Annotated in this window: 115 protein-coding genes and 1 riboswitch (2 of these 116 only partly in view); of the genes, 69 read left to right on the top strand and 46 right to left on the bottom strand. The window is 51.9% G+C overall.

Going from position 1 to position 115,343, the window contains the following annotated elements:
• Positions 1-263, bottom strand: partial view of a non-heme ferritin gene (gene ftnA / locus OGY68_RS20495; protein ID WP_003034588.1) — the 5' portion only. 235 nt of this gene lie to the left of the window's left edge; the window shows 263 of its 498 coding nt (coding positions 1-263); its start codon is at positions 261-263; its stop codon lies off the left edge, out of view.
• A gap of 194 nt (positions 264-457) precedes the next feature.
• Positions 458-793, bottom strand: coding sequence for a YecR family lipoprotein (yecR, locus tag OGY68_RS20490; protein WP_008785081.1), 336 nt, complete (start codon positions 791-793; stop codon positions 458-460).
• Between the two features lie 267 nt (positions 794-1,060).
• On the opposite strand from yecR, the gene OGY68_RS20485 reads away from it, so the two are divergent.
• A complete protein-coding gene (locus OGY68_RS20485) occupies positions 1,061-1,699 on the top strand; it encodes an RpiB/LacA/LacB family sugar-phosphate isomerase (RefSeq protein ID WP_057068888.1) in 639 nt (212 codons plus the stop codon).
• Between the two features lie 33 nt (positions 1,700-1,732).
• On the opposite strand, the gene OGY68_RS20480 is transcribed toward OGY68_RS20485, so the two are convergent.
• Positions 1,733-3,154, bottom strand: a complete 1,422-nt coding sequence (locus OGY68_RS20480) for an MFS transporter (protein ID WP_057068890.1) — start codon at positions 3,152-3,154, stop codon at positions 1,733-1,735.
• A 129-nt stretch (positions 3,155-3,283) separates the two neighbouring features.
• On the opposite strand from OGY68_RS20480, the gene OGY68_RS20475 reads away from it, so the two are divergent.
• Complete coding sequence (locus OGY68_RS20475; RefSeq protein WP_275383222.1) at positions 3,284-3,535, top strand: DUF2766 family protein; 252 nt, start codon at positions 3,284-3,286, stop codon at positions 3,533-3,535.
• 139 nt (positions 3,536-3,674) lie between these two features.
• Here the strand turns inward: OGY68_RS20475 and OGY68_RS20470 are convergent, their stop codons facing one another.
• On the bottom strand, positions 3,675-4,178 hold the full coding sequence (locus tag OGY68_RS20470) for a non-heme ferritin-like protein (protein ID WP_003034597.1): 504 nt from the start codon (positions 4,176-4,178) through the stop codon (positions 3,675-3,677).
• A gap of 555 nt (positions 4,179-4,733) precedes the next feature.
• On the opposite strand from OGY68_RS20470, the gene OGY68_RS20465 reads away from it, so the two are divergent.
• The 6 genes from OGY68_RS20465 to otsA all read left to right on the top strand — a co-directional run bounded on the left by OGY68_RS20465 (position 4,734) and on the right by otsA (position 11,622).
• Complete coding sequence (locus OGY68_RS20465) at positions 4,734-5,291, top strand: DJ-1/PfpI family protein (protein ID WP_048235190.1); 558 nt, start codon at positions 4,734-4,736, stop codon at positions 5,289-5,291.
• Between the two features lie 318 nt (positions 5,292-5,609).
• Positions 5,610-6,599 (top strand): arabinose ABC transporter substrate-binding protein, encoded by a 990-nt coding sequence (locus OGY68_RS20460; protein WP_003833897.1) that lies wholly within the window; start codon positions 5,610-5,612, stop codon positions 6,597-6,599.
• Positions 6,600-6,731: 132 nt separating this feature from the next.
• On the top strand, positions 6,732-8,246 hold the full coding sequence (gene araG, locus OGY68_RS20455; protein ID WP_003839135.1) for an arabinose ABC transporter ATP-binding protein AraG: 1,515 nt from the start codon (positions 6,732-6,734) through the stop codon (positions 8,244-8,246).
• 14 nt (positions 8,247-8,260) lie between these two features.
• On the top strand, positions 8,261-9,247 hold the full coding sequence (gene araH, locus OGY68_RS20450) for an L-arabinose ABC transporter permease AraH (RefSeq protein ID WP_008785075.1): 987 nt from the start codon (positions 8,261-8,263) through the stop codon (positions 9,245-9,247).
• Between the two features lie 175 nt (positions 9,248-9,422).
• A complete protein-coding gene (otsB, locus tag OGY68_RS20445; protein ID WP_057068893.1) occupies positions 9,423-10,226 on the top strand; it encodes a trehalose-phosphatase in 804 nt (267 codons plus the stop codon).
• A complete protein-coding gene (otsA, locus tag OGY68_RS20440; RefSeq protein WP_057068896.1) occupies positions 10,201-11,622 on the top strand; it encodes an alpha,alpha-trehalose-phosphate synthase in 1,422 nt (473 codons plus the stop codon). Before otsB ends, otsA begins: the two co-directional genes overlap by 26 nt.
• 17 nt (positions 11,623-11,639) lie before the next feature.
• On the opposite strand, the gene uspC is transcribed toward otsA, so the two are convergent.
• Positions 11,640-12,068, bottom strand: coding sequence for a universal stress protein UspC (uspC, locus tag OGY68_RS20435; protein ID WP_008785072.1), 429 nt, complete (start codon positions 12,066-12,068; stop codon positions 11,640-11,642).
• Between the two features lie 793 nt (positions 12,069-12,861).
• Here uspC and flhD point away from each other — a divergent pair.
• The 6 genes from flhD (at position 12,862) to cheW (ending at position 18,287) form a co-directional block, all read left to right on the top strand.
• Positions 12,862-13,203 carry a flagellar transcriptional regulator FlhD gene (flhD, locus tag OGY68_RS20430; protein ID WP_003034622.1) on the top strand — a complete coding sequence of 114 codons (342 nt, stop codon included), beginning with the start codon at positions 12,862-12,864 and terminating at the stop codon, positions 13,201-13,203.
• The gene (gene flhC / locus OGY68_RS20425) at positions 13,200-13,784 is read left to right on the top strand and encodes a flagellar transcriptional regulator FlhC (protein ID WP_008785071.1); all 585 of its coding nucleotides are present in this window, start codon (positions 13,200-13,202) and stop codon (positions 13,782-13,784) included. Before flhD ends, flhC begins: the two co-directional genes overlap by 4 nt.
• Before the next feature lie 124 nt (positions 13,785-13,908).
• Complete coding sequence (gene motA, locus OGY68_RS20420; protein WP_003034628.1) at positions 13,909-14,796, top strand: flagellar motor stator protein MotA; 888 nt, start codon at positions 13,909-13,911, stop codon at positions 14,794-14,796.
• Positions 14,793-15,722, top strand: coding sequence for a flagellar motor protein MotB (gene motB / locus OGY68_RS20415; RefSeq protein ID WP_003034631.1), 930 nt, complete (start codon positions 14,793-14,795; stop codon positions 15,720-15,722). The genes motA and motB overlap by 4 nt, the downstream gene beginning before the upstream one ends.
• A 4-nt stretch (positions 15,723-15,726) precedes the next feature.
• Positions 15,727-17,763, top strand: a complete 2,037-nt coding sequence (gene cheA, locus OGY68_RS20410; protein ID WP_057068897.1) for a chemotaxis protein CheA — start codon at positions 15,727-15,729, stop codon at positions 17,761-17,763.
• A gap of 20 nt (positions 17,764-17,783) precedes the next feature.
• Positions 17,784-18,287: a chemotaxis protein CheW gene (gene cheW, locus OGY68_RS20405; protein ID WP_003034638.1), complete on the top strand. Its 504-nt coding sequence runs from the start codon at positions 17,784-17,786 to the stop codon at positions 18,285-18,287.
• A 76-nt stretch (positions 18,288-18,363) separates the two neighbouring features.
• On the opposite strand, the gene OGY68_RS20400 is transcribed toward cheW, so the two are convergent.
• A complete protein-coding gene (locus OGY68_RS20400) occupies positions 18,364-19,623 on the bottom strand; it encodes a dicarboxylate/amino acid:cation symporter (protein WP_057068900.1) in 1,260 nt (419 codons plus the stop codon).
• Positions 19,624-20,029: 406 nt separating this feature from the next.
• On the opposite strand from OGY68_RS20400, the gene tar reads away from it, so the two are divergent.
• The 10 genes from tar to bglB all read left to right on the top strand — a co-directional run bounded on the left by tar (position 20,030) and on the right by bglB (position 31,549).
• Positions 20,030-21,685 carry a methyl-accepting chemotaxis protein II gene (gene tar, locus OGY68_RS20395; protein ID WP_003833879.1) on the top strand — a complete coding sequence of 552 codons (1,656 nt, stop codon included), beginning with the start codon at positions 20,030-20,032 and terminating at the stop codon, positions 21,683-21,685.
• A gap of 43 nt (positions 21,686-21,728) precedes the next feature.
• Positions 21,729-23,330, top strand: a complete 1,602-nt coding sequence (tap, locus tag OGY68_RS20390) for a methyl-accepting chemotaxis protein IV (protein WP_057095082.1) — start codon at positions 21,729-21,731, stop codon at positions 23,328-23,330.
• 19 nt (positions 23,331-23,349) lie between these two features.
• Positions 23,350-24,222: a protein-glutamate O-methyltransferase CheR gene (gene cheR / locus OGY68_RS20385; RefSeq protein ID WP_057068138.1), complete on the top strand. Its 873-nt coding sequence runs from the start codon at positions 23,350-23,352 to the stop codon at positions 24,220-24,222.
• Positions 24,219-25,268: a protein-glutamate methylesterase/protein-glutamine glutaminase gene (locus tag OGY68_RS20380; protein WP_003833872.1), complete on the top strand. Its 1,050-nt coding sequence runs from the start codon at positions 24,219-24,221 to the stop codon at positions 25,266-25,268. The genes cheR and OGY68_RS20380 overlap by 4 nt, the downstream gene beginning before the upstream one ends.
• A 17-nt stretch (positions 25,269-25,285) precedes the next feature.
• Entirely contained in the window at positions 25,286-25,675 is a 390-nt protein-coding gene (cheY, locus tag OGY68_RS20375) for a chemotaxis response regulator CheY (RefSeq protein ID WP_003034656.1), read from the top strand.
• Positions 25,676-25,685: 10 nt separating this feature from the next.
• Positions 25,686-26,330: a protein phosphatase CheZ gene (cheZ, locus tag OGY68_RS20370; RefSeq protein ID WP_003034659.1), complete on the top strand. Its 645-nt coding sequence runs from the start codon at positions 25,686-25,688 to the stop codon at positions 26,328-26,330.
• Positions 26,331-26,488: 158 nt separating this feature from the next.
• The gene (flhB, locus tag OGY68_RS20365) at positions 26,489-27,640 is read left to right on the top strand and encodes a flagellar biosynthesis protein FlhB (protein ID WP_003833866.1); all 1,152 of its coding nucleotides are present in this window, start codon (positions 26,489-26,491) and stop codon (positions 27,638-27,640) included.
• Positions 27,633-29,711 (top strand): flagellar biosynthesis protein FlhA, encoded by a 2,079-nt coding sequence (gene flhA / locus OGY68_RS20360; RefSeq protein ID WP_003034666.1) that lies wholly within the window; start codon positions 27,633-27,635, stop codon positions 29,709-29,711. Before flhB ends, flhA begins: the two co-directional genes overlap by 8 nt.
• Entirely contained in the window at positions 29,711-30,103 is a 393-nt protein-coding gene (flhE, locus tag OGY68_RS20355) for a flagellar protein FlhE (RefSeq protein ID WP_003833862.1), read from the top strand. The genes flhA and flhE overlap by 1 nt, the downstream gene beginning before the upstream one ends.
• A gap of 306 nt (positions 30,104-30,409) precedes the next feature.
• On the top strand, positions 30,410-31,549 hold the full coding sequence (bglB, locus tag OGY68_RS20350; protein WP_032943794.1) for a beta-galactosidase BglB: 1,140 nt from the start codon (positions 30,410-30,412) through the stop codon (positions 31,547-31,549).
• Here the strand turns inward: bglB and mrdA2 are convergent.
• The gene (mrdA2, locus tag OGY68_RS20345; RefSeq protein ID WP_057068135.1) at positions 31,521-33,458 is read right to left on the bottom strand and encodes a peptidoglycan DD-transpeptidase MrdA2; all 1,938 of its coding nucleotides are present in this window, start codon (positions 33,456-33,458) and stop codon (positions 31,521-31,523) included. The genes bglB and mrdA2 overlap by 29 nt on opposite strands.
• Before the next feature lie 230 nt (positions 33,459-33,688).
• Positions 33,689-35,422 (bottom strand): arginine--tRNA ligase, encoded by a 1,734-nt coding sequence (gene argS, locus OGY68_RS20340; protein ID WP_003833857.1) that lies wholly within the window; start codon positions 35,420-35,422, stop codon positions 33,689-33,691.
• Positions 35,423-35,660: 238 nt separating this feature from the next.
• Between argS and OGY68_RS20335 the strand changes: the two genes are divergently transcribed.
• On the top strand, positions 35,661-36,227 hold the full coding sequence (locus OGY68_RS20335) for a VOC family protein (protein ID WP_057068134.1): 567 nt from the start codon (positions 35,661-35,663) through the stop codon (positions 36,225-36,227).
• Between the two features lie 2 nt (positions 36,228-36,229).
• The gene (gene cutC / locus OGY68_RS20330; RefSeq protein ID WP_048235198.1) at positions 36,230-36,976 is read left to right on the top strand and encodes a copper homeostasis protein CutC; all 747 of its coding nucleotides are present in this window, start codon (positions 36,230-36,232) and stop codon (positions 36,974-36,976) included.
• Between the two features lie 234 nt (positions 36,977-37,210).
• Here the strand turns inward: cutC and cmoB are convergent, their stop codons facing one another.
• The 5 genes from cmoB to OGY68_RS20305 form a co-directional block, all read right to left on the bottom strand.
• Entirely contained in the window at positions 37,211-38,179 is a 969-nt protein-coding gene (cmoB, locus tag OGY68_RS20325; RefSeq protein ID WP_003833851.1) for a tRNA 5-methoxyuridine(34)/uridine 5-oxyacetic acid(34) synthase CmoB, read from the bottom strand.
• Positions 38,176-38,919 carry a carboxy-S-adenosyl-L-methionine synthase CmoA gene (gene cmoA / locus OGY68_RS20320; RefSeq protein WP_003034686.1) on the bottom strand — a complete coding sequence of 248 codons (744 nt, stop codon included), beginning with the start codon at positions 38,917-38,919 and terminating at the stop codon, positions 38,176-38,178. Before cmoA ends, cmoB begins: the two co-directional genes overlap by 4 nt.
• A 40-nt stretch (positions 38,920-38,959) precedes the next feature.
• On the bottom strand, positions 38,960-39,355 hold the full coding sequence (locus OGY68_RS20315) for an MAPEG family protein (RefSeq protein WP_003833847.1): 396 nt from the start codon (positions 39,353-39,355) through the stop codon (positions 38,960-38,962).
• 174 nt (positions 39,356-39,529) lie between these two features.
• Positions 39,530-40,348 (bottom strand): DUF72 domain-containing protein, encoded by an 819-nt coding sequence (locus OGY68_RS20310; protein ID WP_057066831.1) that lies wholly within the window; start codon positions 40,346-40,348, stop codon positions 39,530-39,532.
• A complete protein-coding gene (locus tag OGY68_RS20305; RefSeq protein WP_057066829.1) occupies positions 40,345-40,911 on the bottom strand; it encodes a hydrolase in 567 nt (188 codons plus the stop codon). Before OGY68_RS20305 ends, OGY68_RS20310 begins: the two co-directional genes overlap by 4 nt.
• A gap of 287 nt (positions 40,912-41,198) precedes the next feature.
• On the opposite strand from OGY68_RS20305, the gene aspS reads away from it, so the two are divergent.
• The 6 genes from aspS (at position 41,199) to ruvB (ending at position 46,454) form a co-directional block, all read left to right on the top strand.
• A complete protein-coding gene (aspS, locus tag OGY68_RS20300; RefSeq protein ID WP_003833841.1) occupies positions 41,199-42,971 on the top strand; it encodes an aspartate--tRNA ligase in 1,773 nt (590 codons plus the stop codon).
• 1 nt (position 42,972) lies between these two features.
• Positions 42,973-43,416: a dihydroneopterin triphosphate diphosphatase gene (gene nudB, locus OGY68_RS20295; protein WP_003034863.1), complete on the top strand. Its 444-nt coding sequence runs from the start codon at positions 42,973-42,975 to the stop codon at positions 43,414-43,416.
• A 28-nt stretch (positions 43,417-43,444) separates the two neighbouring features.
• The gene (locus OGY68_RS20290) at positions 43,445-44,188 is read left to right on the top strand and encodes a YebC/PmpR family DNA-binding transcriptional regulator (protein ID WP_003833836.1); all 744 of its coding nucleotides are present in this window, start codon (positions 43,445-43,447) and stop codon (positions 44,186-44,188) included.
• A gap of 33 nt (positions 44,189-44,221) precedes the next feature.
• Positions 44,222-44,743, top strand: a complete 522-nt coding sequence (gene ruvC, locus OGY68_RS20285; protein ID WP_003034867.1) for a crossover junction endodeoxyribonuclease RuvC — start codon at positions 44,222-44,224, stop codon at positions 44,741-44,743.
• Positions 44,744-44,823: 80 nt separating this feature from the next.
• Positions 44,824-45,435, top strand: a complete 612-nt coding sequence (ruvA, locus tag OGY68_RS20280) for a Holliday junction branch migration protein RuvA (RefSeq protein WP_003034869.1) — start codon at positions 44,824-44,826, stop codon at positions 45,433-45,435.
• An 8-nt stretch (positions 45,436-45,443) separates the two neighbouring features.
• Positions 45,444-46,454 carry a Holliday junction branch migration DNA helicase RuvB gene (ruvB, locus tag OGY68_RS20275; RefSeq protein ID WP_003034872.1) on the top strand — a complete coding sequence of 337 codons (1,011 nt, stop codon included), beginning with the start codon at positions 45,444-45,446 and terminating at the stop codon, positions 46,452-46,454.
• A 78-nt stretch (positions 46,455-46,532) separates the two neighbouring features.
• On the opposite strand, the gene znuB is transcribed toward ruvB, so the two are convergent.
• Together znuB and znuC are read right to left on the bottom strand one after the other, a co-directional pair.
• Entirely contained in the window at positions 46,533-47,318 is a 786-nt protein-coding gene (znuB, locus tag OGY68_RS20270; RefSeq protein WP_057066827.1) for a zinc ABC transporter permease subunit ZnuB, read from the bottom strand.
• Positions 47,315-48,070 (bottom strand): zinc ABC transporter ATP-binding protein ZnuC, encoded by a 756-nt coding sequence (gene znuC, locus OGY68_RS20265; RefSeq protein ID WP_003833829.1) that lies wholly within the window; start codon positions 48,068-48,070, stop codon positions 47,315-47,317. Before znuC ends, znuB begins: the two co-directional genes overlap by 4 nt.
• A gap of 78 nt (positions 48,071-48,148) precedes the next feature.
• On the opposite strand from znuC, the gene znuA reads away from it, so the two are divergent.
• The 3 genes from znuA to lpxM all read left to right on the top strand — a co-directional run bounded on the left by znuA (position 48,149) and on the right by lpxM (position 51,519).
• Positions 48,149-49,093, top strand: a complete 945-nt coding sequence (gene znuA, locus OGY68_RS20260) for a zinc ABC transporter substrate-binding protein ZnuA (RefSeq protein WP_057066845.1) — start codon at positions 48,149-48,151, stop codon at positions 49,091-49,093.
• Positions 49,094-49,108: 15 nt separating this feature from the next.
• Positions 49,109-50,428, top strand: a complete 1,320-nt coding sequence (gene mepM, locus OGY68_RS20255; protein WP_003833825.1) for a murein DD-endopeptidase MepM — start codon at positions 49,109-49,111, stop codon at positions 50,426-50,428.
• A gap of 119 nt (positions 50,429-50,547) precedes the next feature.
• Entirely contained in the window at positions 50,548-51,519 is a 972-nt protein-coding gene (lpxM, locus tag OGY68_RS20250; RefSeq protein WP_020996628.1) for a lauroyl-Kdo(2)-lipid IV(A) myristoyltransferase, read from the top strand.
• A 46-nt stretch (positions 51,520-51,565) separates the two neighbouring features.
• Here lpxM and pyk read toward each other — a convergent pair whose 3' ends face one another.
• Together pyk and OGY68_RS20240 are read right to left on the bottom strand one after the other, a co-directional pair.
• The gene (pyk, locus tag OGY68_RS20245) at positions 51,566-53,008 is read right to left on the bottom strand and encodes a pyruvate kinase (RefSeq protein WP_003034890.1); all 1,443 of its coding nucleotides are present in this window, start codon (positions 53,006-53,008) and stop codon (positions 51,566-51,568) included.
• Between the two features lie 119 nt (positions 53,009-53,127).
• Positions 53,128-53,997: a MurR/RpiR family transcriptional regulator gene (locus OGY68_RS20240; protein ID WP_032943783.1), complete on the bottom strand. Its 870-nt coding sequence runs from the start codon at positions 53,995-53,997 to the stop codon at positions 53,128-53,130.
• Positions 53,998-54,361: 364 nt separating this feature from the next.
• On the opposite strand from OGY68_RS20240, the gene zwf reads away from it, so the two are divergent.
• From zwf to kdgA, 3 genes are all read left to right on the top strand, one after another.
• A complete protein-coding gene (gene zwf / locus OGY68_RS20235) occupies positions 54,362-55,837 on the top strand; it encodes a glucose-6-phosphate dehydrogenase (RefSeq protein ID WP_003833817.1) in 1,476 nt (491 codons plus the stop codon).
• Between the two features lie 233 nt (positions 55,838-56,070).
• Positions 56,071-57,882: a phosphogluconate dehydratase gene (gene edd, locus OGY68_RS20230; RefSeq protein ID WP_032943782.1), complete on the top strand. Its 1,812-nt coding sequence runs from the start codon at positions 56,071-56,073 to the stop codon at positions 57,880-57,882.
• Positions 57,883-57,916: 34 nt separating this feature from the next.
• Positions 57,917-58,558 carry a bifunctional 4-hydroxy-2-oxoglutarate aldolase/2-dehydro-3-deoxy-phosphogluconate aldolase gene (gene kdgA, locus OGY68_RS20225; protein WP_003034901.1) on the top strand — a complete coding sequence of 214 codons (642 nt, stop codon included), beginning with the start codon at positions 57,917-57,919 and terminating at the stop codon, positions 58,556-58,558.
• A 67-nt stretch (positions 58,559-58,625) separates the two neighbouring features.
• Here kdgA and purT read toward each other — a convergent pair whose 3' ends face one another.
• Positions 58,626-59,804, bottom strand: coding sequence for a formate-dependent phosphoribosylglycinamide formyltransferase (purT, locus tag OGY68_RS20220; RefSeq protein ID WP_008785049.1), 1,179 nt, complete (start codon positions 59,802-59,804; stop codon positions 58,626-58,628).
• A gap of 132 nt (positions 59,805-59,936) precedes the next feature.
• Between purT and yebG the strand changes: the two genes are divergently transcribed.
• From yebG to ptrB, 4 genes are all read left to right on the top strand, one after another.
• Entirely contained in the window at positions 59,937-60,227 is a 291-nt protein-coding gene (gene yebG, locus OGY68_RS20215; protein WP_008785048.1) for a DNA damage-inducible protein YebG, read from the top strand.
• A 121-nt stretch (positions 60,228-60,348) separates the two neighbouring features.
• Entirely contained in the window at positions 60,349-60,702 is a 354-nt protein-coding gene (gene yebF / locus OGY68_RS20210) for a protein YebF (RefSeq protein WP_020996626.1), read from the top strand.
• A gap of 94 nt (positions 60,703-60,796) precedes the next feature.
• Complete coding sequence (locus tag OGY68_RS20205) at positions 60,797-61,456, top strand: tellurite resistance TerB family protein (RefSeq protein WP_008785046.1); 660 nt, start codon at positions 60,797-60,799, stop codon at positions 61,454-61,456.
• Between the two features lie 86 nt (positions 61,457-61,542).
• The gene (gene ptrB / locus OGY68_RS20200; protein ID WP_172111165.1) at positions 61,543-63,597 is read left to right on the top strand and encodes an oligopeptidase B; all 2,055 of its coding nucleotides are present in this window, start codon (positions 61,543-61,545) and stop codon (positions 63,595-63,597) included.
• Here the strand turns inward: ptrB and exoX are convergent.
• From exoX to OGY68_RS20185, 3 genes are all read right to left on the bottom strand, one after another.
• The gene (gene exoX, locus OGY68_RS20195) at positions 63,588-64,250 is read right to left on the bottom strand and encodes an exodeoxyribonuclease X (protein WP_003833802.1); all 663 of its coding nucleotides are present in this window, start codon (positions 64,248-64,250) and stop codon (positions 63,588-63,590) included. The two genes, ptrB and exoX, sit on opposite strands and share 10 nt — an antisense overlap.
• A gap of 23 nt (positions 64,251-64,273) precedes the next feature.
• Positions 64,274-64,930 carry a carbon-nitrogen hydrolase family protein gene (locus OGY68_RS20190; RefSeq protein WP_008785043.1) on the bottom strand — a complete coding sequence of 219 codons (657 nt, stop codon included), beginning with the start codon at positions 64,928-64,930 and terminating at the stop codon, positions 64,274-64,276.
• 106 nt (positions 64,931-65,036) lie between these two features.
• The gene (locus tag OGY68_RS20185) at positions 65,037-65,267 is read right to left on the bottom strand and encodes a DNA polymerase III subunit theta (RefSeq protein ID WP_003034925.1); all 231 of its coding nucleotides are present in this window, start codon (positions 65,265-65,267) and stop codon (positions 65,037-65,039) included.
• Between the two features lie 143 nt (positions 65,268-65,410).
• On the opposite strand from OGY68_RS20185, the gene yobA reads away from it, so the two are divergent.
• The 4 genes from yobA (at position 65,411) to pphA (ending at position 68,074) form a co-directional block, all read left to right on the top strand.
• A complete protein-coding gene (yobA, locus tag OGY68_RS20180; protein ID WP_003833799.1) occupies positions 65,411-65,785 on the top strand; it encodes a CopC domain-containing protein YobA in 375 nt (124 codons plus the stop codon).
• 3 nt (positions 65,786-65,788) lie between these two features.
• On the top strand, positions 65,789-66,661 hold the full coding sequence (gene copD, locus OGY68_RS20175; RefSeq protein WP_008785042.1) for a copper homeostasis membrane protein CopD: 873 nt from the start codon (positions 65,789-65,791) through the stop codon (positions 66,659-66,661).
• 20 nt (positions 66,662-66,681) lie between these two features.
• Entirely contained in the window at positions 66,682-67,020 is a 339-nt protein-coding gene (locus OGY68_RS20170) for a YebY family protein (RefSeq protein WP_032943770.1), read from the top strand.
• A gap of 412 nt (positions 67,021-67,432) precedes the next feature.
• On the top strand, positions 67,433-68,074 hold the full coding sequence (pphA, locus tag OGY68_RS20165; protein ID WP_057066820.1) for a protein-serine/threonine phosphatase: 642 nt from the start codon (positions 67,433-67,435) through the stop codon (positions 68,072-68,074).
• Here pphA and OGY68_RS20160 read toward each other — a convergent pair whose 3' ends face one another.
• From OGY68_RS20160 to yebS, 5 genes are all read right to left on the bottom strand, one after another.
• The gene (locus OGY68_RS20160; RefSeq protein ID WP_003034941.1) at positions 68,075-68,266 is read right to left on the bottom strand and encodes a YdfD/YebW family protein; all 192 of its coding nucleotides are present in this window, start codon (positions 68,264-68,266) and stop codon (positions 68,075-68,077) included.
• A gap of 102 nt (positions 68,267-68,368) precedes the next feature.
• A complete protein-coding gene (locus OGY68_RS20155) occupies positions 68,369-68,605 on the bottom strand; it encodes a YebV family protein (RefSeq protein WP_029139506.1) in 237 nt (78 codons plus the stop codon).
• Positions 68,606-68,705: 100 nt separating this feature from the next.
• Entirely contained in the window at positions 68,706-70,127 is a 1,422-nt protein-coding gene (gene rsmF / locus OGY68_RS20150; RefSeq protein WP_071845322.1) for a 16S rRNA (cytosine(1407)-C(5))-methyltransferase RsmF, read from the bottom strand.
• Between the two features lie 79 nt (positions 70,128-70,206).
• Positions 70,207-72,840, bottom strand: a complete 2,634-nt coding sequence (locus OGY68_RS20145; RefSeq protein ID WP_286617450.1) for a PqiB family protein — start codon at positions 72,838-72,840, stop codon at positions 70,207-70,209.
• Positions 72,809-74,092, bottom strand: a complete 1,284-nt coding sequence (gene yebS, locus OGY68_RS20140) for a membrane integrity lipid transport subunit YebS (protein WP_008785036.1) — start codon at positions 74,090-74,092, stop codon at positions 72,809-72,811. Before yebS ends, OGY68_RS20145 begins: the two co-directional genes overlap by 32 nt.
• A gap of 128 nt (positions 74,093-74,220) precedes the next feature.
• Between yebS and msrC the strand changes: the two genes are divergently transcribed.
• The 4 genes from msrC (at position 74,221) to htpX (ending at position 78,643) form a co-directional block, all read left to right on the top strand.
• Positions 74,221-74,718, top strand: a complete 498-nt coding sequence (gene msrC, locus OGY68_RS20135; protein ID WP_003833782.1) for a free L-methionine (R)-S-oxide reductase MsrC — start codon at positions 74,221-74,223, stop codon at positions 74,716-74,718.
• A gap of 96 nt (positions 74,719-74,814) precedes the next feature.
• The gene (proQ, locus tag OGY68_RS20130; protein ID WP_003833781.1) at positions 74,815-75,501 is read left to right on the top strand and encodes an RNA chaperone ProQ; all 687 of its coding nucleotides are present in this window, start codon (positions 74,815-74,817) and stop codon (positions 75,499-75,501) included.
• A 19-nt stretch (positions 75,502-75,520) separates the two neighbouring features.
• Entirely contained in the window at positions 75,521-77,569 is a 2,049-nt protein-coding gene (gene prc / locus OGY68_RS20125) for a carboxy terminal-processing peptidase (protein ID WP_048235216.1), read from the top strand.
• 192 nt (positions 77,570-77,761) lie between these two features.
• Positions 77,762-78,643, top strand: a complete 882-nt coding sequence (gene htpX, locus OGY68_RS20120) for a protease HtpX (RefSeq protein ID WP_003034964.1) — start codon at positions 77,762-77,764, stop codon at positions 78,641-78,643.
• Between the two features lie 47 nt (positions 78,644-78,690).
• Here htpX and OGY68_RS20115 read toward each other — a convergent pair whose 3' ends face one another.
• Positions 78,691-80,064: an MFS transporter gene (locus OGY68_RS20115; protein ID WP_286580110.1), complete on the bottom strand. Its 1,374-nt coding sequence runs from the start codon at positions 80,062-80,064 to the stop codon at positions 78,691-78,693.
• A gap of 174 nt (positions 80,065-80,238) precedes the next feature.
• On the opposite strand from OGY68_RS20115, the gene kdgR reads away from it, so the two are divergent.
• The gene (gene kdgR / locus OGY68_RS20110) at positions 80,239-81,030 is read left to right on the top strand and encodes a DNA-binding transcriptional regulator KdgR (protein WP_003833778.1); all 792 of its coding nucleotides are present in this window, start codon (positions 80,239-80,241) and stop codon (positions 81,028-81,030) included.
• A 114-nt stretch (positions 81,031-81,144) separates the two neighbouring features.
• Here kdgR and OGY68_RS20105 read toward each other — a convergent pair whose 3' ends face one another.
• On the bottom strand, positions 81,145-81,384 hold the full coding sequence (locus OGY68_RS20105; RefSeq protein WP_286617448.1) for a YobH family protein: 240 nt from the start codon (positions 81,382-81,384) through the stop codon (positions 81,145-81,147).
• 164 nt (positions 81,385-81,548) lie between these two features.
• Between OGY68_RS20105 and mgrB the strand changes: the two genes are divergently transcribed.
• The 6 genes from mgrB to rlmA all read left to right on the top strand — a co-directional run bounded on the left by mgrB (position 81,549) and on the right by rlmA (position 85,891).
• A complete protein-coding gene (mgrB, locus tag OGY68_RS20100; protein ID WP_003034977.1) occupies positions 81,549-81,692 on the top strand; it encodes a PhoP/PhoQ regulatory lipoprotein MgrB in 144 nt (47 codons plus the stop codon).
• A 74-nt stretch (positions 81,693-81,766) separates the two neighbouring features.
• Positions 81,767-82,051 (top strand): YebO family protein, encoded by a 285-nt coding sequence (locus OGY68_RS20095; protein ID WP_057066814.1) that lies wholly within the window; start codon positions 81,767-81,769, stop codon positions 82,049-82,051.
• A gap of 636 nt (positions 82,052-82,687) precedes the next feature.
• Positions 82,688-82,831: a DUF2627 domain-containing protein gene (locus OGY68_RS20090; protein WP_003034983.1), complete on the top strand. Its 144-nt coding sequence runs from the start codon at positions 82,688-82,690 to the stop codon at positions 82,829-82,831.
• Between the two features lie 12 nt (positions 82,832-82,843).
• A complete protein-coding gene (gene cspE, locus OGY68_RS20085; RefSeq protein WP_001062678.1) occupies positions 82,844-83,053 on the top strand; it encodes a transcription antiterminator/RNA stability regulator CspE in 210 nt (69 codons plus the stop codon).
• 219 nt (positions 83,054-83,272) lie between these two features.
• Positions 83,273-85,018, top strand: coding sequence for a peptidoglycan DD-transpeptidase FtsI2/PBP3(PARA) (ftsI2, locus tag OGY68_RS20080; protein ID WP_003833773.1), 1,746 nt, complete (start codon positions 83,273-83,275; stop codon positions 85,016-85,018).
• 63 nt (positions 85,019-85,081) lie between these two features.
• Complete coding sequence (gene rlmA / locus OGY68_RS20075; protein ID WP_008785031.1) at positions 85,082-85,891, top strand: 23S rRNA (guanine(745)-N(1))-methyltransferase; 810 nt, start codon at positions 85,082-85,084, stop codon at positions 85,889-85,891.
• Here the strand turns inward: rlmA and mntP are convergent.
• The 5 genes from mntP to manX form a co-directional block, all read right to left on the bottom strand.
• Positions 85,888-86,454, bottom strand: coding sequence for a manganese efflux pump MntP (gene mntP / locus OGY68_RS20070; protein ID WP_020996621.1), 567 nt, complete (start codon positions 86,452-86,454; stop codon positions 85,888-85,890). The genes rlmA and mntP overlap by 4 nt on opposite strands.
• A 130-nt stretch (positions 86,455-86,584) precedes the next feature.
• Positions 86,585-86,689, bottom strand: a riboswitch (yybP-ykoY riboswitch).
• 198 nt (positions 86,690-86,887) lie between these two features.
• Positions 86,888-87,346 carry a DUF986 family protein gene (locus OGY68_RS20065; protein ID WP_032943762.1) on the bottom strand — a complete coding sequence of 153 codons (459 nt, stop codon included), beginning with the start codon at positions 87,344-87,346 and terminating at the stop codon, positions 86,888-86,890.
• Positions 87,347-87,406: 60 nt separating this feature from the next.
• Positions 87,407-88,258 (bottom strand): PTS mannose transporter subunit IID, encoded by an 852-nt coding sequence (locus OGY68_RS20060; protein WP_003833769.1) that lies wholly within the window; start codon positions 88,256-88,258, stop codon positions 87,407-87,409.
• Positions 88,259-88,270: 12 nt separating this feature from the next.
• A complete protein-coding gene (locus OGY68_RS20055) occupies positions 88,271-89,071 on the bottom strand; it encodes a PTS mannose/fructose/sorbose transporter subunit IIC (protein ID WP_003021004.1) in 801 nt (266 codons plus the stop codon).
• A 58-nt stretch (positions 89,072-89,129) separates the two neighbouring features.
• Positions 89,130-90,092, bottom strand: coding sequence for a PTS mannose transporter subunit IIAB (manX, locus tag OGY68_RS20050; protein ID WP_003833768.1), 963 nt, complete (start codon positions 90,090-90,092; stop codon positions 89,130-89,132).
• Positions 90,093-90,354: 262 nt separating this feature from the next.
• On the opposite strand from manX, the gene OGY68_RS22990 reads away from it, so the two are divergent.
• Both OGY68_RS22990 and yoaE read left to right on the top strand, forming a co-directional pair.
• Positions 90,355-90,564: a protein YoaL gene (locus OGY68_RS22990; protein ID WP_008785027.1), complete on the top strand. Its 210-nt coding sequence runs from the start codon at positions 90,355-90,357 to the stop codon at positions 90,562-90,564.
• Positions 90,552-92,111, top strand: a complete 1,560-nt coding sequence (yoaE, locus tag OGY68_RS20045) for a CNNM family cation transport protein YoaE (RefSeq protein WP_008785026.1) — start codon at positions 90,552-90,554, stop codon at positions 92,109-92,111. The genes OGY68_RS22990 and yoaE overlap by 13 nt, the downstream gene beginning before the upstream one ends.
• A 6-nt stretch (positions 92,112-92,117) precedes the next feature.
• Here the strand turns inward: yoaE and pdeD are convergent, their stop codons facing one another.
• The 4 genes from pdeD to pabB form a co-directional block, all read right to left on the bottom strand.
• Positions 92,118-93,719, bottom strand: a complete 1,602-nt coding sequence (pdeD, locus tag OGY68_RS20040) for a cyclic di-3',5'-guanosine monophosphate phosphodiesterase PdeD (protein ID WP_008785025.1) — start codon at positions 93,717-93,719, stop codon at positions 92,118-92,120.
• Positions 93,720-93,849: 130 nt separating this feature from the next.
• The gene (sdaA, locus tag OGY68_RS20035; protein WP_003833765.1) at positions 93,850-95,214 is read right to left on the bottom strand and encodes an L-serine ammonia-lyase; all 1,365 of its coding nucleotides are present in this window, start codon (positions 95,212-95,214) and stop codon (positions 93,850-93,852) included.
• A 183-nt stretch (positions 95,215-95,397) separates the two neighbouring features.
• The gene (locus OGY68_RS20030) at positions 95,398-95,976 is read right to left on the bottom strand and encodes a CoA pyrophosphatase (RefSeq protein ID WP_003020991.1); all 579 of its coding nucleotides are present in this window, start codon (positions 95,974-95,976) and stop codon (positions 95,398-95,400) included.
• Between the two features lie 3 nt (positions 95,977-95,979).
• Positions 95,980-97,341, bottom strand: a complete 1,362-nt coding sequence (pabB, locus tag OGY68_RS20025; protein WP_057066808.1) for an aminodeoxychorismate synthase component 1 — start codon at positions 97,339-97,341, stop codon at positions 95,980-95,982.
• Between the two features lie 83 nt (positions 97,342-97,424).
• Between pabB and OGY68_RS20020 the strand changes: the two genes are divergently transcribed.
• Positions 97,425-97,604 (top strand): YoaH family protein, encoded by a 180-nt coding sequence (locus OGY68_RS20020; RefSeq protein ID WP_003020986.1) that lies wholly within the window; start codon positions 97,425-97,427, stop codon positions 97,602-97,604.
• 6 nt (positions 97,605-97,610) lie between these two features.
• On the opposite strand, the gene OGY68_RS20015 is transcribed toward OGY68_RS20020, so the two are convergent.
• Positions 97,611-97,955 carry a RidA family protein gene (locus OGY68_RS20015; RefSeq protein WP_003020984.1) on the bottom strand — a complete coding sequence of 115 codons (345 nt, stop codon included), beginning with the start codon at positions 97,953-97,955 and terminating at the stop codon, positions 97,611-97,613.
• Positions 97,956-98,096: 141 nt separating this feature from the next.
• On the opposite strand from OGY68_RS20015, the gene yoaA reads away from it, so the two are divergent.
• The 5 genes from yoaA (at position 98,097) to rnd (ending at position 104,530) form a co-directional block, all read left to right on the top strand.
• A complete protein-coding gene (yoaA, locus tag OGY68_RS20010; protein ID WP_032943757.1) occupies positions 98,097-100,007 on the top strand; it encodes a DNA repair helicase YoaA in 1,911 nt (636 codons plus the stop codon).
• A 58-nt stretch (positions 100,008-100,065) separates the two neighbouring features.
• On the top strand, positions 100,066-100,761 hold the full coding sequence (gene tsaB, locus OGY68_RS20005; protein WP_057066805.1) for a tRNA (adenosine(37)-N6)-threonylcarbamoyltransferase complex dimerization subunit type 1 TsaB: 696 nt from the start codon (positions 100,066-100,068) through the stop codon (positions 100,759-100,761).
• A gap of 94 nt (positions 100,762-100,855) precedes the next feature.
• Positions 100,856-101,440, top strand: a complete 585-nt coding sequence (locus OGY68_RS20000) for a Slp family lipoprotein (RefSeq protein ID WP_003020975.1) — start codon at positions 100,856-100,858, stop codon at positions 101,438-101,440.
• A gap of 204 nt (positions 101,441-101,644) precedes the next feature.
• On the top strand, positions 101,645-103,330 hold the full coding sequence (gene fadD / locus OGY68_RS19995; RefSeq protein WP_125362605.1) for a long-chain-fatty-acid--CoA ligase FadD: 1,686 nt from the start codon (positions 101,645-101,647) through the stop codon (positions 103,328-103,330).
• A gap of 84 nt (positions 103,331-103,414) precedes the next feature.
• On the top strand, positions 103,415-104,530 hold the full coding sequence (gene rnd, locus OGY68_RS19990; protein ID WP_057066803.1) for a ribonuclease D: 1,116 nt from the start codon (positions 103,415-103,417) through the stop codon (positions 104,528-104,530).
• A gap of 49 nt (positions 104,531-104,579) precedes the next feature.
• Here the strand turns inward: rnd and OGY68_RS19985 are convergent, their stop codons facing one another.
• The 4 genes from OGY68_RS19985 to OGY68_RS19970 form a co-directional block, all read right to left on the bottom strand.
• Complete coding sequence (locus OGY68_RS19985) at positions 104,580-105,545, bottom strand: PDR/VanB family oxidoreductase (RefSeq protein WP_057066801.1); 966 nt, start codon at positions 105,543-105,545, stop codon at positions 104,580-104,582.
• Positions 105,546-105,616: 71 nt separating this feature from the next.
• Positions 105,617-106,741 carry a carnitine monooxygenase, oxygenase subunit YeaW gene (gene yeaW / locus OGY68_RS19980; protein WP_048216199.1) on the bottom strand — a complete coding sequence of 375 codons (1,125 nt, stop codon included), beginning with the start codon at positions 106,739-106,741 and terminating at the stop codon, positions 105,617-105,619.
• Between the two features lie 44 nt (positions 106,742-106,785).
• The gene (locus OGY68_RS19975) at positions 106,786-108,387 is read right to left on the bottom strand and encodes a BCCT family transporter (RefSeq protein WP_008785019.1); all 1,602 of its coding nucleotides are present in this window, start codon (positions 108,385-108,387) and stop codon (positions 106,786-106,788) included.
• A 251-nt stretch (positions 108,388-108,638) separates the two neighbouring features.
• The gene (locus OGY68_RS19970; RefSeq protein ID WP_057066799.1) at positions 108,639-109,721 is read right to left on the bottom strand and encodes a tartrate dehydrogenase; all 1,083 of its coding nucleotides are present in this window, start codon (positions 109,719-109,721) and stop codon (positions 108,639-108,641) included.
• A gap of 103 nt (positions 109,722-109,824) precedes the next feature.
• Here OGY68_RS19970 and OGY68_RS19965 point away from each other — a divergent pair, with 103 nt between their 5' ends.
• Positions 109,825-110,742, top strand: coding sequence for a LysR family transcriptional regulator (locus OGY68_RS19965; RefSeq protein ID WP_048235223.1), 918 nt, complete (start codon positions 109,825-109,827; stop codon positions 110,740-110,742).
• Positions 110,743-110,828: 86 nt separating this feature from the next.
• Here the strand turns inward: OGY68_RS19965 and minE are convergent, their stop codons facing one another.
• The 3 genes from minE to minC are packed head-to-tail and all read right to left on the bottom strand — an operon-like array spanning position 110,829 to position 112,642.
• Complete coding sequence (minE, locus tag OGY68_RS19960; protein WP_003833739.1) at positions 110,829-111,095, bottom strand: cell division topological specificity factor MinE; 267 nt, start codon at positions 111,093-111,095, stop codon at positions 110,829-110,831.
• Between the two features lie 3 nt (positions 111,096-111,098).
• Positions 111,099-111,911 (bottom strand): septum site-determining protein MinD, encoded by an 813-nt coding sequence (minD, locus tag OGY68_RS19955; RefSeq protein ID WP_003020956.1) that lies wholly within the window; start codon positions 111,909-111,911, stop codon positions 111,099-111,101.
• 23 nt (positions 111,912-111,934) lie between these two features.
• A complete protein-coding gene (gene minC, locus OGY68_RS19950) occupies positions 111,935-112,642 on the bottom strand; it encodes a septum site-determining protein MinC (RefSeq protein WP_057066797.1) in 708 nt (235 codons plus the stop codon).
• A gap of 126 nt (positions 112,643-112,768) precedes the next feature.
• Here minC and OGY68_RS19945 point away from each other — a divergent pair, with 126 nt between their 5' ends.
• The 3 genes from OGY68_RS19945 (at position 112,769) to ycgN (ending at position 114,330) form a co-directional block, all read left to right on the top strand.
• The gene (locus OGY68_RS19945; RefSeq protein WP_057066795.1) at positions 112,769-113,062 is read left to right on the top strand and encodes a YcgL domain-containing protein; all 294 of its coding nucleotides are present in this window, start codon (positions 112,769-112,771) and stop codon (positions 113,060-113,062) included.
• A gap of 69 nt (positions 113,063-113,131) precedes the next feature.
• Entirely contained in the window at positions 113,132-113,791 is a 660-nt protein-coding gene (locus OGY68_RS19940; RefSeq protein WP_057066794.1) for a fumarylacetoacetate hydrolase family protein, read from the top strand.
• A gap of 92 nt (positions 113,792-113,883) precedes the next feature.
• Entirely contained in the window at positions 113,884-114,330 is a 447-nt protein-coding gene (ycgN, locus tag OGY68_RS19935) for a cysteine cluster protein YcgN (RefSeq protein WP_057066792.1), read from the top strand.
• Between the two features lie 26 nt (positions 114,331-114,356).
• On the opposite strand, the gene OGY68_RS19930 is transcribed toward ycgN, so the two are convergent.
• Positions 114,357-115,343 carry the 3' portion of a tyrosine-type recombinase/integrase gene (locus tag OGY68_RS19930; RefSeq protein WP_286617444.1) on the bottom strand. It continues 297 nt past the right edge of the window, so only the last 987 of its 1,284 coding nucleotides appear in the window; its start codon lies beyond the right edge, outside the window; the stop codon is at positions 114,357-114,359.

Genomic DNA, 115,343 nt, shown 5'->3' with positions numbered 1-115,343 from the left:
CGGAACAGTTCATCCAGAGAAGCATATTCAGCAAAGGGTGAAGAAACGGTATTAATACGCGGCAAACTGCCGGTATCGGTCAGGTAGTCGAACAGACGCTGCATGTGCGTCATCTCTTCCTGGGCGTGACGGCGCAAAAACGCGGCGGCACCTTCGAAGCTGTGATAGCTGCACCACGCGCTCATCTGTTGGTAGAGCAGAGATGAATATAATTCAAGATTCATTTGCTCATTCAGTTGGTCGATCATTTCTGTTTTCAGCATGGTTCTGCTCCACAAACGTTATTATATATTGACGTGGCGCCACTATAATTTGTTATTTAATTATTTGCAAAAGGTAAAATAATAAATTTATTTATTAAAAATGCGAATGGGAATAAAACGCATTAACGATATTAAACGGAGGATATAAATAATAAAGTGGTAAAAGACCAGCAAAAATGAGCTGGTCGGAAATATTAATAATTGAAAGAAGGTGATTGGGGTACCGCGACACCATGACACTGCCAGGCGAGTGTAATTTTGGTATTTAAGCACAGAGAGCCTGCATACACGCTACAGGTTGACACCGGCTGGCCAAACGCTTCTGCGCTGGCATAGCCCAGGCGCTGACACTCTTTGGTGGCTGTCCCCTGGGTAACGTAGTCATCGGTACGTGCTGTTTGTAACATGGCCTGATTATAAGTCAGGCGAACCACACCAGTGATGGCGCTGGCTTCGCTGACCTGTGCCTGTTTTGTAATTGTGCATCCTGTCAGCATGAGCGGCAAAAGTGCCAGGATAAAAGTCTTCATGAGATCGCTCTGAAAGTTCGAAGATACACTATCATGGCATACAGAGACCCTCATCAATGGCTTGAATAGCCCGAAGATCACCTGCGATTAATCACAACGAGGTCATTTGTTTGAGGTAATTCTTAACTGTTCAGACAGGAATGTGAGCGCAACTTTGTTTTTTAAAACTAAATTTCATTAAATTTGAAAGTGTGATTGCAAAATAGTAATGTGGCTGAATGTTATGACTTTCAGCGGGCTACCGCAGCGCATTCAGGAGAGTACAGAATGAAAATTGCATTGATGATGGAAAACAGCCAGGCAAGCAAAAACGCCATCATCCATAACGAGCTTAAGGCCGTTGCGGATGAGAAAGGTTTTCAGGTCTATAACGTTGGGATGAGCGACGAAAATGATCATCATCTGACCTACATCCATTTAGGCATTATGGCCAGCATCCTGCTTAATTCCAAAGCTGTAGACTTTGTTGTTACAGGTTGCGGTACGGGCCAGGGAGCAATGATGTCACTGAATATCCATCCGGGTGTGGTGTGTGGTTATTGCCTTGATCCTGCAGATGCGTTCTTGTTCTCTCAGATCAACAACGGCAACGCGCTTTCTCTGGCATTCGCCAAAGGTTTTGGCTGGGGTGCTGAGCTGAATGTGCGCTATATGTTTGAAAAAGCGTTCACCGGGCGTAACGGCGAAGGCTACCCACCGGAGCGTAAAGAGCCGCAGGTGCGTAACGCCGGTATTCTGAATCAGGTGAAAGCGGCTGTGGTAAAAGAAAATTATCTGGACACGCTGCGCGCGATCGATCCTGAACTGGTGAAAACCGCTGTATCAGGCCCGCGCTTCCAGCAGTGCTTCTTTGAAAACTGCCAGGACAAAGCAATCGAAGCGTTTGTACGCGAGGTGATTGGCTAAATCCTGTTGGCCCGGCGGCGTTCACCCTCCGGGCTACCTGTTCCTGTTCGATACTGCGCTTCCTGCATCACGGGTGAGCCGCAGCGTATCCACCATACCTACCAGACAAATAATGGCAATAGCGACAAAGGCCAGCCGGAAACTGATCCCCGGAATATTGCCCAATGCCAGCCTTTCACTGACCACATCGCCAATGCGGATGCCAATAGCGGCTAAAGAAATGCCCAATCCCACCGCTAATTGTGTCGCCGTACTGAACAGCGTATTAGCGTAGCTCATTTGTGCCGCGGGGACGTCCGCGAAGGCAAGCGTGCTGACGCCGGTAAACTGAATTGAGCGGAACACACCGCCCAGATACAACACCAGCAAAATAACCCACACGGGGGTCTGCGGCGTAATTAATGCACAGGCCAGCAACGCCAGAACGTTAAGCGCACCGTTAATCAACAGCAGTTTCTTAAAGCCCAGCCAGCGTATCAACGGTGTGGTGGCAGGTTTAATCGTCAGATTGCCGACAAATACCGCCAGCACCAGCGAACCCGCGTGAAAAGCGTTCATGCCAAAACCTACCTGAAACATTAACGGCAGCAGAAACGGCACGGCGCTGATAGAGGCACGAAACAGCGATCCGCCATACATGGTGACGCGAAAAGTAGGGACGTTCATGGCATCAAGGCGAATCATTGGCCAGGCGGTGCGACGAAAATGATGCAGGGCAAACAGAAAGGTCACTGTTCCTAGCGCCAAAAGTCCGGCGGTCAGCCAGCCCTGAGGCTGTTGGGTTCCCAGTAACTCCATGGCATACACCAGGCTCACCATCGCAACAGAGGTTGCGATAAATCCCGTTATATCAAATGGGCGGCGCTCGTCGTCATGAATATCCGGGATAAAACGTAGCGCCAGCGCAATCGCCAGTATTCCGAGCGGTACATTAATGAAGAAGATCCAGCGCCAGTTGGCATAGCTGGTAATGAATCCGCCAAGGGGAGGGCCAATGATGGGCGCGACTAAAGCGGGCCAGGTCAGGGTCGCAATAGCGGTGATCAACTGATGTTTAGGCGTGGTTCGTAATACCGCGAGTCGGCCAACCGGAACCATTAGCGCACCACCTACACCCTGTAAGATTCGCATGGCGACAAAGCTCTCAAGGCTTTCGGACAAACCGCATAAAACCGAGGCGAGAGTAAATATCGCCAGTGCAAGGGTAAACACCTTTCTGGCGCCGAAGCGATCCGCAATCCAGCCGCTGGCGGGGATCAGTACCGCGAGGGTGATCAGATAGGCACTGATACCTATGTTCAGGTCAACTGCCTGCACGCCAAAACTTTTCGCCATGTCGGGCAGTGCGGTGGCAATCACCGTGCCGTCAATAAACTCCATAAAGAAAGCCCCGGCAACAAGTAATGCAGCCGGGGATAGACCGCGTTTGTTCTCAACCGCTAAATGTTCACTCATGTTGTGCTTGCCATCTCAAAAGAAACTGACTGGAACTATTTTTATTTTCAGCGCATTCGGAAGGCATGCGCGGCTATCGTTTCGTTCGTTGAATGGGTACTATGACGACCTTTCTATAAGGAGCTCACTATGTCCCAAACACTGAATGCCGATCAGGAACTGCTCTCGGACGTTGTTGCCTGTCAGCTGGTTATCAAGCAGATTCTGGATGTTCTTGATGTTATTGCCCCAGTAGAAGTTCGGGAGAAAATGTCCAGCCAGCTGAAAAGCATCGACTTTTCCAGCCATCCTGCAGGTGCCGATCCGGTCACTATGCGCGCAATACAAAAAGCGGTTGCCTTGATCGAGATGAAATTCACGCCGCAGAATGAATCTCACTAAAATAAACCGTTGTTTCAGGTTTTAGAAAGGTTTTTTTGCGCCTCGCAGAATGAGAGGCGTGAGCGTAGAGAAAATTAAGCACCAGCCGGATAAGGTGCGTCGCATCGTTATCCGGCATTAACACGATGAAAATTGAAGATTAGTGATGTTGATAGTTCACGACGTTCAGCAGGTGCTTATCGGTTTGCGCCATGCACAGTCCCGCACGTTTAGCGCTGCGGACTTCATCAAGAATCGTCTGTAACAGCACGCCATCCTGCTGCTGCTCTTTTTCCAGATCGTGAAGAAAATCAATGGTTGTTGCATCATTCAAGGCTTCTGCTTCATTGGTTAAGCGTGATAGCTTGCTGTAACGCTGTTGGTATTCATCCAGCGTTTTCTGAAACAGTTCTTCAAGGGAAGTTAGTTCATCACCCGGAACATCGATAGCCTTGACGATAGGGTTAGCCCCGGCACTTTTCATAAAATTAAACATACGCATCATTTGAGTCACGTTACCTTGCGCCTGGGTGCGTAGAAAGGTTGCGGTGCCAGTCAGGCTGTGCTCGTAGCACCATTCACTGAGATGCAGGTAAAGATTCGATGCGTAGAACTCGAGGTTCATTTGCGTGTTAAGTTTATGAACAATTCCAACTGCAGCCATATCAATATCCTTATTTCCAGAAAGGGGGATGTACGTTACTAACGTCAGTGCAACGGGCTGCCGCTACACCTCACCACTACGTACAATTAAAACTGTTAGCAGAATAAATCCGTTCCGCCGGTCCTTTAGTGATCACGAATTATATTCGCTCCCGATCGAGATTCAGCATAACTCCAGTCCCGACATAAGAAAATCCTTAAATCTGCGTATTTATGATTTTTTACATATTGTCATAGCAATATTAGTGATTTTTCCACTTGTGCATATAAATGCTGTGAATATAACAGATTGATATTTATAGCATTAAAGTTAGATGTTGATAATGAAATGATGTTTCATATCACGAAATGGAATTTCACAATCAGGTATTGTCTGTCGCCAGATGATTATCTGGTCTTCGGATGAAGAAATTTCACCATTGACCCGCGTCTGTGAACGCTATCTGCTGGCTAATTTTTTTTGCGCCAGATCAGTTTTGTGGAAATTAATAAAGTTAAGCGCCTGAATGATTCGACATTTATTGTTTGGTGTATTTGGAAAAATCGAGGAGTGTGTATGAAAAAGGTTGCCGTGCTACTGGCACCTGGTTTTGAAGAGGCGGAAGCCATTGTTACCATTGATATTCTGCGCCGCCTGCAGATCGAAGTTGAAACACTGGCCTGCGCCGAGTCCCGTGCGGTGGTGAGCTACCATGACGTGCCGATGGTGACGGACAGCACGCTGGCTGCGCGTCAGACGGATCTTTATGATGCCGTTGTGTTACCCGGCGGGCCGCAGGGCAGCGTTAACCTTGCCGCCAGTGAGGCTGTCATCCAGTTTATCGCTCGCCATGACGAGGCAGGAAAACTCATTTGCCCGGTGTGTTCTGCGGCGGCGCGCGTGCTGGGTGGCAACGGCCTGCTGAAGGGGCGTCGCTATGTGTGTTCGGGAGATCTGTGGCAAAACGTCGCGGATGGAGAATATATTGATGCGCCGGTTGTTGAAGATGGCAACCTTATTAGCGGCAAAGGATTAGGGCATATTTTCGATTTTGCTTTCACGCTTTCAGCGCGTCTGCTGGAAGATGACATTCCGGTTCGCGATCACGCTGACCACATTTATTACAGATGGTAATCATTGTGCTCCCGAATGCTTCGGTATTCGGGAACAAGGATTCGTTGGCTGATGTTATGGACTAATCTGCTACCCCTCTTTTTTCCCGTCGACAAAACCGCGTTTTTTTATGTCATTTCCCGCTGAATTTATGTACGCAATTACTGTAATTCTGTGGTGTGATGCCGCTCTCTTATGGAGAATCAATTTCCCGCTAAAAATACTCTCAGCACTGGCATTGATCTTATCAATAAAAGGTAATGCCTTGTTTTACGTCCGAATTACAAAAAATCGTCTGATTTTACCCTACATAAAAGAACGTTAAAGCTGGAGTTAACCATGCACAAATTCACTAAAGCGCTGGCTGCCATCGGTCTGGCGGCCATTATGTCACAATCCGCTATCGCTGAATCCATGAAGCTCGGTTTCCTGGTCAAACAGCCGGAAGAACCGTGGTTCCAGACTGAATGGAAATTTGCCGATAAAGCCGGTAAAGACCTTGGTTTTGAGGTGATTAAAATTGCCGTTCCGGATGGTGAGAAAACCCTTAACGCCATCGACAGCCTGGCTGCAAGTGGAGCAAAAGGGTTTGTGATTTGCACGCCAGATCCAAAACTGGGGCCAGCCATTATGGCTAAGGCACGTGGCTACGATATGAAAGTCATTGCCGTCGACGACCAGTTTGCCAACGCCAAAGGTAAGCCGATGGATACCGTGCCGCTGGTGATGATGGCGGCAACCAAAATTGGTGAACGCCAGGGCCAGGAGCTGTACAAAGAGATGCAAAAACGCGGTTGGGATGTGAAATCCACCGCCGTAATGGCCATTACCGCCAACGAACTGGATACCGCACGTCGTCGTACTTCTGGTTCAATGGAAGCGCTTAAAGCCGCAGGCTTCCCGGAAAAACAGATTTACCAGGTCCCAACAAAATCGAATGACATCCCCGGCGCATTTGACGCCGCCAACTCCATGCTGGTTCAGCATCCTGAAGTCAAAAACTGGCTGATTGTCGGCATGAACGACAACACCGTGCTGGGTGGCGTACGTGCGACCGAGGGGCAGGGCTTCAAAGCACCAAACGTGATTGGTATCGGAATCAACGGCGTTGACGCGGTGAGCGAACTGTCCAAAGGCGAAGCGACCGGGTTCTACGGTTCACTGCTGCCAAGCCCGGACGTTCACGGCTACAAATCCAGTGAAATGCTCTACAACTGGGTAACGAAAGGTGCAGAGCCACCGGCATTCACTGAAGTGACAGATGTGGTGCTGATTACCCGCGATAACTTCAAAGAAGAGCTGGCGAAGAAAGGCTTAGGCGGTAAGTAACAGAAATGCTGCGATGTTGTAGGCCGGATAAGGCGAAGCCGCCATCCGGCGCAATGCCCGGTGGCGCTGTGCTTACCGGGCCTACGTCCGGCGGTTTTCCAGGCCGGTAAAATCCTGACTCACGGAGACGTTATGCAACAGTCTACCCCGTATCTTTCATTTCGCGGCATTGGCAAAACGTTCCCGGGCGTTAAGGCGCTGACGGATATCAGTTTCGACTGCTATGCCGGACAGGTGCATGCGCTGATGGGCGAAAATGGCGCCGGGAAATCAACACTCTTAAAAATTCTCAGCGGTAACTATGCGCCAACAACGGGATCTCTGACGATCCGCGGACAGGAAGTTTCGTTCGCGGATACCACTGCCGCACTCAACGCCGGTGTCGCCATTATTTATCAGGAACTGCATCTCGTCCCGGAAATGACCGTTGCCGAGAATATTTACTTAGGGCAGTTACCGCACAAAGGCGGGATTGTGAACCGCTCGCTGCTGAACTATGAAGCAGGAATCCAGCTGAAGCATCTGGGGATGGATATCGATCCCGATACCCCACTGAAATACCTCTCCATTGGCCAGTGGCAGATGGTGGAGATTGCAAAAGCGCTGGCGCGAAACGCCAAAATTATCGCCTTTGATGAACCAACCAGCTCCCTGTCGGCTCGCGAGATTGAGAATCTGTTTCGCGTCATCCGTGAGCTGCGCAACGAAGGACGCATCATTCTGTACGTTTCACACCGTATGGAGGAGATTTTTGCTCTCAGCGATGCCATCACCGTGTTTAAAGATGGTCATTACGTCAAAACGTTCACGGACATGCAGCAGGTCGATCACGATGCGCTGGTGCAGGCGATGGTCGGGCGCGACCTCGGGGATATCTATGGCTGGAAATCCAGACCGTATGGCACAGAGCGTCTGCGGCTGCATGAAGTCAAAGCTCCAGGCGTGCGTACGCCAATCAGCTTATCCGTGCGAAGCGGTGAAATTGTCGGGTTGTTTGGCCTGGTGGGGGCCGGACGTAGCGAATTAATGAAAGGGCTGTTCGGCGGTACGCGTATCACGGCGGGCCAGGTATTTATTGATGAACAGCCTATCGATATCCGTAAACCAAGCCATGCCATTGAAGCGGGGATGATGCTGTGCCCGGAGGATCGCAAAGCTGAAGGGATCATTCCGGTCCATTCAGTGCGCAACAACATCAACATTAGTGCACGGCGTAAGCATGTTCTGGGGGGATGCGTGATCAACAACGGCTGGGAAGAGACCAATGCCGATCACCATATTCGTTCACTCAACATCAAAACGCCGGGTGCAGAGCAACTGATCATGAACCTCTCCGGCGGTAATCAACAGAAGGCTATCCTTGGTCGTTGGTTGTCGGAAGAGATGAAAGTTATTTTGTTGGATGAGCCGACACGCGGCATTGATGTGGGCGCCAAGCATGAAATTTACAACGTGATTTATGCCCTCGCAGCGCGCGGTGTGGCCGTATTGTTTGCTTCCAGTGACCTGCCAGAAGTACTCGGTGTCGCCGACCGTATTGTGGTGATGAGAGAAGGTGAAATTGCCGGTGAGTTACTTCATGAACAGGCGGATGAGCGCCAGGCGTTGAGCCTTGCTATGCCTAAAGTCAGCCAGGCTGTAGCCTGAATAAGGAGAGTATGATGTCTTCCGTTTCTACATCGGGTTCTGGCGCAACGAAGTCGGCGCTAAATCTGGGCCGCATTTGGGACCAATACGGCATGCTGGTGGTGTTCGCCGTGCTGTTCCTGGTTTGTTCCCTCTTTGTGCCAAACTTTGCGACTTTCATCAACATGAAGGGGTTAGGGCTGGCGGTATCGATGTCGGGTATGGTTGCCTGCGGGATGCTGTTTTGTCTGGCATCCGGTGATTTCGACCTGTCTGTCGCGTCTGTAATTGCCTGTGCTGGTGTTACCACTGCCGTAGTCATTAACATGACCGAAAGTCTGTGGATTGGTGTGGCTGCCGGGCTGCTGCTCGGTATTCTGTGTGGTCTGGTGAATGGGTTCGTGATTGCGCGGTTAAAAATTAACGCCCTGATCACTACTCTTGCGACAATGCAGATTGTACGTGGTCTGGCCTATATTATCTCCGACGGTAAGGCAGTCGGGATTGAAGACGAGCGTTTCTTCACACTCGGCTATGCTAACTGGTTTGGTCTGCCGGCGCCTATTTGGATCACGGTCGTTTGTTTTATTGTCTTTGGCTTACTGCTGAACAAAACCACGTTTGGGCGTAATACGCTGGCCATTGGGGGCAATGAAGAGGCTGCGCGCCTGGCTGGGGTTCCGGTTGTTCGCACCAAGATTATTATCTTTATTCTTTCCGGTCTGGTATCCGCCATTGCCGGGATTATCCTCGCATCGCGTATGACCAGCGGCCAGCCAATGACCTCAATCGGTTATGAGTTGATCGTGATTTCAGCCTGCGTGTTAGGGGGCGTTTCGCTTAAAGGCGGCATCGGAAAAATCTCATATGTGGTGGCCGGGGTGTTGATCCTGGGGACGGTTGAGAATGCGATGAACCTGCTGAATATCTCTCCGTTCGCGCAGTATGTGGTACGTGGCCTCATCCTGCTGGCGGCGGTGATCTTCGACCGTTATAAGCAAAAAGCGAAGCGTACCGTTTGATGATTTAAACCCCAACTTTTTAGTCTAGCTTCTGCCCGTCGCCAGCCGCTACCCGGCTGGCGATTGTTTTTTCAAATGGCGAGCATGGTCACACTGTCTATACTTATATCCGTCATACATCATCTATACGCCGCGATCCGCGTGGCGTTCTGACCATGATGAGGAGGATAACCGGGTGACAGCATCACTGACTTTACCCCCTGAACAATCTGCAAACTGTGCTTACTTTTTTGATCTCGATGGGACACTTGCTGAGATTAAACCTTTTCCCGACCAGGTCGTTGTCCCTAAGACAATCCTGCAATGTCTACATCAGTTAGCGACGCAGAATGCGGATGCGCTGGCATTGATTTCAGGGCGCTCAATGGTTGAGCTTGACGCACTCACTACTCCGTTTCGTTTTCCGCTTGCCGGAGTACATGGGGCAGAACGCCGTGACATCAATGGTCAAACGCACATAGTAAACCTGCCTGAAGGTATCGAACGTGAAGCCGGGGCGTTATTACACGCAGCGTTGGTGACGTTACCGGGGGCAACACTTGAAACCAAAGGCATGGCCTTCGCGTTGCATTATCGCCAGGCACCCGAACACGAAGCGGCGCTGGTTACCCTGGCTGAGCGCATCACGCGCAGATGGCCGCAGCTTGCTCTGCAGCACGGAAAATGTGTCGTGGAAATAAAGCCTAAGGGCAGTAATAAAGGCGACGCGATAGCTGCATTTATGCAGGAAGCGCCTTTTGCTGGCCGGATCCCTGTGTTTTTCGGTGATGATCTGACAGATGAAACAGGATTTGCTGTAGTTAACCGCGCTGGCGGTATTTCTGTAAAGGTAGGGAGCGGGCCGACGCAGGCAACATGGCGTCTGGATGGTGTCAGGGATGTCTGGCACTGGCTGGAGAAAAATAACTCTTCGCAGCAAGAACCGAAAGCAACGAATAACAGAAGAGGTGGCTATGAGTCGTTTAGTCGTAGTATCTAATCGTATCGCCTCACCAGATGACAAAGGGAGCGCGGGTGGGCTCGCGGTCGGTGTACTGGGCGCGTTAAAAGCTGCTGGTGGTTTATGGTTTGGCTGGAGTGGTGATACAGGTAATGAGGATAAACCTTTAAAAAAGGTCACCCGTGGCAATATCACCTGGGCCTCGTTTAATTTGAGTGAGCAAGATTACGAAGAGTATTACTGCCAGTTTTCAAATGCGGTTTTATGGCCCGCGTTTCACTATCGATTGGATTTAGTTCAGTTTCAGCGCTCTGCCTGGGAAGGTTACCAACGGGTTAATGCCTTACTGGTAGATAAACTTCTGCCGTTGCTTGGCGATGACGACATTATTTGGGTTCATGATTACCATCTGTTGCCGTTTGCCTGCGAGCTACGTAAGCGCGGCGTGCGCAATCGCATCGGTTTTTTCCTGCATATTCCTTTTCCGACGCCGGAAATTTTTAATGCGCTCCCGCCACATCTGGCGCTGCTTGAGCAAATGTGTGATTTTGATTTGCTTGGTTTCCAGACCGAAAACGATCGCCAGGCTTTTCTGGACTGTCTCGCAGCCCAGACTCGGGTGTCCACGCATAAAGATAAGCAGCACCTGGTATGGGGAAAAGCGTTTCGCACTCAGGTTTATCCCATCGGTATTGAACCGGATGAGATTGCTCGACAGGCGTCCGGTCCGCTGCCACCAAAATTGGCACAGCTAAAAGCGGAGCTTAAAAATGTGCAGAATATTTTCTCCGTGGAGCGTCTGGATTACTCCAAAGGCTTGCCGGAGCGCTTTCAGGCCTATGAGGCCTTACTGGAACATTATCCGCAGCACCACGGTAAAATTCGCTATACGCAGATAGCACCGACCTCGCGTGAAGAGGTGCAGGCCTATCAGGATATTCGCCACCAACTGGAAACAGAGGCAGGGCGAATCAACGGCAAATATGGGCAACTGGGCTGGACGCCGCTTTACTATCTGAACCAGTATTTTGATCGTAAATTGCTGATGAAGATCTTCCGCTACTCTGATGTAGGGTTGGTGACCCCGTTGCGCGATGGTATGAACCTGGTGGCGAAAGAGTTTGTGGCCGCACAGGATCCTGCTAACCCTGGCGTGCTGGTTTTATCGCAATTTGCCGGGGCGGCGAACGAGCTAACCTCCGCCCTTATTGTTAATCCTTATGACCGGGATGAAGTGGCAGGCGCATTAAACCAGGCGCTGACGATGCCACTTACCGAACGTATCTCGCGCCACGCTGAAATGCTTGAGACTATCGTTAAAAACGATATCGACAACTGGCAGGCGACGTTCATTTGCGATCTTAAAACGGTCACGCCGCGTCGGAGTCAATGCCAACTGCCAGACAATATCTCTTCCTGTTCTAAACTCGCATGAAGTCGTGGCACTGTGGATTAATCTCCAGCTAGCGGAACCAGAAGAACGTCCACCTGGCTGGTATGAATCACGCTTTTCGCTGAACAGGAAGCGCGCGAAAAAAAACTGTGGTTATGGTTGCCGTAAATGACCAGATCAACGGCGTGTTTGCGGCATACATCCAGGATATGTTCATTCAGAGCCCCATAGGTAATAAAGGTATGTTCAATGGGGTATTCTGCTTCTTTGCTAAGTTTGTCGATAAAATCCTGAGTCTCTTCTTGCATCACTTCACGCAGGTCTTCCAGCATGGGGGCAGCAAACTGGTTATACAGTTCGGGGTCTGAGACCAGTGTAATCAGGCTAATTCGGGCGTTGACAGGGCGAGCGATAGAAACCGCCTTGTCTAACAACTGCTGACTTTCAGGGGTGGCGGCAACAGCAACAAGAATGTGCGAATAGCTCATAACTCGCTCCTTTTTTTCAAGAATTATGAGAGGGCTTTTCAGCTTTACTCAGCTTACCCCATACTGCAACGTTTCCCGCCTCGATAGTGTGAATGTCATCATGATTATTCATTAATTATTCTTATAAATAGAATAATCGATTCATATTAGTTGCAGATATGTTCAGGTTACTTAAGTGAAACCCACCGCTAATGAAAACAATGTGTTAATAAAAATTAAACATATATTAACATTTGCAAGGTCGTCACATCGCGGTATTAATTAATCACTCTAAATATTTAACTTATTGTTTCTAAAGAATTTAATTAAAAAATATTTTTGAGTTAAATATGTGATCCAGCTCGCTATTTCACGGCGTGATATTAACGGATGTGAACAAAATACTATTCGCTTTTATTGCAAGAATATTCGTACATCAGGAATTGAAATGGATGATGGCGGATTAAAAAATAAGCAAAGTAAAAGCTACGCTGATGGATTTATGTTAAGTGTTTGGCTGGTTTATGTGATCTTGATCACATATTCTTTAAATTCGCAGCATACCTCCGTTGTATGTGTAACTGACGGCGGGTAGAGTTGCGTCGAATTAGGAAAAATCTTAGACATTTGTAAGAATTGATGTGAGCTTGTAAGGGACGCTGCCTTCTTAAAAGGGAATGTTTAGACAACGCGTAAGTGTCGTCACGCTGCTATGTATTTGACCTTTTGCTTTTTTTTACCGGGCCTTCCCGGCGACATCACGGGGTGCGGTTTTACCGCATGAAAACAATGTTGGTTATTATGGATGCAAATAATGCATACATCCGAGTTGCTGAAACACATCTATGACATCAATTTGTCATATTTATTGCTTGCACAGCGTTTGATCGTTCAGGACAAAGCATCTGCGATGTTTCGCCTTGGTATCAGCGAGGAAATGGCGGACACGTTGGCAACATTAACACTTCCTCAAATGGTCAAACTGGCCGAAACAAACCAACTGGTATGTCATTTCCGTTTCGACGATCACCAGACTGTTACTCGCCTGACGCAAGACTCCCGCGTTGACGATCTTCAGCAAATTCATACTGGTATCATGCTTTCAACACGCCTGTTAAGCGACATCGATGATGCAGCACGTAAGAAAAGGGCTTGATGATGAGCGAAAAAAGCATTGTTCAGGAAGCGCGTGATATCCAGTTAGCAATGGAATTAATCACATTGGGCGCCCGTTTGCAAATGCTGGAAAGCGAAACGCAATTAAGCCGTGGTCGATTAATCAAGCTGTACAAAGAATTACGCGGTAGTCCTCCGCCAAAAGGGATGCTCCCGTTTTCCACCGACTGGTTTATGACGTGGGAACAAAATATTCATGCGTCGATGTTTTGCAATGCATGGCAATTCCTGCTCAAAACGGGTCTCTGTAGCGGCGTGGATGCCGTGATTAAGGCGTATCGGTTATATCTTGAGCAGTGTCCGCAGCCTGAAGAAGGGCCATTGTTGGCGTTAACCCGCGCGTGGACGCTGGTGCGATTTGTCGACAGCGGATTGCTGGAGTTGTCCCAATGCAATTGCTGCGGTGGGAATTTTATCACCCACGCACACCAACCCGCAGGCAGCTTTGCCTGTAGTTTATGCCAACCGCCATCACGGGCCGTAAAAAGACGTAAACTTTCCCAGAATGCTGCCGATATTATTCCACAACTGCTGGATGAACAGATCGAACAGGCTGTTTAACTGATACGGTGTGGATGAACACTCCAGCAGCGGTAAGCGATTACCGCTGCTTTTTTTTGTCCTGACCTTACGTTAATTGCCCGACTGCGCATCCTGTCATAGTCAATTGCGAAAGGATGATGTCGTGCTTATCTTATTAGGTTACCTGGTTGTTATTGGTACAGTTTTCGGCGGTTACATGATGACCGGCGGACACCTTGGGGCACTCTATCAACCGGCTGAGCTGGTGATTATCGGTGGTGCGGGTATTGGGGCATTCATCGTCGGCAATAACGGGAAAGCCATCAAAGGGACGATGAAAGCGATCCCGTTGCTTTTCCGTCGTTCGAAATACACCAAAGCGATGTATATGGATCTGCTGGCGCTCTTGTATCGCCTGATGGCCAAGTCACGTCAACAGGGCATGTTCTCGCTTGAACGCGACATCGAAAACCCAAAAGAAAGTGAAATCTTCGCCAGCTATCCGCGCATTCTTGCGGATGCCGTGATGCTTGATTTTATTGTCGATTATCTGCGACTGATCATCAGCGGCAACATGAATACGTTTGAGATTGAAGCGCTGATGGACGAAGAAATTGAGACTCATGAGAGCGAAGCCGAAGTTCCGGCGAATAGCCTGGCGATGGTTGGCGACTCGCTACCGGCATTCGGGATCGTCGCGGCCGTTATGGGTGTTGTGCATGCGCTGGCTTCTGCCGACCGCCCGGCAGCAGAGCTGGGTGCGTTGATTGCGCATGCGATGGTGGGAACATTCCTCGGTATTTTGCTGGCCTATGGATTTATTTCTCCGCTTGCCAGCGTTCTGCGCCAGAAAAGCGCTGAAACAACCAAAATGATGCAGTGCGTGAAGATAACGCTGCTCTCCAATCTGAATGGTTACGCGCCGCCGATTGCCGTTGAATTTGGTCGTAAGACACTGTACTCCAGCGAACGTCCTTCGTTTATCGAACTGGAAGAACATGTTCGTGCGGTGAGAAATCCAACTGCGCAACAGACGACCGAGGACGCATGAAAAATCAGGCCCATCCCATTATCGTTGTAAAGCGACGCAAACATAAGAATCACGGTGGTGGGGCGCATGGCTCGTGGAAAATCGCCTACGCCGATTTTATGACCGCGATGATGGCCTTCTTTCTGGTGATGTGGCTCATTTCTATTTCCAGCCCTAAAGAATTGATCCAGATTGCCGAATATTTCCGTACACCGCTGGCCACCGCAGTGACCGGGGGGAATCGTATTTCGAATAGCCAAAGCCCGATTCCAGGCGGCGGGGATGATTACACCCAGCAGCAGGGCGAGGTGAACAAGCAGCCGAATATTGATGACCTGAGAAAACGTATGGAACAGAGCCGCTTGAGCAAACTTCGCGGCGATCTCGATCAACTGATTGAATCCGATCCCAAACTGCGAGCGCTGCGTCCGCATTTAAAGATTGATTTAGTTCAGGAAGGGCTGCGGATACAGATTATCGACAGTCAGAATCGCCCGATGTTTAAGACCGGTAGCGCTGAAGTTGAGCCCTACATGCGCGATATCCTGCGCGCGATTGCTCCAGTGCTCAACGGGATCCCTAACCGGATCAGTCTTTCAGGTCACACGGATGATTACCCTTACGCGAATGGTGAGAAAGGGTACAGCAACTGGGAATTGTCTGCCGATCGCGCAAATGCATCGCGTCGCGAGCTGGTTAGCGGCGGTCTGGATGATGGAAAAGTATTACGTGTGGTAGGTATGGCCGCCACGATGCGTCTGAGCGATCGCGGTCCTGAAGACGCTATCAACCGCCGTATTAGCCTGCTGGTTCTCAATAAGCAGGCAGAAGAGGCCATTTTGCATGAAAACGCTGAAAGCCAGAATGAGCCGGTAAGTGTCTTACAACGGCCAGCGGAACTCCCGCCGGTAAGCGTTCCCACATCGCCACCAGCCAATCCGAGGTGATAGCGTGAGCATGGATATTAGCGATTTTTATCAGACATTTTTTGATGAAGCTGACGAACTGTTGGCTGATATGGAGCAACACCTGCTTGATTTGGTTCCTGAAGCCCCGGATTCCGAACAGCTGAATGCCATTTTTCGTGCAGCGCACTCGATTAAAGGCGGGGCGGGCACCTTCGGCTTTACCATTTTGCAGGAAACGACCCATCTGATGGAAAACCTGCTGGATGAAGCGCGGCGTGGCGAGATGCAGCTCAATGCCGACATTATCAACCTGTTTTTGGAAACGAAAGATATTATGCAGGAACAGCTCGACGCCTATAAAAGCTCAGTGGAGCCTGATGCCGACAGTTTTGAGTACATCTGCCAGGCGTTACGGCAGTTAGCGCTCGAAGCGAAAGGTGAAACCGCACCGGCAGTTGTTAACTCAGCAAAACTTAGCGTTGTTGACAGCGCCGCGATGCAGGAAGAGGCGGTTGCAAAGCCTGAACCCGCCAGTGAAGAGAGCAAAAAACGCATTACTCTCTCGCGTCTGAAAGCCAGCGAAGTGGATTTACTGGAAGAGGAACTGGGGAATCTGGCGACCTTAACCGATGTGGTAAAAGGAAGCGACACGTTATCAGCAACGCTTGATGGCAACCTCGCAGAAGATGACATCATCGCGGTGCTTTGCTTTGTGATTGAAGCTGACCAAATTGAATTCGAAACCGTCAGCGCAGCGCCTGTGGCAGTTGAAGCTGAAGAGGTGGCAGTTGTCACTGAACCGCAGCCGGTTGCTGTGGCACCTGCGGTGAAAGCTACCGCCAGTGAAGCACCACATAGCCGCGCGGAACGTGAAAAACCCGCCCGCGCCAGCGAGTCGACCAGTATCCGCGTAGCGGTTGAAAAGGTTGATCAGCTTATTAACCTGGTTGGCGAGTTGGTGATCACCCAGTCGATGCTGGCCCAGCGCTCTAACGAATTGGATCCTGTCAATCATGGCGATCTCATCACCAGTATGGGTCAGTTACAACGTAACGCCCGAGATTTGCAAGAGTCGGTGATGTCGATTCGTATGATGCCAATGGAGTACGTGTTTAGCCGTTTCCCTCGTCTGGTGCGCGATCTGGCCGGTAAGCTGGGTAAACAGGTCGAGCTGACGCAGGTAGGTAGTTCAACCGAACTCGATAAGAGCCTGATTGAACGCATCATCGATCCGTTGACGCACCTGGTGCGTAACAGCCTCGACCATGGTATCGAACTGCCGGAAAAACGCCTTGAATCCGGCAAAAGCCCAATCGGCAATCTGACGCTTTCCGCAGAGCATCAGGGCGGGAATATTTGTATTGAAGTGACCGATGATGGCGCTGGCCTGAACCGCGAACGTATCCTGGCTAAAGCTGTCTCTCAGGGCATGCCGATCCACGAAAACATGAGTGATGACGAAGTGGGTATGTTGATCTTCGCTCCAGGCTTTTCGACTGCCGAACAGGTGACGGATGTTTCCGGACGCGGCGTGGGTATGGATGTGGTGAAGCGAAATATCCAGGAGATGGGCGGCCATGTTGAGATCCAGTCTAAACAGGGACAGGGGACCACTATTCGCATTCTGCTGCCTCTGACGCTGGCGATCCTCGACGGGATGTCCGTGCGTGTGGCCGATGAGGTCTTCATTCTGCCACTGAATGCCGTTATGGAGTCGCTGCAACCGCGCGAAGAAGATCTCCATCCGCTGGCCGGAGGAGAGCGCGTTCTGGAAGTGCGTGGCGAATATTTACCACTGGTTGAGTTGTGGAAAGTCTTTGAGGTTGAAGGCGCTAAAACTGAAGCGACTCAGGGCATTGTGGTCATTTTACAAAGTGCAGGGCGTCGCTATGCGCTGCTGGTCGATCAGTTAATTGGCCAACACCAGGTAGTGGTCAAAAACCTGGAAAGCAACTACCGCAAAGTGCCAGGTATTTCTGCTGCAACGATCCTCGGCGACGGCAGCGTCGCGCTGATTGTCGATGTCTCTGCATTGCAGGGGTTAAACCGCGAACAACGTGTGGCGATCACAGCCGCCTGATTGAGTGAGAAGGGAATTATATGACCGGTATGAGTAATGTAACTAAACTGGCCGGCGAACCGTCAGGTCAGGAATTCCTCGTGTTTACGCTGGGGGATGAAGAGTACGGTATCGATATCCTGAAAGTGCAGGAAATCCGTGGTTATGATCAGGTGACGCGCATCGCTAACACGCCTGCGTTTATCAAAGGCGTCACAAACCTGCGTGGTGTGATTGTGCCTATCGTCGACCTGCGCGTGAAATTTAGCCAGAGCGATGTGGATTACAATGAAAACACCGTGGTGATTGTGCTTAATCTGGGTCAGCGGGTGGTTGGAATTGTGGTAGATGGCGTCTCGGATGTGCTGTCGCTGACAACGGATCAAATCCGTCCGGCACCGGAGTTTGCGGTCACGCTGTCGACGGAATATTTGACGGGATTGGGTGCGCTGGGTGACCGGATGCTGATTCTGGTCAACATTGAGAAACTGCTGAACAGCGAAGAAATGGCGCTGCTGGATATTGCCGCTTCCCACGTCGCATAATCGCCATAACTCATCCGGCCTACAATGATTGCTGTTGCAGGCCGGATTAGCGTAGCGCATCCGGCAGATTTCCCTCTTACGCTTCCCGCTCAACCAGCTCCGGTTCTTCTTCCAGTAAACCTTCATCCTGCGCCAGCATCGCCGTTGCAATCCCGTTACCTAATACGTTGATTGCTGAACGTCCCATATCCAGGAAGTGGTCAATTCCCATCAGCAACAGGATCCCGGCGACCGGAATGTTAAAGCTCGGGATGGTTGCAGCCAGCACTACCAGTGCTGAACGCGGCACACCGGCAATCCCTTTGGACGCCAGCATCAGCGTCAGCATCAGGACGGTGATTTCTGCGAAGGAGAGGTGAATATTATAGGCCTGCGCGATAAACATGGAGGCAAATGAACAATAGACCATGGAACCGACCAGGTTAAACGAATAACCGATAGGCAGCACGAATGACACGATGTTGGGTGAGCAGCCAAATTTAGTTAATTGCTCCAGCGTTTTCGGATAAGCAGCTTCGGAACTGCTGGTGGTGAAGGCGACCAGAACCGGGTCTTTCAGCATGCTCACCAGGCGGAATACCTCTTTTTTTAGCATCACATAACCCACAGCCAGCAGAACCAGGCAGGTCAGCAAAATAGCCACATAGTAGCCGCCGATGAACGAGGCATAGTTGAGCAGAATCCCCAAACCCTGGGTAGAGATAACAGAGGAGATGGCGGCAAAAATTGCCAGCGGCGCAACGTACATCACGTAGCCGGTCACTTTGAGCATAATATGGGAAACCACATCCAGCGCCGCAACCAGCGGGGCGTTGAATTTCTCACCAAGGGATGCGCCGCCAATACCGAAGAACATTGAGAACACCACAATTTGCAGGATCTCATTGTTAGCCATCGCTTCGGCGATGCTGGTTGGAATGGTATGTGTCAGAAAACCTTTCAGGCTCATGCCGCCCACTGCCAGGCCGGTGTCGGTGGTTTCCAGCGGGATCGCCAGGTTCAGCCCGCTGCCGGGTTGCTCAAGGGAAACCACAAACAGACCGACCAGGATAGACAATATAGAAGAGCTGATAAACCAGATCATCGCTTTGCCGCCCACGCGTCCGATGGTGGACGTTTCTCCCAGGCGCATAATACCAACGGTCAGGGTGCTGAATACTAAAGGCGCGATCACCATTTTAATCAGGCGTAAAAAGATGTCGGTAAGAAGCGTAATGTTATCGGCCCAGGCGGTCACGACGCCGGGGGAGGCATAAGAGTGGATCACCGCACCCGACAGGATCCCCGCCAGCATGAAGATCACGATAAACAACGTGAGTTTGTTTGCATTTGCCACTAAAAAGCCCTCAGTAAGGATTTAACATTTATTGATCGGTTACTCATTTTTTATACTTATTAAGTGGTAACGAGGTATTCATCATATAAATTGGATTAAAGCGTAAACGGATACAACTTTTTTTAATTTTTTATCCATTTTGTTGTGGTATTTACGATGCGTATGTGTGATCTCAATCACATAAAAATGCGTATTTCGGCCATTCTGACCGTGCTCACCGATGAAAATAAATGTTATTTACATGATAATTATGGTGTTTTTATGTGAATGATTTGTGGTTGCTGCACACCCGTTTTATCTTCCCCTCGCCAGGCTTCACATCCCTTCAGGATTTCCTTTTCGCAAACGTAAAGTTATCTCAGCGAGTGCCGATAACGTTGATAACTCGTTTTCAGGAAGGTGCCTTATGTTTAACCGTATCCGCGTTGTCACAATGCTGATGATGGTGCTGGGGGTTTTCGCACTGCTACAGCTTGTTTCCGGTGGTCTGTTGTTTTCTTCATTGCAGCAGAATCAGCAAAGTTTTGTTATTTCTAACGATCTTCGACAGCAGCAAAGTGAACTCACCTCAACATGGGATCTGATGCTGCAGACACGAATCAATTTAAGCCGTTCTTCTGCGCGCATGATGATGGATGCATCTAACCAGCAAAGCAGCGCCAAAAACGATCTGCTGAAGAATGCGAAAGCATCGCTGGCGCAGGCTGAAACGCATTACGCAAAATTTAAAAACATCACACCGTTGCCGGAAATGGCAGAAGCCAGCGGCAACGTTGAGGAAAAATATCAGCAGTACCATGCGGCCCTGGCAGAACTGGTTCAGTTTCTGGAAAGCGGCAATATGGACGCCTACTTCGCGCAGCCTACGCAGGGAATGCAAAACGCGCTCGGCGAGGCGCTGGGCAAGTACGCCAGCGTTAGCGAAAAGCTTTACGTCCAGGCATTTGATCAAAGCGCGCGGGATTACCATTTCGCCCAATGGCAGCTCGGCGTGCTGGCCGTGGTGCTGGTGCTGATTCTGGTGGTGGTCTGGTATGGCATCCGTCATACCCTGCTTAATCCTCTGTCCCGTGTCATTGCCCATATCCGGGAAATCGCCAGCGGTAACCTGACCGCAACTCTCGCCGTTAGTGGCCGTAACGAAATTGGCGAGCTGGCCAGTACGGTTGATCATATGCAGCGCTCGCTGACGGAAACTGTCACTCTGGTGCGTGAAGGCTCTGATGCGATTTATTCCGGTACCAGCGAAATTGCCAGCGGAAACACTGACCTTTCATCTCGTACGGAACAGCAGGCGTCTGCACTGGAAGAGACCGCAGCCAGCATGGAACAGCTGACCGCAACTGTGAAGCAAAACGCGGACAACGCGCGTCAGGCCTCGCAACTGGCAAAAAGCGCGTCCGATACCGCGCAGCATGGCGGCAAAGTGGTTGATAGCGTGGTGAACACCATGCACGAAATCGCCGATAGCTCGAAGAAAATCGCTGACATCATCAGCGTCATCGATGGTATTGCCTTTCAGACCAACATTCTCGCACTGAACGCGGCGGTTGAAGCAGCGCGTGCCGGTGAGCAAGGCCGCGGCTTTGCCGTGGTAGCGGGTGAAGTGCGTAATCTGGCAAGTCGCAGTGCGCAGGCGGCGAAAGAGATCAAAGCATTGATTGAAGATTCCGTTTCCCGGGTTGATACCGGTTCCGTACTGGTAGAAAGCGCCGGCGAAACAATGAACGATATCGTCAATGCCGTGACGCGGGTGACCGACATTATGGGCGAGATTGCCTCGGCATCTGACGAGCAAAGCCGGGGGATTGATCAGGTTGCGCTCGCGGTCTCTGAAATGGATCGCGTTACGCAGCAGAACGCCTCTTTGGTACAGGAGTCAGCTGCCGCAGCGGCCGCTCTTGAAGAACAGGCCAGTCGCTTAACGCAGTCGGTATCGACTTTCCGTCTTGCGTCACGTCCGGCCTCGACAAAACCACGCGATACACGATTACCAGCAGCCCCGAGTGCATCCTATCCGCGCCAGAGCATTGAACAAGATACGAATTGGGAAACATTTTGACTGATAGTTAAACCGCGGCCAGTGCCGCCCAATGGGAGCGTTGATGTTTAATCGTATTCGAATATCGACCACGCTGTTTTTGATTTTAATCCTCTGCGGTGTTTTGCAGATTGGCAGTAATGGCTTGTCCTTCTGGGCATTTCGGGACGGTTTTCAGAACCTGAATCAGGTCGAACGGAGTAATCAGCAACGCGCTGCGCTGGCCCAAACCCGCGCTGTGTTATTACAGGCCAGTACGGCCCTTAATAAGGCAGGGACGCTGACCGCCCTGAGCTATCCGCCAGAGGACATCAAAACGCTGATGACCCTCGCGCGCGACAGCCTGGTGCAGTCTGAATTGATGTTTAAACGCTTTATGGCGACGTCGGATTCGACGGAACAAGGCAAGGCGCTGTTAGGCGCAACTGAGAAAAATTTCAACCAGTGGCATAGCGCTCTCGCGCATCAGGCCACCTGGCTTGAAAACAATCAGTTGTCAGATTTTTTGACCGCGCCGGTGCAGGCGGCTCAGGATGCTTTTGATGCGAATGTGAATGCGTGGCAGAGCAACATCGACAGCGTGTTACAAACGGCAGGCGATCAGAGCCAGCGAAATTACCATATGTCGGGGGTGATTTTCGCCACCATGGTGGTACTGGCGGCACTGCTCACCAGCGGTGCGCTGTTCTGGTCGCGCAAGATGATCGTTCAGCCGCTGGCGATTATTGGCAGCCATTTCGACAGTATTGCCGCGGGGAACCTGGCACGACCGGTAGCGGTTTATGGTCGCAATGAGATCTCGGCCATTTTTGCCAGCCTGCAGAAGATGCAAAAGGCGTTACGCGAAACGGTCAGTGACGTTCGTCAGGGCAGCTCAGCCATGCATAGCGGTATTTCAGAAATTGCAATGGGCAATAACGATTTATCTTCGCGAACCGAACAGCAAGCGGCCGCGCTGGCACAAACGGCGGCCAGCATGGAGCAACTGACCGCCACCGTCGGCCAGAACGCTGATAACGCACGCCAGGCGTCAGGAATCGCCAAAAGTGCGGCAGACACAGCGCATAAAGGTGGCGAGCAGACGTCCCGGGTCGCCAGCACTATGCATGAGATTTCTGCCAGCTCGCAGAAAATCGGCGACATCATCGGCGTGATTGACAGCATTGCCTTCCAGACCAATATCCTGGCGTTGAATGCCGCGGTAGAGGCCGCCAGGGCGGGGGAGCAAGGGCGTGGTTTTGCCGTCGTCGCTGGTGAGGTGCGCAATCTGGCAAGCCGTAGCGCACAGGCGGCGAAAGAAATTAAGGGACTGATTGAGGAATCTGTCACCCGGGTGCATCAGGGCTCGCAGCTGGTGGATATGGCGTCGCGCACTATGACGGAAATAGTCAGTTCGGTGACCCGGGTTAACGACATCATGGGCGAGATTGCCTCGGCATCCGATGAACAGCGCAGAGGCATTGAGCAGGTGGCGCAGGCCGTCAGCCAGATGGACTCCGTGACGCAGCAAAACGCCGGTCTGGTGGAAGAAGCCGCATCCGCCGCCGGACAACTTGCGACGCAGGCCGATCATCTTTCTGCTTGTGTCGCATTTTTTAAACTTGAAGAGCAAACCGTAGCAAAACAAGAGTTGGCGCAGCCTCAGGTTGCGCCCGTTGTATCCTGAATGTGATTGAGAAGGCGCTATGACATCATCTCTGCCCTCCGGGCAAACGTCATTATTGTTACAGATGACACAGCGCCTCGCGCTGTCTGACGCGCATTTTCGTCGGATATGTCAATTAATCTACCAGCGTGCGGGGATCGTACTGGCCGACCATAAGCGGGACATGGTTTATAACCGCCTGGTTCGTCGTCTGCGTACCCTGGGGCTGGAGGACTTTGGTCGCTATCTCAGCATGCTGGAAGCTAACCAGAACAGTGCTGAGTGGCAGGCTTTTATTAACTCCCTGACTACCAACCTGACCGCATTTTTTCGCGAAGGGCATCATTTTCCGGTGCTGTCAGATCACGCTCGTCGGCGCAGCGGTGAATACCGCGTCTGGAGCGCGGCGGCGTCAACCGGAGAAGAACCCTACAGCATTGCGATTACGCTTGCCGATACCTTAGGTATGGCACCGGGCCGCTGGCGCGTTTTTGCCAGCGACATTGATACCGAAGTACTGGAAAAGGCCAGAAACGGCATTTACCGCCTCGATGAGCTAAAGACGCTGTCACCCCAGCAGTTGCAGCGTTATTTCATGCGCGGCACCGGGCCGCATGAAGGACTGGTACGCGTTAGGCAGGAACTGGCAGGTCATGTTGAATTTTCCAGCGTGAACTTACTGGATAAGCAGTACAACGTGCCAGGCCCTTTTGATGCCATATTTTGTCGTAACGTGATGATCTATTTCGATAAAACGACACAACAGGACATTTTGCACCGTTTTGTTCCACTTCTTAAACCTGACGGGCTGCTGTTTGCAGGTCATTCAGAAAACTTTAGCAACCTTGTGCGCGAGTTTAGCCTGCGTGGACAGACCGTGTATGCGCATGCGCCAGGTAAGGATAAAGCATGAGTAAAATCAGGGTGTTGTCGGTAGATGATTCTGCATTGATGCGTCAAATCATGACCGAAATTATTAACAGTCACAGTGATATGGAAATGGTGGCGACGGCGCCGGATCCGTTGGTCGCCCGGGATTTAATCAAAAAATACAATCCCGACGTCCTGACGCTGGACGTGGAAATGCCGCGTATGGACGGCCTCGACTTCCTGGAGAAGTTGATGCGCCTGCGTCCAATGCCTGTGGTGATGGTTTCTTCACTGACCGGTAAAGGTTCAGAGGTCACGCTGCGGGCCTTGGAACTGGGGGCGATTGATTTTGTCACCAAACCGCAACTGGGGATCCGCGAAGGGATGCTGGCATATAGCGAGATGATTGCCGAAAAGATCCGCACCGCATCGCGCGCAAAACTGGCGGCCCATAAGCCCATGGCGGCACCGACGACCTTGAAAGCAGGGCCGTTACTCAGTTCGGAAAAGCTGCTGGTGATTGGGGCGTCAACCGGAGGAACAGAGGCAATTCGCCATGTACTCCAGCCATTGCCGCTTTCAAGCCCCGGTATTCTTATTACCCAGCATATGCCGCCAGGGTTTACCCGTTCGTTCGCCGAACGTCTGAACAAACTGTGCCAGATAACCGTGAAAGAGGCAGAAGACGGAGAGCGCGTACTCCCGGGGCATGCATATATCGCGCCGGGCGACAAGCATATGGAACTGGCGCGTAGTGGCGCGAACTATCAAATCAAAATTCATGACGGTCCGCCGGTTAATCGGCATCGGCCCTCAGTGGATGTGCTGTTCCATTCGGTGGCGAAACATGCGGGGCGCAATGCCGTCGGGGTGATCCTGACCGGTATGGGCAACGATGGCGCAGCCGGAATGTTAGCGATGAATCAGGCGGGAGCCTGGACCATTGCGCAAAACGAAGCAAGTTGTGTGGTGTTCGGCATGCCGCGCGAGGCCATCAATATGGGTGGCGTAAGCGAAGTGGTCGATCTTAGCCAGGTGAGCCAGCAAATGCTGGTGAAAATTAGTGCCGGACAGGCAATACGTATTTGAATCAGGAGTTTATTTTTATGGCGGATAAAGAGCTTAAGTTTTTGGTTGTGGATGACTTTTCCACCATGCGTCGCATCGTGCGTAACCTGCTTAAAGAGCTGGGATTCAACAATGTTGAAGAGGCTGAAGACGGCGTGGATGCGCTGAACAAGCTGCAGGCTGGGGGATTCGGTTTTGTTATTTCTGACTGGAACATGCCGAACATGGATGGACTGGAACTGCTGAAAACCATCCGTGCTGATGGCGGGATGGCTTCTCTGCCGGTGCTGATGGTCACGGCAGAAGCGAAAAAAGAGAACATCATTGCGGCAGCACAGGCAGGTGCCAGTGGCTATGTCGTGAAACCGTTCACGGCGGCGACGCTGGAAGAAAAACTGAATAAAATCTTTGAGAAACTGGGCATGTGAGGGTGTGATGATGATGCAACCACAAATTAAACCTGCTGACGAACACTCTGCAGGGGACATCATCGCGCGCATCGGCAGTTTGACCCGAATGCTGCGCGACAGCCTGCGTGAACTGGGGCTGGATCAGGCCATTGCCGAAGCGGCAGAAGCGATTCCTGATGCCCGCGATCGTCTCGATTATGTTGTGCAGATGACCGCGCAGGCGGCGGAGCGTGCGCTAAACAGCGTAGAAGCTTCGCAGCCGCATCAGGACGCGATGGAAAAAGGGGCCAAAGACCTGACTAAACGCTGGGATGAATGGTTCGAAAATCCGATCGAACTCTCCGATGCCCGTGAGCTGGTCACTGATACCCGTCAGTTCCTTGGTGATGTGCCTGGACATACCAGCTTTACCAATGCCCAGCTGCTGGACATCATGATGGCGCAGGATTTCCAGGATCTCACCGGTCAGGTCATCAAGCGCATGATGGATGTTATCCAGGAGATTGAACGTCAGCTGCTGATGGTTCTGTTGGAAAACATTCCGGAACAGGGCGCACGTCCAAAACGTGAAAACGAAAGCTTGCTTAACGGCCCGCAGGTTGACGCCTCGAAAGCCGGCGTAGTAGCAAGTCAGGATCAGGTTGACGACCTGCTGGATAGCCTCGGGTTCTGATGCGTATTTGCCGGATGTGAGGCGTGGGCCTCTCATCCGGCTTACACGCAATTCAGCTTAAAGCCATAAATCCCGTCTTTTTTACCGCTTACTCTTCCCATTGCTGGATAGCTGTTCTGGCATCATTCTCGCCTATATCTCTATCCAGGGTCTGATGCGTGGCAGAAGAAAGCGACGACGACAAAACAGAAGCCCCCACACCCCACCGACTTGAAAAAGCGCGGGAAGAAGGGCAGATCCCCCGATCCAAAGAGCTAACCTCACTGCTTATTTTGCTGGTGGGTGTGTGCATTATCTGGATTGGTGGGGAGTCGCTTGCCCGCAGGCTGGCTGGCATGCTGTCGGCCGGATTACGTTTTGACCACAGTATGGTTAACGACCCTAATCTGATCCTCAGCCAAATCATCCTGCTGATTAAAGACGCGATGATTGCGCTGTTGCCGTTGATTACCGGCGTCGTTCTGGTGGCTTTAATTTCCCCGGTGATGCTTGGCGGCTTGATTTTCAGCGGTAAATCCCTGCAACCCAAATTCTCTAAGCTGAATCCGTTGCCGGGCATTAAGCGCATGTTTTCCGCGCAAACCGGCGCAGAACTGCTCAAAGCGATACTGAAGTCCACGTTGGTGGGAAGCGTGGCCGGATTTTATCTCTGGCATAACTGGCCAGCGATGATGCGTCTGATGGCGGAGTCACCGATCACGGCGATGGGCAACGCCCTGGATTTAGTCGGTATGTGTGCACTTCTGGTGGTACTTGGCGTCATTCCGATGGTGGGGTTCGACGTCTTTTTCCAGATCTATAGCCATGTGAAAAAGCTACGTATGTCGCGTCAGGATATCCGCGATGAATTTAAGCAAAGCGAAGGTGACCCGCACGTTAAAGGCAAAATACGTCAAATGCAGCGCGCGGCCGCTCAGCGTCGCATGATGGCGGATGTGCCGAAAGCAGACGTTATTGTCACTAACCCTACGCACTACTCAGTGGCGTTGAAGTATGACGAGAACAAAATGAGTGCGCCGAAAGTTGTTGCGAAAGGGGCCGGGCTGGTTGCGCTGCGCATTCGTGAAATTGGCGCAGAGCACCGTGTCCCGACATTAGAAGCGCCGCCACTGGCGCGTGCGCTCTATCGTCATGCTGAAATTGGTCAGCAAATACCGGGTCAATTATATGCCGCCGTTGCTGAAGTACTGGCATGGGTATGGCAGCTAAAACGCTGGCGTCTGGCTGGCGGCAAGCGTCCACCACAACCTGAAAACCTTCCGGTGCCAGAAGCACTGGATTTTATGAACGAGAAGAATACTGATGGCTAATCTGGTCGCGATGCTGCGTCTGCCCAGCAACCTGAAATCCACGCAATGGCAAATCCTTGCCGGACCGATCCTCATCCTGCTGATTCTGTCGATGATGGTGCTGCCGCTGCCGGCTTTCGTCCTCGATTTGCTGTTCACATTTAACATTGCGCTGTCGATCATGGTGCTGCTGGTGGCGATGTTCACCCAGCGTACACTGGAGTTTGCCGCATTCCCGACGATTTTGCTGTTTACCACATTATTACGTCTGGCGCTGAACGTCGCGTCTACCCGTATCATTTTGATGGAAGGACACACTGGCGCGGCGGCGGCGGGGAAGGTGGTTGAAGCCTTCGGCCACTTCCTGGTGGGCGGTAACTTTGCGATCGGCATCGTGGTCTTCGTGATTCTCGTCATCATTAACTTTATGGTAATCACCAAAGGTGCGGGGCGTATCGCCGAGGTTGGCGCGCGCTTCGTGCTGGATGGTATGCCCGGCAAGCAGATGGCGATTGATGCGGATTTGAATGCCGGTCTGATTGGCGAAGATGAAGCTAAAAAACGACGCTCGGAAGTGACCCAGGAAGCGGATTTTTACGGCTCAATGGACGGTGCGAGTAAATTCGTCCGTGGAGATGCCATCGCCGGTATTTTGATCATGGTGATCAACGTGGTCGGCGGTCTGTTAGTTGGGGTGTTGCAGCATGGTATGAGCATGGGCAGCGCTGCGGAAAGTTATACCCTGTTGACCATCGGTGACGGGCTGGTGGCACAAATTCCTGCGCTGGTTATCTCTACCGCGGCGGGTGTTATCGTGACCCGCGTGAGTACCGACCAGGACGTAGGCGAACAGATGGTGACCCAACTGTTCAGCAATCCTAGCGTTATGCTGCTCAGTGCGGCGGTGCTTGGACTTTTGGGTCTGGTTCCGGGCATGCCGAACCTGGTGTTTCTGATGTTTACCGCCGCGTTACTGGGTCTGGCCTGGTGGATGCGCGGGCGTGAGCAAAAAGCGCCGGATGAACCGCAGCCGGTGAAAATGCCGGAAAACAACTCCGTGGTGGAAGCCACATGGAACGACGTGCAGTTGGAAGATTCGCTGGGCATGGAGGTAGGTTACCGCCTGATCCCAATGGTGGACTTTCAACAGGATGGCGAGTTGCTGGGGCGAATTCGCAGTATTCGTAAGAAATTTGCCCAGGATATGGGCTTCCTGCCGCCGGTGGTACACATTCGAGACAATATGGATCTGCAGCCAGCCCGCTATCGAATTTTGATGAAAGGGGTAGAAATTGGCAGCGGTGACGCCTATCCGGGACGCTGGCTGGCCATTAACCCGGGTACTGCCGCCGGGTCGCTGCCGGGTGAGAAAACGGTCGATCCGGCGTTCGGACTGGACGCTATCTGGATTGAAAGCGCATTGAAGGAACAGGCGCAGATTCAGGGCTTTACGGTGGTTGAAGCCAGTACTGTTGTCGCTACGCATCTAAACCACCTGATTGGGCAGTTCGCCGCTGAGCTGTTTGGCCGTCAGGAAGCGCAGCAGTTACTGGATCGAGTGTCGCAGGAGATGCCAAAGCTGACGGAAGATCTGGTGCCGGGCGTTGTGACGCTCACCACGCTGCATAAAGTGCTGCAGAACTTGCTGGATGAGAAAGTACCGATTCGCGATATGCGCACCATTCTTGAAACGCTGGCGGAACATGCGCCGTTGCAAAACGATCCGCATGAGCTTACCGCGGTCGTCCGTGTTGCGTTAGGACGTGCCATCACTCAGCAGTGGTTCCCGGGTAATGAAGAGGTTCAGGTTATCGGTCTTGATACTCCGCTCGAGCGTTTGCTGCTGCAAGCGCTGCAGGGGGGCGGCGGTCTGGAGCCTGGGCTTGCAGACCGACTGCTGGCCCAGACTCAGGAAGCGCTGTCCCGGCAGGAAATGTTGGGCGCGCCGCCGGTCTTGCTGGTTAATCACGCGTTACGTCCGTTACTGGCGCGGTTTTTACGCCGCAGCATCCCGCAGTTGGTGGTGTTATCGAATATGGAGCTTTCCGATAACCGCCATATCCGCATGACGGCGACCATTGGAGGTAAATAATGCGTAAGTTACTGTGGTTGTTGTTTTTTCCTCTGGTGGCGCAGGCCGCCGGAGAAGGGGCCTGGCAGGCAAGTGGCATGGGGATCACCTTAAATCACCGTGGCCAGTCAGCCTCGTCTGATCCTTTGGTTCCCAGCCAGCCGGTCTCAGGCTTGATGACGCTGGTGGCCTGGCGCTATGAGCTGAATGGCCCAACGCCCGCAGGTTTGCGGGTGCGTTTATGTTCTCAGTCCCGTTGTGTCGAACTGGACGGGCAAAGTGGGACCACCAACGGGTTCAATAACGTTCCGGCCATTGAACCGATGCATTTTGTCTGGGAGGTCCCCGGCGGTGGTCGCCTGATCCCCGCGTTACGCATTCAGAGCAATCAGGTGATTGTGAACTACCGTTAACACCCTCCGTCATTCAGACCAGCAGTTGAAACTGCTGGTTGTTTCAACATTCCAGTCTCTCATTCAATTAAATAGAAACGCAGTTTTATAAAATAAGTGACGTACGTTGCCGGACTCTTTGTATTCTTGCCATTTCACGAATCCTTCTGGCAGAAATAGAAAGGTTTCACTTCCTGTTAGCTTTTACTGTGACCCTATAAGGATGCCCATTGTCAAAGCGAGGATTGCGGGGCCTCCAAAAAAGCTGCTGCGCCGTAACAGGGGCAGGTCACAGCATTGAATCCGACATTGACAGAGGTTTAGTAAATGATTGTTTACCCGGTTAAACATAGCCCGTTATTGCGCCAGCCAGAACATTTTATTGCCAGGGATGAATTAAAAACGCTGATCAAAAAGGTGACGCATAACCTGGTCAATATTCATGACGAAACCGGCGAGTTCTTGCTGCGTCTGGACGATGGACGCGTAATTGATACTAAAGGCTGGGCGGGATGGGAGTGGACACACGGCGTCGGCCTGTACGGGATGTATCAGTACTATCTGCAAACCGGCGATGAAACGATGCGCGATATCATCGATAGCTGGTTTGCCGATCGCTTTGCTGAAGGTGCAACGACTAAAAACGTGAACACCATGGCGCCATTTTTAACGTTGGCGTATCGCTATGAAGAGACGCGTAATCCAGCGTATCTGCCGTGGCTCGACAGCTGGGCTGAGTGGGCAATGCATGAGATGCCGCGTACCGAATTTGGTGGTATGCAACACATCACGCTGGCGGAAGAAAACCATCAACAGATGTGGGATGACACGCTGATGATGACGGTTTTACCGCTGGCGAAGATTGGCAAGCTACTCAATCGCCCGGACTACATCGAAGAGGCAACGTATCAGTTCCTGCTGCACGTGCAAAACCTGATGGATAAAGAAACGGGGCTGTGGTTCCACGGCTGGAGCTATGAAGGAAATCATAACTTTGCTAATGCCCGCTGGGCGCGTGGCAACAGTTGGTTAACTATCGTGATCCCGGACTTCCTCGAATTACTTGATTTCCCGGAAAGCAATGCTGTTCACCGCTATCTGGTACAGGTCCTGAACGCGCAAATCGCGGCGCTGGCGAAATGCCAGGATGAAAGTGGGTTGTGGCATACCTTGCTGGACGACCCGCAGTCGTATCTGGAAGCATCGGCAACTGCCGGATTTGCCTATGGGATCCTCAAAGCAGTACGTAAACGCTATGTTGGGCAAGAGTATGCGCCGGTAGCCGAAAAAGCCATTCGCGGCATTGTGCAGCATATTTCACCGGAAGGTGAACTGCTGCACACCTCGTTTGGTACCGGGATGGGACACAATCTTGATTTCTACCGCAACATCCCTCGGACCTCCATGCCTTACGGACAGGCGATGGCGATGCTGTGCCTTACCGAATACTTGCGAAAGTATTTTTGATATCGGTATTCGATGGCGATACCGCTATCGGTCCTGATTGTTCAGTCGTCACTGTTTGTACCGTATTGTCCTGCGGGGCAAACAGATGATCCATGATCTGACGCATAACCGGCGCGGCGGTGACACCATCGCTGCCGCCGTTTTCCAGAATTAACGCCACCGCGACCTTCGGGTTCTTATAGGGTGCAAATGCGGTATAGAACACGTGGTCGCGCAAGCGGACAGGGATCATCTTCGCATTGTAGGTCTGATTTTCTTTCAGGCTAAAGACCTGCGAGGTGCCGCTTTTTGCCGCAATGCCGTAAGGCGCGGTGTGAAAGAACTTATAACCTGTACCATTTGGTTCATTCGCCATGCCGAACATCGCCTGACGCACCAGTCCCCAGTAGGGCGATGAGGCTGAGGCGATTTGTGACGGTACTTCTGGAGCCTGATACGGCGTGATGGTTTTGCCGCTCTCTTCATCGAGCAGCAGGTGAGGGACGATAACCTTGCCGTTGTTAATCAGTGCGACCATGGCTTTTACCATCTGGATAGGTGTGGCAATCCAGTAGCCCTGACCGATGCCAACTGAAATAGTGTCCCCCTGATACCAGGCTTTTTTGTGCACTTTTTGCTTCCATTCGCGGCTCGGGAGCAGGCCGTTATACTCCTCATCAAGATCGATGCCGGTCGGTTTACCGTAACCAAACTGGCTGAGCATGCTGTTAATCCGGTCGATCCCCATCATATACGCCACCTGATAGAAGAACGTATCGGCAGACTCTTCTATCGCTTTGGTGACATCCAGCATACCGTGGCCCGTTTTTTTCCAGTCACGGTAATGTCGCTCGGTGCCGGGTAGCGTCCAGGTAGGGGCGCCGAAGAAACTGGTCTGCGGCGTGATTACCCCGTTCAGTAATGCCGACATAGCCATATACGGTTTGACCGTTGAAGCGGGAGGGTACAATCCCTGCGTGACGCGGTTGATTAATGGCAGGTCTTTATCCTGGAGTAACTTGTTATAGTCCTGATAGCTGATGCCTTTGACAAACGGATTAGGGTCATAGCTGGGGTTTGAGACCATCGCCAGTACGGAACCGTCGTGTGGATCTTCAACCAAAACGGCGGCACGCTGGCCAGCCAACAAGCTCTCAATGTATTGCTGTAAATGTAAATCCAGCGTCAGATGGATATCTTTTCCGGCAACGGGCGGCACATCTTTGATCAGGCGTACGATGCGTCCGTGGTTATCTACTTCCACCTCCTGATAACCGGTTTTTCCATGCAGTTCGTTTTCGTAATAGCGCTCAATACCTTGCTTACCGATGTTGTGATCGGCGGCGTAGTTCTCCGCCAGACCCTTTTGATCCAGTGCTTTCAGGTCGTTGTCATTGATTTTTGAAACATAACCCAGGACATGCGCCAGCGCCGCGCCATAGGGATACTGGCGGTCTTCGTAACTATTGATGTTGACGCCGCTAAAATGAAACTGGTTTACCGAAAAACGGGCGATTTCGACATCGGTTAGCGCATTTTTTAGCACCACAGGACGATAGCGGCTGCTGGCTTTCAGCTCATGGCGAAACTGGTCTATGTCATCAGGTGTGAGGTCAACGATCGGCGTGAGCTGCTGGAGTAACGCATTCATATCGCTGATTTTATACGGCGTAACGGAAATATCGTACCAGGTAACGTTGCGCACCAGCGGGATGCCGTTGCGATCGTAAATCATGCCACGCGTTGGGGCGACGGGCAGCATTTTGATGTCGTTTGCATTCGACCGGGTGGTGTAATACTGGTGCTGACAGATTTGTAAGTTATACAGATTGTAAATCAGGATGCCAAAACAGATGACTACCAGGCCAAAGGCCATCAATACACGCCGCTGGAAGAGCTTTTCTTCCGCCTCAAAATCTCTGAATGTCATTGACCCGTACCCGATTAATTCGCCGCCTAATGATACGGAGGCTTAGACGGGATGACAGGCAAAAGATGTTCCATATCTCTAGGGAAATGTGTCATTCCTTGTGGGTTGTTACAAATTACAGTAAGCGTAGCCGTTTCTTGTCGACCTGATTGCGCTGCCTACGAGGGCGGTCATTCGGAAAAATAAAAAAGCCCGCGACATAGCGCGGGCTTTCACATTACTTGAAGTGATTACATACGTTCTACGGTTTCGATACCCAGAGTATCCAGACCCAGCTTCAGGGTTTTCGCCGTCAGCTGTGCCAGTTTCAGTCGGCTGTTACGAATCTCTTCGTTTTCAGCGCTGAGAATAGGGCAGTGCTCGTAGAAGCCGGAGAACAGACCAGCAACGTCGTACAGGTAAGCACACATCACGTGTGGCGTACCTTCACGCGCAACGACGGTCAGCGTTTCTTCAAACTGCAGCAGACGTGCTGCCAGTTGAGCCTCGCGATCTTCGCTGATGACGACCTGAGCATTTGCCAGTGCGCTTTCGTCGATATCTGCTTTACGGAACACGGACAGTACGCGGGTATAAGCGTACTGCATATATGGCGCGGTGTTACCTTCGAACGCCAGCATGTTGTCCCAGTCGAAGATGTAGTCGGTGGTACGGTTTTTGGACAGATCCGCATATTTCACTGCGCCGATACCGACCGCATTTGCCAGTTTTTCCAGTTCGTCGGCAGGCATGTCCGGGTTCTTCTCCGCGACCAGACGACGTGCGCGCTCCAGCGCTTCATCCAGCAGATCGGCCAGTTTAACCGTGCCGCCCGCGCGGGTTTTGAAGGGTTTACCGTCTTTGCCCAGCATCATACCGAACATGTGGTGTTCCAGCGGCACTGAATCCGGCACATAACCGGCTTTACGTACGATGGTCCAGGCCTGCATTAAGTGCTGATGCTGGCGAGAGTCGATGTAATAAAGAACGCGATCGGCATGCAGGGTTTCGTAACGATACTTGGCGCAGGCGATGTCGGTTGTGGTGTAGAGATAGCCGCCATCTTTCTTCTGAATGATAACGCCCATCGGTTCGCCTTCCTTGTTCTTATACTCATCAAGGAATACGACGGTAGCGCCTTCGCTTTCAACAGCCAGGCCTTTCGCCTTCAGATCGGCGACGATGCCAGGTAGCATCGGGTTGTACAGGCTTTCGCCCATGACGTCGTCACGGGTCAGGGTAACGTTGAGGCGATCGTAGGTTAACTGGTTCTGCGACATGGTAATGTCGACCAGTTTGCGCCACATCTCGCGGAAGTATTCGTCACCGCCTTGCAGTTTCACGACATAACTACGGGCGCGTTCAGCGAAGGCTTCATCTTCGTCGTAATGTTTTTTCGCATCACGGTAGAAACCTTCCAGGTCAGCCAGCGCCATCTCTCCGGCATTTTCCTGCTGCTGTTTTTCCAGCCATGCGATGAGCATACCGAACTGAGTACCCCAGTCGCCGACGTGGTTAGCGCGAATAACGTTGTGACCGAGGAACTCCAGCGTACGCACCGCCGCGTCACCGATGATGGTGGAACGCAGGTGACCAACGTGCATCTCTTTCGCTACGTTAGGCGCGGAGTAGTCAACCACGACGGTTTGTTTAGCCGGTTGAGTGACGCCCAGACGATCGGAAGCCAGCGCCTGCTGAACGTGCTGCGCCAGAAATGCCGGATCGAGAAAAATATTGATAAAGCCCGGGCCGGCAATTTCAACTTTGCTGGCGATCCCGTTGAGATCCAGATGAGTCAGCACCTGCTCAGCCAGTTGTCGCGGCGCCATACCCAGTTTTTTAGCGACAGCCATCATGCCATTAGCCTGATAGTCGCCGAACTGTACTTTTGCTGACTGACGAACCTGCGGTTCGCAATCTGCAGGCGCGCCTGCAGCAATCATGGCCTGACTGACTTTTTCTGAGAGAAGAGCCTGAATATTCACCGGAATACCTTACATTTATGAAGCGGCCTAAAATTCACCGCACCAGTTTAAGAATTAAGGGCGGGAGTATACTGCAAATGCCCGTTGCCGTCAGCATTGTGTGTACCGCCAGTAGCCTGAAATATAAACAATGCAATGGCGTAAATTTATTCATGATGTGTTCGAAGAAAACAGCGGTTGGATGGCGCAGCGCAACAGAGTAAATTAGCGACTTTGAACATGGATATGAGCTTTTAATATGGTGAACTGGCAAACCGTTGCAGAACTACAGGATATTTCTGCTGATTTACCGCATTTCACGCAGGCATTAACGGAACTTTCTACCCGTCTTGGGCTGGATATCACAGGCTTGGAAGCCGATCACATTTCCTTGCGTTGCCATCAAAATACCACCGCAGAGCGCTGGCGTCGTGGGTTTGAACAGTGCGGTGAATTGTTGTCAGAAAACATCATTAACGGCAGACCTATTTGTCTTTTTAAACTGCATGAGCCGGTTTGTGTGCAACATTGGCAATTTTCCATCGTCGAACTGCCGTGGCCGGGCGAAAAACGCTACCCACATGAAGGCTGGGAACATATTGAAATTGTTCTGCCGGGAGAGGCGGAAACGCTGAATGCGCGAGCGCTGGCGCTGCTTTCCGATCACGGTCTGAGTCAACCGGGCATTTTTGTGAAAACCAGCTCGCCAAAAGGTGAGCGTGAGCGTTTACCGAATCCGACGCTGGCGGTTAGCGATGGTAGCGTGACGATAAAATTCCATCCGTGGTCGATTGAAACCATTGTGGCAAGCGAACGTCAGGAGTGAGCATGGCTATACTGGAAATCTGCTGTTACAGCATGGAGTGCGCGCGCACGGCGCAGCAAAACGGCGCGGATCGTATTGAACTATGCTCGGCACCCAAAGAAGGGGGCTTAACGCCGTCACTGGGCGTCTTGCGTTCCGTTCGCCAGCACATTTCGATTCCCGTCAATCCCATTATTCGCCCACGTGGAGGCGACTTTTGCTACACCGAGGGTGAATTTGCTGCAATGCTGGATGATATTGCGATGGTCAGGGAACTGGGATTCTCAGGGCTGGTGACCGGCATTTTAGATGTGGATGGCAATGTCGATATGCCGCGCATGGAGAAAATAATGATTGCCGCCGGTTCGCTGCAAGTCACTTTTCATCGGGCCTTTGATATGTGTGCTAACCCACTCAATGCGCTTAAAAAATTAGCTGATTTGGGCATTGCCAGAGTACTCACTTCAGGGCAAAAATCAGATGCGGCGCAAGGTTTAACAAAAATAATGGAACTTATTGCGCAGCCCGGTGCTCCAATCATTATGGCCGGAGCGGGGGTTCGCGCCTCGAATTTGTCCCTGTTCCTTGATGCTGGAGTGCAGGAAGTCCACAGTTCTGCCGGAGTATGGCTGGCTTCACCAATGCGTTATCGCAATTCGGGGTTGTCGATGTCTTCGGATGCGCAGGCGGATGAGTATTCGCGCTATGCGGTAGACGGGACGGCGGTTGCTGAAATGAAAGCAATCATTGCACACCATCAGGCCAACTGATTTTACCGTTGCATCATGTCGCCCAATATGATGCTTGCTCGTACCAGGCCCCTGCAATTTCAACAGGGGCCTTTTTTTCTCCTTCATATTTCAAGCCGCAGCAGCGTTGGCCGCCTCGCGCACCCCGGTCACGTAGTTATCTACGCTCCCGGGGATTTGCTACGTTGCCGCCTTGCTGCAACTTGAACTATTTTGGAGAAACGGTGCTATACGTAACGGTCATTCGGCAATCTATTACGGCTTACGCGCAATCAATACTGCGCGTAATGGGGCGGGGTAGCCTTCCACCGTTTTGCTGTGGTCGTTCGGGTCGAGGAAGTCGGCTAGCGACTCGGTTACCATCCACTCGGTGCGACGTTGCTCTTCGGTGGTGGTGACGCAGACATCGGCGATGCGCACATCAACAAAACCGCATTTTTCCAGCCAGTTTTTTAAAGCCAACGCAGATGGAATAAAGTAGACGTTACGCATTTGCGCGTAGCGATCGCCCGGCACCAGAACGGTATTTTCATCACCTTCGACGACCAGCGTTTCCAGCACCAGCTCGCCATCTTTAACCAACTGATCCTTCAACTGCCACAGATGTTCCAGCGGCGATCGGCGGTGATAAAGCACGCCCATGGAGAACACGGTGTCAAAGGCGTTTAGCGCTGGAAGTTGCTCAATACCCAGCGGCAGCAGGTGAGCACGCTGGTCATTGCCCAGCAGTTTACGTACCGCCTCAAACTGGCACAGAAACAGTTGCGTAGGATCGATCCCAACCGCCAGATGCGCTCCAGCGCCAATCATGCGCCACATGTGATAACCACTGCCACAGCCAACATCAAGAATGGTACGGCCGGTGAGATCAGACAAGTGCGGCAGAACGCGATCCCACTTCCAGTCGGAACGCCATTCGGTATCGATGTTGACGCCGTACAGCGAGTACGGTCCTTTACGCCATGGCATCAGGTTACGCATCAGGGTGTCGATACGTTTAAGCTGGCCTTCGCTGAGCGGTTCTTTACTTTCTGCGGTAACGCTGTGCAGTAAGTCCAGACGATGCGGCGTCAGCTCGGGCAGAAACTCGACGGCGTTTGACCATTGTTTAAATAAACCATGCTGATCGCGCTGCCAGGCAGCGATTTGCGCCGGAAGCGTTTCCAGCCAATGGGACAGATGATTTTTGGCAATCAACTGATAAAAGTTACCAAAATCGATCATGCGCTAACCTCAGCTTTCAACGCCACCAGAGAGCCAAAGTTGAAGCACTGGAACCACAATTCGCTGTGCTCAAAGCCGGCCTGATGCAGTCGCGCTTTGTGCGTTTCTACCGAGTCGGTCAGCATCACGTTTTCCAGCATGCTGCGTTTCTGACTAATTTCCAGTTCGCTGTAGCCATTGGCCCGTTTGAAGTCGTGGTGCATGTTGAACAGCAGCTCGCCAACGTTAGCGTCTTCGAAACTGAATTTTTCAGACAGCACCAGCGCGCCGCCGGGATTCAACCCTTGATAAATCTTATCCAACAATGCCTGGCGCTCAGGTGGCTCAAGGAATTGCAGGGTAAAATTCAGCACCACCATCGAGGCGTTTTCGATAGTAATGTTGCGAATATCGCCTTCGACAACCTCAACCGGGGTCGGTGCCTTATAGGCGTCAATATGACGACGGCAGCGCTCAACCATCGCCGGGGAGTTATCGACGGCAATAATTTTGCAATTCTCGTGATGAATATTGCGACGCACCGAGAGCGTCGCCGCGCCCAGAGAACAGCCCAGATCGTAGACCTGCGTGTTGGGTTGTACGAAACGTTCGGCCAGCATGCCAATCATAGAAATGATATTGGAATAGCCAGGAACGGAACGCTGGATCATATCCGGGAAGACTTCAGCTACCCGTTCATCAAAGGTCCAGTCACCCAGACTGGCGATAGGCGCAGAAAAAAGCGTGTCGCGGTGAGACATAACGTAAAAATCCGGGAAAAATAAAGTGGCGTATTGTGCGCTAATGCAGGGAGAAAACCAACTCCCAGGGCATATACCAAAGATTCGCCAGCACCATTAGCAACAGCGAACACCAGGTTGCGCTCATGCCTGAACGGCGCCAGCGGAAAAGCCGGTGGTGGAATCCGTAATAATGCATCAGTCGTCCGGCAATCAACATCAGCCCGCAAATATGCACCATCCACGTCTCTGCGCCGTTCATTTCCATAAATAACAGCAGCACTAACGCGACGGGAATATATTCCACCGCATTACCGTGAATGCGGATAGCGCTTTGCAGTTCGCTAAAACCTCCATCGCCATAGGCAACGCGATATTGCATGCGCAGGCGAACGACGTCAAAGGAGAACTTTATTAACAATAACGCACCCAATACGGCATAAAGCGCGCTTACCATACAAACTCCCTTTACTCGTCATACTTCAAGTTGCATGCGCGGTGGCTGTACTCGCTCCCCTCAGTCACTTACTAATGTAAGCTCCTGAGGATTCTCTCCCTTGCCATCTTCCTGCAACTCGAATTATTTAGAGTACGGTTGGGTTGATGGCACTGACTATGATAGGTGGCATTTTCAGAAAAGAGAAGATTGCTGTGGAATCGAGGGTGCTGATCCGATCTCTGGCAGGGCGCTGCGTAAATCTGCCCATAGCGTATCAACAAGCTCCGGGGCCTGCGCGATGTCCGGCGTATGCAAAAACAGATACGGCGTCGTGGTGCGTTGCCATAGCGACAGCTTGGTCAGCCAGACGGCAAAAAGCTCGCTGTTTTGTGCCATATTATCGCTACCGATAAAGCGTACCATCGGATGGTTTGCCGTCACTACCGCATGCACCGGAACCTTCGGTTTCTTGCGCTGGGCGTCGCGTATTGCTTCAGTATGCGGGATTGCGGCATGTACCGGGCGGCTGTCCAGAATCACCCGGTTTACTCCACGCTCGTGTAAACCGCGATTAAATAGCTGCTCGGCTTCGCCTTTGGCAAAGAAGTCTGGATGGCGAACTTCCACACCGTAGGTAAAGGAATTCGGGAGCATATCGAGAAACTGCCACAGGGCAGGCAGATCGCGTGGGCCAAAAGTCGCGGGTAATTGCAGCCAGTATTGCCCAATGCGCGCTTCCAGCGGCGACATGCGTGTAAAAAATTCCTGTACAAGGTCATCACAATTACGCAGCGCAGCCTGATGCGAAATGGTCGCCGGAAATTTAAAACAAAATCGAAACGCATCGGTGGTCTGTGCCTGCCAGCGGGCAACAATATCGGATTTAGGCAGCGCATACAGCGTGGTATTGCCCTCCACGCAGTTAAAGTGGCGGGCATACTCTTCAAGGCTGGTGATCCCCAGACGCACCCATTTTGGATGCGACCACTGGGGTAAACCGATATAAATCATAGCGCTTGCAGAATCTCCTCCACGCTGCGAACGCGCGCAATGCGCGGGAAAATGTGGGTCATGCTGGCCTGGTGTTGCTCAGCACTGGCGGCGCTACAGGCATCTTCTGCAATGATAAGACTGAAACCCAGCTCCCACGCATTTCGCGCCGTTGACTCCACGCCAATGTTTGTCGAGATCCCGCACAGGACGATGGTATCAATACCCCGGCGACGCAGGTGCAATTCCAGATCGGTGCCATAGAAGGCTCCCCACTGGCGTTTAGTCACTTCGATATCGCTGGCGCATTTCCCCAAAGCAGCCGGGTAATGCCACCAGTTTTCAGGTAACGCTTTTGCCGGAGACTGAGCATCTACGGGTTGTTTCAGCGCTTCGGCGTAATCGTCAGACCAGCCGACGCGCACCATTACCACCGGGGAACCGTGGGCACGGAATTTTTCCGCCAACTGCGCGGCGCGGGTAACCACATCATGTGCCGTATGAGGGCCGCCAGCGAAAGGCAGGATCCCTTCCTGTAAATCAATTACGACAAGGGCGGTTGTTTTAGCGTTCAATTCCAGCATGGTCACTCCAGTAATAAAAGAATTCCGTTACACCTTAATCGCGAATCAGTGTGAAAGGGGCGACAATTTTTGTTATTTTTTGTGAGATTACGCAATGCCCGTCCAGGAAACAGGCGTACAGTCAGTACCGGACTGAGAGTCTATCCCAGTAGGCTCTTATCGTGCGGCAGAATTTCCAGTATAATAGCCGCCTTTTTTCATTCAGTTGTGACATTCAGCTAAAGCTGCGACTTCGTCATCTGCGAGACAGGTGACAATCCGCCTGCGGCAAAGTTAAGGGATATCTCATGCGTACAGAATATTGCGGACAGCTACGTCTGTCCCACGAGGGGCAGCAGGTGACTCTGTGTGGTTGGGTCAACCGTCGTCGTGATCTTGGTAGCCTGATCTTTATCGATATGCGCGACCGCGAAGGTATCGTGCAGGTATTTTTCGATCCGGACCGTGCGGACGCGTTAAAGCTGGCCTCCGAACTGCGTAATGAGTTCTGCATCCAGGTTACGGGCACCGTGCGTGCGCGTGACGCGAAAAACGTCAACGCCGATATGGCGACGGGCGAAATTGAAGTACTGGCCTCCGATCTGACCATCATCAACCGTTCAGACTCGCTGCCGTTGGACTCTAACCACGTCAACACCGAAGAAGCGCGACTGAAGTATCGCTATTTAGATCTGCGTCGCCCTGAAATGGCGCAGCGCCTGAAAACGCGTGCCAAAATCACCAGTCTGGTGCGTCGTTTTATGGACGACCACGGCTTCCTCGACATCGAAACACCGATGCTGACCAAAGCGACGCCGGAAGGCGCGCGCGATTACCTGGTACCTTCTCGCGTACATAAAGGTAAATTCTACGCGCTGCCGCAATCACCTCAGTTGTTTAAACAGCTGCTGATGATGTCTGGCTTTGACCGCTACTATCAGATCGTTAAATGCTTCCGTGATGAAGACTTACGTGCTGACCGTCAGCCTGAATTTACCCAGATCGACGTTGAGACTTCCTTCATGACCGCACCGCAGGTGCGTGAAGTGATGGAAGCGCTGGTGCGTAATCTGTGGCTGGAAGTGAAAGGTGTCGATCTGGGTGATTTCCCGATCATGACCTTTGCTGAAGCTGAGCGTCGTTACGGTTCCGATAAACCAGACCTGCGTAACCCGATGGAGCTGGTTGACGTCGCCGATCTGGTGAAAGACGTTGAGTTCGCAGTGTTCTCTGGTCCGGCAAACGATGCGAAAGGCCGCGTAGCTGCTCTGCGTGTACCGGGCGGTGCTGCACTGAGCCGTAAGCAGATCGACGATTACGGTAACTTTATAAAGATTTACGGCGCGAAAGGCCTGGCTTACATCAAAGTCACCGAACGTGCGAAAGGTCTGGAAGGTATTACCAGCCCAGTTGCTAAGTTCCTGAACGCAGAAATTGTGGAAGCGATTCTGGCACGTACCGGTGCGCAAGACGGCGACATGATTTTCTTCGGTGCCGACAACAAGAAAGTAGTTGCCGACGCGATGGGCGCGCTGCGTCTGAAACTGGGTAAAGACCTGAACATCACCGACGAAGCCAAATGGGCGCCGCTGTGGGTTATCGACTTCCCAATGTTCGAAGACGATGGTGAAGGCGGACTGACCGCAATGCACCACCCGTTCACCGCGCCGAAAGACATGACGGCCGCTGAGCTGAAAGCTGCGCCGGAAGACGCGGTTGCCAACGCGTACGATATGGTCATCAACGGCTACGAAGTAGGCGGCGGTTCCGTGCGTATTCACAACGGCGACATGCAGCAAACCGTATTCGGTATTCTGGGCATTAATGAGCAAGAACAGCGTGAGAAATTCGGCTTCCTGCTGGATGCGCTAAAATATGGTACACCGCCGCATGCGGGCCTGGCGTTTGGTCTGGACCGTCTGACTATGTTGTTGACCGGTACTGACAACATTCGTGATGTTATTGCTTTCCCGAAAACCACGGCTGCAGCATGTCTGATGACTGAAGCGCCAAGCTTTGCCAACGCAGCTGCGCTGGCGGAACTGAGCATTCAGGTTGTTAAGAAGGCCGAGAATAACTGATATGACATATAAACAGCCTGTCTCGGTGTTAGTCGTGATTTATGCAAAGGACACCGGGAGAGTGCTGATGTTACAGCGACGCGACGATCCTGATTTCTGGCAGTCGGTCACCGGCAGCCTTGAAGAAGGTGAAACCGCGTCGCAAGCCGCTATGCGCGAAGTAAAGGAAGAGGTCGCCATTGATGTTGCATCTGAGCAACTGACCTTAATTGACTGCCAGCGCACGGTGGAGTTTGAGATTTTTAGCCATTTACGTCATCGCTATGCACCGGGAATTGAACGTAATACTGAATCCTGGTTTTGCCTGGCACTTCCCTCAGAACGAGAGATCGTGTTCACCGAACATCTGACCTATCGTTGGGTTAATGCGGTTGAAGCCGCCCAATTAACCAAGTCGTGGAGTAACCGGCAGGCGATTGAAGAGTTTGTAATTAACGTCGCCTGAAAAGGCGCGCTTTTTGGAGATATTATTTATGGCAGGTCATAGTAAATGGGCCAACACCAGACACCGTAAAGCAGCGCAGGATGCTAAACGCGGTAAAATTTTCACCAAAATAATTCGTGAGCTGGTGACGGCGGCTAAACTGGGCGGCGGCGATCCGGATGCTAACCCTCGTCTGCGTGCAGCGGTTGATAAAGCGCTGGCTAACAACATGACCCGTGACACCCTGAACCGTGCAATCGCGCGCGGTGTGGGTGGTGATGAAGATTCCAACATGGAAACCATCATCTATGAAGGTTACGGTCCTGGCGGTACAGCCGTTATGATTGAATGTCTGTCTGACAACCGTAACCGTACCGTTGCGGAAGTGCGTCATGCGTTCACGAAAACGGGTGGTAACCTCGGTACCGACGGTTCCGTGGCTTATCTGTTCAGCAAAAAAGGCGTTATCTCCTTTGAACAGGGCGACGAAGACGCCATCATGGAAGCGGCGCTGGAAGCAGGTGCTGAAGATGTTGTGACCTTCGACGACGGCGCAATTGACGTTTACACCGCGTGGGAAGAGATGGGCAAAGTGCGTGACGCGCTGGAAGCGGCTGGTCTGAAAGCGGACGCAGCTGAAGTGTCTATGATCCCATCCACCAAAGCGGATATGGATGCAGAAACGGCGCCGAAGCTGATGCGTCTTATCGATATGCTGGAAGACTGCGACGACGTGCAGGAAGTTTACCACAACGGTGAAATCTCCGATGAGGTTGCTGCCACCTTAGAATGATGTGGTTTAGCCATAAAATAACAGGAGATGCGGATGTCTATTATTCTCGGCATTGACCCGGGGTCTCGCATCACCGGTTATGGCGTTATTCGTCAGGTCGGCAGGCAGCTGACCTACCTCGGCAGCGGCTGCATTCGCACCAAAGTCGACGATCTCCCGTCACGTCTGAAGTTGATTTACGCGGGCGTGACGGAAATCATCACCCAGTTTCAGCCGGACTATTTTGCCATTGAGCAGGTTTTTATGGCGAAGAACGCCGACTCGGCGCTAAAGCTGGGACAGGCTCGCGGCGTGGCAATCGTTGCGGCGACCAATCAGGATCTACCGGTCTTTGAATACGCGGCCCGCCAGGTAAAACAGACCGTGGTGGGGATCGGTAGCGCGGAAAAAAGCCAGGTCCAGCATATGGTACGCACGCTGCTAAAACTCCCGGCAAACCCGCAGGCAGATGCCGCGGATGCGCTGGCGATTGCCATTACCCACTGCCATGTCAGTCAGAACGCCATGCAAATGAGCGAGTCGAGGCTGAATCTGGCGCGAGGTCGATTACGTTAGTGACAAATGAGGCTGGATATCTATCCAGCCTTTTTTTATGATAGCGCATTACCTTTTAGCCCTTAACGCAGGAGCGTCATGTGATAGGCAGACTCAGAGGCATCATTATTGAAAAACAACCCCCGCTGGTCCTTCTGGAAACGGGCGGGGTAGGCTATGAAGTGCATATGCCGATGACCTGTTTCTACGAGTTGCCGGAAGCCGGGCAAGAAGCGATTATTTTCACCCATTTTGTGGTGCGAGAAGATGCTCAGCTATTGTATGGCTTTAACAACAAGCAAGAGCGCACGCTGTTTAAAGAGTTAATCAAAACCAATGGCGTGGGGCCGAAGCTGGCGCTGGCGATCCTCTCCGGTATGTCTGCTCAGCAGTTCGTTAATGCCGTGGAGCGCGAAGAGCTGGGCGCGCTGGTGAAATTACCGGGTATTGGTAAGAAAACCGCAGAACGCCTGATTGTAGAAATGAAAGACCGCTTTAAAGGTTTGCATGGTGATCTCTTTACACCAGCAGCGGATCTGGTCCTGACGTCTCCGGCAAGCCCGACAACGGACGACGCCGAGCAGGAAGCGGTTGCTGCGCTGGTGGCGTTGGGCTATAAACCACAGGAAGCCAGCCGCATGGTGAGCAAAATTGCCCGCCCTGATGCCAGCAGTGAAACCCTGATTCGTGAAGCGCTTCGCGCGGCATTGTGAGGTAACGGATGATTGAAGCAGATCGCCTGATTTCGGCTGTCAGCACTACCCCTGAAGATCTGGTGGATCGTGCGATTCGCCCAAAATTGCTGGAAGAGTATATTGGCCAGCCTCAGGTTCGTTCGCAAATGGAGATTTTTATCCAGGCGGCGAAGCTGCGCGGTGATGCTCTCGATCACCTGCTGATTTTCGGTCCTCCTGGTCTTGGTAAAACTACGCTTGCCAATATTGTCGCCAATGAAATGGGCGTTAATCTGCGCACCACGTCTGGTCCGGTACTGGAAAAAGCGGGTGACCTGGCGGCAATGCTTACCAACCTTGAACCCCACGATGTGCTGTTTATCGATGAAATACATCGTCTGTCACCGGTGGTGGAAGAGGTGTTGTATCCGGCGATGGAAGATTATCAGCTGGATATCATGATTGGTGAAGGACCGGCTGCCCGTTCGATTAAGATCGATCTGCCGCCGTTCACGCTAATCGGGGCGACGACGCGCGCCGGGTCGTTAACCTCTCCGCTGCGTGACCGTTTTGGTATTGTGCAGCGCCTGGAGTTCTATCAGGTGGCAGACCTGCAGCACATTGTTGGGCGCAGTGCGCGTTTTATGGGCCTGGAAATGAGCGATGAAGGCGCGCTGGAAGTGGCACGCCGCGCCCGCGGTACGCCGCGTATCGCCAACCGTTTATTACGCCGGGTACGCGATTTCGCTGAAGTGAAGCATGACGGCACGATTTCGGCTGATATTGCCGCCCAGGCGCTGGATATGCTCAATGTGGATGCGGAAGGATTCGATTATATGGACCGTAAGCTGCTGCTGGCGGTTATCGATAAATTCTTTGGCGGACCGGTAGGACTGGATAACCTGGCAGCGGCGATTGGGGAAGAGCGTGAAACCATTGAGGACGTGCTGGAGCCGTATCTGATTCAGCAAGGTTTTCTACAACGTACGCCGCGTGGACGTATGGCAACCGTGCGCGCCTGGAACCATTTTGGCATTACACCGCCACAGATGCCTTAATGCCTGATGTCGCGACGCTCATCAGGCCTGGGCGATTTTGTAGGCCCGGTAAGCGCAGCGCCACCGGGCAACGCATGCTTAGCTCGCTTGCCTTTTCATCATGCTGAAAATAAACAGCAGCGCGGCGCACAGCACCACGGAAGGACCTGCCGGGGTGTCATAGAAGGCCGAGAAGGTCAGCCCGCCTGTAACCGCTATCATTCCCACTCCAACGGCAACCCCAGCCATCTGCTCCGGCGTACGGGCAAAGCGACGGGCGGTCGCCGCAGGGATGATAAGCAGTGAGGTGATAATCAGCGCCCCGACAAACTTCATCGCCACGCCAATCGTTAACGCCGTAACCAGCATCAGCAGCAGCTTCACGCGTTGCAGCTTCACGCCATCGACAAATGCCAGATCCGGACTGATGGTCATCGACAGCAGGTTACGCCACTGCCAGAACAGAATCGCCAGAACAATAACCACGCCGATGGCGATGGAGATAAGATCTTCTGGCGTCACGGCGAGCAAATCACCAAACAGGTAAGCCATCAGATCCACACGGATGTTGGACATCAGGCTGACAACAACCAGCCCCAATGACAATGCGCTGTGCGCCATAATACCCAGCAAGGTATCGATCGCAAGGTGAGGGCGCTTCTCCAGCCATACCAGACCGCCAGCCAGCAACAGGGTGACGGCGATAACCGCATAGAAAGGGTTTACATCCAGCAGCAGGCCAAAGGCGACCCCCAGCAGCGAAGCGTGGGCCAGCGTATCACCGAAATAAGACATTCGACGCCAGACTACAAACGAGCCGAGTGGGCCAGCGGCACAGGCCAGCATGATCCCGGCTAACCAACCGGGTAATAACAATTCAATCATGAGTGACCATTTCCCCGGCGTAAGACGATACGACCCTGTAAATCGTGGCGGTGATTGTGATTATGACGGTAAATTCCGAGTTGTTCGGCGCCGCGTTGCCCGAACATTGAGATGAATTCCGGGTGCATAGAAACCACTTCCGGCGCACCGGAACAGCAAATATGATGGTTCAGGCACAGTACCTCATCGGTTTTGGCCATCACCAGATGCAGGTCATGGGAAACCATCAGTACGGCGCAATCCAGTTCACGTCGCAACTGGTCGATAAGGTCGTACAGTGCGACCTGCCCATTGACATCCACGCCCTGGGTTGGTTCATCGAGCACCAGTAGCTGAGGTTTATTCAATAAAGCACGGGCCAACAGGACGCGTTGCGTTTCCCCGCCAGAGAGCTTTTGCATCGGCGCATCCATCAGATGCCCGGCCTGAACGCGCTTCAGTGCCGGAAGGATATCCTCTTTTTTGGTGCCGGGACGTAAGCGCATAAACCGACTTACCGTCAGTGGCAGCGTAGTATCGAGGTACAGTTTTTGCGGTACATAGCCAATCCGCAATTGACCATTACGCTTGATTACTCCCTCATCAGCCGCTACCAGCCCTAATACAACGCGCACCAGCGTAGACTTCCCGGCACCATTTGGGCCGAGAAGCGTTAAAATTTTACCGGGTCGAAGTTCAAGCGAAACGTCAGAGAGGACGCGGCGTTGACCATAAGAGACCGAGACATTTTCCAGTGAAACCAAAGTCGTCATATCAATTTTAGTCTTGCAGAAGTTATAGAATGTTATAATATCACATTCCTTACATTCATTACGATGATTGGTCGCATTATGTTACATAAAAATACGCTTCTTTTCGCAGCATTATCCGCTGCTCTTTGGGGTAGTGCAACACAGGCAGCAAATGCCGCTGTGGTGGCCTCGCTCAAGCCGCTGGGGTTTATTGCTTCAGCCATTGCAGACGGGGTAACAGACACTGAGGTTCTCCTGCCTGACGGGGCTTCCGAACACGATTACTCATTGCGTCCATCAGACGTAAAACGCTTACAGGGCGCGGACTTAGTCGTTTGGATCGGACCTGAGATGGAAGCGTTTATGGACAAATCAGTCAAGAATATTCCTAACGCGAAACAGGTAACGATTGCGCAGCTCAATGACGTGAAACCGTTACTCATGAAAGGTGCGGATGACGACGACGACGATCATGGACACAATGATGCTGGCAGTGAAAAAAGTGACGAGCATCACCATCACGGCGATTACAACATGCATCTTTGGCTTTCCCCAGAGATAGCGCGGGCCTCAGCGGTTGCAATCCATGAAAAATTAGTGGAACTTATGCCGCAAAGTCGAGCCAAACTTGACGCCAACCTGAAGGATTTTGAGGCACAATTAGCCGCAACCGATAAGCAGGTAGGTAACGAGCTCGCACCGCTCAAGGGAAAAGGTTATTTCGTTTTTCATGACGCCTATGGCTACTACGAAAAACACTACGGACTAACACCGCTTGGTCACTTTACCGTGAACCCTGAGATTCAACCTGGTGCGCAGCGTTTACATGAAATAAGAACACAGTTGGTTGAGCAAAAAGCAACCTGCGTTTTTGCTGAGCCACAGTTCAGGCCAGCGGTCGTTGAAGCCGTCGCGAGAGGGACATCCGTTCGAATGGGAACGTTGGATCCGCTCGGTACGAATATCAAACTGGGTAAAACAAGCTATTCAGCGTTTTTAAACCAATTAGCCAACCAGTATGCGAGCTGCCTGAAAGGAGATTAATGAGGAAGTGAATACGTGCAACAGATAGCCCGCTCTGTCGCTCTGGCATTTAATAATCTGCCGCGACCCCATCGCGTTATGCTGGGGTCGCTTACCGTACTGACATTGGCCGTCGCCGTCTGGCGGCCTTATGTTTACCATCCCGATTCCGCACCTATCGTTAAAACTATCGAGCTGGAAAAAAGCGAGATTCGTTCACTGTTGCCAGAGGCCAGCGAACCTATCGATCAGGCCGCTCAGGAAGACGAAGCTATCCCACAGGATGAACTGGATGACAAAACGTCTGGTGAAGCCGGCGTGCATGAGTATGTCGTCTCCACAGGCGATACGCTGAGCAGTATTCTGAATCAGTACGGCATCGATATGGGCGACATCAGTCAGCTCGCTGCTTCCGATAAAGAACTGCGCAATCTGAAAATTGGTCAGCAGTTATCCTGGACCTTAAGCGCGGAAGGTGACCTGCAGCGTCTGACCTGGGAAGTGTCCCGCCGTGAAACCCGCACTTACGATCGCACTGCGACAGGTTTCAAAATGAGCAGTGAAATGCAGCAGGGCGATTGGGTTAACAGCCGTATCAAAGGCACGGTGGGCGGAAGCTTCGTCGCCAGCGCCAAAGAGGCCGGACTGACCAGCTCTGAAATCAGCGCGGTGATTAAGGCCATGCAGTGGCAGATGGATTTCCGCAAACTGAAAAAAGGCGATGAGTTCTCAGTGCTGATGTCTCGCGAAATGCTGGACGGTAAGCGCGAGCAAAGCCAGTTGCTGGGCGTGCGTTTACGTTCTGAAGGCAAAGACTATTACGCCATCCGTGCTGAAGACGGTAAGTTCTATGACCGTAACGGTACCGGGCTGGCGAAAGGCTTCATGCGTTTCCCGACGGCGAAACAGTTCCGCATCTCCTCGAACTTTAACCCGCGTCGCCTGAATCCGGTGACTGGACGCGTAGCGCCGCACAAAGGTGTCGACTTTGCGATGCCGCAGGGGACGCCAGTACTGTCGGTAGGCGATGGTGAAGTGGTCGTAGCGAAGCGTAGCGGCGCTGCCGGATACTATGTTGCGGTTCGTCATGGTCGTACCTACACCACCCGTTATATGCACCTGCGTAAGCTGTTGGTGAAACCAGGTCAAAAAGTGAAACGTGGCGATCGTATCGCGCTGTCAGGTAACACCGGGCGTTCAACAGGTCCGCATCTGCACTACGAAGTGTGGATCAACCAGCAGGCCGTGAACCCTCTGACGGCGAAACTGCCGCGTACAGAAGGTCTGACCGGTTCGGATCGCACCGATTATCTGGCGCAGGTGAAAGAAGTTATGCCTCAGCTACGTTTTGATTAATTAGCACACTGATAAAGCCGGTACGCGATGCGTGCCGGCTTTTTTATTTTGTACGGCGCACGGTGCGCCGCTACACTATCAGCAGATCTACTTTTCGCCGCACCAGACACTGGAAGAGCATGGAAACGAAAAAAAAGAATATTGAGTATATCCCTGAGTTTGATAAATCATTTCGCTATCCGCGCTACTGGGGCGCCTGGCTGGGTGTAGCGGCGATAGCTGGGATTGCGTTAACGCCGGCGTCATTTCGCGATCCTATTCTGGCAAAGCTCGGACGGATGGTTGGACGCTTGGGAAAAAGCTCACGTCGAAGAGCGCTGATCAATTTATCCCTTTGTTTTCCTGAACGCAGCGAAGCTGAGCGCGAAGCCATTGTTGATGAGATGTTCGCGACCGCCCCTCAGGCGATGGTCATGATGGCGGAACTCGCCCTGCGAGGGCCGGAGAAAATTCAGAATCGGGTTGACTGGCAGGGCCTTGAAATCATCGAAGAGATGCGCCGCAACGATGAAAAAGTGATTTTTCTCGTTCCTCATGGCTGGGGCGTAGATATCCCGGCGATGCTGATGGCTTCCCAGGGACAGAAAATGGCAGCAATGTTCCACAATCAGGGAAACCCGGTATTTGATTACGTCTGGAACACGGTACGCCGTCGTTTCGGAGGTCGATTACATGCGCGTAATGATGGCATCAAACCGTTTATTCAGTCTGTACGTCAGGGATATTGGGGATACTACCTGCCGGATCAGGACCATGGGCCTGAGCACAGCGAGTTTGTCGATTTTTTTGCTACCTATAAAGCAACGTTACCGGCAATTGGTCGCTTGATGAAGGTTTGCCACGCGCGTGTAGTGCCGCTGTTTCCGGTGTATGACGGTAAAACTCACCGCCTGACGATTAAGGTCCGTCCTCCGATGGATGACATCCTGACAGCGGATGACCACACCATTGCCAGACGAATGAACGAAGAGGTGGAGATTTTTGTCACGCCTCATGTCGAACAATACACCTGGATACTGAAACTGCTTAAGACGCGTAAACCCGGCGAGATTGAGCCCTATAAGCGCAAAGATCTCTATCCGAAGAAATAAAAAAAAGCCTCTCAAATGAGAGGCTTTTTTACATCAAACTCTGGTGTTACTCGACGGTCAGGATACGCGTGGTGTTAGTTGAGCCAATGGTGCTCATCACATCGCCCTGTGTCACGATCACCAGATCGCCGGAAACCAGATAGCCTTTATCGCGCAGCAGGTTCACTGCTTCATTGGCGGCAACGACGCCATCTGTTTCGCTGTCAAAGTGAACCGGGGTGACACCGCGATACAGAGAGGTCAGATTCAACGTACGTTCATGACGAGACATCGCGAAAATTGGCAGACCGGAACTGATACGAGAAGTCATCAGCGCAGTACGACCAGACTCCGTCATAGCGATGATAGCGGTGACCCCTTTCAGGTGGTTAGCAGCGTACATCGCTGACATCGCAATCGCTTCTTCAACGTTATCAAACTGCACGTCAAGGCGGTGTTTAGAGACGTTGATGCTTGGGATCTTCTCTGCACCCAGGCAAACGCGCGCCATTGCCGCGACGGTTTCCGCCGGGTACTGACCTGCTGCTGTTTCGGCAGAGAGCATTACGGCATCGGTGCCGTCGAGGACGGCGTTAGCCACGTCCATCACTTCCGCACGAGTCGGCATTGGGTTGGTGATCATCGACTCCATCATCTGTGTGGCGGTGATGACCGCACGGTTCAGCTGACGCGCACGGCGAATCAACGCTTTCTGAATACCTACCAGCTCAGGGTCACCGATTTCAACACCCAGGTCGCCACGGGCTACCATCACTACGTCAGAAGCCAGGATGATGTCATCCATCGCATTCTGGTCGCAGACGGCTTCTGCACGTTCTACCTTGGCGACAATTTTCGCATCGCAACCGGCGTCGCGCGCCAGACGGCGGGCATAGTTTAGATCTTCGCCGCAGCGCGGGAAGGAGACAGCCAAATAGTCAACGCTGATTTGCGCAGCGGTAATGATGTCGGCTTTGTCTTTTTCGGTCAGGGCTTCAGCAGAGAGACCGCCGCCCAGTTTGTTGATGCCCTTGTTATTGGACAGCGGGCCACCGACAGTGACTTCGGTGAAGACTTTCATGCCCTGAACTTCCAGCACTTTAAGCTGTACGCGACCGTCGTCGAGCAGCAGGATGTCGCCAGGCACGACGTCTGCAGGCAGTCCCTTATAATCAATGCCGACTTTTTCTTTGTCGCCTTCGCCTTTACCGAGGTTGGCGTCTAACAGGAACTTGTCGCCAACATTAAGAAAAACTTTACCTTCTTTAAAGGTAGATACGCGGATTTTAGGTCCCTGCAGGTCACCCAAAATAGCTACATGACGTCCCAGTTTTGCGGCAATTTCACGGACCTTATCCGCCCGCAGTTTGTGATCTTCTGGAGAGCCGTGGGAAAAGTTCATACGTACGACGTTCGCACCCGCGGCGATAATCTTCTCAAGGTTGTTATCGCGGTCAGTTGCCGGGCCTAACGTGGTAACGATTTTGGTTCTGCGAAGCCTTCTGGACATGTAATACTCCGTTGACTGAAACAACTAGGTGTTGCGTGAACATTAATCCGGCCGTTCTCAAACATTAACGGTAAAATGAACAACCCGGATGATAAAAGGGTAGAACATTGTTATTGCTTTTAGCTGTCATCACTCTTGATGAGTAATTCTTTATCAAAACGCGATTCCTTGAGCGCTTCCTTGACACGCTTCAAGTTATCTCTAAATTTTGCCCCTCGGCGCAAAGTAAATCCTGTAGCCAGCACATCTATCACGGTCAGTTGAGCAAGTCGAGAGACCATGGGCATATAAATGTCAGTATCTTCCGGTACATCGAGGGTAATAGCCAGCGTAGCTTCACGCGCAAGTGGCGTGCCGGGAGAGGTGAGGGCGATAACCATAGCGTCGTTTTCCCTTGCTAACTGCGCCAGTTCAACCAGACTTTTGGTTCTTCCAGTATGAGAAATAAGCACAATGACGTCGTCGTCGCTACAATTCATACAACTCATACGTTGCAGGACAATGTCGTCGGAATAGATTACCGGTACGTTAAAGCGGAAAAATTTGTTCATCGCGTCGTGTGCGACCGCGGCGGAAGAACCTAAACCAAAGAAGGCGATTTTCTTTGCCTGGGTTAACAAATCTACCGCCCGGTTTACCGCCGCGTTATCCAGCGACTGACGAACGTGGTCAAGGCTTGCCATCGCCGATTCGAAGATTTTCCCCGTATAAGATTCTACGCTGTCATCCTCATCCACATTGCGATTAACATAAGGGGTACCATTTGCCAGACTTTGTGCCAGATGCAGTTTAAAATCAGGGAAGCCGCGCGTATCCATGCTACGACAGAAACGGTTCACCGTCGGTTCGCTGACGCTGGCTTCTACAGCAAGCGCAGCGATGCTTGAGTGAATTGACTGCTCGGGAGAGGCAAGAATAATGTCGGCGACTTTACGCTCTGACTTGCTCAAATGTTCCAGTTTTAACTGGATTTTTTCCAGCATATTCATGATGTAGGTAGACTCATGGGTCATGGGCAAAAACGATTTCAACGATAAGGGGAAATCGAGTGGTAACTCTGGTAGATAGTACCCCTGCTAGTGCAGCAACGGGGCAAAATGGACAAAATAGTTGTTGTTTTTTTTCATTACATGATCGGAGTCGGATTTTCATACTTCTTCATGGGTACGAAAAAGACGACTTTTTTATCCATTTTGATGGGTTATACGCCAATAAAGCGGCTGTTCGCGGTAACAGCACGGCTGGATAAGCGTTTACGGTTTCCGGATTCACGTAAAAGCAGTACAGTGCACTGTAATAAAATTACAACCAGTGTCTGGCAAAAGCACCAGGCACTTAATTGAGGAGAATGACATGGCGGTAACGCAAACAGCCCAGGCATGTGATCTGGTCATTTTCGGCGCGAAGGGCGACCTGGCGCGGCGGAAATTGCTGCCTTCCCTGTATCAACTGGAAAAGGCCGGCCAGATTAACCCGGATACCCGCATCATTGGGGTTGGGCGTGCCGACTGGGACAAAGCAGCCTATACCAAGGTTGTGCGCGAAGCGCTCGAAACCTTCATGAAAGAAAAAATTGATGAAAGTTTGTGGGAAACCCTCAGCGGTCGTCTTGAGTTTTGTAACCTGGACGTCAACGACACCGCCGCGTTTAAGCGTCTGGGCAAAATGCTGGATCAAAAATCGCGTACCACCATCAACTATTTCGCAATGCCGCCGAGCACCTTTGGCGCGATCTGCAAAGGTCTGGGTGAAGCAAAGCTGAATGCTAAGCCTGCCCGCGTGGTGATGGAAAAACCGCTGGGTACATCACTGGCAACATCCCGTGAAATCAACGATCAGGTTGGCGAGTATTTCGAAGAGTGCCAGGTTTACCGCATCGACCACTATCTCGGCAAAGAGACGGTACTGAACCTGTTGGCACTGCGTTTTGCCAACTCCCTGTTTGTGAATAACTGGGATAACCGCACTATCGACCACGTAGAAATTACCGTGGCGGAAGAAGTGGGCATTGAAGGGCGCTGGGGCTACTTTGACCAGGCCGGTCAAATGCGCGACATGATCCAGAACCACCTGCTGCAGATCCTGTGCATGATCGCGATGTCTCCGCCGTCCGATCTGAGCGCCGACAGCATCCGTGATGAAAAAGTGAAAGTACTGAAATCACTGCGTCGCATCGATCGTTCGAACGTACGTGAAAAGACAGTTCGTGGTCAGTACACCGCCGGTTTTGCCCAGGGCAAAAAAGTTCCGGGATATCTGGAAGAAGAAGGCGCGAACAAGAGCAGCAACACGGAAACGTTTGTGGCGATCCGTGTGGATATCGATAACTGGCGCTGGGCGGGCGTACCGTTCTATCTGCGTACCGGTAAACGTTTACCGACCAAGTGCTCTGAAGTGGTGGTTTACTTCAAAACGCCTGAGCTGAACCTGTTCAGAGAATCCTGGCAGGACCTGCCGCAGAACAAGCTGACTATCCGTTTGCAGCCTGATGAAGGTGTCGATATCCAGGTACTGAACAAAGTGCCGGGGCTGGATCACAAGCATAACCTGCAAATTACCAAACTTGATCTGAGCTACTCCGAAACCTTCAACCAAACGCATCTGGCCGACGCTTATGAGCGCCTGCTGCTTGAAACGATGCGCGGCATTCAGGCGCTGTTTGTGCGCCGTGATGAAGTTGAAGAAGCCTGGAAGTGGGTCGACTCCATTACCGAAGCCTGGGCGATGGACAACGACGCGCCGAAGCCGTATCAGGCAGGCACCTGGGGACCGGTTGCTTCTGTGGCCATGATTACCCGTGATGGTCGTTCCTGGAACGAATTCGAGTAAAATATCATCTAGCCCATAGGTGTTATTTTACCGGTAACATGATCTAACACAGATTGTAGAATAATTTTTGCACTTTTAAGCTCCGCGTGGATTCACCCGCGGGGCTTTTTTTATTACACTGCCTGAAACGATTTTGCCCCTGAGCTACGGCTAACAAGCGATTCAGCTGCTTTTAACCCAACTGAAACACATTGTTGATCCAACGCTCTGACAGATAAATTTTAGGAGCCTCTATGAATCCGAATTTGTTACGCGTAACAAAACGTATTGTCGAACGTTCTCGCGACACGCGTTCCGCCTACCTTGCCCGTATTGAACAAGCGAAATCGACTACCGTTCATCGTTCACAGCTGGCGTGCGGTAACCTGGCGCATGGTTTTGCTGCCTGCCAGCCGGATGACAAGGCCTCGCTGAAAAGCATGCTGCGTAACAATATCGCGATCATTACCTCCTATAACGACATGCTTTCCGCGCATCAGCCGTACGAACATTATCCGGACATCATTCGTAAAGCGCTGCATGAAGCCAATGCGGTAGGCCAGGTCGCTGGCGGTGTTCCTGCGATGTGCGACGGTGTGACCCAGGGACAGGATGGGATGGAGCTTTCGTTGCTGAGTCGCGAAGTGATTGCGATGTCGGCTGCTGTCGGCCTCTCACACAATATGTTCGACGGCGCGTTATTCCTTGGCGTGTGCGACAAAATTGTCCCGGGTCTGGTGATGGCGGCACTGTCATTTGGTCATCTGCCTTCGATCTTTATTCCCTCCGGCCCGATGGCGAGCGGTCTGGCGAACAAAGAAAAAGTGCGTATCCGTCAGCTGTATGCTGAAGGCAAAGTCGATCGCATGGCGCTGCTTGAATCCGAAGCGGCGTCTTATCACGCACCGGGGACCTGTACGTTCTATGGCACCGCAAACACCAACCAGATGGTGGTGGAGTTTATGGGGATGCAACTGCCAGGGTCCTCATTCGTACACCCGGATGCCCCGCTGCGCGAAGCGTTGACCGCCGCGGCTGCTCGTCAGGTAACGCGTCTGACCGGCAACGGCAATGAATGGATGCCGATCGGTAAAATGATCGATGAAAAAGTAGTGGTGAACGGTATTGTCGCGCTGCTGGCGACCGGGGGGTCAACCAACCATACAATGCACCTGGTTGCGATGGCGCGTGCAGCCGGGATTCTGATTAACTGGGACGACTTCTCCGATCTGTCCGATATCGTGCCGTTGATGGCGCGTCTGTATCCGAATGGTCCGGCAGATATTAACCACTTCCAGGCAGCGGGTGGCGTGCCGGTGTTAATGCGCGAACTGCTGAACGCGGGTCTGCTGCATGAAGATGTGAACACCGTTGCCGGGTTTGGTTTGTCGCGTTACACCATGGAACCCTGGCTCAACGATGGTGAGCTGGACTGGCGCGAAGGGGCAGCGAAGTCTCTGGACAGCAATGTGATTGCTACCATCGATAAGCCATTCTCCCACCACGGCGGTACCAAAGTGCTGAGCGGTAACCTCGGGCGTGCTGTGATGAAAACGTCGGCGGTTCCGGTAGAAAATCAGGTAATTGAAGCGCCCGCGGTTGTTTTTGAAAGTCAGCATGATGTATTGCCGGCCTTCGATGCGGGACTGCTCGACCGTGATTGCGTAGTTGTTGTGCGCCATCAGGGACCAAAAGCAAACGGAATGCCAGAATTACATAAACTCATGCCGCCACTTGGTGTATTATTGGACCGTTGTTTCAAAATTGCGTTAGTTACCGATGGACGACTTTCAGGTGCTTCAGGTAAAGTGCCTTCAGCAATCCATGTAACCCCAGAAGCCTATGATGGCGGGCTGCTGGCAAAAGTACGCGATGGCGACATCATTCGTGTGAATGGACAGACAGGTGAATTGACGCTGCTGGTTGATGAAGAGGAACTTGCTTCTCGTCAGCCTCACATTCCTGACCTCAGCGCATCGCGCGTGGGCACAGGCCGTGAAATGTTCAGCGCGTTGCGTGAAAAGCTGTCCGGTGCGGAACAGGGCGCAACCTGTATCACTTTTTAAGACTTATTTTGTAATCAGGCGAGAGAAAACTCTGATGAAAAACTGGAAGACAAGTGCAGAAGCAATCCTGACCACTGGCCCGGTTGTACCGGTTATCGTGGTTAATAAACTGGAACACGCAGTGCCGATGGCAAAAGCGCTGGTTGCAGGCGGCGTGCGCGTTCTGGAAGTGACCTTACGTACCGCATGTGCGATGGATGCCATTCGCGCGATCGCAAAAGAAGTTCCGGACGCTATCGTTGGTGCAGGTACTGTACTGAATCCGCAACAGCTGGCTGAAGTGACCGAAGCCGGTGCGCAGTTTGCTATCAGCCCGGGCCTGACCGAGCCGCTGCTGAAAGCCGCAACGGAAGGCACTATTCCGCTGATCCCTGGTATCAGCACCGTGTCTGAACTGATGCTGGGTATGGACTACGGTTTGAAAGAGTTCAAATTCTTCCCTGCTGAAGCAAATGGCGGTACCAAAGCGCTGCAGGCAATTGCGGGTCCGTTCTCTCAGGTGCGTTTCTGCCCAACCGGCGGTATCTCTCCGGCGAACTACCGTGACTACCTGGCACTGAAAAGCGTGCTGTGCATCGGTGGTTCCTGGCTGGTTCCGGCGGATGCGCTGGAAGCGGGTGATTACGATCGTATTACCAAGCTAGCTCGTGAAGCAGTAGAAGGCGCGAAGCAGTAAGTCGTTAATGCGTAAACCGTAGGTCGGATACGGCATCAATGCTTTATCCGGCCTACGGGTCTGGTTTTTATCCTGCGACTTTCACCTGTGCGGCTGCGTCTTTCGCGCGTATCACCGCATCTTCAATGCTCTGTGCTGTGGCCAGCACAACGCCCAGACGACGGCTCCCGTCGATTTCCGGCTTGCCAAAGAAACGCACTTGCATACCCGCACCTACAGCGGCTTGCACGTTATCAAACGTGATATTCTGGCTGGTAAGTTGCGGCAGAATAACGGCGGAAGCAGAAGGTCCATACTGGCGGATTTCGCCAACGGGCAGACCGAGAAATGCACGTACGTGCAGGGCAAACTCAGACAGATCCTGCGAAATTAAGGTCACCATACCCGTGTCGTGAGGGCGAGGGGAGACTTCGCTGAAAATCACCTCATCACCGCAGACAAACAGCTCCACGCCAAACAGTCCGTGACCGCCCAGCGCCAGTACCACCTTGCGGGCAATCTCCTGCGCGCGCGCCAGCGCCAGGTCACTCATCTGCTGCGGCTGCCAGGACTCGCGATAATCGCCATCTTCCTGGCGATGACCTACCGGCGCGCAGAAATGCACACCATCAACGGCGCTGACGGTTAGCAGGGTGATTTCAAAATCAAAATTCACTACGCCTTCGACGATAACGCGTCCGGCGCCTGCCCGGCCTCCCTGTTGAGCATAGTTCCACGCCTCGGTGAGCTGATCGGCTGAACGGATAAAGCTCTGCCCCTTGCCGGAAGAACTCATTACCGGCTTCACAATGCAGGGATAGCCGATTTCGGCAACGGCCTCACGAAATCGTGTTTCGGTGTCTGCAAAACGGAAAGATGATGTGGGTAAAGACAATTCTTCGGCTGCGAGGCGACGGATTCCTTCCCGGTTCATGGTCAGTTGGGTCGCTCGTGCGCAAGGCACAACGTGTTGACCTTCCTGTTCCAGTTTGATCAGCATATCCGTGGCAATCGCCTCTATTTCCGGCACGATGTAATGTGGTTTTTCACATTCGACAAGCTGGCGTAATGCCTCGCCATCCAGCATGTTAATTACGTAGGAGCGATGGGCAACGTGCATGGCTGGCGCGTCGGGGTAACGATCCACGGCAATGACTTCCACACCCAGGCGTTGGCATTCAATCGCCACTTCTTTACCCAGTTCACCTGAACCTAATAACATCACTCGCGTTGCTGCGGGACGCAGCGCTGTGCCTAATAACGTCATAAATTAATCCCCTGTTTTATCTGGGCGCAGTATATACGAAAACGTTTGCGTCTGTCTTTATTACCAGGTTGATTTCAGGGCTTAAAAAGAATATACTGTACATAAATACAGGTAATTTAAGAGGCTGCAAAAATGGCGGTTGAAGTTAAATACGTAGTCATTCGGGAAGGTGAGGAAAAAATGTCGTTTACCAGCAAAAAGGAAGCCGATGCGTATGACAAAATGCTGGATACAGCAGATCTGCTCGACACATGGCTGGAGCAATCGCCGATAGCGCTCGAAGACGAGCAGCGTGAAGCGCTTTCCCTGTGGCTGGCTGAGCAAAAAGATGTGCTGAGCGCCATTCTGAAAAACGGCAAGCTGCCTTCGCCACAGGCTGTCGAAAACGATGCACATACTGAGGATGATACTCAGGCTGCCTGAAACGACTTGCGCTCCTGACGTTTTGTACCATGCTTTTCCCTGAATCATTGTGCAATCCCTGACGTAATTTCACGTTGCCGCAGGCAACCTGAAGGATGAAGGGGAGATTAAGGAGAAAAGAATGTATAAAAAAAGAGCGTTATTGAGCCTGCTGTTATTGTCTGCCAGCGTATCGGTATTTGCGGCAAATATGGAAAGCAAGAATGTTCAGTTCCCCAAGTGCGAAGGGCTGGATGCTGACGGTATTGCGGCAAGCGTGAAACGTGACTATCAGCAAAATCGCATCGCGCGCTGGGCTGACGATCAAAAACTCGTCGGGCAAGCCGACCCTGTCGCCTGGGTCAACACGCCCGATATTACGGGCAAAGACGGGAAATGGTCAGTTCCCCTGACGGTTCGCGGTAAAAGCGCGGATATTCACTATCAGGTAAAAGTCGACTGCAAAGCCGGAACGGCGGAATATCAGCCGCAGTAACGCAGGTATTTGCACATCTTTTGATGACCTGAACACTTCCTGACATCCCCTCGGGTACGCTTTGATGATTATTCGTCTGTACTTGAGGGGCAAAATGGCTAATTGGCTGAATCAACTACAATCTCTTCTTGGGCAAAAAGGATCCCCCACGTCATCTTCTGGCGAGCAAGGGCTGAGTAAACTTCTGGTTCCAGGCGCGTTAGGCGGTCTGGCAGGATTACTGGTTGCCAACAAATCTTCACGTAAATTACTGAGTAAATACGGCACCAGCGCGCTTCTGGTGGGCGGCGGCGCGGTTGCCGGTACCGTGTTATGGAACAAATACAAAGATAAAGTTCGCGCTGCGCATCAGGATGAGCCGCAGTTCGGCGTACAAAGCTCACCGCTGGATGAGCGAACCGAGCGTCTGATCCTGGCGCTGGTTTTTGCGGCGAAAAGCGACGGTCATATTGATGCTAAAGAACGAGCGGCCATTGAGCAGCAGCTTCGTGAAGCGGGCGTGGAAGAGCAGGGCCGCGTTCTGATTGAACGAGCCATTGAACAACCGTTAGATCCCCAGCGCCTGGCGCAAGGGATCCGCAACGAAGAAGAAGCGCTAGAAATTTACTTTCTGAGCTGTGCGGCGATTGATATTGACCACTTTATGGAGCGTAGCTATCTCAATGCGCTGGGTGATGCGTTGAAGATCCCGCAGGATGTTCGTGAAGGCATTGAACAGGATCTCAAAGAACAAAAACAGGCTTTACCGGGTTAATTACTTACCGCTAAGGCGCATGTTTCGCTTGCATCATTGCTGTCTTTTGCCACCCTTATAGGATGTTTAAGCAAAAGAACAATGACATGCTACCAAAAGCTTCTCGTATTCCCCACGCCATGACGCAGCATGGCGATACTCGTGTTGATAATTATTACTGGCTGCGAGATGACACCCGCTCGCAGCCAGAAGTGCTGGATTATCTGCAACAAGAAAATGCTTATGGCCGCCAGGTTATGGCCTCGCAGCAGGCTTTGCAGGATCGCGTCCTGAAAGAGATTATCGACCGTATCCCGCCTCAGGATGCTTCCGCCCCCTATGTGAAGAATGGTTATCGCTACCGGCATATTTATGAACCGGGGTGCGAATATGCTATTTATCAGCGTCAGTCTGCTTTCAATGAAGAATGGGATGATTGGGATACTCTGTTGGATGGGAACCAGCGCGCGGCACACAGCGAGTTTTATACGCTGGGAGGACTGGCGATATCTCCGGATAACACCATCATGGCGCTGGCGGAAGATTATCTCTCTCGCCGGCAATATGGCGTGCGTTTTCGCAACCTGCAAAGCGGCAACTGGTATCCGGAAGTGCTGGAAAACGTCGAAGCGGATCTGGTCTGGGCGAATGATTCTCAGACTTTCTATTACGTGCGCAAGCACGAAACAACGTTATTGCCGTATCAGGTGTGGCGACATACGGTCGGCTCGCCATCGTCACTGGATGAGCTGGTGTATGAAGAAGCCGATGATATGTTTTATGTCAGCCTGCATAAAACCACCTCGCTACACTATGTGGTTATTCATATCGCCAGCGCGACCACCAGTGAGGTTTTACTGCTTGACGCAGAACTGGCGGATGCCGAACCGTTGGTCTTTTTAGCGCGACGCAAAGACCATGAATACAGTCTCGATCACTATCAACACAATTTTTATCTGCGCTCCAACCGTCAAGGGAAAAATTTCGGCCTGTATCGTACCCGCGTTCGTGATGAGCAAGCCTGGGAGACGCTGATCCCTGCGCGCGACAACGTGATGCTCGAGGGCTTTACGCTATTCACTGACTGGCTGGTGGTAGAAGAGCGTCAGCGCGGCTTAACCAGCCTACGACAGATTAATCGTAAAACGCGCGAAGTGGTCGGGATCGCCTTTGACGATCCGGCTTATGTGACCTGGCTTGCCTATAATCCAGAGCCGGAGACATCGCGCCTGCGCTATGGCTATTCCTCCATGACCACCCCGGACACGTTGTTTGAACTGGATATGGACACCGGGGAACGTCGTGTGCTTAAGCAGACGGAGGTCCCCGGATTTGATGCGGCGAATTACCGTAGCGAACACCTATGGATAACCGCGCGTGATGGCACCGAGATTCCGGTTTCGCTGGTTTATCATCAAAAGTATTTCCTGAAAGGAAAAAATCCGTTACTGGTTTATGGCTATGGCTCATATGGCGCCAGCATGGACGCCGATTTCAGCAGCAGCCGTTTGAGCTTACTGGATCGCGGCTTTGTTTATGCTATTGCGCATGTGCGTGGTGGTGGTGAATTAGGACAACAGTGGTACGAGGACGGTAAGTTTCTGCACAAGAAAAATACTTTTAATGATTACCTCGACGTCTGTGATGCGTTGCTAAAAATGGGCTATGGCGCGCCTGAGTTATGTTATGGCATGGGCGGAAGCGCCGGAGGCATGTTAATGGGCGTCGCCATTAATGAGCGCCCGGAACGCTTCCATGGTGTTATTGCTCAGGTGCCGTTTGTCGATGTGGTAACCACAATGCTCGATGAATCAATTCCCCTGACGACCGGTGAGTTTGAAGAGTGGGGGAATCCGCAGGACGAAGAGTATTACACCTATATGAAAAGCTACAGCCCGTATGACAATGTAACCGCGCAGGCATACCCACATCTGCTGGTCACGACGGGATTACACGATTCCCAGGTGCAATACTGGGAGCCAGCAAAATGGGTGGCAAAACTGCGTGAGCTGAAAACGGACGATCGTTTGCTGCTACTTTGCACGGATATGGATTCCGGACACGGCGGTAAATCCGGGCGTTTTAAATCTTACGAAGGCGTGGCCCTTGAGTACGCTTTTTTGATTGGATTGGCGCAGGGAACACTGCCTGCTCAGGCGTGATCCAAATAGTGTTTTAGCGTTAATCGCAGTTCCGGGCTCATATTGTCAAGGTTATTAAATAACCAGCGCAGATAGCCCGGATCGCGCTCAGCCACTTCTGATACCGGTTTTCCGCGGTACTTACCAAAAGTGAAAGTAGTGAGTAACGCGGGACGGCCGGTAATATCGACCATTTGATCGGCTGTCCAGCCTGACGTCTGCATGATGTCGATCAGCAGTGCCGCAGTAATGTAGCAATCGTACAGGGCGCGGTGATGGTGGAGACCCGCTGGCGTCTGGACGCTCAGCTTGCGCGATTTATACAGCGCCATGTTGCTGTATTTGATCCCCGGCCACAACCGACGGGAGAGCTTCATGGTGCAAATCCATTCCCCGGGCATATCGGGCAATACGCGGCGGTCAAAGCTGGCATTGTGCGCCACGTACCACTCGCTGCCGTAATACTGCGGGATGACGTCTTCAATCCATGGCTTATCGGCCACCATTGCTTCAGTAATGCGATGGATAGCCATCGCCTGTGGGCTGATGGGGCGGTCAGGGCGTACCAGGTGGCTCATGGGGTTGACTATTTTTCCGTCAACCACGTCGACAGAAGCAATTTCAACAATGCCTCCCTGTAGACCACAGGTTTCTGTATCTATTATGCGCAACATGCCATGCTCCTGACCCAAAACGACTAGCGTAATGGAATGATATCACCTTGCCAACCCCGTGGCGTGCGTTGGCCGGTTAACAGTAACGAACCGCTGTCTGCGCGAACAATCAATCGACCTCGTTCATCCCATAACGCACTGCTACCCCGCGCATTGGCCATTAATACCGCGATGGCGAATTTATGTGAGAAACTTTGTAGGCGAGATGTAGAGGAGAGCAGTTCCGGTTCACTGACTGACTGGCAGCTGGTGAACAGCGAATAGGCCGGGTCGATATCAATGCCTTCCGGTTGGCTATCTACAACGCTGATGGCATTTCGCTGTCTGGCAATACAGGCCCCGTGGCTCTGATGGAAGGTTAGTGGCGAAGTCATCCAGGGAGAGAAAAGTGCAATGCCTTTCACGAACCGGTTGTTATGTTCTACCGGTAGTCCCGCAATTATCGTCATGCGATAAGTCGCGGCGGCATGTGCGAGAGGTTCTAACAGCGCTTCATCGGGTGGGGCAGGAAGCGCGTCATTCTCATCAACACAACCCAGCAATGAGAGGGAAGGGAAGACCAGCAATTCACATTGGCATTGAGCTGCCGCATGAATGAATTGCAGGTGATGCGCGACATGTTCGGTAACTGAGGTGTGAAGAGGTTCGTATTGTGCTGCTGCGATTTTCCAGTATGACATAATGATTTCCTTTTCATAGTGTCTACAACCATCCTTAATGTGTGGATTAAGAATATGCTTATACTGTAGCAGGCGTCATGTAAGGAATCGTAACGTAATATAAGTTTTATTTAACTTTAGGCTCGTATGGTAAACGTGAAAGCGAAACGGATGCCAGGCGGTGCGCGATGAGTCTTTCGCGGAACCAGTCGCGTAAATGCTCTGGCTGTTCGCGTTCAACAACTTCTGCAACAACGGGCATATTGTATCGCTCCTTAAATGCCACTCCAGCCGCAGCCAGATCGACATTGACCTTATCCATTTCCGCTTGCTCAAGTTTGGCCAGATTGATGTTCATGGGCTTCTCCTTTTCTCTGTCTTTCGGCGCGCAAAGTTACTAAGAGTGTGCGTTAATGGCAAGACAGAAATGATGATTCTCGACTCGACCATTGTAGAAGGTTATTCTCTACAGGTTAGACATAACAAAAAGGAATAGTTGAAATGGCTTCATCTGCATCTATGCTTCGCAACGCGCTCATCGTACTCGCCAGCGTTCTGGCAACACCTGCGGCATTGGCGCATGCCCACCTCACAAAACAAAGTCCGGCGGCTAACGCTGAAGTGGCGGCATCTCCTCAGGCGTTGACGCTGAATTTTTCTGAAGGCGTAGAGCCGGGATTCAGCGGTGCAACGCTGACCGGTCCTAACAAAGAACAGATCAAAACGGGCAAGGCATCGCGCAGTGAGCAGGACAAAACGCAGCTGATTGTTCCGCTTGATCAAACGCTTGAAGCAGGAAAATATACGGTCGACTGGCACGTTGTCTCCGTGGATGGTCACAAGACGAAGGGGCAATATACCTTTAGCGTGAAATAACCAATGCTGGCATTTACCTGGGTTGCGCTACGGTTTATCCATTTTACCGCTTTGATGCTGGTGTTTGGCTGTGCGCTTTACGGCGCATGGCTGGCCCCCGTTTCGGTTCGTCGTTTAATGATGCGTCGTTTTTTACGTCTGCAACGGCATGCTGCAACGTGGAGCTTTATCAGCGCGACGCTGATGCTGGCGATTCAGGGTGGGTTAATGGGCTCAGGCTGGCGGGATGTTGTCTCTACTGATGTTTGGCTCGCCGTGTTGCAAACGCAATTTGGCGGCGTCTGGTTATGGCAGATTATCCTCGCGTTGGTCACGCTGGTGGTGACCATCATGGTGCCGCGCAGTATGCCGCGACTGCTGTTAATGCTGACAATTGCGCAGTTTATTTTGCTGGCTGGCGTCGGACATGCGACGCTGCACAGCGGTATCCCTGGCGCAATCCAGCAGGTTAACCACGCCTTACATTTGGTATGCGCTGCCGCCTGGTTCGGCGGTTTGCTGCCGGTACTTTACTGTATGCGAATGGCGCAAGGTCGCTGGCGGGAACAGGCCATCAGTACCATGATGCGCTTCTCACGCTATGGGCATCTTTTCGTTATCGGTGTTTTACTAACCGGTATTATGAATGCGCTGTTTATTGTCGGTTTTTCTGTTCCCTGGCACATGGCTTACGGGCGACTGCTTTTGTTAAAAGGTGCCCTGGTCATGTTAATGGTGGCGATTGCGCTGGTGAATCGGTATGTTCTGGTACCACGCATGCGGCAGGATAACCGCGGCATGACTCTCTATTTTATTTGGATGACCAAGCTGGAATGGGGCATAGGAGCCGTTGTGCTGGCGATTGTCAGCTTGTTTGCAACCCTTGAACCTTTCTGATTGATGGACTGGCGAAACGCATGAAAAAAATCATTATCTCTTTATTACTCCTGGCAAGCTCCGGAGCCGCGCTGGCTGCGCCGCAGGTCATTACCGTCAGCCGTTTTGAGGTTGGCAAAGATAAGTGGGCGTTTAATCGGGAAGAGGTGATGCTGACCTGCCGTCCAGGTAACGCGCTGTATGTCATCAATCCCAGTACGCTGGTGCAATACCCGTTGAATGATGTCGCCAGACAGCAGGTGGAGAGCGGAAAAGTCACGGCAAAGCCGATCGAGATTATCCAGATCGATGATCCTGCGAAACCGGGCGAAAAAATGAGCCTGGCACCGTTTGTAGAGCGTGCAGAAAAGCTCTGCTAATTGCCAGATGTAGCGCTCTGATTTCCAATAAAAAACCGCAAGGATCTCGCAGGAGAACTTGCGGTTTTCGCGTTTGGATGCGTAACAGACGTCCTTTTTTTCCGGCCACTTTAGTCGCGGACTGGAAAACCTGGCGCTGTCATCTATTCTTAAATGGCAGGGTAACTTAGCCTGCATTAATGCCAACTTTTAGCGCACGGCTCTCTCCCAAGAGCCATTTCCCTGGACCGAATACAGGAATCGTATTCGGTCTCTTTTTATGTGGCGAATGCGATGCCATCCAGGGCAAAACACGGCGTATCGCATGCTGCATTCTCCATAAACCATACCATACTCCTGCCCACGATCGTCCAGGCTTTTTTGCCATCATTGCTAAAATTATAACCAGGTACCCTTGTATTCTGGAGGCGACATGGGACGACCTGGCAATATCTATCAACGAATCGACGGTACGCAGTGGCGTCACGTCTGGGTGGTTGGGGACATCCACGGTTGCTTCTCATTATTGATGGCTAAATTGCGCCACTGTCATTTTGATCCGTGGCAGGACCTGCTGGTTTCAGTGGGAGATGTTATCGATCGCGGGCCTGACAGTTTGCGCTGCCTGAAATTACTGCGTAAAAGCTGGATTGTCGCGGTCAGGGGGAACCATGAACAGATGGCGCTGGACGCGCTGGCGACGGGGGATCAATTCATGTGGTTTATGAATGGAGGCTCGTGGTTCGAGCAGGCGGAGCAACCGGCAGCGAAATTTGCTCTTGAAGCGTGTTGGCAGTTACCCTGGATTCTGGAGCTGCATTGTCAGAACGGTATACACGTTATTGCTCATGCCGATTACCCGGATGATGATTATCAGTGGCTAAAAGAGATCGATTTACAGCGCGTGCTGTGGGACCGCTCGAGACTGATGAACAGTGGTTGTGCGATTCACGGCGCGGATCACTTCTGGTTTGGTCACACGCCGTTGCGCCATCGGCTGGATCGCGAGAATCTACACTATATTGATACCGGTGCTGTATTCGGCGGCGAGTTAACGCTGGTACAACTGCAATAATCAAAAATCGCTGTATTCCTGGGCCGGATGCCAGAAACTGTCGATGTAGTCGTCCGCAGGTAAACATCCGCCGTTACGAATACGTTGATCGTCCATCGATATCAGGCACTGCTGCTCAGTTTTGTAGACATCAACCACGATATCTTCACAACCGCCATCCAGATAGCACACAAAAAGAACCAGCGTGAACATTCCATCCTCAAATGGTAAAGCCATACCTGTAGTGTAGAAGATGTTGATAGATGAGGGAAATTAACCAAGAAATAACCCGTCTGGCGACGGGTTCTTTTTGAATCAGGCAAGGCGCATGATCCAGGCATCTGACTTACGATCGTAGTGTTCGCGAAATAGTACTGAATGTTCTCCGTTCAACAGGGCCGGGACGCTGGTGTCGGCATCCCAGGCATCCAGTTGCATACATAAATCCGGATCGGATTTACACGGAATGGTTAACGTTCGGTCCCCCGGCGATTCGCCATGTAACTCGGCGTCGTCGATTTCAAAAGCGCCAATGCGCACACTGGTTTTCATCATCGTGCTCTCCGTTAATTTGCTGGTTGTGGTACGACCAGTTAGGCCGTCCATTTTTCAGCGTAGTCAACGTTAGCAAAAGCGCCAGTAAAAACGTGCGTTATCCCGTAAAGAGTTTGCCATCCCGGACAAGATCGCGCGGGTAACTATTCTTCAGTCGCGATCCAATGCGTTTTGCCAGACCGATCGGCTGATGCTGGAACGTAACCAGTACGTCGTCACTCGTCGGTGCGGTTTGCGGGTAAACATCTCTACCGCGATACCACTCTTCCGCTTCGGCAAGGGTCAGTTCGAATGCATGGCTGTGGTTCGGGTCGGCGAGGGCGATAACGGCCTCATGCTGCCAGCGATACCCTTTATTGTGGGTTTCGGCCAGTTTGATCCCGAGTCGAGAAAAGCGAACCTTGCCAATCAGAGGTTCAATTTCAGTCGGGAACAGCCAGATCTCTTTATCGCGCTGCCACAGGCGCAAATTATCTTCCCACTGCAGTCCACAAGCGCTCGCGGCTTGCGTGACAAGCGCAGATTCGCGTCCTTTAAGCGGGCTAAACGGGAAGTTTCCGACTTTGTACTTCGGCGCAGGTAGTGCAGGGATTGAAGCTGTTTTGCGCAAACGCGCAACGAAGAAACCTTCGCAATCGTAAATCTGCGGGAATACATGCAGGAATCCTTCCGGCGTCAGGGCGCGTTCGGCCTGCGGAAATAAATCGCCCAGAGGTAAAAACTCGACGGCATCAGGGTAGGTCTCAATCAACCACTGCATGATATTTTCATTTTCGTCACGATTAAGCGTACAGGTCGAGTAAACCAATGTGCCACCGGGACGCAGGGCGTGGAAGGCGCTGTCGAGCAGTTCGCGCTGGGTTGCGGCAATTTCCAGATTACTTTCTACGGACCAGTTTTTTAGCGCATCGGGGTCTTTACGCACCACGCCTTCACCGGAACACGGTGCGTCGAGCAATATGGCATCAAATGATTCCGGCAACGCAGCACCAAATACGCGTCCGTCAAAATGGGTCAGGGCGACGTTGGCTATCCCGCAACGGCTGATATTGGCATGCAGGACTTTGACGCGACTGGCAGAAAACTCATTCGCCAGAATGGCGCCTCGATTATTCATTTTTGCGGCAATTTGCGTGGTTTTGGAGCCGGGGGCTGCCGCAACATCCATTACGCGTTCCGGGGTATTGCCTTCGGCGAACAGTGCTGCGACTGGCAGCATTGAACTGGCTTCCTGAATATAAAACAGGCCGCTTAAATGTTCTGCGGTGCTGCCGAGCGGCACTGACTCTTCATCATCGCGCTCGATCCAAAAGCCTTCAGCACACCAGGGAACCGGAGTGAGAGACCAGTTGTAAGGTGCTGTCAGCGCGAGGAAATCGGCAACGGGGATTTTCAGCGTATTGACGCGAATGCTGCGGCGCAACGGGCGCTGACAGGCAGCGAGAAATTCATCGAATGAGAGCGTGGAAGGCATTGCTTCACGCATTTGAGTCAGAAAGGCGTCGGGAAAATAAGCCACTTGGTACCACCGGCAAAAAAACAGGTGCGCAGTGTAGCATAAGTGCTCCGGCGCGAGTACGCCGGAGCAAGTGGAGAGATTAACGTGGCAGGGCGGTTCCCCATTCACGCCACTCTTTCGGTTCACTTTCCAGCAACAGGAAGTGTTTACCTGCCTGTGCTTTCGGAGCCAGCGGTGTACCTGGTGGAGTCGCGAAGGCGATGCCGCCGCGGATGAACTGATTGAAGGTACCGGTCTTCACGACACCGCCGGTCAGGCCGAAGTCGAGATTGTAGCCGGATGCCAGCCAGAACACGGAGTTGTTGCGTACCAGATGCTGATAGCGTTGGCTAATGCGCATGGCAACCATCACACGATCGGAAAGCGAGCCTAGCGTCAGCCCGGTGACGGTCCCCACTTCAATACCTCTGAACAAAACCGGGGTTCCGATATTCAGCGAACCTGCTTCTGGTGCTTCAACCACAATACTCAGACCATCGAGGTAACGAGAGTCGGTAATGGTGGCTTCCTGCAGCTCAAAATCACGGCGCGGATTACCGCGTCCTGGTTCAACGTTGATATACGGCTGCAGGATTGTATCCAGATGCTCCACGCCCGCTGCCGAAATTTGCGGGGTGATCACGGAGAAACGGGTACCGCTTCGCGCGAAGGTCTGCACGTATTCCGGGTACAGAACCGCTTTTGCCTGAACTTCGTTACGGGCGGTGATCAGCTCAAGCGTCTGGATCTGTCCGATATCGATTCCCAGGTAGCGAATCGGCATGCCTGCAGCGAGTTTACCGGCATCGAACGCATGCAGCGTTATCTGGCCGCCGACCGCACGCGCGGCGGTTTCCGAAGCATACAGAATACGCTTGTCGCCTTTACGTTGGCTGGCGCTGGCACCGCTTAAATTATCGAAGCTAATCGCCCCTTTAAGCGCGCGTGAAAGGGGAGATGCCTGTACGGTTAATCCGCTGCCGTTAAGCTGAACTTTTGCTCCGCCTTCGGCCCAGAACACGCTGTTGCTGGTCAACAGGTTGCGATATTCCGGTTTGATATGCAGATCGATATCAAACGCATCGGCGCGAGGACGAACGCTAATCACTTCACCGACCTCGAATTTGCGGTAAAGCACCACCGAGCCGGCCTGCACATCAGGCAGCGTTTCGGCGCTCAGGCTGACCGTGGTGGTTGGCAGATCGCTCAGACTGTTTTCAATCGCTTTCTCCAGGTTAGCGTAAAGCGGGTAGCTTTTTTTCATTTCACCCTTAGTACCGGGCAAAATACGAATGCCGCCGCTGAGCCACTCACTGGCGCTTGCGCCAAGGAACTCCACGCCATCAAGTCCGACTTTGACATCCACGCGGCTGTTCACCACGAACTTACTGTCACCCTGCACCAGGTCACGATGCTGTGGTTCAACAGCAACGGTAAATGAGACGCCTTTGCTGGAAAGCGTACGCTCAATCACCTGACCGACCTGTACGCCGTGAAGAATTAGCGGCTGGCCAGCATCAATACCGTAACTCTCCGGCGCGGTCAGCGTAAACGTCATGACGCCTGGGTCGTGTAACAACGACTTCTCAGCGGGAATAACGACGAACTGGTTACGCGGCTCGCCTTTGCCAGGTACTAGCTCGAAAGTTTTACCTGTCAGCAGCGAACTGAGATTCACATCGCTTAACGATAATTTAGGGCTGTGTAACTCAATGCGTGTGTTGTCACGCAGCAGCGTTACGACGCTGGGATCGACCGTCATTTCGCCGGTGACTTTACCGCCTGGGTTTAAATCCAGTTTTGTGAGCTGACCGACTTCTAATCCTTGATACATCAGCGATGTTGAGCCTGCTTTGAGTCCATCTCCGCTGGGTAAATCAAGCTTGACGATTACTCCACGCTGGCTGTGCGCGAGATCCTGATATAGACCAAACGTGTCGTCTGCCACAGCAGGTTTTGAGTCTTCGGGTGAATCAAAAGCAATGGCACCGTTGACCAGCGCCGCCAGACTCTCCAGTTTTACCTTCGCACCGCTAAGGCTGACATCCGCATTTACACCGGAGACGTTCCAGAAGCGGCTGCCTTTTTTCACCAGATTGGTGAAGCGACGTTCAATCAATACATCGATGGTTACGCCCTGATTGTTCGGGTTGATGGTGTAGTCATAGACCCTGCCCACCGGAATCTTACGGAAATAAACCAGTGAACCGCTATTAAGCGATCCGAGATCAGGGGCGCGCAGATGCAGCATTAAATCGCCATTATCCAGACGATACTTGGGCTGGGTGTCGAGGGCGACGAAATGATCCTCGGCCTCGCCAGTACCGGGCATCATGCCGATATAGTTGCCACCAACCAACGCATCCAGACCAGAAACCCCAGCCAGCGACGCCTTCGGTGTGACCAGCCAGAACTGGGTATCTTTGCGCAGAGCATCTTTCATGCTCGATTTGATGCTGACGCGGACTTCAATTTTGCGCAAATCTTCGCTGAGGTTGATATCCTGTACCGTGCCCACTTCAACGCCCTGATAACGAACGGGAGTACGGCCTGGCACAATGCCGTCCGCAGACATAAAGTCGATGGTCACGGTATTGCCGCGATCTTCATAGCTTCCCCAGATAAGCCATCCTGCGATCATCAGCGCGATGAACGGCAGCAGCCAGAACGGGGAGATACGGCGTTTTGTTTTAATCTGCGCTTCAGTCTGCGAAGCGGGCGTTTCCTGACTCATGTGCATCCCAAAGTAAGCGGCTGTCCAGCCATTCCACAGCAAGAATAGTCAATATTACCGCTGCGCCGAAATAAAACGCAGCCGGTCCCATAGTAAAAGCAAGTATCTGATCGCGATTTATCAGCGACATGGTTAACGCGATAACAAAGAGATCCAGCATCGACCAGCGGCCAATCCAGGTCACCATACGCAGTAGTTTTATACGGGTGCGCAACCCTTGTTCACAATTAAAGTGGATGCTGAATAGCAACGTAAACATCACAATCACTTTGGTGAATGGCACTAATATACTGGCGATAAACACGATCGCCGCTACGCCGACATTACTGTTTGCCAAAGACATTATGCCTGACAGGATTGTGTCTTCCTGTCGGCCGCCGTTGACATAAATTATCGAGATGGGCAGCAGGTTAGCGGGCAAAAGCAGGACAATCGAGGCCAGCAGTGCCGCCCAACACTTTTGGATACTTTGATTTCTGCGCCAGCGCAACGGGATATGGCAGCGAGGGCAGCGACCGCGGGCGTCCGGATAACCTGTAAAATGGCAGCCGAGGCAGACGCGGAGCTTATCATCGGGCCGACGAGCCGGTCTTTGCGGGTAGAAACGGTCCCAAAGCTGCTCAACGTTAAGGTGCGACAGCGTCAAAATACTCAGGATCACCAGCGCAATAAAAGCAAACAGCCCCACGCCAGGCTGCAAAAAAGCATAGTCCTGAACCTTGATTGATGCGACGCCGATACCCACCAGGTAAATATCGAGCATCACCCACTCTTTGAGCCTTTCCAGCATCAGCAGCACCGGGCGCAGGTTCATCCCGAGAATATTACCAAACCACAGATAAGCGATTGAGGTCACGAGAATTAGTGGCGCACCAGCGACGCAAAAAAGCACGAAGGAGGCGGTGAGGGGATCACCTTGTCGGGTCATTTGCCAGATGCCTTGCATCACATTGGCATCAATGCGCACACCTAATAAATAGATGTGCAGGAGTGGCTCTCCCCAGGCAAAGGGCATCAGCAGCAACATGGTGAAAGCCATTGCCGCCAGTCGCGTTAACGACCAGTCGCGTCCGTCACGAATTTTTGCCTGGCAGCGTGGGCAAAAGGCACTTTGGTGCGAACGCATTTTAGGCAAGCTAAATATCAGGTCACATTCAGGGCAGCGATGATAATGTGCACGAGGTAGTGCCTCACCGATGGACCTGATGGCTATTTTTTTAGTTGGCGTGATGCGTGGTGTCGTTAAGGCCATGTATCGCGAATCAAATTGTTGAAGTAATGTTATCTTAACTCATGACGGGAATGATCTTGAGCATTAACGCATTTAATGTTTATTTTAGTAGGCTGCAGTTTTAAGTAAGACAACTAAGTGATTATATAATGAACAAAATAGAGCTATACACGGATCTGAACCGTGATTTTCAGGCATTGATGGCAGGTGAAACCAGTTTTCTGGCAACGCTGGCGAATACCAGCGCATTGTTGTACGAGCGTCTTGCAGAAGTGAATTGGGCCGGTTTTTACCTGCTTGAGGACGATACGCTGGTGCTTGGTCCCTTCCAGGGCAAAATTGCCTGCGTGCGGATCCCGGTAGGACGCGGTGTGTGCGGTACCGCAGTGGCGCAAAACCAGGTTCAGCGTATTGAGGACGTACATGCTTTTGATGGGCACATCGCCTGTGATGCCGCCAGCAACGCTGAAATCGTCCTGCCGATCGCTGTCGACAATCAGATAATCGGCGTGCTGGATATTGATAGCACGGCATTTGGCCGCTTTACTGAAGAAGATGAACAAGGTCTGCGTACGCTTGTGGCACAGCTTGAAACCGTGCTTGCAACGACGGATTACAAAAAATTCTTTGCGCGCGTCGCAGGATAATCAACGGATAACGTAGCAATTACTGATGACGTCATTATAATGTCGCCTGTTCATGCCTGCGCTTGTTGGCTACGTCCGTTGTAATCAGGAAATTTCATGGAAAATCAACCTAAGTTGAATAGCAGTAAAGAAGTCATCGCGTTTCTGGCCGAACGCTTCCCGCAGTGTTTTAGTGCGGAAGGCGAAGCGCGCCCACTGAAAATTGGCATTTTTCAGGATCTGGTAGAGCGTGTTGAGGGTGAAATGAACCTCAGCAAGACGCAGCTCCGTTCTGCCTTACGTCTCTATACTTCAAGCTGGCGCTATCTGTATGGCGTTAAATTGGGCGCAACGCGTGTTGATCTCGACGGCAACCCTTGTGGTGAGCTGGATGAACAACATGTTGAACATGCTCGCAAACAGCTGGAAGAAGCTAAAGCCCGTGTTCAGGCGCAACGCGCAGAGCAACAGGCGAAAAAACGCGAAGCGGCCGCTGCCGCCGGTGAAAAAGAAGACGCCCCGCGTCGCGAGCGTAAGCCGCGTCCTGCACCGCGTCGTAAAGAAGGTGCTGAGCGTAAACCTCGCGCTGAAAAACCAGCAGCAAAAGCACCGCGTGCTCCTCGCGAAGAACAGCATACCCCGGTATCTGATATTTCAGTACTGACGGTAGGGCAGTCTCTGAAGGTGAAAGCAGGAAATAATGCGATGGATGCCACCGTATTAGAAATCACCAAAGATGGCGTCCGTGTACAGCTGAATTCGGGTATGTCTTTGATTGTACGCGCAGAACACCTGGTGTTCTGAAACGGAGGCCAGGCCTGGCATGAACACTTTTTTTAGGCTTACTGCGTTAGCTGGTCTGCTTGCATTAGCAGGCCAGGCACTTGCTGTGGAAGACATCACGCGTGCCGATCAAATCCCCGTTTTAAAGGAAGAAACCCAGCATGCGACGGTAAGCGAACGTGTGACGTCGCGTTTTACGCGATCACACTATCGCCAGTTCGATCTGGATCAGGCGTTTTCGGCAAAAATTTTTGACCGCTATTTGAATTTGCTCGACTACAGCCACAACGTGCTGCTGGCGAGCGATATCGAACAGTATGCAAAAAAGAAAACGGTCCTCGGCGATGAACTGCGCACCGGCAAGCTGGATGTCTTTTACGATCTCTATAATCTGGCGCAAAAACGCCGATTTGAACGTTATCAGTACGCATTAAGCGTACTGGCACGTCCAATGGATTTCACCGGTAACGACACCTTTAACCTCGACCGAAGCAAAGCGCCGTGGCCGAAGAGCGAAGCAGAGCTTAATGCGCTGTGGGACGGCAAGGTTAAATTTGACGAACTCAGCCTGAAGCTGACCGGTAAAACCGATGCGGAAATCCGCGAAACGCTGACGCGCCGCTACAAATTTGCGATTCGCCGTCTGGCGCAGACCAACAGCGAAGATGTGTTCTCACTGGCGATGACAGCGTTCGCCCGTGAAATCGACCCGCATACTAACTATCTCTCTCCGCGCAATACCGAGCAGTTCAATACTGAAATGAGCTTGTCTTTGGAAGGTATTGGCGCGGTTCTGCAGATGGATGATGACTACACCGTCATTAACTCCATGGTGGCAGGTGGTCCGGCAGCCAAGAGCAAAGCGATCAGTGTTGGCGATCGTATTGTCGGCGTCGGGCAGACCGGCAAGGGCATGGTCGATGTGATTGGCTGGCGTCTGGATGATGTCGTAGCACTGATCAAAGGACCTAAAGGCAGCAAGGTGCGCCTTGAAATTCTGCCTGCCGGTAAAGGTACCAAGACGCGCACCGTGACGCTAACGCGTGAACGTATCCGTCTCGAAGACCGTGCCGTTAAAATGTCCGTGAAAACCGTTGGCAAAGAAAAAGTCGGCGTACTGGATATTCCTGGTTTCTATGTTGGCCTGACTGATGATGTCAAAGTCCAACTGCAGAAACTGGAAAAACAGAACGTCAGCAGCATCATCATCGATCTGCGTACCAACGGCGGTGGAGCACTGACTGAAGCGGTTTCGCTTTCCGGTCTGTTCATTCCATCCGGCCCGGTGGTTCAGGTTCGTGACAATAACGGTAAAGTGCGTGAAGACAGCGATACCGACGGCGTTGTGTACTACAAAGGCCCGCTGGTGGTATTGGTCGATCGCTTCAGCGCCTCAGCATCAGAGATTTTCGCTGCGGCAATGCAGGATTATGGCCGAGCGCTGATCGTTGGTGAACCAACCTTCGGTAAAGGCACCGTTCAGCAGTATCGCTCCCTAAACCGTATTTACGATCAGATGCTGCGTCCGGAATGGCCAGCGCTGGGTTCTGTTCAGTACACGATCCAGAAATTCTACCGCGTAAACGGTGGCAGCACGCAGCGTAAGGGTGTTACGCCAGATATCATCATGCCGACAGGTAATGAAGAAACTGAAACCGGCGAGAAGTTTGAAGATAACGCGCTGCCGTGGGACAGCATTGATGCGGCGACCTACACCAAGTCAGATAATCTGACGCCGTTCGGACCTGAATTGCTGAAAGAGCACAATGCACGTATTGCGAACGATCCTGAGTTCCAGTACATCATGAAGGACATTGCGCGTTTCAATGCGATGAAGGATAAGCGCAACATCGCTTCTCTGAATTACGCTCAGCGTGAAAAAGAGAATAACGAAGATGATGCAATGCGTCTGGCGCGTATTAACGATCGGTTCAAGCGTGAAGGCAAACCGCTGCTGAAGAAACTGGACGATCTACCGAAGGATTACCAGGAACCGGATCCATACCTGGATGAAACGGTAAAAATCGCGCTCGACCTGGCGCATCTTGAAAAAGAAAAGCCAGCGGAACAGCCCGCAACCAGTCAATAACCTCGAACAGGCACAAGAAATTGTGCCTGTTTTTTTAACAAGTGCATGAAGACGTCAGTCTGATACGATAAAATGTAAAGTTGTGTCTTTCTGGTGACTTAGCACCTATGGATGCTTGAAAATAGTCATAAGACCCATACGATATGGGTAATCGCATAGTGCGTTTTGTTAAATTGAGGTTAAAAGAAAATTATGATGCGAATCGCGCTCTTCCTGCTGACGAACCTGGCTGTGATGGTCGTTTTCGGGCTGGTATTGAGCCTGACAGGGATTCAGTCAAGCAGCGTTCAAGGCTTGTTGATCATGGCACTGCTGTTTGGTTTTGGTGGTTCCTTCATTTCGCTGCTGATGTCCAAATGGATGGCGTTAAAGTCCGTTGGCGGGGAAGTGATCGAACAGCCTCGCAATGAAAGAGAACGCTGGCTGATGAATACAGTCGCGAACCAGGCCCGCCAGGCCGGGATCGCTATGCCGCAGGTTGCAATCTACCATGCGCCAGATATTAACGCGTTTGCTACCGGTGCGCGCCGGGATGCCTCGCTGGTGGCTGTAAGTACTGGCCTGTTGCAAAACATGAGTCCGGATGAAGCCGAAGCGGTTATCGCGCATGAGATCAGCCACATTGCTAATGGCGATATGGTTACCATGACGTTAATTCAGGGTGTGGTGAACACTTTCGTTATCTTTATCTCACGTATTCTGGCGCAGATTGCCGCTGGGTTTATGGGCGGCAACCGCGATGAGGGAGAGGGTAGCAACGGTAACCCATTAATCTACTTTGCGGTAGCGACGGTACTGGAGCTGGTATTTGGTATTCTGGCGAGCATTATTACGATGTGGTTCTCACGTCATCGTGAATTCCATGCGGATGCAGGCTCAGCGAAACTGGTGGGTCGTGAAAAAATGATCGCCGCGCTACAGCGCCTGAAAACCAGCTATGAGCCGCAGGAAGCGACCAGCATGATGGCGTTCTGCATCAACGGTAAATCCAAATCGTTGAGTGAGCTGTTTATGACTCACCCGCCGTTGGACAAACGTATTGAAGCGCTGCGCAGCGGTGAATACCTGAAATAATTGGCAGCAGACTTAAAATAAAAAGCGCGTCGACAGACGCGCTTTTTTTATGCCTGAACTCGCGGTTGTGTGATACGTAAGCCACTCACGATTGCGGCTAGCGAAGCCAGAATACCCGCTGTTATCAGCGAAACGTGTGTTCCGCTGTCGCCAAACTGATTTAGCATCAGCGCAACCAGTGCGGCCCCGGTACTCTGGCCCAGTAAACGCGCCGTTCCAAGCATACCGCTCGCGCCTCCGCTACGATCACGCGGCGCGGAGGTGATGATGGTGTGATTATTCGGTGACTGGAACAAGCCAAAACCCGCACCGCACAAAATCATTGGCCAGATGATATTAAAATCAGAAGGTGATGCGGGCAGCAACACCAGCGAAAACAGCCCACACGCCATTACTGCCATGCCCAGCGCGCCCAGCAGACCCGCATGAACACGTTCAATCAAATATCCCGCCAGTGGGGCCATCACCATGGTTGCCAGCGGCCACGGCGTCAGCAGCAGGCCCGTTTCAACCTCGCTGCGCCCGAGAACCGTTTGCATGAAAAAGGGGAGAGAAACCATCGCCAGCATCTGTGCGCTGAATGAACAGATTGAAGTACAAATAGAGAGTGAAAACAGCGGAATGCGTAGCAGATCAACCGGTAATAACGGTACTGGCAATGCGAGTTGGCGGCGGATAAAGAAAAACCCTACCACGAGCAGCCCCACAAGTTCAGCACCAATCAGTTTTAGCGACTGTCCCTGCGCAAATCCGCTGAGTGCCGTGATTAACAAACCGAATGTTAAGGCGTTCATCACTGCGCTGGGCAGATCGAAGCGCGGTTTATTGCCACGTGATGAATTGGGTGGCAAAAAACGCATAGCCAGTAGCAGGGCGATGATCCCCAGTGGAACGTTAATCAGGAATAGCCATTTCCACGAGGCAATAGAAAGAATAGCCGCCGCAATAGTCGGACCCGCTGCCGAGGATACAGCCACGATAAAGGAGTTAATACCCATTCCGCGGCCAAGCTGGCGCTGAGGATAAATGAGTCGGATCAATGCCGTATTAACGCTCATCAGCGCCGCGCCGCCAAACCCCTGAGCCACGCGCGCTAACGTCAGCATATGCAGCGAGTCTGACAAGGCACAAAATAGCGACGCGAACAGAAACACGACCAGACCACACTTATAAATGCGTCGGTAGCCAAACATATCACCTAAAAAAGAGAGCGATAACAGCGAAACAACGATCGCAATTTGGTAGGCGTTCACAATCCAGATTGAGCTGGCGGGTGAGGCCTGAAGATCGGTGGCGATAGTGGGGAGGGCAACGTTCGCTATTGCGCCGTCGAGTACTGCCATAGAGATGCCAATAACAATGGTTAAAATTGCGCCGTATCGCTGAGGCAATGGCAGACCATCGGTCTGAGTTTTTTCCATAGGAAGTCAATATTGTCGGAATTTATGATGAGAATAATAATTTTAGCATTGATATTCAGGCGTTAGGTCGCAGATTTGTAACTAAGTAAGCAAAGAGCGATTGCGAGGGCTGATACGTGAAATTATAATAAAAACCGGTTCTGATTTTTATAAAACACTCGAAAGGGGTGATAAATGGCAATCGCAGATCTGGATAAACAACCTGATTCTGTATCTTCCGTGCTGAAGGTTTTTGGCATCCTGCAGGCGCTGGGTGAAGAGCGCGAAATTGGTATTACCGAGTTGTCGCAACGCGTCATGATGTCGAAAAGCACCGTTTATCGCTTTTTGCAGACCATGAAAACGCTGGGCTATGTGGCACAAGAAGGGGAGTCTGAGAAATACTCACTGACCCTGAAACTATTCGAGCTGGGTGCTCGCGCGTTACAAAACGTCGATCTTATCCGTAGCGCTGATATTCAGATGCGCGAACTTTCGCGCCTGACCAAAGAGACAGTACACCTTGGCGCACTGGATGAAGACAGCATCGTCTACATTCATAAAATCGACTCCATGTACAATCTGCGCATGTATTCTCGCGTAGGTCGCCGTAATCCACTGTACAGCACGGCTATCGGTAAAGTTCTGCTGGCATGGCGTGACCGCGATGAAGTGAAGCAAATTCTGGATGGTATTGAGTACAAACGCAGTACCGACCGTACTATTACCAATACTGATGAATTGCTGGTACTGCTGGATAAAGTCCGTGAGCAGGGCTACGGTGAAGACAACGAAGAACAGGAAGAAGGTCTGCGCTGCATCGGTGTGCCGGTGTTTGACCGTTTCGGTGTGGTGATTGCAGGCTTGAGTATTTCATTCCCGACGCTGCGTTTCTCAGAGGAACGTTTGCACGAGTATGTGGCGATGCTGCATACGGCTGCGCGTAAAATTTCAGAACAAATGGGTTATAACGATTATCCGTTCTAATCTGGCGTAATAGCGTCAACTTAAAAACCCCAGATATTTTTGTATCTGGGGTTTTTTATGAACAGTCATAACGTTAGTTGGTGCAAATAACGTAGCGTATGTATTGTTGCTATATTAACCGTTATCAATAATGACCGTACTTTTTCTTAACAAAGGGCAATCCGACAGGCCAATGATACCGCTGTTTGTGTGGACGTATTGTGCGGTGCTGGTTCCGCGGGCGGTCAGATATTGGCATTGCAAGCCCAGACCCGCTGCATTCTCCTTACTTCCAATCAAAATTCCGTAGCCGCTCAGTAATAAACCGATCCAAACCAGAACTAACAACACAATAGCGCGGATTATCAGACGCATTACAACCTCTTATCTTTTCTCGTTATTATTAGATTAGCCTGTACATGGGATGAAACAAGTGAATCATTCCTAAAAAGATTGAATGCCGATACAGTTAACGCTGGGTTTAGGTAACGCATGATAATTTATAGACATAAGATGTAGATTCGAAGAGTGGAGCTGGAGTGAAAAAAATTCGCTGGGTAGTGCTGATAGTTGTCGTGCTGGTATGCATACTGATGTGGGCGCAAGTGTTCAACATCATGTGCGATCAGGATGTACAATTTTTCAGCGGTATTTGTGCCATCAATAAATTTATTCCCTGGTAAGCGCATTTTTGCCACAGTTGATTACCTTCTTGTGCGGCAGTGGTAAACTACGCTGTCTACATTGAGGTGGTGAAATGAACGAAGTTTTGAATTCTGGCGCGTTGAGTTTGGCGTCTTTGGCTGTATCGGTGGTGATTCTGGTTGTCGGGCTTGTACTGTGGTTTTTCGTCAATCGGGCAAGTTCGCGTACTAATGAGCAGATTGAGCTGCTTGAAGCATTGTTAGATCAGCAAAAAAGACAGAACGCATTGCTCCGTCGCCTTTGCGAAGCTAACGAACCTGAAAAAGCAGCAGAGCCTGCTGCGGTCACAGCGAAGGATGAAGATGGTGACATCATCCGCCTGGTAGCTGAGCGGTAAAAACGGTATGACAGGGTGAGGATCTGTTGCTTTTGTTCTCAGATGTTTCATCCTGTCACCAACGTGCCAGATTATTTTCTTCTGTATATGTCGTGTAATTAGCACTCTGATACGCGTGTAAACTCAGTATTTTCAGATGCTCCAACCAATTAATATCTTATCCCCAGTCTGATATAAATATAATTTCCCATACGATAAAAATATGATTATGTCATTTTTGTGATAGCGATCGTTTTATTAACAGCGAAACGTTTCTCTTACTTTTTTTGTGCATTGTCATCATTCTTTCATTATTTTGGTGCAAAAGCAGAAGGCGGATCTCATTTTTACGCTTGTGACATTTTATGCATTACTAAGCATAAAAAATGATATCCGGCACACCCTGTAACAGCTAATCTGGAACAACCGAAGCTATTGAGCTATGGTAGAAATGTCCCGGCTATGGTGCAAGCCAGGCGGGGGATGGGGCGAGCGGCGGGAATATAACACTACTCGGTGTGGCGCATAACTGTGCAGTTGCTGTTTGATGAACGACGGGATTTGTGCGACCGATCGAGACACGTTTAAAAATGGCTTGCCATTATTAACGTTGTATGTGATAACACGTTTTGGGTTAAACGAGGTACAGTTCTGTTTATGTGTGGCATTTTCAGTAAAGAAGTCCTGAGTAAACACGTTGACGTTGAATACCGCTTCTCTGCCGAACCTTATATTAGTGCCTCAAGCAGTAATGTCTCAGTTTTATCTATGTTATGCCTGCGGGCGAAGAAAATACTCTAAGGAATTTTGCAAATGGCAAAGATTAAAGGTCAAGTTAAGTGGTTCAACGAGTCTAAAGGTTTTGGTTTCATTACTCCGGCTGATGGCAGCAAAGACGTGTTCGTACACTTCTCCGCTATCCAGGGTAACGGCTTCAAAACTCTGGCTGAAGGCCAGAACGTTGAGTTCGAAATTCAGGACGGCCAGAAAGGTCCGGCTGCTGTTAACGTAACAGCTATCTGATCGACACCACTGATTTGAAGCGCATATGCGCAACCATTTCAGATATAAAGCCTCGCCTATGCGGGGCTTTTTAATTCAAAATACGTCTAAATATTTCTAAATGCCCTTCCATTAGCGCTTTGTTGCAAAGGCGTGATGTTCGTAGCATAGTTTTCCCCGCTTTCTTACGACATTTCTCGTTAAATCAGACACCTGAAAAACTATCTTGCTGGAGACCAGGTGAAAAAGAAAAACGACGGCGACGCGCGCAATTTTACTCCCGTACGTTTTGCCCTGCTTTGTGTGGCAATATTATTGAGTCTGGGATTGCTGCTGGGTCGGGTTGCGTGGCTGCAAATTGTCACGCCGACGAGTCTGGTGAAACAGGAAGACATGCGTTCGTTACGTGAGGTAACTATTGCCTCGCCGCGCGGGATGATTACCGACAGAGAAGGGCGACCGCTGGCGGTAAGTGTTCCGGTTAACGCCGTATGGGCCGATCCTAAGACCATCATCAGCAAGGGAGGCGTGGGTTACAACGAACGCTGGCAGGCTCTGGCAAGGACTCTGCATTTGTCACTGAGTACGCTGGCGGAACGCGTTAACAGTAATCCTGGCGGACGTTTTATTTATCTGGCACGACAAATTTCCCCTCAGCAGGCTGAGTGGGTCGATGATCTTAATCTCCCGGGCATCAACCTGCGCGAGGAATCCCGCCGGTTCTATCCCGCAGGCCACGTAGCGGCGAATCTCATTGGTTTTACCAACATTGATGGACAAGGCATTGAAGGGCTGGAAAAGAGCTTTAATAACCAGCTGATGGGTAAACCTGGCTCCCGTCTGGTACGTAAAGACAAATTTGGCCATGTCATCGAAAATATCACCGAAGTTACGCCTGTACCTGCACACGAATTACAGCTCAGCATCGACGAGCGTCTGCAGACGGTCACCGAAGATGCGTTGGACAATGCCGTTACGTGGAATAAAGCAGAATCAGGAGCCGCAGTGCTGGTCAACATTGCTACCGGTGAAATACTGTCCATGGCGAGCTTTCCTGACTTCAACCCCAATAATCGTGATGGCGCGGTACTGGATGATTTTCGTAACCGTGCAATTAGCGATACGTTTGAACCCGGTTCAACCGTTAAACCGCTGGTGATCATGACTGCACTCCAGCAGGGGATAGTACAACCCGACAGCGTGATTGATACCCATCCTTTTTACCTTGATGGACATCGCATTCGCGATGTCGGGTTTTACCCGGAACTGTCGCTTACCGGGATTTTACAGAAATCGAGCGATACCGGCGTGTCGCACCTTTCATTGGCTATGCCTGTCCAAAAATTGCTGGATACCTATAAAAGCTTTGGTTTTGGCGATCCAACCGGACTGGGATTAACCGGTGAAAGCAGCGGTTTGATGCCTCAGCGCCGCTACTGGAGCGATTTGGATCGCGCGACCTTTGCATTTGGTTATGGGTTAATGGTAACGCCGCTGCAGTTGGCGCACGTATATGCAACCATTGGTAGTTTTGGTATCTATCGGCCCCTTTCGATTACCCGTATTGACCCGCCGGTAATCGGTACCAGAGTGATGCCGGAGGCGCTGGTTCACCAGGTTGAACATATGATGGAAAGCGTTGCGTTACCCGGTGGTGGGGGAACTAAAGCCGCGGTCAGGGATTATCGCGTGGCGGTTAAAACAGGAACGGCAAAGAAAATTGGTGATGACGGTAAGTATGTCGATAAATACGTGGCCTACACGGCAGGCGTTGCGCCAGCGAGCGACCCGAAATTTGCACTGGTGGTCGTCATCAATAATCCGCAAAACGGTGCTTATTATGGTGGGGCTGTCTCTGCGCCTGTCTTCAGCCAGATAATGGGTGATGTCCTGCGTCTGGAGAACGTTAAACCGGATGGTATGCCTGCTGACTCCGATCATCTGCTGGTGATGCACGGCAGCAACGTATCCTCGCCGTCGTTGTAAGTTATTTTCCCAGGGCGCAATTCGCGTTACACTTGCGCCCTTAAGTCACCTGCCGGAGTTGTCATGTCGTTTTCCTGTCCTCTTTGCCACCAGCCTCTTACTCAAGCGAATAACAGTTTTGTCTGCCCCGGGCGGCACCAGTTTGACGTGGCGAAAGAAGGGTATGTCAACTTACTGCCGGTTCAGCATAAACGATCGCGCGATCCGGGTGACAGCGCTGAGATGATGCAGGCGCGACGGGCATTTCTTGATGCCGGGCACTATCAACCGTTGCGTGATGCGATTGTGAATGTGCTGAAAGAGAAGTCGACTTCAGAAGATGCAGCGATCCTGGATATTGGCTGTGGGGAAGGGTATTACACCCATGCGTTTGCCGACGCCCTGACGGGTTGTACAACCTTTGGTCTTGACGTCTCCAAAGTGGCAATTAAAGCTGCAGCCAGACGCTATCCGCAGGTGACCTTTTGCGTTGCCTCCAGTCATCGTCTGCCGTTCGCAGATGAGTCAATGGATGCCATCATCAGGATCTACGCGCCCTGTAAAGCGCAAGAGCTGGCACGCGTGGTTAAACCGGGGGGATGGGTTATCACCGCCACGCCGGGACCGCGTCATTTAATGGAACTGAAAGGGCTTATTTATGATGAGGTGCGTTTGCATGCGCCGCACACAGAGCAACTGGACGGTTTTGTTCTGCAACAGAGTATTGCGCTGGGGTATCAGATGCAGCTTCAGGGCAGCGAGGCCGTTGCGTTACTGCAAATGACGCCGTTCGCCTGGCGGGCAAAGCCGGAGGTGTGGGAAACGTTAGCGGAGAAAAAGACGTTTGACTGCCAGACCGACTTTAGTATTCATGTCTGGCAGCGTCTGAATTAACCGTGGAAGTGTGCCCAGAGGATCTGGGCACCGATACCAATCAGCACCACCCCACCCAAAATTTCTGCTCGTTTGCCCAGCATCGGGCCAATGAAACGACCAATCATCATGCCGAGCGTGGACATAATCAATGTGGCGCAGCCGATGGCCAGCGCAGTGGCAATAATATTGACCTGCAGGAAAGCCAGACCCACCCCGACGGCCATTGCGTCGAGACTGGTGGCAATGGCGGTGGTAACCAGCAGCCAGAAACCATGACGGCGCTGCGGTTCTTCATCCTCATCACCGTTATCGCGAAAACCTTCGATTATCATTCGCCCGCCTAAAAAGATCAGCAGAATGAAGGCGATCCAATGATTCCACTCCAGCACGAATTTGCTGGCCAACATACCCATGCCCCAGCCAATCAGCGGCGTAAGCGTTTCAACTGCGCCGAATATCAGACCTGTGCGCAATGCTTCAGAAAATTTGGGTTTATGCAGGGTGGCACCTTTGCCAATTGATGCAGCGAAAGCATCCATCGACATGCCGAAAGCGAGAAGAACGGTAGCGGTGAGATTCATAACAGCGTCCTGACCGGGGTATCCATAAAACACATCACTGCCCCCAGTAACCATGCATACAGGCCGGAATCACTGTAAATACAGCGCCATTCAGATATGCATTGCAGTTGATGTGCCTATGGTCTCGCCTGACTGAACCTGTAAATTCAGTCCGTACGCGCCACGTTTTTCAACGAGTATGTTGACGCGTACATTTCCGGAGTCTGGAAATCGGCTACTCCCCAACGACGGGCGCAACCTTAACATATTTTGAGAATATAAAACAAGAAACGCAGAAATAATATTTGACTTCTAATTGAAAACGATTTTCATTTAGATTTATTTATAAAGAAAACGTTAAAATAAATAACATTGTGGACAGTTAAATATAGCCTTGGCTATGTTTGTTTTTATACTGATATATAAAAAACATAGTTCAGGCTATATTTGTAACCTATTGATTTGAAATTAAAAGTTTATATATCTTCTCAAGATCGTCTATATTTCGTACGCGGATCAACAATCTTCGATGTTCTAATTGCATCACTAATACACCGTCTTCAGATAAATTCATCTCTTTAATGCGGTTATATTCAATCCAGACGTTGGCGAAGAAAAAACCTTTCTGCTTGAAGATGATTTTTGGCGTACGGATCCAGAACAGATACAACCCCATCAATACCAGTGCACATAATAACCATGTGGTAAATTGCGCGCCGTGGCTGGTGATGTTGTTGTAGATAAGAATAGCTACCAAGCCAAGGAAGATAACGCTGTCAACTCTGCTGCGGGGAAGCAGGGAGACAGTAAGCAGAGTAGGGCCATTACGGCGGGGCATGATGAACTGATCGTAAATGGCATACGCCAGCAGCGAAAAGATAAATAGAACCAGCACCAGGTCCGTGATAGTCATGAATCCTCAACCCTCTAAATAGAAAAACCGGGGGCAAGCCCCCGGTGATGTACAACAGTCTTACAGGCCGAGCAGTCCGACAGCGTAGCCCGCGATACCGATGACGAAGAAGCCAACGATGATCCACAGCGGGTTCACTTTCTTACGCAGCAGCCACATACAGGCGAATGTCAGCAGCAGAGGAACCAGACCCGGCATCAGCTGGTCAAGGATAGTCTGCACGGTGGTAACACGAGTCTGACCATCCTGACCGGTGATAGTGGAAACCACCAGCGGGATGTTTACGTGCGTCCACTTGTTAACCAATGCCCCCATGACAAACAGGCCGAGGATTGACGCCCCCTCGGTCAGTTTCTGCAGGAAGCCGCCGCCCATATCTTTAACGATATCGACACCTTTACGGTAGCCATATGCCACACCGTAGTAGCGGGTTGCCAGACGAACCAGGTTAAACAGGATGAAGAACAGCAGTGGCCCCAGCAGGCTGCCGCTCATCGCGATACCTGCGCCGAGTGCGGCGAAGACCGGACGTACGGTGCCCCAGAAGATCGGGTCACCGACGCCTGCCAGCGGACCCATCAGACCAACTTTGATACCGTTGATGGCACCATCGTCAATCTCTGCGCCGTTTGCACGCTGTTCTTCCATTGCCAGCGTAACGCCCAGTACTGGAGCCGCTACGTACGGATGGGTGTTAAAGAATTCCAGGTGACGCTTAATCGCTTGCTTACGTGCATCGTTGTTTTCCGGGTACAAGCGGCGGATAGCCGGTACCATGGAGAAACAGAAACCCAGCGCCTGCATACGTTCGAAGTTCCATGAACCCTGAAACAGGTTAGAACGAATGAACACGCCACGAATGTCACTCGGAGTGAGTTTTTTCTCGGTGGTAGTTTTAGTCATATCAACCATTTCGCTCACCTGCTAGTCCAGTTCGTTATCGAGATCGTTATTGCCAGCCGCCGCAGCAGGTGCACCGGCTACGCGATTATATTTCGGGCTCAGCTGAATGTAGAGGATGGCCATGACTGCGCCAATCACACCCAGAGCAACCAGGTTGAAGTTAGTAAATGCCGCGGTGACGAAGCCGAGGTAGAAGAATGGCATCAGATAGCCTGCGCGCATCATGTTGATGACCATCGCATAACCAACCACTACGATCATACCGCCTGCGATGTTCAGACCACCGGTTACGACTTCCGGAATGGCGTTAAGCATGCTCTGAACTTCACTGGTACCAACAGAAATCGCTACGATTACCGCCGGGATAGCGATACGCATAGCCTGCAGGAACAGCGAGGATACGTGCAGCCAGGAGAGCGCAGTCAGGTTACCGTTTTCGGCTGCCTTATCCGCTGCGTGCTGGAATGCTACGGTGATTGTACGAACGATAATGGTCAGTACCTGGCCTGCTGCTGCCAGTGGGATAGCCAGCGCGATACCGGCACCAATGCTTTGATGACCCGCGATAACCAGAACGGTAGAGATAATTGAGGCCAGTGCGGCATCTGGTGCAACCGCAGCACCGATGTTCATCCAGCCCAGGGCGATCATTTCCAGGGTACCACCGATGATAATACCGGTTTTCATATCCCCAAGAACGGCACCAATCAGCGTACAGGCCACCAACGGACGGTGGAACTGAAATTCATCGAGTACCGACTCCATACCCGCGATACATGCGACGATGAACACCAGCACAATCTGAAGAGTGGTAATCTCCATTGTACTTCTCCTATTGCTATACAGACTTAAGTGTGAAAACTAAGTAAATGCCAGGGAATTATTTCACCTTGGCAATCAAATCCATCATTTTCAGTTTCTGATCGGTAGAAACCTTACGGGCCTCAAGCTCAATACCGCGTTCGTTGAGTTTCTTGAAGGCTTCGATGTCTTTGTCATCGACAGAAATTGCGTTGTTTACCTGCGTTTTACCCTGACGGAAAGCCATACCGCCAATGTTCACGGAGGTAATTTTCACACCACCTTCAACGATACGTTCTACGTCGGTTGGGTTGGTGAACAACAGCATCACACGCTCACCTGCATATTTCGGGTTGTTGTAGACGCGGATCATTTTCGCGACATCAACCACATGCGCCGTCACACCCGGAGGTGCTACCTGAGTCAGCAGCGTTTTACGCACGGTATCGGCGGCAACTTCATCACTGACGACGATAATGCGCGTTACGTTGGTTTCTTTGGTCCAGCGAGTTGCCACCTGACCATGGATTAAGCGGTCATCAATACGCGCCAGGCCGATCTGCATATAATCGTTCGGACCCATCGGTTTCGCGGGGGTTGCTGCTTTCGGTGCCGCGACGGGGGCAGGAGCGGCTTTTTCCACCGGTTTTGCTTTCAGCGCTTTCACGCCTTCGCTACCGGTTTCAACGGCCAGTGCCACTAACTCATCAAAGCTTGGGTTGTCATCACGCGCCATGAAGGTCTCAACCAGCATGGGAATGTTCACACCGGCGATTACTTCGTAATGCTCTTTATCGACGACAATGCGGCTCGCAGCGTTAAACGGGCTGCCTCCCCATGTGTCAACGAGAAACAGCACGCCTTTACTGGTATCGAGTTTTGCCAACTGAGCGTTGTACTTTTCGATCAGCGTTTCAGCATTTTCGCCTGGAACGAAATCGATCCAGCCGACGTTTTCCTGCTCGCCTAACAGCATCTCTGCCGTCTTAAGTAACTGCTCTGCAGCCCAACCATGTGTGCCTATTACAATAGCAATGGTCACTTGCTACCTCCTTTATTATCGTTAACACATCAACGTGAAGATGTATTTGAATCGTCGTCCGCAATCGAATCGATTCAGATAAGGGTTACAAAGAAAAACCTATGATTTTCGTGAATTATTTTAGATATCGAAAAAAATATTTTATGTGATGAAGATCCGTAATTTAACTTCCGATTAAAAGAAATTTCGAAGGGTAAAATATCTCCGAAACAACTTATTGCAAAGGAAGGTAAATCTTTGCTAAAAACAGCTTCTCTCTGTTATGTTTAGCATCTGTTTAATTACTCAGGAGTATAGGGCAGTAGCCCACCATATGGATCGTCACCGACGTCATTTCACCTTCAGGCCGTATCAAGCCTGTCAGATTGGCACTTTTTGCCACAAATTTTCTCTGCATATCGCTTTAACGCCTGAGATCCTCAGCGCGCAGTTTGGTCATTCCTTAAGCAGGAGCTTGTCATGGAATTATTAATGGACCCGCAGATTTGGGTGGGTTTGCTCACGCTTGTCGTTCTCGAAATTGTTCTGGGTATTGATAACCTGGTCTTCATTGCGATCCTGGCTGATAAGCTGCCGCCGAAACAGCGTGATAAAGCGCGTTTAATCGGTTTGTCACTGGCACTGATTATGCGTCTGGGCTTGTTGTCCGTGATTTCGTGGATGGTGACGCTGACAAAGCCGCTGTTCACGGTAATGGACTATGCGTTCTCGGGGCGCGATCTGATTATGCTGCTGGGGGGTATTTTCCTCTTGTTCAAGGCTACGACAGAGCTGCATGAGCGGCTGGAAAACCGTGAACATGATACCGGCCAGACGAAAGGGTATGCGAGCTTTTGGGTTGTCGTAACGCAGATTGTCATCCTCGATGCGGTGTTCTCGCTGGATGCCGTGATTACGGCGGTCGGCATGGTCAACCATCTGCCAGTGATGATGGCGGCAGTAGTGATTGCCATGGCCGTGATGCTGCTGGCCTCTAAGCCGCTGACACGATTTGTGAACCAACACCCGACGGTGGTGGTGCTATGTCTGAGCTTCCTGTTGATGATTGGTCTGAGCCTGGTTGCCGAAGGGTTTGGCTTCCATATTCCGAAAGGTTATCTGTATGCGGCGATTGGTTTCTCGATCATCATCGAGTTGTTTAACCAGATTGCCCGTCGTAACTTTATTCGCCACCAGTCGACGCTGCCGCTGCGTGCACGTACTGCCGATGCAATCCTGCGTCTGATGGGCGGTAAACGTCAGGCCAGCGTGCAGATGGAATCCGATAACCCGGTGCCTGTTCCTGTCCCGGAAGGCGCGTTTGTGGAAGAAGAACGCTATATGATCAACGGCGTCCTCTCCCTGGCGTCGCGTTCGTTACGCGGGATTATGACGCCTCGTGGTGAAATCAGCTGGGTTGATGCCGACCTGAGCGTGGCAGAAATTCGCGAGCAGTTGCTCTCTTCACCTCACAGCCTGTTCCCGGTGTGTCGTGGCGAACTGGATGAAATCATCGGTATCGTGCGTGCTAAAGAGCTGCTGGTGGCGCTGGAAGACGGTGTGGATGTGGCGGCGATTGCCTCTGCTTCTCCGGCTATTGTTGTTCCGGAGACGCTGGATCCGATCAATCTGTTAGGCGTACTGCGTCGTGCCCGCGGTAGCTTCGTTATCGTCACTAACGAGTTTGGCGTAGTACAGGGTCTGGTCACGCCGCTGGACGTATTAGAAGCCATTGCCGGTGAATTCCCGGATGCCGATGAAACACCTGAAATTATTGCTGATGCAGGTGGTTGGTTGGTCAAAGGCGGTACCGATCTGCATGCGTTGCAACAGGCGCTGGACGTGGATACGTTAGTGAATGAAGACGAAGATATCGCCACGGTGGCAGGTTTAGTCATTGCGGCTAACGGCCATATTCCACGCGTAGGTGATGTTATCGAGGTTGCACCGCTGAGCATTACGATTGTCGAAGCGAATGACTATCGTGTGGATTTAGTTCGCATTGTTAAAGAACAACCCGCTCACGACGAAGACGAGTAATCGGGTTTAGCGAAACGGCATGACGGGCATACTGTGTCGCCCGTTATGTCGGGTGGGCGGCGGCGTGCTGCCCGCCAGCCATTTTGGGAAATCACGCAGCGGCATTGGCTTTGCGTACAAAAAACCTTGCAACAAATGTACGCCGTGTCGGCGCAAATGCTGAGCCTGCGCCTGGGTTTCAACGCCTTCCGCCACCAGTTCTATATTCAATTTTTTCCCCAAAGCGATAATGATGTCTGTGACGGTTGAGTTCACGGCGTCTGTTCCTATTGCCGAAGTAAATGATTTATCGATCTTCAGCACATCCGGGCGGAGTTTTTCCAGCCAGGAGAGCGAGCTGTTACCGGTACCGAAATCATCAATCGCCAGTTTTACGCCAAGACGATTTAATTCGCGTACGACCCGATAATCCACATCCAGTAACGCATCTCGTTCGGTCAGTTCGATAACCAACTGCTGGATTGGGTGCTGGCTGAACCAGTACTGATTAAGATCTTTTAGCAGCGTGCCGTTACGAAAATGGCTGGCGGCGACATTAATCCCAATATGAAACTGACTGCTCATCGGGAAAACGTGTCTTTGCTGAATGGTTTCTGCGATGACATGACGGGTTAGCGGCACAATCAGGTTGTGCTCCTCAGCGATGGGAATAAACACTTCCGGAGAGATCCAACCCTGGCGTGGGTTATTCCAGCGTAGAAGAATCTCCACGCCCATGCATTGCTGGGTTTGCGCATTAAGCAGCGGCTGGCAAAATAGCTCGAATTCCCGAGCAGCAAGGGCCAGATTAATCTCCCAGGAAAAACTCATTCTGCTGGCGGTCGCCAGCCATGCCAGGTAACCCACTAATAAACTTAGGATCACCGCCAGCGGCAGCTGTGTTGGCAGATGTTTAATCGCCAGTTCACTGGGACCGGGGCCGGTGACGCTAATGGTAAACGGGAAATGTTGAGATGACAGCTGGTAGCGTTTTTCATCATTTAGCTTAGGCAGAGTATCGACCACACCTTGATCATACAGTAGATGCCGATTACCAACGGTTAAGCTGGCATCGGTGATCTGCGGCGGCTGGGGTTCAAGCAACATAGACGACAATAAATCAATATTGACGATTTCCAGCACGCCATCTTCACCATCGGCAGAGGATGGATACCATTGCGTCAGAATCGGGCTGCCTTTTATCAGCGAATGGTCAGTAGACAGCAGCAGTTGCGGTTCCCTGCTGGGTAATTCGGGCTGTAGTTGACGAATGGGGACATTGCGATACCCAAAAATGCTGGAGCAATAGAGGATCCCGCTTTGAATCAGATTAATAGAACGCACCGTTTGCAGTCTTGCGGCATGTTTGCTTAACGGTAAACGTGCCACTGAGCAGGGGAGGCCAATTAACGGCAGCAATACATCACGTCCGGTCTGCAAGGGTAAAAGTACGTCATCCAGTTCTTCTACAGCATGGTTGGCAAAGGTGACGATATTTCGGTGATTTAAATTACGCTCCGAAATAAATCGAACAGTTAATGTGAGGATGAGCGTCAGTAGTGCACATACTGTGCAAACGATTAAGCGATTCCGGCGATAATTTTTAATGATCCGTTGTGCTGTTTGCATGCGGGCCGCCCGATAAGCCGTTGGTCACAGAAGCCAACAGCAACAGAGCAAGTGTAGTGGGGAAAATTACAGTAGACGAGGGAGAGGGGGCAAATTCGCCCATCCGTCGCAGATGGGCGAAAATTAAGTATTAGTCACATTGAACTTTGATTGCCAGGCCACCGCGTGACGTTTCGCGGTATTTGGCGTTCATGTCTTTACCTGTTTCGTACATGGTCTCAATGACTTTATCCAGCGAGACGCGCGGCGCGCTGGTACGGCGCATTGCCATACGCGCAGCGTTGATCGCCTTCACTGAAGCAATGGCGTTACGCTCAATGCACGGAACCTGTACCTGACCGGCAACCGGATCGCAGGTTAAGCCGAGGTTATGTTCCATGCCGATTTCGGCAGCAACACACACCTGCTCAGGGCTCGCGCCCAACAGTTCAGCCAGACCAGCGGCAGCCATGGAGCAGGCTACGCCCACTTCACCCTGACAACCTACTTCTGCACCAGAGATTGAGGCGTTCATTTTGTACAACGCGCCAATTGCACCGGCCGCCAGGAAATAGCGGGTATAGATATCGGGGCTGACGGACTCGATGAAATGATCGTAATAGGCCAATACCGCAGGCACGATACCGCAGGCACCGTTGGTTGGCGCTGTCACCACGCGACCGCCCGCGGCGTTTTCTTCGTTAACGGCCAGCGCGAACATGTTCACCCAGTCGATCACGTTCATCGGATCGTTGGACAGCTTATCGCTGGAAACCAGCATACGACGCAGAGCTGAAGCACGCCGAGGAACGCGCAGCGGACCCGGCAACACACCTTCGGTGTTCATGCCACGATCGATACAGGCCTGCATGGTTTGCCAGACGTGGCCAAAGTACTCTTCAATCTCTTTTTTGCTGTGCAGAGCAAGTTCGTTCTGCATCGCCATGCCAGAGAGAGACAGGCCAGTGCTATTGCAGTACTCCAGCATTTCAGTCGCGGATTTGAACGGATAAGGCACGCTGACCTCGCCCGCGGCATCCTGACCAAAATGTTCTTCATCAACGATGAATCCACCGCCGATTGAGTAGTAGGTTTTGCTATAAATGACGGTTTCGCCATTGTACGCATGGATCTGCATTCCGTTTTCATGCAGCGGCAGGTTGCCGTTGTGAAAACGCATCCCGTCATTCTGCGGGAAATCCACTTCGTGCTGACCCTGTGCAAGCAGCAGGCGTCCACGCGTTTCTACGTCGCGGATAAATCCGGGGATGCTATCAATATCCACGGTAGCAGGCTCATTGCCCGCCAGACCCATAATAATGGCGATATCGGTGTGGTGACCTTTACCCGTGAGCGACAGTGAACCATACACGTCGACGGCGACACGAGTAACGCTGTCCAGTAATCCTTTTTCGACCAGGTCATCGACGAACTGTTTACCCGCCTTCATAGGCCCTACGGTATGGGAAGATGAGGGACCAATCCCCACCTTAAACATGTCGAATAGACTAATCACGATAATACTCCTACAGGGCGACTGGGCTTTCCAGTAACGATGTTATAACTGCGCATAGTGTAAGAGGGAACGCGGCGATCGGCTTAACTATTCACATGAATTAAACTAATAGATAACCGCGGTTTTACTAATGTTGTGACCTGAGTTTCAAGTTGTCTATGGCGCGCGTAAAGATAAGTATAGTCAGGGCTTGACGCCAATTTGCAGCGCCAGCTCACGAATTATTCCGGCAGTCATTCCCCAGACGAAATATTGCTCATACCAGGAAAGCCATACGCGATGTGAATCGCCACGACGGTAAATATCCAACGGGTGGTAACGACCTAAATGCAGGGCCTGGGCCAGCGGCATTTCGAACACGGCTGAAACTTCATCTTCACTGGCACGATACGGCAGATTAGGCGGGATAATGCCTACCACTGGGGTGACCTGGAAACCGGTCACGCTGTCGACTGGCGGCAGAACGCCGATCACTTCTACGCATGAAGGTGGGATCGCCACCTCCTCCTGTGCCTCGCGAAGGGCGGCGGCAATTAACGAGGCATCACTGCTATCCACCGCCCCACCGGGGAAGGCGACCTGTCCGGCGTGCTTGCGCAGGTGAACGGAACGCTGGGTTAACAACAACCCCGGCTGTGGACGACGCACGACGGGGATCAGTACGGCGGCCTGGCGCTGGTTTAACGCGGCATGATTGACCTGCGGGCGCAGGAGTTGGAAGCGCGATAAGAAATCATCAAGCGTCAGGCTGCTGTATTCCACGTCTCAGTTCTCCAGTTGGTGCAAAATACGATTCACTTTATCAAATGTTTCCTGATATTCAGCGTCTTCCTGACTGTCCGCCACTATGCCGCCGCCAGCGGAACAATAAATTTGTCCGTTTGTGGCTGTCAGCGTGCGAATGGTGATGCTGGTATCCATATTGCCGCAGAAACTCAGATAACCGATGCTGCCGCACCAGGCATTACGTCTTTGTGGCTCCAGTTCGTCAATAATTTCCATCGCCCGCACTTTCGGCGCACCGGTAATAGAGCCGCCGGGGAAGGCGGCGCGTAGCAGATCGGTGGCGTGTAATGACTCTGGCAGACGTGCGGTAATGGTGCTGACCAAATGATGAACGGCAGGGAACGGTTCGACGACAAACAGCTCCGGAACCTGTACCGAACCCGGTACGGCAACGCGGCCAATATCATTACGCATCAAATCGACGATCATCAGGTTCTCCGCACGATCCTTCGGCGAATTCGCCAGCCGCCGGGCCTGCTCACGATCGGCATCGGCATCTTCAAGCCTGGGCAACGTACCTTTAATAGGACGGGTCTGGATATGCTGGTTCTCCAGCAGAATAAAACGTTCTGGCGAAAGGCTGAGGATAACGCCTTCCTCAAGACGAATAAACGCGCTGAACGGGGCGCGGTTAGCGTGATTGAGTTTGACAAATGCCTGCCACTCATCCCCCTCGTAATGCGCTTGAAAACGCTGCGCGAGGTTGACCTGGTAACAATCGCCGCTGTGCAGATAGCCCTGTACCTGGCGGAATTTTTCGCCATACCGGGCGCGGCTCATATTGGACTGCCACGCCGAGGTCAATGTAAACGGCTCACGCGTTGGCGGTTGTTGCGCGTCGAGCCATTTCAGGCGAGCCTCGACATTGGTATGGCTGAGCAGCGATACGGTCTGCAACTTGTGGTCAACAATCAGCGCCCAGTCGTAAATGCCAACGGCCATATCCGGTAGCGTAATATCGCGCTCAGCAATAGTGGGCAGAGATTCAAAGCGTCGGCCAAGGTCGTAGCCAAACAGACCTAACGCGCCGCCCTGAAACGGCAGATCCGGGTGATACTCGGGGTGAATCTTGTGTGCAGCTAGCGCGGAATGTAATACCGTCATTGGATCATCAAGCGAGCGCGTGATTGCGTGCCCGTCCTGCACTACGGTCTCTTCAGCACGTGTAACCAACGTGGTGACGGGATCCGCCACCAGAATATCAAAGCGGTTATGCGGATGGTCGGCTTGACCTGAATGCAGCAGCATCGCCCAGGGCAGATGGCTTAATGTTGAAAAATAGCGTTCAGCGGCGTCCTGACGCCAGGGTAATGTGATTACTGCGGGGGATAACGTCTTCATCAGTCCTGACTCGTTGCTACTCTACTGGCTAACTGCCCGGTAGCATGAAATAATTAGCGCAGACAATTTAGCAGGAGTTAACAATGTTTGCAGGTTTACCTTCACTCAGTCATGAGCAGCAGCAAAAAGCGGTAGAGCGTATTCAGGAGCTGATGTCGCAGGGGATGAGCAGCGGACAAGCCATTGCTCTGGTTGCTGAAGAGTTACGCGCCAGTCATACCGGCGAGCGGATCGTGGCGCGTTTTGAAGATGAAGACGAATAACGCCGCTTAAACTGCAGCGATTATCTTAATCTCAACTTTGTATTTCGGGTTCATCAATCCGGCCTGAACGGTACAACGTACCGGCGCGTGGCCAGCAACGACCCACGCGTCCCAGGCTTTGTTCATGGCGGCAAAATCGTTTTTGTCTGCCAAAAACAGGGTGGCATCAAGAATACGTGACTTGTTACTGCCTTGTTTTTCCAGCACCGCATCAATTTGCGCCAGCGTATTTGCCGTCTGCTCAAAGGCGTCTGCATCCAGATTTTCCGGCACGCCGGTGTAATACAGCGTGTTGTTGTGGATTACCACGTCGGACCAACGCGCTTCGGCATCAATGCGCACAATCGTCATAAATCATTCCTCGTTTACGTTTTTTCATAATAGCTTTGGGTTGCGCCAAGACTGCCATAATGTTGTGCCCACGTCACCTCTTCAACTGGCGAAAGACCCGCTGGCCTGACATAATCCCTGTTCAAATGAACAGGGGGCAGTGTGACGGACGATTTTGCAGCAGACGGTCAGTTGGCTAAAGCGATACCGGGTTTTAAACCGCGAGAACCACAGCGGCAGATGGCCATCGCCGTCAGTCATGCCATCGAAAAATCACAACCGCTGGTGGTAGAAGCCGGAACCGGAACGGGTAAAACCTACGCTTATCTTGCCCCAGCGCTGCGTGCCGGAAAGAAGGTCATTGTCTCCACGGGCTCGAAGGCGTTACAGGATCAGCTATACAGCCGCGACCTCCCGACCGTCGCTAAAGCACTGAAGTTCACCGGTAAACTGGCGCTGCTGAAAGGGCGTTCAAACTATCTGTGCCTTGAGCGTCTTGAACAGCAGGCGCTGGCGGGTGGCGACTTGCCGGTACAAACGTTAAGCGACGTCATTCTGCTGCGCTCCTGGTCAAATCAAACCCTTGATGGGGACATCAGCACCTGCGTCAGCGTGGCGGAAGACTCTCAGGCCTGGCCGCTGGTGACCAGCACTAATGACAACTGTCTGGGCAGCGACTGCCCGCTGTATAAAGAGTGTTTTGTCGTTAAAGCGCGTAAAAAAGCGATGGATGCGGATGTCGTCGTGGTTAACCATCATCTGTTTCTCGCCGATATGGTGGTAAAAGAGAGCGGGTTTGGCGAACTGATCCCGGAAGCTGATGTGATGATCTTCGATGAAGCGCATCAGTTACCGGATATCGCCAGCCAGTACTTTGGTCAATCGCTCTCCAGTCGCCAGCTGTTAGACCTGGCGAAAGACATCACCATTGCCTATCGCACCGAGCTGAAAGACACTCAGCAGCTGCAAAAGTGCGCCGATCGCCTTGCACAAAGCGCTCAGGACTTCCGCTTGCAGCTTGGTGAGCCGGGCTATCGCGGAAACCTGCGGGAACTGCTGGTCGACCAGCGCGTACAGCGCGCGTTTTTGCTGCTCGATGACACGCTGGAGCTGTGTTATGACGTGGCGAAGCTGTCTCTTGGGCGTTCGGCATTGCTGGATGCCGCGTTTGAGCGCGCCACGCTTTATCGTGCGCGTCTGAAGCGCCTGAAAGAGATCAACCAGCCAGGCTTCAGCTACTGGTATGAATGCACCTCCCGCCATTTTACCCTCGCGCTGACACCGCTTACGGTGGCGGATAAATTCAAAGAAGTGATGGAACAAAAGCCGGGCTGCTGGATTTTTACTTCCGCGACGCTGTCGGTAAACGATGACCTGCATCATTTCACTGCACGACTGGGTATTGAAGATGCCGAGTCGATGCTGCTGCCGAGCCCATTTGATTACACGCGCCAGGCGCTGCTGTGCGTGCCGCGTAATCTCCCGCAAACCAATCAGCCGGGGGCTGCACGCCAGTTAGCATCCATGCTGCGACCTATTATCGAGGCGAACAACGGCCGCTGTTTTATGCTGTGCACTTCGCACGCGATGATGCGCGATCTGGCGGAACAATTCCGCGCTACCATGACGCTTCCCGTACTGCTGCAGGGCGAAACCAGCAAAGGACAACTGCTACAGCAGTTTGTCAGCGCAGGTAATGCGCTATTGGTTGCCACCAGCAGCTTCTGGGAGGGCGTGGACGTGCGCGGCGATACGCTGTCGCTGGTGATAATCGATAAACTGCCATTTACCTCGCCGGACGACCCGCTGTTAAAAGCCCGAATGGAGGATTGTCGACTGCGCGGCGGCGATCCGTTTGAAGACGTCCAGTTGCCGGATGCGGTAATCACCCTGAAGCAGGGTGTAGGGCGTCTGATACGTGATGCTGACGATCGCGGCGTGCTGGTGATTTGCGACAATCGTCTGGTTATGCGGCCATACGGCGCCACCTTCCTGGCGAGTCTTCCTCCTGCGCCGCGGACGCGTGACATCGCTCGCGCGGTTCGCTTTCTTGCCATACCAACGACTGAGTAATTTGTTACGGAGTGTGGTAAGATGCGCGCCAAATTTATTGATCTGATCACAAACACCCATGCGAATTCTGGCTATCGATACCGCCACAGAGGCGTGCTCTGTTGCCCTGTGGAATGACGGTACTATCAAGGCTCTCTTTGAGCTTTGCCCACGAGAACACACCCAACGAATTTTACCGATGGTTCAGGAAATCCTGGCCGCTGGCGATCTCACGTTAACCGATATCGACGCCCTGGCGTTTGGTCGCGGTCCCGGCAGTTTCACCGGCGTGCGTATCGGTATTGGCATTGCTCAGGGGCTGGCGTTAGGCGCAAACTTACCGATGATCGGCGTCTCCACCCTGGCTACCATGGCGCAGGGCGCCTGGCGTAAGTCGGGCGCGACTCGCGTGCTGGCGGCGATTGACGCGCGAATGGGCGAAGTCTACTGGGCCGAATACCAGCGTGATGACAACGGTAACTGGCACGGTGAAGAAACCGAAGCGGTGTTAACCCCCGAGCAGGTACATGAGCGTTTATTGCAGCTGTCTGGCGACTGGGTGACGGTCGGGACGGGCTGGCCGGCATGGCCTGAGCTTGGTAAAGACAGCGGGCTGACGCTCAGCGATGGTGACGTGCTGCTTCCAGCGGCTGAAGACATGCTGCCCGTCGCCACGCAAATGCTGGCTGCGGGTGAGACCGTAGCGGTCGAACACGCTGAACCGGTTTATTTACGTAACACCGTGGCGTGGAAGAAACTTCCCGGTAAAGAATGAATCTTAGTAGTAGAACCCCGGCTAAGACGTACAGTCGTCAGTGCACAGCATTGTGAACAGGCCGGGGCAGAAGCTAAGAAAAGGGAGTCACAATATGGCGGTGCAAAAGCAGTTATTGAAAGGTGTGTTGGCGGGGGCCTTAGCGTTAATGCTTAGCGGCTGCGTCACCATCCCGGATGCGATTAAAGGTTCGAGCCCGATGCCGCAGCAGGATCTGGTGCGGGTGATGAATGCGCCGCAGCTGTATGTCGGACAGGAAGCGCGTTTCGGCGGCAAAGTGGTGGATATTCAGAACCAGCAGGGAAAATCCCGTCTGGAAATTGCCACCGTTCCGCTCGATAGCGGTGCACGCCCCGTGCTGGGTGAAGCCTCTCGTGGGCGGATATATGCTGATGTAAATGGCTTCCTTGACCCGGTGGACTTTCGCGGGCAACTGGTCACCGTCGTCGGCCCGATAAGCGGTACAGTGGACGGAAAAATCGGTAATACGCCGTATAAATTCATGCTGATGCAGGTAACTGGTTATAAACGCTGGCATATTACTCAGCAGATTGTCATGCCGCCTCAGCCTATCGACCCCTGGTTCTACGGTGCGCGTGGCTGGCCTTACGGTGGCTACGGCGGATGGGGCTGGTACAATCCCGGCCCGGCACAGGTTCAGACCATAGTAACAGAGTAACTCTTTGTTTTATTGGTAAAAGAAACAGCGGCTCGTCCGCTGTTTCTGCATTAACGTGGATATAAGAAAAATAAATAGTGACGTGCTTCGCAACCTTGTCGTTGTGTAATAAACAAACTGGTACGCTGAGTTAATATTATGTTAACAGTTTGTTTATTGCCTGGGGTTGTGATGACGACGAATACGCATTTTAGAGGTGATGTATTGAAAAAGGTTTGGCTTAACCGTTATCCCGCTGGTGTTCCTGCGGAGATCAATCCTGACCGTTATCAATCCCTGGTGGAACTCTTTGAACACTCAGTAAGACGGTATGCCGATCAGCCCGCGTTTGTAAACATGGGGGAGGTGATGACCTTCCGCAAGCTTGAAGAGCGTAGCCGTGCGTTTGCCGCTTATTTACAACAGGGGCTCGGGCTGAAAAAGGGCGATCGCGTCGCGCTGATGATGCCGAATCTGCTGCAATATCCGGTCGCACTGTTTGGGATTTTACGTGCCGGCATGATCGTCGTGAATGTGAACCCGTTGTATACGCCTCGCGAGCTGGAACATCAGCTCAACGATAGTGGCGCGTCGGCGATTGTCATCGTGTCCAACTTTGCCCACACGCTGGAAAAAGTGGTCGACAAAACGTCGGTGCAACACGTGATCCTGACGCGTATGGGCGATCAGCTGTCGACCGCCAAAGGAACTCTGGTTAACTTTGTCGTGAAGTACATCAAGCGCCTGGTGCCGAAATATCACCTGCCGGATGCCATCTCGTTTCGCAGTGCGCTGCAAAACGGCTATCGCATGCAGTATGTGAAACCCGAAGTGGTGTCGGAAGATCTGGCGTTCCTGCAATATACCGGCGGGACAACCGGCGTGGCGAAAGGCGCAATGCTTACGCACCGCAACATGCTGGCTAACCTGGAGCAGGTTAACGCCACCTACGGCCCGTTGCTGCATCCGGGCAAAGAACTGGTGGTAACGGCTCTACCGCTGTATCACATTTTTGCGCTGACGATGAACTGCCTGCTGTTTATTGAGTTGGGTGGTCAAAACCTGCTGATTACTAACCCGCGTGATATCCCAGGACTGGTCAAAGAGCTGGCGAAGTATCCGTTTACCGCGATGACCGGCGTCAATACGCTGTTTAACGCGCTGCTAAATAACAAAGAGTTTCAGCAACTGGACTTCTCGTCACTGCATCTCTCGGCAGGTGGCGGAATGCCGGTTCAACAAGCGGTAGCTGAGCGCTGGGTGAAGCTGACGGGGCAGTATCTTCTGGAAGGTTATGGCCTGACGGAGTGCGCGCCGCTGGTGAGTGTTAACCCTCACGATATTGACTACCACAGCGGAAGTATCGGTTTACCGGTTCCCTCCACTGAGGTCAAGCTGGTGGACGACGACGACAACGAAGTGCCGCCGGGAGAACCGGGTGAGCTGTGTGTGAAAGGTCCACAGGTGATGCTGGGCTACTGGCAGCGACCAGACGCCACTGACGAAATCATCAAAGACGGCTGGCTGCACACCGGCGATATTGCGGTGATGGATGATGAAGGCTTCCTGCGTATTGTCGATCGTAAGAAAGATATGATCCTGGTGTCCGGCTTTAACGTCTACCCTAATGAAATTGAAGACGTGGTTATGCAACACCCTGGCGTGCAGGAAGTGGCTGCGGTTGGGGTTCCGTCCGGCAGCAGCGGTGAAGCGGTGAAAATTTTCGTAGTGAAGAAAGATGCCTCGTTAACCGATGACGCACTGGTCACTTTCTGTCGTCGTCACCTGACGGGCTATAAAGTACCAAAGCTGGTGGAGTTTCGCGATGAGTTGCCGAAATCTAACGTTGGTAAAATTTTGCGACGAGAATTACGTGACGAAGCGCGTGCCAAAGTGGACAATAAAGGCTGAGCGTTAAGTCAGCCAGTAGAAAACGCCGGGAAATCCGGCGTTTTTTTTGGCGCAAACCTAAGAGAGCACGATTTGAATTATCAAATGATCACCACGGACGACGCGTTGGCCACGCTGTGCGAAGCCGTCCGTGAATTTCCGGCGATAGCCCTGGATACAGAATTTGTTCGCACGCGTACCTATTATCCGCAGTTGGGGCTGATCCAGCTGTTTGATGGCAAACACGTTGCTCTGATTGATCCGCAGGGGATCACCGACTGGTCGCCGCTGCGCGATATTCTGCGTGATACTGCCATCACCAAATTCCTGCATGCAGGTAGCGAAGATCTGGAAGTGTTTCTCAACGCTTTTGGCGAACTGCCGCAGCCGTTGATTGATACACAAATTCTGGCTGCTTTTTGTGGTCGTCCGCTGTCGTGGGGGTTTGCCGCGATGGTGGAAGAGTTTACGGGGGTGGCGCTGGACAAAAGCGAATCCCGCACCGACTGGCTGGCCAGACCGCTGACCGAGCGTCAGTGTGAGTACGCGGCGGCTGATGTCTGGTATCTATTACCGATCACTACAAAACTGATGGTTGAAACTGAAGCCAGCGGCTGGCTGCCAGCCGCACTGGACGAATGTCGCTTAATGCAGCAGCGTCGCCAGGAGGTTCTGGCGCCTGAAGACGCATGGCGCGACATCACCAACGCCTGGCAACTGCGTACCCGTCAGTTGGCCTGCTTGCAACTGCTTGCCGACTGGCGACTGCGTAAAGCGCGTGAGCGCGATCTGGCAGTGAACTTTGTGGTGCGTGAAGAACACCTGTGGGCGGTCGCTCGTTATATGCCAGGGAGTCTGGGTGAACTGGACAGCCTCGGCCTTTCCGGTAGTGAAATTCGCTTCCACGGCAAAACGCTGATTTCTCTGGTAGAAAAAGCGCAGGCTTTACCGGAAGAATCACTGCCACAGCCGCTGCTGAATTTGATGGATATGCCTGGATACCGCAAAGCGTTTAAAGCTATTAAGGCGCTGGTTGCCGAGGTAAGTACTGAGCATAATCTTAGCGTCGAACTGCTGGCTTCACGCCGTCAAATCAACCAGCTACTCAACTGGCACTGGAAATTAAAGCCGCAGCAGACCCTGCCGGAGTTGGTTTCCGGTTGGCGTGGCGAACTGATGTCCGATCGTCTCAACGCGCTGCTGCAGGAATATCCGCAGTAAGTCAACAGGCTCGCCGGGTTGCGCCATTGCTAACCCGGCCTGCGCAACGCTACAAATCAAGCACCAGGCGCTTACCTTTGGCGCGTGAGCAGCAAATAAGCATGCTTTGCTGGCTGGCTTTTTCGTCGTCGCTGAAATACTGATCGCGGTGATCCGCTTCCCCTTCAAGAATCGTCGTTTCACAGGTGCCGCAAACACCTTCCCGGCACAGGCACTCAACGCGCGCGGCTTTGTTATTTTCGATAACCTGCAAAATGGTCATCTCTTCCGGGACCACAAACTCGCGTCCGGAACGCGCCAGAATCAGGGTAAAGGCATCACCGCTTTTATCTTCCAGCGCAAATTGTTCAAAATGTAGCGTATTGCTGTCCAGTCTATGGAGGGAAGCCGCTTCTCTGACGGCATCGTTGAGCACTGCTGGCCCGCAGGTGTAAATATGTGTGCCGGGTTCGACATCGGCCAGCAGGCGAGATAAATCAAGGCGGGTCCCTGCGCTTGACAGATGCAGATGAATACGATCGACGCTGGGGTGCTGCAGGAGTTCGTCATAAAACGCGCAGTTGTCCTGACTGGGAGAGCAATAATGCAGTTGCCATTGCGCCTTAGAATGTTCCAGCTCCGGGATATGCGATAAAAACGGTGTGATGCCGATACCTCCAGCAATCAACAGATGTTGTTGTGCCTGAGGAGCGAGGGCGAACAGATTGTTTGGTGTGGAGATCGTGAGCGTGTCGCCGGGTTTCACGTTTTGATGCAGATATCGTGAGCCGCCTTTGGATGCTTCCTCCAGTCGTACGGCGATTTGCCAGGTGCTCGTATCAAAGGGTGAACTCATCAGCGAGTATGCATTGCTGTACAGATTCTCGCCATCGTGCATCTGCACGATAATATGGCTGCCACCCTGAAACGCGGGCAACGGCTCGCCTGATGTCGCCGTTAAAGTAAAGCGTTTTACCTGCGCGGTAATCGTCTCAATCCGGCTGACCCGGACTTCTTGCATTTGATAATCAGACATTGCGGCACTCCCTAAAAAATCTGTCCGGCGCGGCTTAACGATGCGCCGGAACCTGTCGTTACAGCCTCTGGTTATTCCTGAAACACCTGAGCGACCAGATTATGGAAATGGGCAATGCCATGTTCGGAGATACCGCTGCCGCTGGTGTCGGCCATAATGCGGCCCTGACCGCGATACCCGCGCGATTTCAACCCTTTTTGGACACTTTCAACCAGACGTAAATCTTCAGGGCGGAAGACGTTGCGATACCATTCGATCAGTTGTTTCTGCTCTTCGGTCAGATCTTCGTTGGTGAAGTAGATGTCATAGTTTTGCAGCGTGGTTTCTGCATCCACTGGAAATTCGTAGATAACGGTCATCATGCCTTTGATTGGCGTAACGTTGAGCATGGTGCACGGCCACAGCCAGAAACCGTGGAAGGCGGCATCAACACCTTCTTCGAACTTAAATGACTGCTCTGACGGTTTGGCGAAACCGTATTGTAGCGTCCAGTTGCCGTGCATAGTATGCCAGTAACGATCAACCTGAACCGAGTCGGAAAAACCAGGGTGAGCCGGGCCGCAGTGGTAGCACTCCAGATAGTTATCGACAATATTCTTCCAGTTGGCTGGAGTTCGGGTCGTAAAGCGCGCCGCCAGCTTCAGGTCATGCACATCAGGGCAGGCTTCGATAACTTTGTCTGCAAGACCTGGGAGTTGCTCTTCCACGCTGCCCGCGTTCGGATCCATGTTGATAAACACGAATCCGGCATATTCTTCCAGCCGTACCGGGGTGAGATGTGCTTTCTCACTGTCGAAGTTGGCAACGTTTTCGCAGTTACGTGCATGCGCCAGGTTACCGTCAAGCTTGAATGCCCAGGCGTGGTAAGGGCAGGTAATCACATTTTTCGCTTTCCCTTCGCCGCTCAACAGCTGATGACCACGATGCGGGCAAACGTTGTAGAACGCGCGCAGCACGTTATCGCGACCACGTACCAGCACGATGTTCTCGCCAATCACTTCCCGGGTAACATAGTCATTGGGTTTCGCCAGTTCGCTACTGTGGGCTACACAAATCCAGCTCTTAGCGAACACTTTCTCCTGCTCGTGCTCGAAGGCCTGATGGTCGGTATAGAACCGGGCAGGGATAGTCCAGGCGTCCTGCGGGTTGGCACAGAAATTTTGCGGCAGAATAAACTCAGGGCTCAGATTGCTCATTGGAATACCTTTAATTTGTGAGTAAGAGGATTTTTTACTGGCGCTTAATTGTCGCCTTTGAGTAATGTCCCGGCCGGTGGTGCGACGGGGACGTCCACTGGCGTTTCGGGGAGATGACCTTCAATTTGATGTGCAGGAACGTGGGCATAGTCCTGCCGTACCCAGCGAAGAAAACCGCCAACCTTCACCAACAGAATGGCGAGGAAGGGAAGTGCGGTCAGAACCACCGTGGTCTTCATGGTTTCCAGGGACGCGCCGGTGAACAAAATTGATAATGGGATCAGGGTGATGACCACGCACCAGAACAGACGTAAGCTACGCTGCGGATCTTCCCCTTCCTGCAGGTTACGCGTGCTGGTGGCCGCCATGGTGTAGGCGACGGCATCCATATGCGAGGCGAGAAAAATAATCATGATCGCCAGATACGCTACCAGGAACAGTTTCCCGGCAGGCAACGACATCAACACTTGCTGTACGGCTGTTTCGCCGCCTAACGTGGCCATAACCTGCGGTACGTCGATCACACCGTTCACAAATTGGTGAATGGAGTAGCTTTCCATCACGCCAAAGAAGAACCAGCAGCCAACGGTACTACCCAGAATTAACGCCCAGATAACCTCTTTGATTTTGCGACCACGGGATACGCGAGTGACAAACATTGCCACGCCAGGGGTGTAGGAGATCCACCACAGCCAATAGAACACCGTCCAGTTGCGGGTGAACTCACCGTTGCCGAGCGGGTCGGTGAACAGACTCATCTGCAAAAAGTTTTGTGTCGTCAGACCGATGGCGTTAATGATGTTGTTGGTGATGAACTCGGTCGGGCCGACAATCAGCACCAGCAGCGGCAGTAAAAACGCCCCCCAGCCGACCATTTTGCTCAGACGTTGCAAGCCGTTGTTGATGCCAATCCAGGAGCTCAGACAGAAAATGCCGCCAGAGAACAGGATAACAAACGCCTGTACGGTGAAGTTATCCGGTAAACCCGTGAGAGCAGATAAACCACGGGTAAAGGTGGCGGCGGTGACAACCAGAGAGATGGTTAACGCGCCAACTGTGGCGATCAGGAACATCAAATCAACCAGCCGGCCCCAGACGCCCTGCGGATGCACGCCGGTGATAGCGGCGATTATTCCGGACAGGCTCAGCCCTTTGTTTTTCCGCACATGAAAGTGGTAGGCCATGGTTAATGAAGCCAGCGTATAGGTCGCCCAGGCGCTGATTCCCCAATGGAAAAAAGAGTAGGGTAAGCTGTATTCCAGCGCTTTTTGCGAGTGCGGAGCGATATTCAGACCCGGGGTCTGGTAATAATAGGCCCACTCAGCAACGCCCCAGTAGAGCGTGGAGGATCCTAGCCCGGCACAAATAAACATAAACAGCCAGGACAGCGTGCTGTATTCCGCTTTTCCTTCTCCCAGACGAATGTTGCCGTATTTGCTGGTGGCCAGCCAGACGACCAGACCCATCGCCATCAGAACGAGGATCTGCACGGCGGAACCCAGCATCCGGGTAACGCCGTTAAAAAGGGTATTTGCGACTTGTGCAGACTGCTGAGGGAAGAGACTAAGTGTGGCGGCGATGAAAAGAATAGCCACCAGACTGATGGCTATCAGCGGCATGTCTTTTTTCTTAACGTTGCTCAACATGGGATCTCCTGGGCACAGTTGCCCGCGTATGGCATTAGCCTGTCGTTGTTATCATGCTGTAGGGAATCAGTGATTTTGTATTTAACAATTTTATTATTTGTTCTTTACATGAATTAAACAATCGCTCGATGCGTGAAGCAATAAAACACGAAACGGAAATAATAAAAGGTGAATTGGCGCAGGTTATTGGCGCCATAAAAAGCATAAAAAAGCCGCGTCAGTGACGCGGCTCATATTCCGTGGTTTGACCTCTAACGCAATGCCCGAGAGATGGCCTCACCAACCTGTTGCGTGGTGGCAGTGCCTTTCATATCCGGTGTTTTCGGGCCGCTGGCAATAACCTGCTCAATTGCCGCCAGAATGCCGTCGTGGGCGGCTTTATAGTTAGCATCACCGTTGCCAAGGAAGTCGAGCATCATGGCGCCAGCCCAGATAGTCGCTATAGGGTTGGCGATGTTCTTGCCGTAGATATCGGGGGCCGAACCGTGTACTGGCTCGAACAGGGACGGGAAGGTGCGTTCCGGGTTTAAGTTGGCTGAAGGCGCAATGCCAATCGTTCCGGTACAGGCTGGACCGAGATCGGAGAGGATGTCGCCAAACAGGTTGGAGGCAACCACCACGTCAAAACGCTCCGGCTGCATCACGAAGCGGGCGCAGAGTATATCAATATGCTGTTTATCCCAACGGATCTCGGGATAGTGAGCCGCCATTGCTTCCACGCGCTCGTCCCAGTACGGCATGCTGATGGCAAGTCCATTGGATTTTGTCGCCGAGGTCAGGGTTTTGCGCGGGCGATGTTGCGCCAGCTCGAAAGCGTAACGCAATATACGATCAACGCCGCGACGGGTGAAGACCGACTCCTGGATAACCACTTCGTGTTCTGTACCTTCGCTTACGCGTCCGCCGAGTGAAGAGTATTCTCCCTCGGTGTTCTCGCGCACCACATAGAAATCAATGTCGCCTGGCTGCTTGCCTGCCAGCGGGCAAGGTACGCCTGGAAACAGACGTACCGGGCGCAGGTTGACATACTGGTCGAATTCGCGGCGAAACTTAAGCAGCGAGCCCCATAATGAGATGTGGTCCGGCACGGTGTCCGGCCAGCCAACGGCACCAAAATAGATAGCATCGAAGGATTGTAACTGCTCGTGCCAGTCATCCGGCATCATCTTCCCGTGATGGGCGTAGTACTCGCAGCTGGCCCATTCCATTTGCTCAAAGCTGAGTGACAACCCCCAACGCTCGGCGGCTGCCTGCAACACCTGAATGCCTTCAGGCAGGACTTCTTTACCAATGCCATCTCCGGGGATAGCGGCAATACGACAGGTTTTCTTCATAGCAGCTCTCACTTGTACGCCATCAAAATTGACTTTCCCCGTATCCTATAATTGACTGATTAATAGTTAATCCCCCTAACTGGTGAAACATAAAACACAGATCATGAATAATCTGCCGCTGCTAAATGATTTACGCGTTTTTATGCTGGTTGCCCGTCGTGCGGGATTTGCCGCCGTTGCCGAAGAGCTGGGCGTATCTCCGGCTTTTATAAGTAAGCGCGTTGCCCTGTTGGAGCAAACGCTGAACGTGGTGCTGTTGCACCGAACAACGCGGCGCGTAACCATCACGGAAGAGGGGGAGCGGATCTACGAATGGGCACAGCGGATCCTGCAGGATGTCGATCAGATGATGGACGAGCTGTCCGATGCCAGGCAGATCCCGCAGGGGATGCTACGAATTATCAGTAGCTTTGGTTTTGGCCGCCGGGTGGTCGCTCCGGCGCTGTCTGCGCTGGCAAAAGAGTACCCGCAGTTAGAACTGAGGTTCGATGTTGAAGACCGTCTGGTAGATATGGTCAATGAGGGCGTCGATCTCGATATTCGTATCGGGGATGATATCGCGCCGAACCTGATTGCCCGCAAGCTGGCGACTAACTATCGTATTCTGTGCGCCTCGCCGGAATTTGTGGCGCGGCATGGAGTGCCGAAGCAACTGAACGATCTTTCTACTTTCCCCTGCCTGGTTATTAAAGAACGCGACCATCCGTTTGGTATCTGGCAAATGCGTAATAAAGAGGGCGCACACTCAATAAAGGTTACGGGGCCGCTGTCGTCTAACCATGGCGAAGTGGTACATCAATGGTGTCTGGATGGGCAGGGAATTGCTTTGCGTTCGTGGTGGGACGTTTGCGACAACATTGCCAGCGGACATCTGGTGCATATATTGCCTGAGTATTATCAACCCGCCAATATATGGGCGGTTTATGTCTCCCGGCTGGCGACGTCGGCAAAAATCCGTATTACGGTTGAGTATTTACGCCGCTATTTTACCGAAAACTACCCAAAGTTTACTTTGGAATAAATGCTCGATAGGTTAGTCAGAGACAGAAAATAAAAAAGGCAGAATAATCTGCCTTTTTCGTAACCATGATTTAGCGACAAAAGAGCTTATTTAGACTCTTCCGCTTCAGGTAATGTCACGTTAAGTTCGAGGATCGAAATATCGCCGTCTTTTTGTTCAAGTTGTACTGTGACCATTTCGGGATCAATTTGTACATACTTGCAGATAACGTCGAGAATATCCTTGCGCAGCTGCGGTAAATAATGTGGCTCGGCGTCACTACGACGACGTTCCGCAACAATAATCTGCAGTCGCTCTTTAGCGATGTTCGCTGTGCTCTTTTTCCGCGAGAGAAAAAAATCCAGTAATGCCATAACTTATCCTCCGAACAGGCGTTTGAGGAAACCTTTCTTCTCTTCTTCAATGAAGCGGAAAGGACGTTCTTCTCCCAACAGACGGTCTACGGTATCAGCATAGGCTTTACCGGCATCAGCATTGATGTCGAGAATAACCGGCTCACCCTGGTTAGACGCGCGCAGGACTGACTGATCTTCAGGAATCACGCCAACCAGCTTGATTCGCAGAATTTCCAGTACGTCTTCCATGCTCAGCATGTCACCTTTATTTACGCGGCCAGGGTTGTAGCGCGTCAGCAACAAATGCTCTTTAATTGGATCTTCACCGTTTTCCGCGCGACGAGATTTCGACGCCAGAATACCCAGAATACGGTCAGAGTCACGTACAGAGGAGACTTCCGGGTTGGTGGTAATAATCGCTTCATCGGCAAAATACAGGGCCATCAGCGCACCAGTTTCAATACCCGCCGGAGAGTCGCAGACGATGAAGTCGAATTCCATCGTTTTCAGGTCGTCCAGAACTTTCGCGACGCCTTCACGCGTCAGCGCGTCTTTATCGCGAGTTTGTGAGGCCGGAAGAATAAAGAGATTTTCGGTACGCTTATCTTTGATTAGCGCCTGATTTAACGACGCATCGCCCTGAATAACGTTGACGAAGTCGTAAACGACGCGGCGTTCACAACCCATAATCAGATCGAGATTACGCAGGCCGATATCAAAATCAATAACGACAGTTTTCTTTCCCTTCTGGGCCAAACCTGTAGCGATGGCCGCGCTGGAGGTGGTTTTGCCAACGCCCCCTTTACCCGAAGTAACAACAATAATGCGTGCCATAGAAATTCCTTGTTAAAAAGGGATCAATTCAACGGTTGAACTGTCAAAGCGTTCTCTGCTAATTGCAGACGTGCCGCTTTGCCATAAAATTCTGCTGGGATTTTATCACTCAGCCAATAAACACCTGCGATAGACACCAGTTCTGCCGTCAGATGGGTACAAAAAATTTGCGCTTCCCGGTCACCGCTTGCGCCTGCCAACGCACGGCCTCTCATCATTCCATAAACATGAATATTGCCATCAGCGATAAGCTCTGCGCCTGCACTGACGTGGCTTGTAACAATCAGATCACATTGTGGTGCATAAATGCGCTGACCGGAACGAACCGGCACATTTATTAATCGTGTTTTTGTGATGGGAGTAACGTTTTGTGGCGGAGCGACGGGAACCGGGGCCTCAACGGGCGCAGGACGAATAGCTTTTTCTTTACCTTCAGTCAGTAAAGGAAGACCCATTTCGTCGATTTCTGCCTTGAGTCTGGCATCTTTGCATCCGCTAACGCCGATAATGCGCAATCCGGTAGACGCGACAACCTTCTGCAGCGCTGACCAGTTTACCGGGCTTTCAAGACCACTCACGTTAACCACTACGGGAGCATGTTTTAAAAAAGCAGGTGCCTGCGCGATTTTGTCTTCCAACGCCTGACGAATAACCTCGGGTTCTGCTTCATGTAAATGAACCACTGATAAGGTGAAGCTACTGCCTTTAAGCTCGATTGGCGTGTTTGACATCCTGGCCTTACTCAATTTGCTATTTATCATCCCCAGCGCGGGGTGATATTCCGAAGACTATAAGGCATGTTATAGTCAGTATTATATTGAGGCAAGCCACCATTCCGTGAATTCAGAGTAAAAGATATGTTTTGTGTGATCTACCGAAGCAGTAAACGTGACCAGACCTATTTATATGTCGAAAAAAAAGACGATTTCTCGCGAGTTCCTGAAGAACTGATGAAAGGATTTGGTCAGCCGACGCTGGCAATGATGTTGCCGCTTGATGGCCGTAAAAAGCTGGTTAATGCCGATCTGGAAAAAGTAAAACAGGCACTCACCGAGCAGGGCTATTATTTACAAATACCACCGCCGCCAGAAGATTTACTTAAACAGCATCTGGCCGCGACGAAACAAAATGCACCAGACGATAAACGTTAAACTGCATCCGGCAGCAGCACGCCCCATCGATGCAGTACCTGAAATTGATAACTACGTTAGGGGAAAGTAATGTATCAACATCATAACTGGCATGGTGCTCTGCTGGATTATCCGGTGAGTAAGGTGGTTTGCGTAGGGAGTAACTATGCCAACCATATTAAAGAGATGGGTGGAACGCCTCCGGAAGAACCGGTGCTGTTTATTAAACCGGAAACCGCGCTGTGTGATTTACGCCAGCCGCTGGTGATCCCATCTGATATGGGTTCGGTTCACCATGAAGTTGAGCTGGCTGTTTTGATTGGCGCGACCCTACGTCAGGCGACGGAAGAACATGTGCGCAAAGCCATTGCGGGCTATGGCGTCGCGTTGGATCTGACCCTGCGTGATATTCAGGGCAAAATGAAGAAGGCGGGGCAACCGTGGGAAAAAGCGAAGGGCTTTGATAACTCTTGCCCGCTGTCAGGGTTTATTCCGGTGGCGGAATTTAATGGTGATCCTCAGGATACGATGCTCGGGTTAACGGTTAACGGTGAGCAGCGCCAGCACGGCACCACGGCGGATATGATCCATCACATCGTTCCTTTGATTGCCTACATGAGTCGTTTCTTTACCCTCAAAGCGGGCGATGTTGTGTTGACGGGGACGCCAGCAGGAGTTGGGCCGTTAAACAGCGGTGATGAACTGGCTATCAGTTTTCATGGTCAAACGCTGACGACACGCGTGCTGTAATCTCTTCTTGCCGCCTTTTCGGGCGGCAAAACTTGCATCAGCGTGCCAGACTGGTTATAAGGTGCAGCTTTATTGCAATAGCGGATACCCTGATGAGCGACATACCTTTCTGGCAAAGTAAAACCCTGGATGAAATGACCGATGCCGAGTGGGAGTCATTATGTGACGGGTGTGGTCAATGCTGCCTGCATAAGCTGATGGATGAAGACACCGACGAAATCTATTTTACTAACGTCGCGTGTAAGCAGCTCAATATCAAAACCTGTCAGTGCCGTAATTACGAACGCCGATTCGAGTACGAGCCTGACTGTATCAAACTGACGCGCGATAATCTGCCCACCTTTGAATGGCTGCCGATGACCTGTGCGTATCGTCTGCTGGCGGAAGGTAAAGGGCTGCCGGTGTGGCATCCACTGCTGACGGGATCAAAAGCGGCGATGCACGGTGAACGTATTTCAGTACGTCATATTGCGGTGAAAGAATCGGAAGTGCGTGACTGGCAGGATCATATTCTGAACAAACCTTCATGGGCGGACTAACGTCATGAGATTAAAGGAGTTTGCGTTTACTCGTTTTGGGCATGGGGCATCTGTGGGGCATCACCTCCGAAATTAGCATTCAATATTGCCAGTTGATTGTCATTGTTGTCGGACATCCATTTACCGTAAACGCTGTAAACCATCTGTGCCGAGGTATGCCCCATTTGAGCTGCAATGAAGTTGGGGTTGACTCCGGCGCTTAATGCCCAACAAGCATATGTGTGTCGAGACTCATATGACTTGCGGTGAGGAATTCCGCTCCTTCTTAATATATTGTTCCACGTTCCAGAGAATGACCCGGGTGAGTACCATTCACCTCCTTTTCCATTCCTTGCCGTTAGCCTGGGAACAAAAACGAATGTGCATTCATCCCGGCGAGTTCTGCCAAACTCTCTTAGGTGAACGTCTATCTGGTGTTGTTTCCCCATTCTGGTATAAGCCATCTGGCTTTTTAGCGCCTCGATAGCAGGAGTAGTGAGGTTGATTGTCCGGTTCCCGCTTTCTGTTTTTGGCGGTGTGAAGTGGTCTGAAATAGCAAGGTTTCTGCTGATCCGAATAGTCCAGTTCTTGGTGTCGATATCCTCCCATGCCAGTGCGCATATCTCGCCGTGTCGCATGCCTGTATTAAACGCAAGCTTCCACAGGTTCCGTATCTGTTCGCATGGGCACTTTTCAAGAAAGCGATGATATTCATCACGAGTAAATGGTGACGGATCTGACTTCGATTTTTTTAGCGGGGTAACGGCAGCAAATGGTGATTTGCTTATGTACCCATTCAGTACCGCAAAATCAAACATTCCCTTCATGCAGGTAACGTAGACGTTAACCGTCCTTACCGTCCTTCCTTTCTTCGCTGACCTGTTCTTCTGGTGCGCGCCACATATCTGGTAGCCAGTCAGCAATTCCTTCCTTACGTTAAGCACATCCTCATGAGTTATAGAGTCAACCATCCGACTTCCGCCGAGAATGTCGGTTCCGATAGTGATGTACGAGACATATCGAAGATGGGCGTT

Source organism: Citrobacter sp. Cpo065, assembly GCF_030332805.1.
Lineage (GTDB): Bacteria > Pseudomonadota > Gammaproteobacteria > Enterobacterales > Enterobacteriaceae > Citrobacter > Citrobacter portucalensis.
The sequence above is the reverse complement of the archived record's forward strand: the minus strand, read 5'-3'. Positions and strand labels throughout refer to the sequence as shown.

Coding starts and splice junctions, on each gene's coding strand:
- OGY68_RS20065 (WP_032943762.1), bottom strand. CDS start 87,346: ATGACTATCACGGACCTGGTGCTGGTTCTATTTATCTTTTCGCTGCTG.
- bglB (WP_032943794.1), top strand. CDS start 30,410: ATGATTGTTTACCCGGTTAAACATAGCCCGTTATTGCGCCAGCCAGAA.
- flhE (WP_003833862.1), top strand. CDS start 29,711: ATGCGTAAGTTACTGTGGTTGTTGTTTTTTCCTCTGGTGGCGCAGGCC.
- yobA (WP_003833799.1), top strand. CDS start 65,411: ATGGCTTCATCTGCATCTATGCTTCGCAACGCGCTCATCGTACTCGCC.
- cmoB (WP_003833851.1), bottom strand. CDS start 38,179: ATGATCGATTTTGGTAACTTTTATCAGTTGATTGCCAAAAATCATCTG.
- OGY68_RS20380 (WP_003833872.1), top strand. CDS start 24,219: ATGAGTAAAATCAGGGTGTTGTCGGTAGATGATTCTGCATTGATGCGT.
- OGY68_RS20020 (WP_003020986.1), top strand. CDS start 97,425: ATGTTTGCAGGTTTACCTTCACTCAGTCATGAGCAGCAGCAAAAAGCG.
- mrdA2 (WP_057068135.1), bottom strand. CDS start 33,458: ATGACATTCAGAGATTTTGAGGCGGAAGAAAAGCTCTTCCAGCGGCGT.
- OGY68_RS20460 (WP_003833897.1), top strand. CDS start 5,610: ATGCACAAATTCACTAAAGCGCTGGCTGCCATCGGTCTGGCGGCCATT.
- tar (WP_003833879.1), top strand. CDS start 20,030: ATGTTTAACCGTATCCGCGTTGTCACAATGCTGATGATGGTGCTGGGG.
- yebG (WP_008785048.1), top strand. CDS start 59,937: ATGGCGGTTGAAGTTAAATACGTAGTCATTCGGGAAGGTGAGGAAAAA.
- yebS (WP_008785036.1), bottom strand. CDS start 74,092: ATGGCCTTAACGACACCACGCATCACGCCAACTAAAAAAATAGCCATC.
- aspS (WP_003833841.1), top strand. CDS start 41,199: ATGCGTACAGAATATTGCGGACAGCTACGTCTGTCCCACGAGGGGCAG.
- OGY68_RS19970 (WP_057066799.1), bottom strand. CDS start 109,721: ATGAAGAAAACCTGTCGTATTGCCGCTATCCCCGGAGATGGCATTGGT.
- msrC (WP_003833782.1), top strand. CDS start 74,221: ATGAACAAAATAGAGCTATACACGGATCTGAACCGTGATTTTCAGGCA.
- zwf (WP_003833817.1), top strand. CDS start 54,362: ATGGCGGTAACGCAAACAGCCCAGGCATGTGATCTGGTCATTTTCGGC.
- lpxM (WP_020996628.1), top strand. CDS start 50,548: ATGGAAACGAAAAAAAAGAATATTGAGTATATCCCTGAGTTTGATAAA.
- htpX (WP_003034964.1), top strand. CDS start 77,762: ATGATGCGAATCGCGCTCTTCCTGCTGACGAACCTGGCTGTGATGGTC.
- OGY68_RS20060 (WP_003833769.1), bottom strand. CDS start 88,258: ATGGTTGATATGACTAAAACTACCACCGAGAAAAAACTCACTCCGAGT.
- kdgR (WP_003833778.1), top strand. CDS start 80,239: ATGGCAATCGCAGATCTGGATAAACAACCTGATTCTGTATCTTCCGTG.
- OGY68_RS19940 (WP_057066794.1), top strand. CDS start 113,132: ATGTATCAACATCATAACTGGCATGGTGCTCTGCTGGATTATCCGGTG.
- OGY68_RS20470 (WP_003034597.1), bottom strand. CDS start 4,178: ATGGCTGCAGTTGGAATTGTTCATAAACTTAACACGCAAATGAACCTC.
- exoX (WP_003833802.1), bottom strand. CDS start 64,250: ATGTTGCGCATAATAGATACAGAAACCTGTGGTCTACAGGGAGGCATT.
- OGY68_RS20090 (WP_003034983.1), top strand. CDS start 82,688: ATGTGTGGCATTTTCAGTAAAGAAGTCCTGAGTAAACACGTTGACGTT.
- flhD (WP_003034622.1), top strand. CDS start 12,862: ATGCATACATCCGAGTTGCTGAAACACATCTATGACATCAATTTGTCA.
- purT (WP_008785049.1), bottom strand. CDS start 59,804: ATGACGTTATTAGGCACAGCGCTGCGTCCCGCAGCAACGCGAGTGATG.
- rnd (WP_057066803.1), top strand. CDS start 103,415: ATGATCACCACGGACGACGCGTTGGCCACGCTGTGCGAAGCCGTCCGT.
- OGY68_RS20170 (WP_032943770.1), top strand. CDS start 66,682: ATGAAAAAAATCATTATCTCTTTATTACTCCTGGCAAGCTCCGGAGCC.
- tap (WP_057095082.1), top strand. CDS start 21,729: ATGTTTAATCGTATTCGAATATCGACCACGCTGTTTTTGATTTTAATC.
- OGY68_RS19965 (WP_048235223.1), top strand. CDS start 109,825: ATGAATAATCTGCCGCTGCTAAATGATTTACGCGTTTTTATGCTGGTT.
- cheW (WP_003034638.1), top strand. CDS start 17,784: ATGACCGGTATGAGTAATGTAACTAAACTGGCCGGCGAACCGTCAGGT.
- ruvB (WP_003034872.1), top strand. CDS start 45,444: ATGATTGAAGCAGATCGCCTGATTTCGGCTGTCAGCACTACCCCTGAA.
- OGY68_RS20315 (WP_003833847.1), bottom strand. CDS start 39,355: ATGGTAAGCGCGCTTTATGCCGTATTGGGTGCGTTATTGTTAATAAAG.
- edd (WP_032943782.1), top strand. CDS start 56,071: ATGAATCCGAATTTGTTACGCGTAACAAAACGTATTGTCGAACGTTCT.
- pabB (WP_057066808.1), bottom strand. CDS start 97,341: ATGAAGACGTTATCCCCCGCAGTAATCACATTACCCTGGCGTCAGGAC.
- OGY68_RS20205 (WP_008785046.1), top strand. CDS start 60,797: ATGGCTAATTGGCTGAATCAACTACAATCTCTTCTTGGGCAAAAAGGA.
- OGY68_RS20290 (WP_003833836.1), top strand. CDS start 43,445: ATGGCAGGTCATAGTAAATGGGCCAACACCAGACACCGTAAAGCAGCG.
- cheR (WP_057068138.1), top strand. CDS start 23,350: ATGACATCATCTCTGCCCTCCGGGCAAACGTCATTATTGTTACAGATG.
- yebF (WP_020996626.1), top strand. CDS start 60,349: ATGTATAAAAAAAGAGCGTTATTGAGCCTGCTGTTATTGTCTGCCAGC.
- pyk (WP_003034890.1), bottom strand. CDS start 53,008: ATGTCCAGAAGGCTTCGCAGAACCAAAATCGTTACCACGTTAGGCCCG.
- cutC (WP_048235198.1), top strand. CDS start 36,230: ATGGCTATACTGGAAATCTGCTGTTACAGCATGGAGTGCGCGCGCACG.
- OGY68_RS20145 (WP_286617450.1), bottom strand. CDS start 72,840: ATGAGTCAGGAAACGCCCGCTTCGCAGACTGAAGCGCAGATTAAAACA.
- OGY68_RS20190 (WP_008785043.1), bottom strand. CDS start 64,930: ATGTCATACTGGAAAATCGCAGCAGCACAATACGAACCTCTTCACACC.
- OGY68_RS20310 (WP_057066831.1), bottom strand. CDS start 40,348: ATGATTTATATCGGTTTACCCCAGTGGTCGCATCCAAAATGGGTGCGT.
- OGY68_RS20095 (WP_057066814.1), top strand. CDS start 81,767: ATGAACGAAGTTTTGAATTCTGGCGCGTTGAGTTTGGCGTCTTTGGCT.
- cheZ (WP_003034659.1), top strand. CDS start 25,686: ATGATGCAACCACAAATTAAACCTGCTGACGAACACTCTGCAGGGGAC.
- nudB (WP_003034863.1), top strand. CDS start 42,973: ATGACATATAAACAGCCTGTCTCGGTGTTAGTCGTGATTTATGCAAAG.
- motB (WP_003034631.1), top strand. CDS start 14,793: ATGAAAAATCAGGCCCATCCCATTATCGTTGTAAAGCGACGCAAACAT.
- araG (WP_003839135.1), top strand. CDS start 6,732: ATGCAACAGTCTACCCCGTATCTTTCATTTCGCGGCATTGGCAAAACG.
- minC (WP_057066797.1), bottom strand. CDS start 112,642: ATGTCAAACACGCCAATCGAGCTTAAAGGCAGTAGCTTCACCTTATCA.
- OGY68_RS22990 (WP_008785027.1), top strand. CDS start 90,355: ATGTTTAGCATCTGTTTAATTACTCAGGAGTATAGGGCAGTAGCCCAC.
- OGY68_RS20480 (WP_057068890.1), bottom strand. CDS start 3,154: ATGAGTGAACATTTAGCGGTTGAGAACAAACGCGGTCTATCCCCGGCT.
- OGY68_RS20335 (WP_057068134.1), top strand. CDS start 35,661: ATGGTGAACTGGCAAACCGTTGCAGAACTACAGGATATTTCTGCTGAT.
- OGY68_RS20465 (WP_048235190.1), top strand. CDS start 4,734: ATGAAAAAGGTTGCCGTGCTACTGGCACCTGGTTTTGAAGAGGCGGAA.
- OGY68_RS20115 (WP_286580110.1), bottom strand. CDS start 80,064: ATGGAAAAAACTCAGACCGATGGTCTGCCATTGCCTCAGCGATACGGC.
- rlmA (WP_008785031.1), top strand. CDS start 85,082: ATGTCGTTTTCCTGTCCTCTTTGCCACCAGCCTCTTACTCAAGCGAAT.
- pphA (WP_057066820.1), top strand. CDS start 67,433: ATGGGACGACCTGGCAATATCTATCAACGAATCGACGGTACGCAGTGG.
- pdeD (WP_008785025.1), bottom strand. CDS start 93,719: ATGCAAACAGCACAACGGATCATTAAAAATTATCGCCGGAATCGCTTA.
- kdgA (WP_003034901.1), top strand. CDS start 57,917: ATGAAAAACTGGAAGACAAGTGCAGAAGCAATCCTGACCACTGGCCCG.
- OGY68_RS20160 (WP_003034941.1), bottom strand. CDS start 68,266: ATGTTCACGCTGGTTCTTTTTGTGTGCTATCTGGATGGCGGTTGTGAA.
- copD (WP_008785042.1), top strand. CDS start 65,789: ATGCTGGCATTTACCTGGGTTGCGCTACGGTTTATCCATTTTACCGCT.
- znuB (WP_057066827.1), bottom strand. CDS start 47,318: ATGATTGAATTGTTATTACCCGGTTGGTTAGCCGGGATCATGCTGGCC.
- OGY68_RS19945 (WP_057066795.1), top strand. CDS start 112,769: ATGTTTTGTGTGATCTACCGAAGCAGTAAACGTGACCAGACCTATTTA.
- yeaW (WP_048216199.1), bottom strand. CDS start 106,741: ATGAGCAATCTGAGCCCTGAGTTTATTCTGCCGCAAAATTTCTGTGCC.
- prc (WP_048235216.1), top strand. CDS start 75,521: ATGAACACTTTTTTTAGGCTTACTGCGTTAGCTGGTCTGCTTGCATTA.
- OGY68_RS20155 (WP_029139506.1), bottom strand. CDS start 68,605: ATGAAAACCAGTGTGCGCATTGGCGCTTTTGAAATCGACGACGCCGAG.
- znuA (WP_057066845.1), top strand. CDS start 48,149: ATGTTACATAAAAATACGCTTCTTTTCGCAGCATTATCCGCTGCTCTT.
- OGY68_RS20185 (WP_003034925.1), bottom strand. CDS start 65,267: ATGAACATCAATCTGGCCAAACTTGAGCAAGCGGAAATGGATAAGGTC.
- OGY68_RS20485 (WP_057068888.1), top strand. CDS start 1,061: ATGAAAATTGCATTGATGATGGAAAACAGCCAGGCAAGCAAAAACGCC.
- yoaE (WP_008785026.1), top strand. CDS start 90,552: ATGGAATTATTAATGGACCCGCAGATTTGGGTGGGTTTGCTCACGCTT.
- tsaB (WP_057066805.1), top strand. CDS start 100,066: ATGCGAATTCTGGCTATCGATACCGCCACAGAGGCGTGCTCTGTTGCC.
- mntP (WP_020996621.1), bottom strand. CDS start 86,454: ATGAATCTCACCGCTACCGTTCTTCTCGCTTTCGGCATGTCGATGGAT.
- OGY68_RS20240 (WP_032943783.1), bottom strand. CDS start 53,997: ATGAATATGCTGGAAAAAATCCAGTTAAAACTGGAACATTTGAGCAAG.
- minE (WP_003833739.1), bottom strand. CDS start 111,095: ATGGCATTACTGGATTTTTTTCTCTCGCGGAAAAAGAGCACAGCGAAC.
- proQ (WP_003833781.1), top strand. CDS start 74,815: ATGGAAAATCAACCTAAGTTGAATAGCAGTAAAGAAGTCATCGCGTTT.
- araH (WP_008785075.1), top strand. CDS start 8,261: ATGTCTTCCGTTTCTACATCGGGTTCTGGCGCAACGAAGTCGGCGCTA.
- cheY (WP_003034656.1), top strand. CDS start 25,286: ATGGCGGATAAAGAGCTTAAGTTTTTGGTTGTGGATGACTTTTCCACC.
- uspC (WP_008785072.1), bottom strand. CDS start 12,068: ATGAGCTATTCGCACATTCTTGTTGCTGTTGCCGCCACCCCTGAAAGT.
- znuC (WP_003833829.1), bottom strand. CDS start 48,070: ATGACGACTTTGGTTTCACTGGAAAATGTCTCGGTCTCTTATGGTCAA.
- OGY68_RS20015 (WP_003020984.1), bottom strand. CDS start 97,955: ATGACGATTGTGCGCATTGATGCCGAAGCGCGTTGGTCCGACGTGGTA.
- ptrB (WP_172111165.1), top strand. CDS start 61,543: ATGCTACCAAAAGCTTCTCGTATTCCCCACGCCATGACGCAGCATGGC.
- OGY68_RS20475 (WP_275383222.1), top strand. CDS start 3,284: ATGTCCCAAACACTGAATGCCGATCAGGAACTGCTCTCGGACGTTGTT.
- ycgN (WP_057066792.1), top strand. CDS start 113,884: ATGAGCGACATACCTTTCTGGCAAAGTAAAACCCTGGATGAAATGACC.
- OGY68_RS20000 (WP_003020975.1), top strand. CDS start 100,856: ATGGCGGTGCAAAAGCAGTTATTGAAAGGTGTGTTGGCGGGGGCCTTA.
- minD (WP_003020956.1), bottom strand. CDS start 111,911: ATGGCACGCATTATTGTTGTTACTTCGGGTAAAGGGGGCGTTGGCAAA.
- cspE (WP_001062678.1), top strand. CDS start 82,844: ATGGCAAAGATTAAAGGTCAAGTTAAGTGGTTCAACGAGTCTAAAGGT.
- OGY68_RS20055 (WP_003021004.1), bottom strand. CDS start 89,071: ATGGAGATTACCACTCTTCAGATTGTGCTGGTGTTCATCGTCGCATGT.
- OGY68_RS19975 (WP_008785019.1), bottom strand. CDS start 108,387: ATGTTGAGCAACGTTAAGAAAAAAGACATGCCGCTGATAGCCATCAGT.
- ruvC (WP_003034867.1), top strand. CDS start 44,222: ATGTCTATTATTCTCGGCATTGACCCGGGGTCTCGCATCACCGGTTAT.
- flhA (WP_003034666.1), top strand. CDS start 27,633: ATGGCTAATCTGGTCGCGATGCTGCGTCTGCCCAGCAACCTGAAATCC.
- OGY68_RS20105 (WP_286617448.1), bottom strand. CDS start 81,384: ATGCGTCTGATAATCCGCGCTATTGTGTTGTTAGTTCTGGTTTGGATC.
- OGY68_RS20305 (WP_057066829.1), bottom strand. CDS start 40,911: ATGCTGGAATTGAACGCTAAAACAACCGCCCTTGTCGTAATTGATTTA.
- yecR (WP_008785081.1), bottom strand. CDS start 793: ATGAAGACTTTTATCCTGGCACTTTTGCCGCTCATGCTGACAGGATGC.
- otsA (WP_057068896.1), top strand. CDS start 10,201: ATGAGTCGTTTAGTCGTAGTATCTAATCGTATCGCCTCACCAGATGAC.
- OGY68_RS19985 (WP_057066801.1), bottom strand. CDS start 105,545: ATGTCTGATTATCAAATGCAAGAAGTCCGGGTCAGCCGGATTGAGACG.
- cmoA (WP_003034686.1), bottom strand. CDS start 38,919: ATGTCTCACCGCGACACGCTTTTTTCTGCGCCTATCGCCAGTCTGGGT.